Below are 111,714 nucleotides of genomic sequence, written 5' to 3' on the forward strand. Positions count from 1 at the left end.
AAGGTCACGCGCATCTTGCCCGACGATCCGCCTCGCCGGTGGGGAAATGGCGCGAGGAGAGGGCGAGCGGCCGGGTCCGCCATGGCCGCCGCCTAGGCTCGGAGCCGACCCCACGACCGAGGAGGACAGGTGCCGACGGACGCGAAGAAGACCCAGGCCTTCGAGCGGGACATGAACTACATCCCGGACCGGATCACCCAGGTCGAGGGCCGCAGCCAGGATCCGTACGGCGGAGGCGAGCTCGACGTGCCGACCTGGCCGGTGGAGCCGGGCCGGTACCGGCTGGTGGCGGCGCGGGCGTGCCCGTGGGCGAACCGGGCGATCATCGTGCGGTCGCTGCTGGGCCTCGAGGATGTCGTCTCGATGGGCCTGGCCGGGCCGACGCACGACGCGCGGAGCTGGACCTTCGATCTCGACCCGGGCGGGGTGGACCCGGTGCTGGGGTACGAGCGGCTCCAGCAGGCCTACTTCGCCCGCTTCCCCGACTATCCGCGGGGTATCACCGTGCCGGCGATGGTGGACGTGCCGACGAGGTCGGTGGTCACCAACGACTTCCCGTGGATCACCCACGACCTCTTCTTCGAGTGGCGTGACCACCACCGCCCGGACGCGCCGGACCTGTGGCCGGACGAGTGCCGAGAGGAGATGGAGGAGGTGATGGAGCGGGTCTTCACCGAGCTCAACAACGGCGTCTACCGGTGCGGGTTCGCCGGGTCGCAGGAGGCGTACGAGGCGGCGTACGAGCGACTCTGGGCGGCGATGGACTGGCTCGAGGACCGGCTCGCGGACCGGCGCTATCTCATGGGCGACCGGATCACCGAGGCCGACGTGCGGCTGTTCACCACGCTGGCGCGCTTCGACGCGGTCTACCACGGGCACTTCAAGTGCAATCGCAACAAGCTGAGCGAGACGCCGGTGCTGTGGGCCTACGCCCGCGATCTGTTCCAAACGCCCGGCTTCGGCGAGACGATCGACTTCGAGCAGATCAAACGGCACTACTACGTCGTCCACACGGGCATCAACCCGACGCGGATCGTGCCCGTCGGCCCCGACGAGTCCGGCTGGCGCACGCCGCACCGGCGAGAGCGCCTCTGAGCGCGGGGCTCAGCCCCACGCGGCGTGCCGTCCCGACCGGCAGCGCACGTCGCCTACAGCCAGGCCGGATCCACCTCGTTGAACAGCTGGTCGCCGCTGGCGAGCAGGTCGAGCATCGGGCCGGTCCGGGGCAGCTCATGGGTGAGGAAGTACCGGCCGGCGGCGCGCTTGCCGTCGTAGAACTCCCCAGTCGCGCCCTGGGCGGCGACGAGCTGGTCGAGCCAGAGCCAGGCGACGACGATGTGGCCCGCGGCCTCGAGGCCGGTGGCCGCGTTGACCAGGGCGACCCGCGGGTCGCCGGACTCCCAGGCGGTCGCGACCGCGGTCGCGAGACGGTCCGTGGCGGCGGCGACCCGATCGGCGCCGTCCGCCAGCGCGGCGTCGCCGGTGGCGCGGGCGCGCTCGACCGTCTCGCGGATCGCCTCGACGAGCAGCTGGAGACCGTTGCCGCGGTTCATGACGAGCTTGCGCCCCAGGAGGTCGAGCGCCTGGACGCCGTGGGTGCCCTCGTGGATCGGGTTGAGGCGGTTGTCGCGGTAGAGCTGCTCGACGCCGTACTCCCGGGTGTAGCCGTAGCCGCCGTGCACCTGGATCGCGAGGTCGTTGGCGGCCAGGCACCACTGGGAGGGCCAGCTCTTCACGATCGGCGTGAGTACGTCGAGCAGGGCGCCCGCCCGCGCGCGGGCGTCGGCCGACGGGTGGGTGTGCTGCTCGTCCAGGAGCAGCGCCGCGCGCAGGACGAGCGCGAGCCCACCCTCGACGTACGACTTCGACGCCAGCAGCATCCGGCGCACGTCGGCGTGCTCGACGAGGGGGACCGGCGCGGCGGCGGGGTCCTTCGCGCCGAGCGGACGTCCCTGGACCCGCTCGCGGGCGTAGGCGAGGGCGCGGAGGTAGCCGGTGTAGCCCAGCGCCACGGCGCCCGCGCCGACGCCGATGCGGGCCTCGTTCATCATGTGGAACATCACGGCCAGTCCGCGGCCCTCGTCGCCCACCAGCTCGCCGACGGCGCCGGGTGCGCCGCCCGGCAGGTGCCGACCCTCGCCGAAGTTGAGGACCGTGTTGACGGTGCCGCGGAAGCCCATCTTGTGGTTGAGACCGGCCAGGGTGACGTCGTTGCGCTCGCCCCGCGCACCGTCGGCGTCGACGACATACTTCGGCGTCGCGAACAGCGAGAGGCCCTTCACGCCGGGCGGCGCGCCCTCGACCCGGGCGAGGACCAGGTGGACGATGTTGTCCCCCAGCTCGTGGTCGCCGCCGGAGATCCACATCTTGTTGCCGAACAGCCGGAAGGTCCCGTCGTCCTGGCGCACCGCCCGGGTCGCCACGTCGGCCAGCGACGAGCCGGCCTGCGGCTCGGAGAGGCACATGGTGCCGAACCAGCGACCGTCGAGCATCGGCGGCACGAACCGGGCGACCTGCTCCGGCGTGGCGTGCGCGAGCAGCAGGTTGGCGTTGGCCATGGTGAGCATCGGATAGCCCGAGGTCGCCACGTTCGCCGCCTGGAACCAGGCGAAGCAGGCCTGCTGGACGACGTGCGGCAGCTGTCCGCCGCCGACCGACTCGTCCATCGCCGCGGAGACCAGTCCGGCGTCGGCGAAGGCGCGCACCGCCGCTCCCACCTCCGGGATGATGGTGACCGTCTCGCCGTCGAATTGCGGCTCCCGGGCGTCGCTGAGCGCGTTGTGGGGCGCGAAGTGCTCCGCGGCGAGCTCGGCCGAGAGGCCGAGCACCGCATCGAAGGTGTCGCGGCTGTGCTCGGCGTACCGCGCGCGGTCGCACAGCTGCGCCACGTCGAGCCACTCGTGGAGCAGGAAGTCGAGATCACGGCGGGCGAGCAGGAGGTCCGGGCTCATGACCCCAGCCTGCCCCACGCCGCTCGTCAGCGCGCAGGAGGGACGACGGTCGGCATGCCGGCCAGCGGAGCGCCCGCCACGGTCACCACGCCGACCACGCGGGCCGACGACCCGAGCAGCGTCGCGCCCTGGTCGGTGCGCAGGGCCGAGCGCCCGAACTGCACCTCCAGGATCCCGATCTTGAGCCGGCCGCCCTCCCGCACCAACGCCACCTCCCCGCGGCGCGGGCGCCGGTCGGTCGACACCAGCAGCTCGGTCCCGGCGGGCCAGCCGTGGGAGGCGAGCGCGTCGTTGCGCAGCCGGATCCGCACGTCCTCGCCGTCGCCGACCGGGGCCTCGGGTCGCTGCCGGGCGGGCTGTTCGCGACGCGCGGGGGCCACCGGCGGGGGCAGGTCGAGCGGCAGGCACTCCTGGGCCGCCGCGCCACCTCGGACCGAACGCATGTTCGAAGCCTAGCGCGCACCGGGCCGCACCGCCTCCCCCTCCACCGGTCGACGTGCGCCCACCGACCGCCGCGCGGACCCCTTGCCCGATCGGTAACCTTTGTGTTACCAATAGCCGCATGGACGCGTTCGAGGCGATCGCCGACCCCGTCCGCCGGAGCCTGCTGGAGCGGCTCGCGGGCGGCCCGGCGCGCGTGGTCGACCTCGCCGCGGAGCATCCGATCAGCCGCCCGGCGATCAGCAAGCACCTGCGCCTGCTCGTCGAGGCGGGACTGGTCGCCGCCGACCCACACGGGCGGGAGCGCCACTACCGGCTGGTCCGCGCCGGTCTCGGCCCCGTGCGGACCTGGGCGGACGCCCTGGCCCGTCCCGCTCCCCCGATCCCGGAGACCGCGCTCGACGGCCTCGATCTCGAGGTCCGCCGCACCGGCCGCGAGCGCCGCCACACCCCCAACCAGGCCAGCCACGAGGAGACCGCATGACCGCCCCGACCCCGCCCACCCGGCCCACCCCGCCCACTGCCCCTGCTCCGACCGCCACCGGTCGCCGTCGGGACCACGAGGGCGAGACCTACGTCGAGTTCGTCCGCACCTTCCGTGCCCCGATCGAGGACGTGTGGGCGGCCGTGACCGAGTCCGACCGGCTGGCCCGGTGGATCGGCACCTGGACGGGAGATCCCGCCGACGGCGAGGTGATCTTCCAGATGACCTACGAGGGCGACGACGTGCCCGGGGAGCGGTTCACGATCGACGAGTGCGTGCCGCCGTCCCGGCTGCGGATCACGACGTCGATGCCCCATGACGGCGAGAACCCCGAGCAGTGGCAGCTGCGTCTCGACCTCGCGGAGGCCGACGGCGTCACCTCGCTGACCTTCGCGCAGAACCTCCCCGACCCCACGATGGCCGAGAGCGTCGGGCCCGGCTGGGACTACTACCTCGACCGGATGGTCGCCGCCGAGACCGGCGCCGAGCCCGCCGCGATCGACTTCGACGACTACCACCCCGCCCTCTCCGAGCACTACCGGCGCGCCTTCGGCTGAGCACGCGCAGCACCCTGGGGTGCGGCCCTAGGATCGACGGGATCGCCATGAATCCCGTCCCGGACCGCCCCCGCAGGCTGCTGCTCGCCGTCGACGCCCCGTCCCTGCTGCACCGCCACCACCACGCGCGCGCCCACACCCGGCACCGCGACCGCGGCGGGCGGCCCGCCTGGGCCCTGCACGGCATGCTGCGACAGATCATCGAGTCGATCGACTCCTTCGCGCCCGACGCGGTGATCTTCGGACTCGACGACCGGACCTCCTCCGTGCGCCGCGACGCCTACCCCGACTACAAGGCCGGCCGGGCCGAGAAGGACCCGGAGCTGGTCGATCAGCTCGACCGCGCGGGGGCGCTGCTCGACGCGCTCGGCCTGGCCACGCTCACCCCGCCGGGCCTCGAGGCCGACGACGTGAACGCCTCCGCCGCGACCTGGGCCGAGGCCAACGGCTGGAGCTGCGTCATCATCACCTCCGACCGCGACTCCTTCGCCCACATCAGCGAGCACACCCGGGTGCTGCGCCTCATCGACGGCGGCATCCACGGCTCGCCCCTGCTCACCCCCGCCCACCTGCGCTCGATGTACGGCGTCCCGGCGGAGCGCTACCTGGAGTTCGCCGCCGTGCGGGGCGATGCCAGCGACAACCTGCCGGGCGTGCCCGGGATCGGCGAGAAGACGGCGGCCTACCTCCTCTCCCACATCGGCTCGATGCGCGAGATCTGGGCCGACATCGAGCACGACGAGGGCCGCTCCGTGGTCGCCGCGCTGGATGCGTGGGCCGCGGAGACCGGCGCCCGCCGGACGGGCGCGACGGTCCTCAAGCGGCTGACCGCGCCGGGCGCCCGAGCGACCTACGAGTTCAATCTGCGCCTGATGTCCGGTCGCACGGACCTCGACCTCGGGCTGACCCCCGACGTGCCCGGGACGCCGGGCCTGCTGCCGCTCGACATCGAGCGGGTCGAGCGGGTGGTCGGCCACCTCAACATGGAGGCCACCACCGCCCTCGCCCTGCGGGTGCTCACCGGCGACCCGGCCTCCGTCCCGCGCGGCTGACCGCGGGCTCAGATCCCGTCGCGCTCCACCGGGCAGGTCATGCACCGCGGCCCGCCCCGGCCCCGGCCCAGCTCACTGCCCGCGATGGTGATCACCTCGACCCCGTGCGCGCGCAGGTGGTCGTTGGTCGCGGCGTTGCGCTCGTAGGCGACCACCACCCCGGGCCGCACCGCGAGCACGTTGCACCCGTCGTCCCACTGCTCCCGCGCGGCGGCGCGGGCGTCCTGGGTCGGGGTCAGGATCCGGATCCGGTCCACCCCCAGCGCCGCCGCGATCGCGGCCGGGAGCCCGCCGGGCGGGTGGGCGGTGACCGCGAGCTCCTTGTCGGTGTCGCCGGGCTCGATCGTGTAGGCCGGCAGGTCGCCCAGCCCGGCGTACTGGGTCAGCGTCTCCTCGTCGATCATCGTCAGCACCGTGTCGAGGTGCATGAACGCCCGCTCCCGCGGCAGGGCGACCGCCACGATGCGTTCGGCGCTGCCGGCGGCGAACAGGCGGCGGGCGAGCCGCTCGATGCCCTGGGGCGTCGTCCGCTCGCTCATCCCGACCAGCACCGCGCCCCGCCCCAGCACCAGGATGTCGCCGCCCTCCACGGTCGCCGGCGCGTCCGCCGCCCCGTCGGACCACCACCGGAACCCCTGCCCGGCGAACGCCGGGTGCCACCGGTAGATCGCCTCGTAGTGGATCGTCTCGCGTCTCCGGGCGCGCCTGCTCATCGCGTTGACGCTGACGCCGTCGTAGATCCACGCGGACGTGTCGCGGGTGAAGAGCTGGTTCGGCAGCGGGGGCACGAGGAGGTCGTCGTCCCGCAGGGTCCGTACGACGACCGAGCGGGGCTCCTCGATCCGCTCCGCCACCTCGGCACGGGTCATCCCCCCGACCAGTCGGGCCGCGAGCTCCGCGGCGTCGAGGCCGGCGAAGAGGTTGTGCAGGGCGTCGGCGGCGAGCGGCCCGTAGCACCGCTCGTCGAAGGTCGCGGCGAGCACGTGCGCGCGGGCCTGCGGGATCTCCAGCGTCTCGGCCAGCAACCGGTCGAGCAGGTGCACGACCACGCCCTCGGCACGCAGCGCCGCGGCGAAGGCGTCGTGCTCCTCGCGCGCCCGCCCGACCCAGGGCAGGTCGTCGAACAGGTAGTCGTCCTTGTTGGTCGGCGTGAGCCGCTCGATCTCGAGCCCCGGGCGGTGCAGGATCGCCTGCCGGAGCGTGCCGACCTCGGATCCGACGTGGAGGGTCATCACCAGAAGGTACCCGCTGCGCCATGATGACCCGGTGACCGACGACGCCCCCGCCACCGGCCTGACCGAGCTGCTCGCGCGGCGCTTCCTCACCACCGACGAGGCCCGCGGGGAGAAGGTCGCCCGCTGGCACGCGCGCGGTCGACGTACTGCCCGGGAGAACATCGCCGATCTCGTCGACGCGGGCTCCTTCGTGGAGTACGGCCGGTTCGTGACCGCCGCCCAGGAGCGGCGCCGGCCGCTGGCCGAGCTGGTCGTCGAGGCGCCCGCGGACGGCATCATCGGCGGCACCGCGACCATCGACGGGCGGCCGTGTGCCGTGCTGTCGTACGACTACCTCGTCATGGCGGGCACCCAGGGCATGCGCGGACACCGCAAGTCCGACCGCCTCGTCGAGCTGATCGGCAGGATGGGTCTGCCGACCGTCTTCTTCACCGAGGGCGGCGGTGGCCGGCCGGGCGACGTCGACCTGCCACTGGTCTCCGCCCTCGACGTCGGCTCGTTCGCCCTGTGGGGCGCCCTGGAGGGGGTGGTGCCGCGGATCGCCGTCGTGTCGGGACGCTGCTTCGCCGGCAATGCCGTGCTCGCCGGCAGCGCGGACCTGCGGATCGCGACCCCGGAGGCCAACCTGGGCATGGCCGGGCCGGCGATGATCGCGGGCGGCGGGCTCGGGCGGTTCGCGGCCGAGGACATCGGCCCGGTCGAGGTGCAGGCCGCCAACGGGGTGCTCGACGTCGTGGTGGACGACGAGGAGGAGGCGGTGGCCGTCGTACGACGCGTCCTCGGCTACCTCTCCGGCCCGGCGCCCGCCGCCGGGGCCGGGGCCGATCCCGCGGAGCTGCGCACGATGCTGCCCGTCAACGACCGGGAGGCCTTCGACGTCCGCCCGGTCGTGGCGGCCCTCGCCGACGCGGACAGCGTGACCTGGCTGCGGGAGGGTTGGGCACCCGAGCTGGTCACCGCGTTCGCCCGGATCGACGGGATCCCCCTCGGCGTCGTCGCCAACCAGTCGACCCATCTCGCCGGGGCGCTCACCGCCGACGCCTCCGCCAAGGCCGCCGACTTCCTGGACCTGTGCGAGCGCTGGCGCCTCCCCGTGCTGTCCCTCGTCGACACCCCCGGCTTCATGGTCGGGCCCGACGCGGAGCGGGCCGGCCTGGTCCGCCACGCGTCGCGGATGGTCAACGCCGGTGCCCGTCTCACCGTGCCGCTGGTCGGCGTGGTGCTGCGGCGCGGCTACGGGCTGGGCGCCCAGGCGATGCTCGGTGGCAGCACCCACCGGCCCCTGCTGACGGTGGCGTGGCCCGACGCGCATCTCGGCGCGATGGGTCTGGAGGGCGCGGTCCGGCTCTCGCTCGCCCACGAACTCGCCGCCCTGCCCGAGGACGAGCGCGAGGAGGCCGTCGCCCGGCACACCGCCGAGCTGCGGGCCCACGCCAGCGCGCTCAACGTGGCGCGGGTCTTCGAGATCGACGACGTGATCGACCCGGCCGAGACCCGGGCCGTGGTCGCCGCGACCCTCCGGGCGGCGGGCTAGGAACGGACCCGTGGCACGGACCAGACCAGCGTGGTGCCGCCGTCGGGCGCGGACTCCACCCGCAGCCCGCCGCCGCGCTGCTCGGCCCGGGCGCGCATGTTGGCGATCCCGCTCTCGGTCACCGCGCCCGCCATCCCGCGGCCGTTGTCGCTGACCGTCAGCACGATCGCGGCCCCCGCCTCCACGATCACCTCGACCGCGCTCGCGCCCGCATGGCGGCTGGCGTTCGACAGGCCCTCGGCCAGGACCGCGAGCAGGTCCGGGACGACGTCGTCGGGGACGAGGGTGCGCACCGGACCCTCGAAGCGCAGCGCGGGCCGGAACTTCAAGGTCGACGCCGCCCGGTCGACCAGCCGGGTGACCTCCGCCTGGACGTCGCCGGCCGTCTCGACGGTGCTCAGCCCGAAGATCGCGCGCCGGATGTCCTTGATCGTGGCGTCGAGGTCGTCGACCGCCTGCTCGATGCGCGCGGCGACCTCGGGCTTCTGCACCAGGCGGGTCGCGCCCTGCAGGCCGAGCCCGACGGCGAAGAGACGCTGGATGACGAGGTCGTGGAGATCGCGCCCGATCCGGTCACGGTCCTCGAGGACCGCGAGCCTGCGCTGGTCCTCGCGCGCCTCGGCCAGTTGCAGCGAGAGCGCGGCCTGCTCGGCGTACGCCGCGACGAGCTCCCGGTCGAGCACGTGGTAGCGGTCCTCGTGGGCCGGCGACCAGGCCAGCGACAGGGTGCCGCTCGCCTCCGCCGAGGGCGCGAAGGGCACCGCGAGGACCGGACCGTCGCCGTGGTCCTCGATCCCACTGCGCGCGATGACCGACGCCGCCTCCCCCTCCGGGGTGAGCGTGACCCAGGCGGCGTCGGCACCGGCCAGGTCCCGCGCCCGCGCGGCCAGCCCGGCGACCGGGTCGTCCGCCGGGTCGGGGTCGGCCAGGGCCGGCGCGAGCGCGGCCGTGGCGCGGGCCCACGCCTCGCGGGTCGTGGTCTCCTCGTAGAGCCGGGCGTTCTCGATCGCGACGCCGGCCGCCGCGGCGAGGGCGACCACGATCTCCTCGTCCTCCGACGTGAAGTCGCCGCCCCCCGCCTTCTCGGTCAGGTAGAGGTTCCCGAACACCCGGTCCCGGATCCGCACGGGCACGCCGAGGAAGGAGCTCATCGGCGGGTGGTGCTCCGGGAAGCCGTACGACGCCGGGTGCTCGGCGATGTCGTGCAGGCGCAGCGGCTCGGGCCGGTCGATGATCAGCCCGAGCAGGCCGTGCCCGGTCGGCAGGTCGCCGATCTCGGCGGCGAGGTCGGCGGAGATGCCGTGGTGGACGAAGGTGCGCAGCCGGCGGCTGCCACCTGCGCTCAGGACGCCCAGCGCGGCGTACCGCGCGTCGACGAGCCGGCTCGCGATCGCGACGATGCGGGCCAGGACGCCGTCGAGGCTCAGGTCCGCCGAGATCGTGACGACGGCGTCGAGGAGGAGCTGGAGGCGCGCCTGCTGGTCCAGGGCGCCGTGCATCCGGTCGAGCACGGCTCGCACCAGGTCCTCGAACTCGACCTCGTCCAGGTCCACCGGCCGGTCGGCGTCCATCCCGTCCATGCCCCCGAACGCTACCGGCAGCAGGTCCAAGGACCCGCGGTGTTCGGGACCTCGGCACCTGGGGCGAGCCGCGCCGGCGGGCCAGCATGGAGCTGTCCCCGCAGAAGTGGCCCGACGAGGAGGTGGTCCCGGTGCAGGAGTCCGACGTCCAGCCCGGCCGGCTGGTGGTGCTGTCCGAGGAGGAGTGCTGGGAGCTGCTCCGGTCGCGCCCCGTGGGCCGGCTCGCCTGGTCCGGCGCGGAGGGGATGTCCGTCGTCCCGGTCAACTTCGCCGTCGGCGAGGGCACCGTGCTGCTGCGCACGACGCCCTACTCCCTGATGGCACGCGACTGCGCGGACCGGGAGGTCGCCTTCGAGGTCGACGACATCGACGAGCAGCGACACGACGGGTGGAGCGTGCTGGTCCGCGGCCGTTGCGTGAGGGAGCGGATCGCCTCGGACGGCCCGCGACCCTGGGTGACCGGGCCCCGGGTACTCGGGCTGCGCATCGCCGTCGGCTCGGTGACCGGACGGCGCCTGGTCAGCTCGTCGGCGGAGCGTGCTTGACCGCGTAGATGGCCGCCTGGGTGCGGCTGGACATGCCCAGCTTGGCCAGCAGCGAGGAGACGTAGTTCTTCACCGTCTTCTCGGCGAGGTGGATCTCGCGGGCGATCTGCCGGTTGGTCAGGCCCTGCCCGATCAGGTCGAGGATCCGCAGCTCCTGCTCGGTGAGCGACGAGAGCTCCTCGTTGACCGGCGGTCCGGAGCGGATCCGGTCGAGCACCTGCGCGGTCACCGACGGGTCGAGGGTCGACTGGCCCGCGGCCACCCGGCGCACGATGTCGAGCAGGTCGTGACCGCGCACCTGCTTGAGCACATAGCCGGCCGCCCCCGCCATGATCGCCGAGAAGAGCGCGTCGTCGTCGTCGTAGGACGTCAGGATGAGCGCCTTGATCGACGGGTCCTGCGAGCGCACGTCGCGGCACACGTCGATGCCCGAGCCGTCGGGCAGCCGCCCGTCGAGGATCGCGACGTCGGGTCGCAGCGCGGGGATCCGCCGGGTCGCCTCCTGCGCGGACTCCGACTCGCCGACCACGACGATGTCGCCCTCGCTCTCGAGCAGGTCGCGGATCCCGCGGCGGATCATCTCGTGGTCGTCGAGCAGGTAGACCCGGATCTGCGCGGAGGTCGCCGGCGTCGCATCGTCACTCACCCCACCCACGGTAGCCGCGAACCGTGCCGCCCGGCGAGGACCGCGCACCCGCCGGTTCGGGACCTTCGGCCCTCCCGCCGGGAGCACCGGCCGAGCAGGCTGATCGGTACGACAGAGAGGAGCGCTGCCATGAGCAGTCCCGCCGTGCCGCGCGTCGAGCCGGCGCCGACGACCGACATCGAGCGTCTGGTGGCGCTGGCCTGCCTGGCCCCGAGCGTGCACAACACCCAACCGTGGCGCTGGCGGTACGCCGGCGGGCTGCTGACGCTCTCCGCGGACCTGACCCGCCGGCTGCCCGTGGAGGACCCGCGCGGTCGCGATCTCACGCTGAGCTGCGGGGCGGCGCTGCACCACCTGCGCTTCGCGGCCCGGGCGCTCGGCTGGGCGACCGACGTCGAGCGGGTCCCGCCAGGCCCCGACGAGACCGTGCTGGCACGCGTCCGGGTGCGTCGACGCGACCCGGCGGTCGACGTACCGGAGGACCTGGCGCTGCTGCACGCCCGCCGCACCGATCGGCGCCGCTTCACCGCCTGGCCGGTGCCCGGCCACCGGCTCGAGGACCTGTGCCGTCTCGCCGCACCGTGGGGAGCGCGCGCCGCCGCGGTGACCGACGACGGTGCCCGGTTCCGCCTCGAGCTGCTGGCGAACCAGGCGCTCACCGCGCTGGAGCTGGACGCACGTCGCCAGGCCGAGCAGGACCGCTGGGTCGGTCGCACCGGCGCCGACGGCATCCCCGCGGCCCTGCTGCCCGACGAGCCCGATCCGCTGCAGGCGAGGTCACGGTTCCGTCCCGGGCTGTTGGAGGACACCCGGATGGTCCTCCACGGCGGGGACCGGGTGATCGCGCTCGGCGGCGACGAGGACGACGTGGCCGGCTGGCTGCGCTCGGGGGAGGCGATGAGCGCGCTGTGGCTGGAGGCCACCCGGGAGGGCCTGTCCGTGGTCCCGATGAGCCAGCCGACCGAGGTGGAGGAGACCCGCCGCGAGATCGGCCGCTCCGTGCTCGGCGGCGCCTTCGAGCCGCACGTCCTGCTCCGTGTGGGGTGGCAGGCGATCGGCCGCGGCGGACTCCCCCGGACGCCGCGGCGCCCGCTCGCCGACGTCCTCGAGCCCTGACGGTCCCACCGCCGGGGGCCGAAAGTCCCACGGCGCCGGGAATTCCGGCCGTGGGACCGCACCCCCGGCGCTTCCTAGCGTGGGCCTGTCAGCATCCGCCCCCTGCCAGGAGCATCCGTGGACCCGACCGACATCGCACGGTGGCAGTTCGCCATCACGACCGTCTACCACTTCCTGTTCGTCCCGATCACGATCGGACTCTCGGCGATCATCGCCGGCTACGAGATCACCTGGTTGCGCACCAGGGACGAGCGCTGGCTGCGACTGACGAAGTTCTTCGGCAAGCTGTTCCTGATCAACTTCGCCATCGGCGTGGTGACCGGCATCGTGCAGGAGTTCCAGTTCGGCATGAACTGGAGCGACTACTCGCGCTTCGTGGGCGACGTGTTCGGCGCGCCGCTCGCGATCGAGGGCCTGCTGGCGTTCTTCCTCGAGTCGACCTTCCTCGGCCTGTGGATCTTCGGCTGGGACCGGCTGAACCCGAGGCTGCACGCGGCCTGCATGGTGCTGGTCCACGTCGGCACGCTGTTCTCGGCGTACTTCATCCTCGCGGCGAACTCATGGATGCAGCATCCCGTCGGCTACGCGTTCAACCCCGAGACCGGACGTGCGGAGATGAACGACTTCGCCGCCGTCCTCTTCAACAAGGTCCAGCTGGTGACCTTCCCGCACGTCGTGCTGTCGGCCTACATGACCGGTGCGGCCTTCGTGGTCGGCATCGCGCTGTGGCACCTGCGGCGGGCGCGCACCGCCGAGGACCGTGCGGTCTACCGTCCCGCGGTGCGCACCGGCGCCTGGATCGTGCTGGTCGCGGCGCTCGGCGTCGCCGTCAGCGGCGACGTCCAGGGCAAGATCATGACCGAGGTCCAGCCGATGAAGATGGCCGCGGCCGAGGGCCTCTACGAGACCGAGGCGCCCGCGGACTTCTCCGTCTTCCAGCTCGGGACCCTCGACGGCGAGCACGAGACGTTCTCGATCAAGGTCCCCGGACTGCTGTCCTTCCTCGCGACCGGCACGCCGGGCGGCGAGGTCGAGGGGATCGAGGACCTGCGCGAGAAGTACCGCGAGACCTACGGAGCGGACCCCGGCGCGGCGTACTACTCCCCCGGCGACTACACGCCGGTGATCCCGCTGACGTACTGGTCGTTCCGGCTGATGATGGGCCTGGGCATGGCTGGGGCCGCGATCGCCGCCTGGATCCTCTGGGCGACCCGGCAGGGCCGGGCCCCCGCCGGCCGGGCCGTGCTCGCCGCGGCGATCGGGTTGCCCTTCCTGCCGCTGTTCGCCAACTCCTTCGGCTGGATCTTCACCGAGATGGGCCGCCAGCCCTGGGCGGTCTTCGGCCTGATGACGACGGAGCACTCGGTCTCCCCCGGGCTCACGACCGGCGAGGCCTGGACCTCCCTCATCGCGCTGACGGCGGTCTACGGCGTGCTGGCCGTGGTGGAGGTGCGCCTGCTCCTCACCTGGATCCGCAAGGGCGCGGAGGAGCTGCCGCCCGACGTACCGGCCGATGCGGACCGCCCCGGCGAGGACCGCCCCCTCGCCTTCGCCTACTGAGACCGAAGGGCCACCCCATGGAGCTCACCACCGTCTGGTTCGTCCTGATCGCCGTCCTGTGGATCGGCTACTTCACCCTCGAGGGGTTCGACTTCGGCGTCGGCATGCTGCTGCCCGTGCTGGGCCGCGACGACACCGAGCGCCGCGTCATGATCAACACCATCGGTCCCGTGTGGGACGGCAACGAGGTGTGGCTGCTGGTCGCCGGCGGCGCGACCTTCGCGGCGTTCCCGGAGTGGTACGCCACGTTGTTCAGCGGGTTCTACCTGCCGCTGCTGTTGATCCTGCTGGCGCTCATCGTCCGCGGCCTGGCGTTCGAGTACCGCGCCAAGCGGGACGACCTGCGCTGGAAGGCCCGCTGGGACCTCGCGATCATCGTGGGCTCGTTCGTGCCGTCGCTGCTGTGGGGAGTGGCGTTCGCGAACATCCTGCGCGGCGTGCCGATCGACGCCGACCTGGAGTACGCCGGCGGCTTCCTCAACCTGCTGAACCCGTACGCGCTCCTGGGCGGACTGACCACGCTGGTCCTGTTCCTCACCCACGGCGCGCTGTTCCTCGCGCTCAAGACCGACGGGGAGATCCGGCACCGGGCCCGGCGCCTGGCCGTCCCGCTGGTCGGCGTGACCGCGCTGTTGGCGGTGGCGTTCCTGGCCTGGACCCAGCAGCAGACCGGGACGGCGGCCTCCGCGGTCGCCTTCGTCGTGGCGGCGCTGGCCCTGGTCGGCGCGGGTCTGGGGGCCTGCGCCGGCCGGGAGGGGTGGGCCTTCCTCGGCACCTTCCTCGCGATCGGGATCGCGGTCGCGGGTCTGTTCCTCGCGCTCTTCCCCGACGTGATGCCGACGACGCTCGCCGACGGGACCGGCCTGACGACGACCAACGCGGCCGCGACGGCGTACACCCTGAAGATCATGACGGTCACCGCGGTGCTGTTCACACCGCTGGTGCTCGCCTACCAGGGCTGGACCTACTGGGTGTTCCGCAAGCGGATCGCGACCCACCACATCCCGGTGCCGGCCCGATGAGGCCCTCGGACCCGCGCCTGCGCGCGATGCTCACCCCCGCCCGCGCCGATCTCGCCGGGGTCGTGGCGGCGGGCGTGGCCGGCGGCGTCGTGGTGATCGCCCAGGCCTGGGTGGTGACCGGGCTGGTCGTCGCCGTGCTGCGCGGCGACGGCCTGACGGGATGGGGGCTCGGCGTCATCGGAATCCTGGCGCTGCGCGCACTGACCGGCGCTGCGGCCGACCTGTGCGCCGCCCGGGCCGCCGCCGTGGTCAGCACGGCACTGCGCCGACGCCTGGTCCGCGCGTACGTCGACCGCTCGGGCGCCGCGGCAGCCGCCGGTGAGGCCGCGGTGCTCGCCACCCGCGGCGTGACGGCCGCGGAGCCTTATGTCACCCGCTACGTGCCCGCCCTCGTGGTCGCGGCGGTGCTGCCGCCGCTGACCGTCCTGGCGATCGCCACCCAGGACCTCCTGAGCGCCGTGATCGTCCTGGCCACCCTGCCGCTGGTGCCGGTCTTCGGCGCGCTGGTCGGCCTGGCGACCCGGGACCGCGCCGAGCAGCAGTGGCGCGCGATGGCCTCGCTGTCGGGACACTTCCTCGACGTCGTACGCGGCCTGCCGACGCTCGTCGCGCACCGTCGCGCCCGCGCCCAGTCGGGCCGGATCGCGGAGGTCACCGACCGCTACCGCCGCGCCTCGCTGCGCACCCTGCGGATCGCCTTCGCCTCGTCGGCGGTGCTCGAGCTGGTCGCGACGCTGTCGGTCGCGCTCGTGGCCGTGACGATCGGGGTCCGGCTGGCGTCGGGGTCGGTCGGCCTGGAGACCGCGCTCGTCGTCCTGCTGCTCGCGCCGGAGGCCTACTGGCCGCTGCGGCGGGTCGGCGCGGAGTTCCACGCCGCCGCCGAGGGGGCGGCGACGTTCACCGAGGCCCACGAGCTGCTCGCGGGCGGCGCGACGGAGACCGTCGACAGCGCTGCCCCCGAAGGCGCGCCACTGGTGATCGACGGCGTCACGGTGACCTATCCCGGACGGACCGTCCCCGCCGTGGCCGACGTCACCGCACTCGTCCCGGCGCGCGGGATCACCGCGCTGGTGGGGCCGTCGGGCTGCGGCAAGTCCACGCTGCTCGCCGCCGTGGCCGGGCTGCTGCCGGTCTCGGCCGGGACCGTCACCGCCGGGGGTGCGCCGGTCGGCGGGCCGGCCTGGCAGGCCCAGGTCGCCTGGCTGCCGCAGCAGCCGCGGTTCGTGGCGGGCAGCGTCGCCGACAACCTCCGGCTGGCCCGGCCCGCGGCGGACGACGCGGCGCTGTGGGCGGTGCTGCGCGAGGTCGCGCTCGAGGAGCGGGTCCGCGCACTCCCGCTGGGACTGGCCACCCCGCTGGGCGAGGACGGTCTGACGCTGTCGGCCGGCGAGCGCGCCCGGCTCGCCCTCGCCCGGGTGGTGCTGGCGGACCGGCCGTGGGTGCTGCTCGACGAGCCGACCGCCCACCTCGACGACCTCACCGAGCAGGTCATCGCCGACACGATCGTCGCCCTGGGCCGCCGCAGCGGCGTGCTCGTCGTCGCACACCGACCGCGGCTGGTGGGCCTCGCCGACCACCGGATCGTGCTGCCGGCACCGGCGGCCCGGCCGGCCCCGCCCCCGGCCTCCCCGACAGGCTCCTCGACCCGCTCCCCGGCCGGCTCCCCCCACGCCGCTGCGGCGCCGCCTCCGGCCCCGGTCCCGGCCGGCCACGAGCGCCGCGTCCTCGCCGGCGCCGCCCTGATCGGCGCGCTGGCCTCGGCCTCCGGCGTGGCGCTCACCGCGACGGCCGGCTGGCTGATCGTGCAGGCGTCGACCCGCCCGGCGGTGCTCACCCTGCTGGTCGCGATCGTCGGCGTCCGGGCCTTCGGCCTCGCCCGGCCCGTCCTGCGCTACGTCGAGCGGCTGCGCGCCCATGACGCTGCCCTGCGGCTGCTCGCCCGCCGGCGCGTCGAGGTGTACGACGCCCTGGTCCCGCTCGTGCCCGCCCGGCTCGGCCGCCGCCGCGGCGACGTGCTCAGCTCCGTCGTCGACGACGTCGACAGCGTGGTGGATCGCCAGCTCCGGGTCCGGATGCCGCTGGTCCAGCTCGGCCTGGTCGGCCTCCTGGCGGGCGTGGTCGCCACCCTGGTGCACCCGCCGGCCGGGCCCGTCGTGGCGGGCTCGGTCCTCGCGGGTGCCCTCGCCTTCGTCGTCGCCCGGCACGGGGCGCGCGCCGCCGAGCGCCGCCTGGTCGGCCTGCGCGCCGAGCTGTCGACAGCCGTGGTCGAGGCGGTGCAGGTCGCCGACGAGCTGCGCATGTGGCAGCGCGCGGCGTCGACCGCCGACCGGGTGGCGGCGACGAGCGCCCGGATGGGCGAGGTCGCCGTCGGAGCGGCCCGCTGGCTGGCCGCCGCGCGCGGTCTGGTGCTGGTCGGCAGCGGCACCGCCGTCGCCGGCACGGCCGCCGTCACCGCCGGCGCCGTCGCCGGCGGATCCCTCTCCGGACCGCTGATGGCGCTGCTGGTGCTGCTGCCGCTCGCACTGGTCGATGTCGCACTCCCCTGCGCCGATGCGGGACTGCTCGCCGCACGGACCGCGGCCGCGGACGACCGGCTCGCGGCACTGGAGCACATCCCGCCCGCGGTGCCGGACATCCCGGGCCGGGCGGCCGCGCGCGGCCACGCCGTCGCGCTCGACCGGATGTGCGCCCGCTGGGACACCCGGGCGCCCCTGACCGCGCCGGTGTCGCTCGACCTCGGTCCGGGCGACCGCGTCGCCGTGGTCGGGCCGTCCGGCTCCGGCAAGAGCACACTCGCCGCGGTCCTGCTGCGCTTCCTGGACCCGGCCGACGGATCCGCGGAGCTCGGCGGTGCGCCGCTGGAGCACCTCGGCCTCGCCGACGTACGACGCCGGGTCGGTCTGGTCGACGACCACCCGCACGTCTTCGCCACCACCGTGGCCGAGAACGTCCGCCTGGCCCGCCCCGGCGCCGACGACGCCGAGGTCGAGGACGCCCTGCGGCGGGCGCATCTCGGTGCCTGGCTCGACGCGCTGCCCGAGGGGCTGCACACCTGGGTGGGCGCGGGTCACGCGGACGTGTCGGGCGGCGAGCGAGCCCGGATCGGGATCGCCCGGTCCCTGCTCGCCGACCAGCCGGTGCTGGTGCTCGACGAGCCGACCGCCCATCTCGACGGGGCGACCGGCGCCGCGCTGGCGCGCGAGGTGCTCGGCGGAGAACGGGAACGATCGGTCCTGTGGATCACCCACGGCGCCGCGGGCCTCGACCTGGTCGACCGCACCGTCCGGCTGGAGCCGGGGGCCGAAGGTCCTGCCGCATCCGGGGCCTCGGCCCGTGTCGCCGGCGGCCCGGTCCCGGAAGGCTGGACCCATGACCACGACTGACATCGGCGGGCATCCCGTCGCCGCCACCAGCATCGTCGTCGCCACCGACGGCTCCGAGGACGCCGACCGAGCGGTCCGCTGGGCCGCGGGGCAGGCCGCTCTGGAGCGGCGCCCGCTCACCGTCGTGACCGCCATCGGCGCTCCCGGCGTACCGGCGATCGCCTGGAGCGGCATGGGCGCTGCCTACGCCTACGACCCCGGGCAGCTGCAGGAGAGCGGCCGCGCCATCACCGGCGCGGCGGTCGAGATCGCCCGGCAGCTCCAGCCGGACCTCGAGGTCGCGAGTGCCGTCCTCCTGGGCGATCCCCGCCACGTGCTCGTCGACCTCTCCCGCGACGTCCACCTCATCGTGCTCGGTTCCCGCGGTCGCGGCGTCCTCCGCAGCAAGGTCCTGGGCTCGGTCAGCGCGGCGGTCAGCCGCGACGCCGGGTGCCCGGTCGTCGTCTGCCGGCCCCGGCGGCAGGAGGAGCGCCCCGACGCGGGCGTCCTGGTCGGTGCCGACGGCACGCCCGAGTCGCTGCCGGTCATCGAGTTCGCCTTCCGGCAGGCCGCGCTGAGGGACCTGCCGCTCACGGTCGTCCACGCCGTGTGGGACGAGGTCGGTGCGGTGCACGGGCCGGCGCTGGTCTCCCCTCGGGAGACAGGCCTGGACGAGTACCGCGCGCTGCTCGGCGAGAGCGTCGCCGGCATCGCGTCCGACTTCCCCGAGGTCACGGTCGACCTCCGGCTCGCCCGCGGGATGGCCGAGGACTGCCTGACCGACACCAGCGCGATCTGGGACCTCATCGTCGTCGGACGGCATCCGGTCGACTCGCTGCTGCGCCTGGTCACCGGTGCGGTCGCCACCTCGGTCGTGGAGCGGTCCCGGACCACCGTCGCCGTCGTACCGCAGGCCGACCCGCCTGCCGAGATCTGAGGAGGACCCCATGGACACCATCCGACCGGGCAGCATCGTGGTCGCTGCCGACGGCTCCAAGCACGCCGCCCGCGCCCTGGACTGGGCGGCGCGACAGGCCGCCCTCGATGCGCGCCCGCTGGTCGTCGTCACCGTCGAGGAGCGCGACGCGCAACGGGTCAACGACGCGGCGCTGCGCCAGGCCGAGGAGCTCGCCCCGGAGGTCGACGTGGTCGGCCTGACCCTCACCGGCGACCCGCGCGGCGTCCTGGTCGACCTCTCCCGCGACGCCCACCTGATCGTCCTCGGCTCCCGTGGTCGCGGCACGGTCCGCAGCATGCTGCTCGGCTCCGTCAGCACCGCCGTCAGCCGGCTCGCCAGCTGCCCCGTCGTCGTGTGCCGGCCGCGGGCCGAGGAGCAGCGGGGCAAGGGCGTGATCGTCGGCATCGACGGCACCGCCTCCTCGCTCCCCGTCCTCGAGTTCGCCTTCGCCCAGGCGGCGCTGCGCGGCCAGGGGCTCACCGTCGTCCATGTCGTGTGGGACGTCGTGGCCGCGGTCGCCGGCCTGCGCAACGTGCGCGTCGACGACCTCGACCTGGGCCCCGAGGACGAGGCGCACCTCCTCCTCGCCGAGTCCGTCGCCGGGTTCGGCGAGAAGTACCCCGACGTGCGGGTCACCCTCCGGGTCACGCACGGACTGGTCGACGACGTGCTCGGCAGCCGCACGGCGGACTGGGACCTGGTCGTCGTCGGCAGGCACCCCCTCGACACCGTCGGCCGCCTGGTCACCGGCTCGATCGCCACCGCCGTCGTCGAGCGGGCCCGCACCACCGTCGCCGTCGTGCCCGAGCCCGCGGTCGGTCGCGACTGATCAGCACCACGCCCGACGGCCGCCGGGAGCCACCTCTCGGTCGCGCAGCACGATGCCGAGCCGGGCGCCGTAGGCCGCGCAGGCCCGCCGGAAGTCGCGGGCGCGGTACTCCACGACGAGCACCCGGTCGCCGTACGACGCCACATAGCGACCGCACTCGTCGTAGCGGCCGCACTCCTCGGCGACCGCGAAGTCGAACCCGAGCACGCGCCCGTCCAGCGACGCCCAGTTCTTCTGGGCGATCGCGAGGCCGGCCGCGTGTGCCCGCGCGGTGAGCAGTCGGGCGTACCTCTTGGCCTGCCGGGGCCGGAGCAGGCCCTGGCTGCGGGAGAAGGAGTCGAGGTTGTCGATCTCGACGGCGTCGTAGCCGTCGCGCGCGCATCCGTCGATCCACCGCCCGACGATGCCGGCCAGCCGCTCGCGCTTCCTCGCCGTGCGGATGTCGAGCAGCCACTCGCCCCACGCGTCGTCGACCACCGGCCGGCCGCCGTCGCGCAGGACCAGCCCGGGATGGCGGCGCCACCGCGCTCGCTCGTCGGGCTGGGTCTGGAAGCCGTTGACGTAGCAGACGTTGTAGCGGCCCGGCTCCGGTGCCGCCCGCCGGTCACGGACGACGATCCCGACGTTCGGGGCGGGCGGCACGGGGCCGCCGAGCTGGTAGTCGACGTCCACCCCGCCCGGTGGCGGGGTCGCCGCGGTGGCCGCGGGCGCCGCCCCCAGCGCGAGCGCGATACCGAGCAGCAGCGCCGGCAGCATCAGTGGATGTACAGCGTCGCCCGCACCGGGTTGTGGTCCGAGGCCATCGGGGCGGCGTACCTCCCTCCCGCGAGGACCGCGATGTTGTCCCACCGCGGCACGGAGATGCCGGGTGAGACGAAGATCCGGTCGACATGGGTCGGCCAGGTGGACGACCGCGGCGGGTTGGTGTCGAAGCCGTGCGCGGAGTTGAGGTAGGGGTAGGTCAGCTGGGCGGCGATGTCGACGGCGTCGGCGAAGCCGGCCGACTCCATCACCAGGCGCGGCGTGTCGGTCTGGCCCCGGCGGTCGAGACCGCGGTGGGAGTTGTAGTCGCCCAGCAGCACCGCCGGCACGCCCGGGAACGCGGACGTCACCCGGTCGAGGACGTACTTCGTCTCCTGCTGGCGCAGACCGTCCGCGGCGGCCTTGCCGTCGCGCAGGTGCACCGCACCGACGGCGATCTGCTTGCCGGTGGCCAGGTGCTGCACCAGGGCCTGGCAGAAGCCGTGGTCGCGGTCGCCGAACATGGTGAACCGGGTGCCCTTGCTGTTCTGCTTCTTGCCGACGACGGCGTACTCGCTGGTGCGCACGTAGGCGGTCTGGCTGAACAGCTTGCGCTTCTTGCTCTTCTGCGTCTGGCAGGCGAGCGCGTAGCCGCGCTTCTTCATGACCTTGCCGATCCAGCGCTTCTTCTTGCCGTACTTGTGGGCGAGATGACCCTCGACGAACACCATGATGTCGGCGTCGACGCGGCCGATGTCCGCGACGACCTTCTTCTGGCGCTTCTTCCACTTCCAGCCCTTGTTGCAGTTCTTCTTCGCGCCGCACGCCACGTTGAAGGTCGCGGCGGTGGTCTGCAGCGCGGTCGGCACGACGGCCCGCGAGATCGGCGGCGTCACCTTGCACGAGCGGGGGCCGCCGTTGCCGCCGCCCTTGCCGTCGCCGTTGGCGACCACGGCGAAGCAGTACGTCGTCCCCGGGGTCAGGCCGGCGAGATCGGCGTGCGGGCCGCCGACCGTCGCGATGCCCTTGTGGGGGTCCAGGCCGGGATAGGTGTCGGGGCCGGCGGTGGAGAACCACACGTCGTAGCTCGACGCCCCGGCCACCGCGTCCCAGTCGAGGTTCACCGTGACCGTCCTGCCGACGACCTGCTGCCCCGAGACCCAGGGCGCGTCGGCCTGGGCGACAGCCGAGGTCGGGGAGGCCCCGGCCAACGCCCCGACGGCGAGAGCGAGGGTCGTGAGGAGCACGAGGACGGGACGTGGGAGCAGGGTGGGGGTGGGAGCCATGGGTCTACCTTCTCGTGAAGTGGCACCAAATGTGGAGTGAACAGGCGTACGGGCCGGCACCGACCGTTCTCTTCGGCCCGCGGCTCACCAAGGTGAGGGCTGGTAGTCCTTGACGAAGCAGCCGTAGAGGTCCTCGCCGGCCTCGCCGCGCACGATCGGGTCGTAGACCCGCGCCGCGCCGTCGACCAGGTCGAGGGGTGCGTGCCAGCCCTCGGCGGCGATCCGCAGCTTCTCGTGGTGCGGCCGCTCGTCGGTGATCCAGCCGGTGTCGACGGCCGTCATCAGGATCCTGTCCGTCTCGAACATCTCGCCCGACGACGTCCGGGTCATCATGTTGAGCGCGGCCTTGGCCATGTTGGTGTGCGGGTGGCCCGCGCCCTTGTAGCGCCGGGAGAACTGGCCCTCCATCGCCGAGACGTTGACGATGTAGGCCCGCCGCGCGCCGTTCTGGACCGCGGCCCGCAGCGCCGGGCGCAGCCGGGAGTTGATCAGGAACGGCGCGATCGCGTTGCAGAACTGCACCTCGAGCAGCTCGAGCGGGTCGACCTCGTCGAGGACCTGGGTCCAGGAGTTGTTGTCCTGGACGTCCGGGATCAGCCCGCCGGCGTCGATCGCGGTCCCGGCCAGGTGCTGCTCGAGCGAGGCGTTGCCCGCCTTGAGCGCCAGCGCGGTCAGGGACGCGGCGTTGTGGGTGGCGAGGGCCGACTCGGCCGACTCCCCCTCGTGGTGGGCGACCGCCGTCGACGCCAGGGCGCCGGCGATGGCGGCGGGGTGGGCCTCGGAGATCCGGTCGAAGGTGACCATCTCGGGCAGCGCCTTCACCCCGAGCTCGTCGGCCAACGGCAGCGCCGCGCTCTCGCCGTCGATGAGGTGGGCGTAGGCACCCGGCAGGCGGCGTACCGTCTGGCAGGCGTTGTTGACGATGATGTCGAGCGGGCCGTCGGCGGCGACGTCGTCGGTCAGCGAGATGACCTGGGTGGGATCGCGCAGGTCGATGCCCACGATCTTGAGCCGGTGCAGCCAGTCCGCGGAGTCGTCCATCGCGGCGAACCGACGCACGGCGTCCTTCGGGAAGCGCGTCGTGATCGTGGTGTGCGCGCCGTCGCGGAGCAGCCGCAGTGCGATGTACATCCCGATCTTGGCCCGTCCGCCGGTGAGCAGCGCGCGCTTGCCGGTGAGGTCGGTGCGCTGGTCGCGCTTGGCGTGGCTCATCGCGGCGCAGCGCGGGCACAGCCAGTGGTAGAAGGCGTCGACGAGGGTGAAGTCCTCCTTGCAGATGTAGCACCCGCGCGGCGTGATCAGCTCGCCCGCGAACGCCCCCTGCGCCGTCGAGACCAGCGGGATGCCCGCCGTCTCGTCGTCGATGCGCATCGGCGAGCCCGTCGCCGTCCTCTCGATGATCTCCTGGTCGTGGCGCTGCTTGGCCATCCGGATCTCGGCGCGCCGGGCCCGCTTGATCATCTTGTACATGTACGACGCCGCGCGCTTCACCGTGCGGATGTCGTCGTGGTCCGGCGGCAGCTGGGGCAGCTGGCCCAGGACCTTGAGCGTGATCGCGAGCTCGTCGGGGTCGATCCCGCTCAGCTGTTCGGAGGGGTCGACGAAGTACGGGCTGGGCACTGCGGAATGGTACGCGCGACCAGCGGGTGCAGCGGCATCTCCCCCGCCACCTGCGCCCGGAGCTCAGCCAGGCTCGCGGCCACCACCGTCGTCTCCTCGAACTCCGGCTCGGCACCGTGCACCACCGCGCCGTCGTCCTCGCGGACGGCGAGGTAGGCGTACTCCCCCCGCACCGACATCGCCACCACCCGGTGCCGCCGCCAGAACTCCCGGACCTCCGCCCTCTCGTCGTCGCTCGCCGCGGCGTCGAGGCTGATCCGCTCGAACTCGTCGGGAGCGAACCCTCCGGCCGGGCCGGGGCTCGTGGCGTCGCCGGTGACGAACCAGGCGTCGGCGTCGTCGGGGTCCACCCTCGAACTCTACGAGCCGGGTGCCAGGAACCCGGGCGGCCGCGTTGACCGCATCTCCCTGGCCTCCTAGGCTCGGCGTCGCACAACTGAACATCGCGCCGTTCGAACCCCAGCGGGAGAGCCCCCGTCCCACGAGGACGAGGCGCCGAAGGAGCAAATCTCCCCAAGAATCTCTCAGGCACCCCTGACCGCTGGGACGAGGCGAACTCTGGAAAGTCGGACCGGATCCACCGGCCCGCACCCACGGTGCAAGCCGCCCACCGGGCGGCGAAGCTCTCAGGTAGCGATGACAGAGCGGGGAGGCGATCCAGCCACGAGCACGGCGTCGGCCGTGCGTCACGAGGAAGCCTCCCGATGACCACTCCCGCAGGGACCCCGCGGCTCACGCCGCTGCACGACGTCCACGCCACCCTCGGTGCGTCGTTCACCGACTTCGCGGGCTGGCAGATGCCGGTCCGCTACGGATCCGAGACCGCGGAGCACCGCGCGGTCCGCACCCGGGCCGGCCTCTTCGACCTGACCCACATGGGCGAGATCGAGCTGACCGGTCCCGGCGCCGGCGCGGCGCTCGACCACGCGTTGGTGAGCCGGCCCTCCGCGATCGGCGTCGGCCGCGCGCGCTACTCGATGATCTGCGCCGAGGACGGCGGGATCATCGACGACCTCGTCGTCTACCGGCTGGCCGAGGAGCACTTCCTGGTCGTCGCCAACGCGAGCAACGTCGCCGTCGTGGCGCCCGAGCTGGCCGCCCGCGCCGCCGCGTACGACGCCGAGGTCCGCGACACCTCCGCCGACTGGGCGCTGCTGGCGGTCCAGGGGCCGGCATCGGCCCCGATCGTCGCGGGCCTGACCGACCTCCCGGTCCCGGAGCTGAAGTACTACGCCATCGATGCCGGCACGCTCGCCGGCATCGAGGTGCTGCTGGCCCGCACCGGCTACACGGGCGAGGACGGCTTCGAGGTCTACTGCCGGCCGGCCGACGCGGCCGCGGTCTGGGCCGCGCTGGCCGACGCCGGCGAACCGCACGGCCTGGTCCCGGCGGGCCTGGCGTGCCGCGACACGCTCCGGCTCGAGGCGGGCATGCCGCTGTACGGCCACGAGCTGACCCGGGAGACCACGCCGTTCGAGGCGAACCTCGGCCGGGTGGTGGTCCTCGACAAGCCCGCCGGCTTCGTGGGGGACGCCGCGCTCGCGCGGCGCCAGGAGGAGGGGCCGGCGCGGGTCCTCGTCGGCCTGGTCTCCTCCGGGCGTCGCTCGCCGCGCGCCGGCTACCCGGTGCACGACCCGGCGACCGGCGCCGAGGTCGGCGTCGTGACCAGCGGGTCGCCGTCGCCGACGCTCGAGAGGCCCATCGCGATGGCCTACGTACCCCCGGCGCTCGCCGCGGTCGGCACGCGCCTCGCGGTGTCGCTGCGCGGCACGCTCGAGGACGCCGAGGTCGTCGCGCTCCCCTTCTACTCCCGCCCCCGCTGACCCCGACCCCAGGAGACACGATGAGCAACCCCACCCACCTGCAGTACACCGCCGAGCACGAGTGGATCGCCCTCGACGACGCCGGCGGCACGACCGCCAGGGTCGGCGTCACCGCCTACGCCGCCGACGCCCTGGGGGACGTCGTGTACGTCGACCTCCCGCAGGTCGGCAGCACCGTCACCGCCGGCGAGACCTGCGGCGAGCTCGAGTCGACCAAGTCCGTCAGCGACCTCTACGCCCCCGTCTCCGGCGAGGTCATCGAGGTCAACGCGGCGGTCGACGCCGATCCGGGCCTGGTGAACAGCGACCCGTTCGGCGAGGGCTGGCTGTTCGTCGTCGCGGTCACCGCCACCGGCGAGCTGCTCGACGCCGACGGGTACGAGGCGCTCACCCGCTCGTGACGCCCCCGGTTGTACCGTCGAGACATGGATCGCAGGAGCCACTGATCACATGGCTTTGAGCGTCTTCGACCTCTACTCGATCGGCATCGGGCCGTCGTCCTCGCACACGGTCGGCCCGATGCGGGCCGCGCGCATCTTCGCGGAGGGGCTGGCCGCCGACGGCGAGCTCCCCCGCGTGGCCCGGGTGCGCGCCGAGCTGTTCGGGTCGCTCGGCGCGACCGGGCACGGCCACGGCTCGGTCAAGGCCGTGATCCTCGGGCTCGAGGGCGACGACCCGGCCACGACCGACACCGCGACCTACGACGCCCGGGTCGCGGCGATCCTCGAGCGGCAGGAGCTCGAGCTCGCCGGTGCCCGCCGGATCCGGTTCGTCGCCGACGACGTCGTGATGCACCGTCGCCAGTCGCTGCCCGCCCATCCCAACGGCATGGTGTTCACGGCGTACGACGACGCGGGTGCCGAGCTGCGCGCGCGGACCTACTACTCCGTCGGGGGCGGGTTCGTCATCGACGAGACCCAGGCCGGCGCGGACCGGGTGGTCGCCGACGAGACCGTCCTCCCCTACCCGTTCACCACCGGGGGCGAGCTCCTCGCCGTGTGTGAGCGCGAGGGGATGTCGGTCTCCGACGTCATGCTCGCCAACGAGCTGACCTGGCGCAGCGAGGCCGAGATCCGGGCCGGGCTGCTCGAGATCTGGCGGGTCATGGCCGCCTGCGTCGACGAGGGCTGCCACCGCGAGGGCGTGCTGCCCGGGGGCCTGAAGGTGCCGCGTCGGGCGCCCGAGCTCTACGCCAGGCTCTGCCGGGCGGGCAGCGACGACCCGCTCGACGTCGTCGACTGGGTCAACCTCTTCGCACTGGCCGTCAACGAGCAGAACGCGTCGGGTGGCCGGATCGTCACCGCCCCCACGAACGGCGCCGCGGGCATCGTGCCCGCCGTCCTGCACTACTGGGTCCGGTTCGCGGCGAAGGGACGCACGCCGGAGGAGGTCGACGACGGCATCGTCCGCTTCCTGCTGACCGGCGCCGCGATCGGCATCCTGGCCAAGATGAACGCGTCCATCTCCGGCGCCGAGGTGGGCTGCCAGGGCGAGGTCGGCTCGGCCTGCGCGATGGCGGCCGGCGCGCTCGCCGAGGTGCTCGGCGGCACGCCGGAGCAGGTCGAGAACGCCGCCGAGATCGGCATCGAGCACAATCTCGGCCTCACCTGCGACCCGGTCGGCGGCCTGGTCCAGATCCCCTGCATCGAGCGCAACGCGATCGCGTCCGTGAAGGCGATCAACGCCGCCCGGCTCGCGATCCACGGCACCGGAGCGCACAAGGTCAGTCTCGACAAGGCGCTCAAGACCATGCGCGAGACCGGCAGGGACATGAAGACGAAGTACAAGGAGACCTCGCGCGGCGGCCTCGCCGTCAACGTGATCGAGTGCTGAGCCTTGACCGCTCCCCGGGCGCCGTCGTCACAGGCCCGGAAGGACGTCCCGCACGATCGCCAGCAGCGCCTCCCTCAGCAACAGGTGCGCCTGCTGCCGGCTGAGGGTCCGCTCCCGCGACCACTCGCGGATCGCGCCGCGGGCCAGCTCGCCGAACGAGCGCACCACGGCGCGGGCGGCGGGGTCGGCCGGGTCCTTGCCGACCATCTCCAGCACCCGGCCGGCGGCGAGGTCGTGGGCGTCGTCGAGGATCGCGCGCACCTCGGCGTCCTCGCCGACGCCCTCGGCCCCGCGCACGGTGAGGTAGGTGGCCCGCTCGGGTGTGATGGAGGAGAGGAACCATTGGACGGCGGCGTCGACCCTCTCGGTCAGCGACCCGGTCGGCAGCGGCACGTCCTCGAGCGTGGGGAGCAGCGAGGCGCGCCGGACGACCTCGAGGTAGAGGGCCCGCTTGTCGCCGAAGTAGTGGTTCAGCAGACCGCGCGCCACCCCCGCCTCCCGGGCGATGGCGGTGGTGGAGACCTCCGCGTAGGGCCGGTCGGCGAAGAGCCGCTCGGCCGCGATCAGGATCTGCTCGCGCCGCTGGTCGGGTGACAGGCGCTGGCGGCGGGCGGTCGTCGGCACGGGACCGAGCCTACTATTGGCACACTGCCAATAGAAGGCTACGTTGGCCCCATGGCGACCAACCTCCGGGTGCGCGACCGTCCCGTCCCCGCGGGCTTCGACATGCGCGACCACGTCTCCGGCATCGGCGCCCACCTGGCCGGCCCGGCCAACGTGATCATGCAGCTGAGCTGGCCGGGCGTCGGCTACGGCGTGATGAACAGCCGGGTGCACGACGGTGCCGCGACCCGGCACCCCTTCAAGCGGGGCCGGACCACCTTCACCTACCTCGCCGTCGCCCTGCTCGGCGACGACGCCGAGCGCGCCGCCTTCCGACGGGCCGTGAACCTCCAGCACGCGCAGGTGGTGTCGCAGCCCGGCGAGAAGGTGCACTACCGCGCGATGGACCCGCGGCTGCAGACCTGGGTCGCGGCCTGCCTCTACTACGGCACCGTGGACATGATCGAGCGGATGCACGGCCCGCTGCCCGACGCCGAGGCCGACGCGCTCTACGCCCACTGCGCCCGGTTCGGCACCACCCTGCAGATGCCCGCCGACGCCTGGCCCGCCGACCGTGCGGCGTTCCGCCGCTACTGGGAGGACGCGGAGTCGGAGGTCGACATCGACCCCGCGGTCGCGGCGTACCTCATGGACCTGACCCGGCTGCGGAACTTCCCGCGGCCCTTCCACCTGCTGGGTCCGTTCGTGGTCTTCGTGACGACCGGCTTCCTCCCGCCGCTGTTCCGCGACGCGATGGGCCTGCCCTGGACCGATCGGCAACAGCGCCGCTTCGACCGGTTGCTGCGCACCCTCGGCGCGGTCGAGCGACGACTCCCCCGCGCCCTGCGGAACTTCCCGTTCAACCTGTGGCTCGCCGACATGCGGCTGCGCCGCCGGCTCGGCCGCCGCCTCGTCTGACCCGCCAGGAGGACCCGATGGACTTCGACCTGCCCGAGAGCGCCCTCGCCGTCCGCGAGGGCGTGGCCGCCGTCGCCGCGCGCTACGACCACGCCTACTGGTCGCGGTGCGAGGAGGAGCACCGGTTCCCGCGGGAGGTGTTCGACGACCTCGGCGCGGGCGGCTGGTTCGGCCTGTGCGTGCCCGAGGAGTACGGCGGTGGCGGGCAGGGGCTGCTCGAGCTCGCCGTCGCCAACATGACGCTGTGCGCGTCCGGCGGCGTCGCCGGGACCTTCTTCTACGTCACCACGCCCGGCTTCGGCGCCATGACGCTGACCCGGCACGGGACCGAGGAGCAGAAGCGGCGCATCCTGCCCGGCCTCGCCGACGGCTCGCTGCAGTTCTGTCTCGCGCTGACCGAGCCCGATGCCGGGAGCAACGCCATCGAGATCACGACCGCCGCCCGGCGCGACGGCGACGATTTCGTCGTCAAGGGCCAGAAGGTCTGGATCTCCAACGTCGAGAACGCCGACTGGATGGTCGCTGTCACCCGCACGATCCCCGCGGCCGAGACGAGGGAGCGCGGTCTCCCCCGCACGGCGGGGTTCACCCTCCTCCTCGTCGACGTGAAGCAGGCACTGGCCGACGGCACCCTGTCGTACACACCGATCCCCAAGATGGGCAGCAACATCCTCCAGTCGAGCCAGGTCTTCCTCGACGACGTCCGGGTGCCGGCGGCCAACGTCATCGGCGAGGTCGACGCCGGCTTCGCCGTGCTCTGGGACGTGCTCAACCCGGAGCGGATCCTCGCGGCGTCGGGCGGCATCGGCACCGCGGACGCCGCGCTGCGGATCGCCTGCGACTACGCCCGGGAGCGCGAGGTGTTCGCCCGCCCCATCGGCGCCAACCAGGGGCTGCAGTTCCCGCTCGCCCAGATCAAGGCCAAGACCGAGCTGGGGAGGCTGATGACCTACCAGGCGGCCTGGCTCTTCGACCAGGGCCGTCCGTGCGGCAACGAGGCCAACGTCGCCAAGCTCACCGGCGCGCAGGTGGGCTGGGAGGCGGCCAACCAGGCCTTCCAGACCCTGGGCGGGATGGCGTACTCCAAGGAGTATCCGATCGAGCGGATCTTCCGCGACGCCCGGATCGCCAAGAACATCCCGGTCGCCGAGGAGCTGGTCCTCGCGCACATCGGCACCCAGATGCTGGGGCTGCCCCGGTCCTACTGACGCGACAGGGCGCGGGCCACCAGGTCGAGCGATCCGGCGGGGACGCCGGGGCTGTAGAGATAGCCCTGGACCTCGTCGCATCCGCGCCGGCGCAGGTACTGCTCCTGCTCGGTCGTCTCCACGCCCTCCGCGACGACCCTCATGCCCAGGGCGTGGGCCATGACGATGATCGCGTCGACGATCGCGGCGTGCGGCGCCGTGTCGATCTCCCGCACGAACGAGCGGTCGATCTTGATCCTGTCGATCGGGAAGCGGGTGAGGTACGCGAGGCTGCTGTAGCCACGCCCGAAGTCGTCGACCGCGATGGAGACGCCGAGGGAGCGCAGGGCGTGGAGCAGCGCGACCACCTCGCCGTGGTCCTCGATCATCAGGCCCTCGGTGATCTCGACCTCCAGCTGCGAGGGCTCGATGCCGGCCGCCTCGATGGCATCGGCGACCTCCTCGAGCCAGGCCCGTCCACGCAGCTGGCGCGGCGACACGTTGACGGCCAGGCGCAGCGGACGGCCGAGCCGGTCCTGCACGCCCGCCAGTGCCGCGCACGCCGTCGTCAGCACCCAGGCGCCGAGCTCGGCGATCATCCCGTCGTCCTCGGCGACCGGGATGAACCGGTCGGGCGGCACGGCGCCCAGTATCGGGCTGGACCACCGCGCCAGTGCCTCGACGCCGACCACCTCGCCGGTCGCGAGGTCGACCTGCGGCTGGTAGACCAGCGAGAGCTCGTCGCGGTCCAGCGCCTGCCGCAGCGCCGCCGAGAGCGCCCCGCTCTCGATCCCGGGATCCGTCACCCCTCCCCCATCGGTCCGGGACCCGGCGATCGGAGCCGACGGGGACCTTGGTCCCGGCCGGCGACGCCGAACGGTCGACATCGGCGCATTCGCCCGGCGTCCGCCGCGGCGGCTGCCTAGGGTCGGGGTCGAGGGAAGGGGAACTCGTGCGCTGGTTGCAGCGAGCAGTCGGACTGCTCATCCTCGGGACGGCCCTGGCGGGCGCGGGCCTGCTGTGGTGGTCGGTCTCCGACACCACCGACGGCCGGGCGGAGCCGTCCGACGGCCTGGTCCTCGGCGTGTGGCACGTCCTCTACGACACCGAGGCGCCGACGATGCCGACGCTGGCGGCCGCGGCGGGACTGGCGCTGCTGTTCGCCGCGGGTGTCGCGTGGCTGGAACGGCGTATCGCCAACCGGGCGCGTCGCAGCGACGACGGCGTCGGACTCCCCCTCTCACCCCGGCACGTGATGGCCGAGACCCGAGGGGTCTTCCACGGGCCCGTGTCGCTGACCGTGCTGGTGCCGGCCCACAACGAGGCCCAGGGCATCGGGGCCACGCTCGCCTCCCTGGCCGGCCAGTCCCGGGCACCGGAGCGGGTCGTCGTCGTGGCCGACAACTGCACCGACGACACCGCCGAGATCGCACGGCGCTGCGGCGCCGAGGTGATCGAGAGCATCGACAACACGCACAAGAAGGCCGGTGCGCTCAACCAGGCGCTGGCGCGGATCCTGCCCGGCCAGGGCGAGAACGACCTGGTCATGGTGATGGACGCCGACACCGTGCTCGACGACGGGTTCCTCGCCGCCGCCGTGCGCCGGATGACTGACGACCGCGCGCTGATGGCCGTCGGCGGGCTGTTCTACGGCGAGGAGGGCAAGGGGCTGATCGGGCAGTTCCAGCGCAACGAGTACACCCGCTACGCCCGCGACCTGCGGCGGCGCCGGGGCCGGGTCTTCGTGCTGACCGGCACCGCCACCGTCTTCCGGCCGCGGGCGCTGCGCACCGTGGCCGCCGAGCGCGGCCGCCTGCTGCCCGGCGTGCCCGGCGACGTCTACGACACCCTGGTGCTGACCGAGGACAACGAGATCACGCTGGCCCTGAAGTCCCTCGGCGCGCTGATCGTCTCGCCGTCGGACTGCACGGTCGTCACCGAGGTGATGCCGACCTGGCGGGCCCTGTGGGCGCAGCGACTGCGCTGGCAGCGGGGGGCACTCGAGAACCTCGGCGCCTACGGCCTGCGGCCCGCGACGTTCCGCTACTGGGCCCAGCAGCTCGGCATCGGGTACGGCGTCATCGCGCTGCTCTCGTACCTCCTGCTGATGGTCCTGATGGCCCTGTCCTTCGACAGCTGGGTGTGGTTCCCGTTCTGGCTCGGGACCGGCCTGGTGTTCACCGTCGAGCGGGTGGTCACGGTCTGGCGGGGCGGCTGGCGGGCCCGGCTGCTCGCCGCGACGCTGTTCCCCGAGCTCGTCTACGCGCTGTTCCTCGACATCGTCTACCTGAAGGGCGTGCTCGACATGTCGCTGGGCCGCAACGCCGACTGGAAGCACGTCGTCAGCGCGCCGCGAGTGGTCGGGGCGGGGCGGGCCGGCCGATGAGCACCCTGAGCGGCCCGCTGCTGTCCACGCTGGGGATCGTGTTCCCGGAGTCGCTGGTGCGCTCGCACGGGTTCGCCGTCCTGGCCGCCTTCGTCGCGATCAACACCATGGTCTACGTGACGCTCGCGGTGGCGAAGATGCTGCCCAAGGTGCACGTGGGCGACCACCTGCCCCGGACCTACGAGCGGTCCGAGACCCGGAGCATCCATCCCGACGGCCCGCGCTGAACCGGTCGGCGGAGCGCGCAGAGGGCGTCGGGCCGCGACCTCTGGGGGGGTCGGTCGCGGCCCGACATCGGACATCATGACATACCAACGGTTCATTTGGGCCGGTTGGGTGAGCATTACCTGACACGTGTCCACATCCGTGACCAGCGCCGCCCGGGACTACTCCCAGAAGACCCGATCGACGACCGTGTGCGCGTGCCGGGTGACCCGGAGATAGTCGTCGAGCAGGCGGTCGGTCTCGGTGAGCTGGTAGCCGAGGATGCCCGCGACGGCACGGCGTTCGAGCACCGCCCGGGGGAACTCGTCGCCGGCCCGACCCCGCGCCAGGAGCACGGCGTTGCGGACCCGGGTGGCCAGGCGCCAGGCGGTGCCGAGCGTCTGCGCGTCGTCGTGGGTGATCAGGTCCGCCTCCGCGGCCGCGCCCAGCGCGGGAAGGGTCTGCGTGGTGCGCAGGCCGGGGACCGCAGCGCCGTGGCGCAGCTGGAGCAGCTGGACGGTCCATTCGATGTCGGCCAGTCCCCCGCGGCCCAGCTTGAGATGCAGGGCCGGGTCGGCGCCCCGAGGGAGGCGCTCCTTGTCGACCCGCCCCTTGATGCGGCGGATCTCGACGACGTCGTCCTCGGTCAGGCCGCCGGCCGGGTAGCGCAGGGGGTCGATGAGCGCGGTGAACCGGGCCCGGAGATCAGGGTCGCCGACGACGGCGTCCGCCCGCAGCAGCGCCTGCGCCTCCCACACGTGGGACCACTTGGCGTAGTAGGCGGCATAGGCGTCGAGGGTCCGCACGAGCGGTCCCTGCCGCCCCTCCGGCCGGAGGTCGGCGTCGACGACGAGGGCCGGATCGGGACCGGGGACGGCCAGGACCCGGCGCACCTCCTCGGCGACGACCCGAGCGAAGGTCGCGGCCTCGTGGGCGTCGGCGCCGTCGACGGGATCGTGCACGAAGAGCACGTCGGCGTCGCTGCCGTAGGACAGCTCGAAACCGCCGTAGCGGCCCATGGCGACGACCGCCATCCGGGTCGGCGCGGCGTCCAGCCCACGCGCGCGGACGGTCGACTCGATCGCCCCCTGGACGGTCGCCTCGAGGGTGGCGTCGGTCAGCCGGGTCAGCGCGGTGCCGACCTCGGTGACGTCGACCAGGCCGAGGACGTCGCCGGCGGCGATGCGCAGCAGCTCGCGACGACGCACGGCGCGCAGCGCGCGCACCCCCTTCTCGAACCCGTCCTGGCGACGTCCGGTGGCGAGCATCTCGTCGGTCATCGCGGCCGAGGAGAGGGGGCGCAGGTCGCCGCCGAGGAGCCGCACACCGGCGGGCTCGCGCTCCAGCAGGTCGGTGCAGTAGCGGGACGTGGCCAACAGGTGGGCCAGGCGCTCCGCGGCCTCGCCCTCGTCACGCAGCGTGGAGAGGTACCACGGTGTGCGGCCCAGGGCCTCGCTGATCCGGCGGAACCCGAACAGGCCCCCGTCGGGGTCGGAGCACTCGGCGAACCACTGCAGCATGGCCGGCAGGAGGGTGCGCTGGATGGCGGCGGTCCGACTGACGCCGGCGGTCAGCGCCTCCAGGTTGCGCAGCGCGGCCTGCGGGTCGGCGTACCCGAGCGCAGCGAGCCGCTCACCAGCCGCCTCCGAGGACAGTCGCACCTCGTCGGAGCCGATCCGTGCCACGGCGGTGAGCAGCGGGCGGTAGAAGATCTTCTGGTGCAGCCTGCTGACCTCGCGGCGGTGGTCCTGCCACGTCTCCTCGAGCCGCTTCCGCGCCTCCTTGAAGAAGCCGAGGCTGCGCCCGAGTCGGCGCAGCGACGCCTCGTCGGCGGGCACCACGTGGGTGCGCTGGAGGCGGTGCAGCTGGATCCGGTGCTCGAGCTGGCGCAGGAAGGCGTAGGCACGGTGCAGCGCCTCGCCGTCCTCGCGGCCGACGTACCCGCCCTCGGTCAGCCGCGCCAGCGCGCTGAGCGTCGTCGGCGGGCGGATCGAGTCGTCGGCGCGGCCGTGCACGAGCTGGAGCAGCTGGACCGCGAACTCGACGTCGCGCAGCCCGCCGGCCCCGAGCTTGAGCTGCCGGTCCGCCTCCTTGGCCGGGATGTGGTCGAGCACGCGCCGCCGCATCGCGCGCGCGGCGTCGACGAAGCCCTCCCGGTCCGCGACGGACCAGACCATCGGTGCGCTCATCGCGACGAACTCGGCACCGAGCGCGAGGTCGCCGGCGACCGGACGCGCCTTGAGCAGCGCCTGGAACTCCCACGGCTCGGCCCAGCGCTCGTAGTAGCTCTGGTGACTCGCGAGGGTCCGGCTCAGCGGGCCCGCCTTGCCCTCCGGCCGCAGCGCCGCGTCGACCGGCCAGATCGTGCCCTCGGCGGTGTGGTCGGCGCACACCTGCATCAGCTGGGCGGCCAGGCGCGCGGCGACCCGCTCGTCGCCCTCGTGGACGAAGAGGACGTCGACGTCGGAGACGTAGTTGAGCTCGTGGCCGCCGCACTTGCCCATCGCGACCACCGCCAGGCGGACGTCGTCGGCGTCCGGGCCTAGCCGCGCCCGGGCGACCGCGAGCGCAGCGTCGAGCGTCCCGGCCGCGAGGTCGGACAGCTCCGCCGCCGCGTCGTCGACACCCAGGTGGTGGGTGAGGTCGCGCGCGGCGAGTCGCAGCAGATGACGGCGGTACTCCACCCGCAGCGCGTCGACCGCCTCCCGGTCCGGCTTCTCGGCGACGGCATCGAGGAGGGCCGCCCGCACCGCCCAGGCCGCCGGGCGCGTGGACCCCAGCAGCGGGTCGGCGAGCTCGCGCCAGTGCCCCGGGTGCGTGGCGAGGTGGTCGGCCAGCGCCGCACTCGCGCCGAGCACGCCGAGCAGCCGCATCGCGGTGCCCTCGTCGTCGCGGACCGCGGCGAGCAGCTCGGCCCGCCCGCCGGTCTCCTCCGCGGCGTCGGCCAGCCGGCACAGGCCCCGCAGCGCGGCGTCCGGGTCGGCGGTGCGCCCCAGCAGGGCGAGCAGGTCACCGGCACCCGGACCGAGCCGGTCGAGGTCGACGAGGGCGTGGTCGAGGTCGACGAACCCGAGCCGGAGCAGCTCGGTGCGCTGCGACGCCCGGTTCACGACTGCCCCGGGCTCACAACACCGGCAGCATGCGGTCCCGCTCGAAGGCCGAGACCTGGCCGCGGTACTCGTCCCACTCAGCCCGCTTGTTGCGCAGGAAGAAGTCGAAGACCTGCTCCCCCAGCGTCTCGGCGAGCAGCTCGGAGTGCTCGGCGATCGCGATGGCGTCGTGCAGGCTCTTGGGCAGCGGCTCGATGCCGAGGCTGCGGCGCTCGCGCTCGGTGAGCGCCCACACGTCGTCCTCGGCCTCGCGGGGCAGCTCGTAGTCGTTCTCGATGCCCTTCATGCCCGCGGCCAGCACCGCGGCGTACGCGAGATAGGGGTTGCACGCCGAGTCGATGGTGCGCAGCTCGACGCGGGTCGACTGACCCTTCATCGGCTTGTACATCGGGACCCGCACCATCGCGGAGCGGTTGTTGTGACCCCAGCAGATGTACGACGGCGCCTCGCCGCCGAACATCATCCGCTTGTAGGAGTTGACCCACTGGTTGGTCACGACGCTGATCTCGCTGGCGTGACGCAGGATGCCGGCGATGAACTGCCGACCGGTCTTCGAGAGCTGGTACTCCGCGCCGGCCTCGTAGAAGGCGTTCTGGTCGCCCTCGAAGAGCGACAGGTGCGTGTGCATGCCGGAGCCGGGGTGTGTGGTGAAGGGCTTGGGCATGAAGGTCGCCCAGATGCCCTGGTTGAGCGCGACCTCCCGGATGACCGTGCGGAAGGTCATGATGTTGTCGGCGGTGGTCAGCGCGTCGGCGTAGCGCAGGTCGATCTCCTGCTGGCCCGGGCCGCCCTCGTGGTGGCTGAACTCCACAGAGATGCCCATCGCCTCGAGCATCGTGATCGCCTCACGACGGAAGTCCGAGCCGTGCGAGTGGGCGGCGTGGTCGAAGTAGCCGCTGCGGTCGATCGGCACCGGCTCGTCGCCGGCGCGCGGCTCGTCCTTGAACAGGTAGAACTCGATCTCGGGGTGGGTGTAGAAGGTGAAGCCCTGCTCGGCCGCCTTGCCCAGGGTGCGCTTGAGGGCGTTGCGCGGGTCGGCGTACGACGGGGACCCGTCGGGCATCACGATGTCGCAGAACATCCGCGCCGTGGCCGGGCCCTCGCTGCTGCGCCAGGGCAGGATCTGGAAGGTCGTCGGATCGGGCAGCGCGAGCATGTCGGCCTCGTAGACGCGCGCGAAGCCCTCGATCGCGGACCCGTCGAACCCGATGCCCTCGGAGAAGGCCCCCTCGAGCTCGGCCGGGGCGACGGCCACCGACTTGAGGAACCCCAGCACGTCGGTGAACCACAGGCGCACGAACCGGACGTCGCGCTCCTCGAGAGCGCGCAGGACGAAGTCCTCTTGCTTACCCATGGCGGCAGCCTAGTGTCGTCACGTCACGCGCGTGTTTCGACAGGCCCGACCCGGACACAGCACCCCGCTCCCGGGGAGACCGCCTCGGCCTCGGCCGAGCCCTCCGAGCCGCCGAGCCGCTCGACCAGCCCGGTCACGAACGCGTGGTTGAGACCGCAGACCAGGTCGCGGTGCTCGGCCGCCAGGCGGTCGAAGGGACAGTTGGCCAGGGCCACGCCCGCCTCGTCCGCGCGCGGCTCGTAGCCCAGTGCGACGAGCGCGTCGAACAGCGCGGCCGGCCCCTGCCGCTGCGCCGCCACCTGCTCGGCCGCGTCCGCGGCCGCCGCGGCGAGCGCGTCGGTCATCGACATGCCCGCCAGGGTCCGCTCGACCGCGTCGGCCAGCACCTGCCCGGCCAGGTCGTAGCGCCGGCTCGGCACGCTCACCGTCAACTCCCGCCGCGACCGGCGGTAGAGCTTGGCCGGCCGCCCGGCCCCGGGCCCGCTCCGCCCGGTCAGTCGTCGGAACTCGGTCACCAGCAGGCCCTCCGCCACGAGACGCTCGAGGTGGAACTTCGCCGTGTGCCGGGGTACGTCGACGCCGCTCGCCGCCTGGTCGCGGCTCACCGCGCCGGGCTGCTCGGCGACGAACCGGTACAGCGCGCGGCGTACCGGGTCCGCCAGCGCCCCCACGCGCGCGACCCGCTGACCGAATGCCTCGTCCATGCCTGGCCCTCCCGCCGGCCCCTCCCGATCTCTAGCAGACACGAGTCTTGCCGAAAGACCGCCGCAGGTCTACCGTCGAAAGTGATGTCCCTTACAAGGGGACCTCCTCGAGAAAGGGGCCCGACATGGCCAGCACCCACGCGTGGGACAACCTCACCCACGAGATGCGCGAGGAGATGCACGACCTCACGCACTTCGCCACCGTCGACGCCGCGCACCAGGGCCGGGTGGCCCTCTGGGCGACGTTCACGGTGCTCCCCATCCTGTGGGGACTCGACATGATGACCACCGTCGTGACCGACAGCGCCACCTGGGAGGGCACGATCTCGACCTGGGCCGACAATCTGTTGCCGGGCAGCACCGCCGACGCGGTGATGTGGGTCGGCGCGATCACCCTCGTCATCGGCGTGCTCGTCGCGGCCCTGCCGCAGTTCGGCGGGGACGTCCTCGGGATCTGGTTCGCGATCCTCGCCGTGAACCTGTTCAGCGTCGAGCAGATGGCGTTCCTCGGCCTCGGCATGGCCGCCCTCGCCGTGTGCTGCTTCGCGATGGCGCGGATGATGCGCGGCGACCACCGCAGGGAGGTCTGAGCGCGGCCGCGCGTCACGCCGGCGCGGCCGCTACTCCGACGGGACGTGGGCCGCCAGCTCGGCCAGCCAGGCGGCCGGGCCGGCGTCCGACGGCATCCGCCAGTCGCCCCGCGGCGACATCGTGCCGCCCGGGCTGACCTTCGGGCCGTTCGGCAGCGCGGAGCGCTTGAACTGGCTGCTGAAGAAGCGCCTGATGAAGACCTCGAGCCACCTGCGGATCGTCGCGAGGTCGTACGACGCCTCGCCGGTCCCCCACGCGTGGTGGGCCAGGAAGGCGATCTTGCTCGGCCGGTAGCCGCGGCGCAGCACGTGGTAGAGCGTGAAGTCCTGCAGGGAGTAGGGGCCGACGGAGTCCTCGGTGCGCTGCTCGCCGCCGGGGATCAGCTCGGGCGTGATCTCCTGCTCGAGGATCGCCTGGAGGACCTGGTCGGCCTCGTCGTCGTAGTGCCCGTCGTGGAGCTGGTCGGTGTCGATCACCCACCGGATGAGGTGCTGGATCAGCGTCTTCGGCACGCCGGCGTTCACGTTGTAGTGCGACATCTGGTCGCCCACGCCGTACGTGCACCAGCCGAGCGCCAGCTCGGACAGGTCGCCGGTGCCGAGCACGATCCCGCCCCGGTGGTTGGCGAGCCGGAACAGGTAGTCGGTGCGCAGGCCCGCCTGGACGTTCTCGAAGGTGATGTCGTAGACCGGCTCGCCGTCCGCGAACGGATGCCCGAGGCCCTCCAGCATGGTCCGTGCGGCCGGCTTGATGTCGAGCTCCTCGAAGGTGCAGCCGAGCGCCTGGGAGAGCCGGGTGGCGTAGGACTTCGTGGTGTCCCCCGTCGCGAAGCCCGGCATGGTGAACGCGTGGATGTCGCTGCGCGGGCGCCCGAGCCGGTCCATGGCCTTGGCCGCGACGATCAGCGCGTGGGTCGAGTCGAGGCCACCGCTGACGCCGATCACGATCTTCGGCTGACCGATGGCGCTCAGGCGCTGCTCCAGCCCGGAGACCTGGATGTTGTAGGCCTCGTAGCAGTCCTGGTAGAGCCGCACCGGGTCGTCGGGCACGAAGGGGAACCGGGCGACCTCGCGGCGCAGCCCGATGTCGCCCGCCGGGGGCTCGAGCTCGAACTCGACGCGGGTGAAGTGGCGTGCGTCGACGCCCTCGGCCCCGCGGTTGTCGTCGAAGGTGCCCTGCCGCATGCGCTCCTGGCGCAGCCGGTCGAGGTCGACGTCGACCACGGTGGCCCGGGGACCGTCGGGGAACCGCTCGCTCTGCCCCAGCAGGTCGCCCATCTCGTAGACCATCGTCTGGCCGTCCCAGGACAGGTCCGTCGACGACTCGCCCTGACCCGCCGCGGCGTACACATAGGCGGCGTTGCAGCGGAAGCTCGCGCTGCGGGCGAGCAGGTGCCGGTCCTCGGAGCGCGCGATCGTGATCGGACTGCCGGACAGGTTGGCGAGCACGGTCGCCCCCGCGAGCGCGGCGTGGGCGCTCGGCGGGACGGGCACCCACATGTCCTCGCAGACCTCGACGTGCAGGTCCAGGCCGCGCACGTCGGTGGCGGAGAAGATGAGGTCGTTGCCGAACGGCACCCGCTCGCCGTTGAGCTCGATGCGGCCCTCGGCGGCGCACTGGTCGGCACCGGCCGCGAACCAGCGCGCCTCGTAGAACTCCCGGTACGTCGGCAGATAGGACTTCGGCGCGACCCCGAGCACCCGGCCGCCGTGGATCACCACGGCGCAGTTGAAGACCCGGTTGCCGCTCGCCAGCGGCGCTCCCACGACCAGCACGGGGCGCAGGTCGGCCGACGCCACGGTGAGCTCGAGGATCGCCTCACGCACCGCGTCGAGCAGCGTGTCCTGCAGGAACAGGTCGTCCACGGCGTACCCGGTCAGCCCCAGCTCGGGGAAGACCGCGACCGCCACCCCGTCGTCGTGCAGCGCCCGGGCCTGCTCCAGGACGCGGGCGGCGTTGGCGGCGGGGTCAGCGATCGCGACCGGCAGGGTCACCGCCGCGACCCGCGCGAAGCCGTGGGCGTAGGCCGAGTAGAAGTCCACGGGCCCACTCTAGGGATCGGCGAGCACGCGCCGGGCGATGAGTCGACGGGGTGGCACCGGTCTGCACCGCCATGAGCATCGCGAGCAGCCACATCCAGCCCTGCCTGTGGTTCGACGACGACCTGGAGGAGGCCGTCCGCTTCTACACCGCGATCTTCCCCAACTCCTCGATCGAGCACCTGGCCGCCGACGCCGGGGAGTTCACGCTCGACGGGCTGACCTTCCGCGGGATCAACGGCGGCCCGGCGTTCCCGTTCAGCCAGGCGGTGTCGTTCGCGATCTCCTGCACGGACCAGTCCGAGGTCGACTACTACTGGGACTCGCTCGCCGACGGCGGCGAGGAGTCGGTCTGCGGATGGCTCAAGGACCGGTTCGGCCTGTCCTGGCAGATCGTCCCGGAGCGGCTCTACGAGCTCGCCGCGGACCCGGATCCCGAGCGGGCGCTGGCCGTCGGACGGGCGATGCTCGGGATGCGCCGGATCGTCGTCGCGGAGCTCGAGGCGGCCGCCGACGCGGCCGGCCCGGGGTGACCGAGCACACAGCGCGCGGGGACCCTCGGCGGGACTAGCCTCGACGGTGCCCGTCCAACGAACGTGGACCCGCTCCGCGGGCCGCGAGTCACCCAGAACGGAGCTCGACGATGAGCAGCAGCACCCCCGAAGAGACGGCGCCGTACGGCGGCGCCCCCGCCGGGTCCGCGCCGATCCGGCGGATCCGCACCCACCACCTGCGGGAGATGAAGCAGCGCGGCGAGCGCTTCTCCATGCTCACCAGCTACGACCAGTTGACCGCGCAGATCTTCGACGAGGCGGGCATCGAGGTCCTCCTCGTCGGCGACAGCGCGTCCAACAACGTGCTCGGCAACACGACGTCCCTGCCGGTCACCGTCGACGAGCTGATCCCCCTGACCCGGGCGGTCAGCCGGTCGGTGTCGCGCGCGCTCGTGGTCGGCGACCTGCCGTTCGGCAGCTACCAGGCCTCGCCCGAGCAGGGCTACCTCACCGCCGTCCGGTTCATGAAGGAGGGCGGCGCCCACTGCGTCAAGCTCGAGGGCGGCGTCGAGATGGCGCCGCAGATCGAGCGGATGACCCGCGGTGGCATCCCGGTGATGGCCCACATCGGCTTCACGCCGCAGTCCGAGCACACCCTCGGCGGCTACCGGGTCCAGGGCCGCGGCGAAGCGGCCGACCGGGTCCTGCGCGACGCCCTCGCGGTGCAGGAAGCCGGCGCGTTCTCGGTCGTCATGGAGATGGTGCCCGGCGACGTGGCTGCGGAGGTCACCGCCAAGCTCGAGATCCCGACGATCGGCATCGGCGCCGGCAATCGCTGCGACGGCCAGGTGCTCGTCTGGCAGGACGCGTTCGGGCTGCGCACCGGCAAGATGCCGCGCTTCGTCAAGCAGTACGCCGACCTGCGCTCGGTCCTGCTCGACGCCGCCCGGTCCTACGACGCCGAGGTCAAGGACGGCAGCTTCCCCGGCCCGGAGCACACCTTCTGAGGCTCAGGCCCGTTTGAGACCGGCAGGGCGGCGTACCGTCGCTCCATGCGCGCGCGTCCCGCCGTCCTGTCGGTCCTCGCCTTGGCCGCGACGCTGGTCGCCGACGTCCTGGTCCCCACCCCGGCCAGCGCGGCGTCGTTCCGCGTCGAGGTGCTCGCCGAGGGCCTCGACCACCCGTGGGAGGTCGCCGAGCTGCCGACGGGCGACCTGCTCGTCACGCAGCGCGACCGGAGCACGCTGACGCTCGTGCCCGGCGGCGCCGGCACCCCGCGCGACCTCGCCTTCCCGAGCTCCCGGGTCTGGAACCTCGGCGAGACCGGCCTGCTCGGCCTCGCCGTCGACCCGGCGTTCGCGTCCAACCGGCGCATCTACACGTGCTCGGGCTGGCTCGCCGACGACGGTGGCCGCGACATCCGGGTCAACGCCTGGACCCTCGACGCCGGCCTGCATGCCGCGACGCTCGCCGGCCCCCTGGTGTCCGGGCTGCCGACGAGCCGGAGCGGACGCCACGGCGGCTGCCGACTCCTCGTCGCGCGCGACGGCTCGCTGCTGGTCGGCACCGGCGACGCCACGCGGTCCCGCGCCCCGCAGAGCCGGCGCTCGCTGGGAGGCAAGGTGCTGCGCGTCGACCGGTTCACCGGCCGCCCCGATCCGCGCAACCCGTGGGCAGACCGGTCGGGCAAGCGCCGCTACCTGCTCACCTACGGACATCGCAACGTGCAGGGCCTCGCCCAGCGGGCCGACGGCTCGCTGTGGTCGGTCGAGCACGGCACCGACCGTGACGACGAGGTCAATCTGCTGGGAGCCGGCCGCAACTACGGCTGGAACCCCGGCCCGGGCTACGACGAGACCCGCCCGATGACCGACCGCCGCCTGCCCGGGCGCCAGTACGCCGCGCGGTGGCGCTCCGGGCGCCCCACCATCGCCCCCTCCGGCGCCGCGTTCGTGGCCGGCCCCGCCTGGGGCCGCTTCGCGGGATGCCTCGCCGTGGCCGTCCTCAAGCGCCAGCGGCTGCTGTTCATCAAGCTCGACGATCGCGGCCGGGTGCGGTGGACCCGCGCCCCGCGCGACCTGCGCCATTTCGGCCGGCTGCGCGACGTCACCGCCGCCTCCGACGGCGCCCTGCTCGTCACTACCGACAACGGCGGTGGGCAGGACCGTGTGCTGCGGATCCGGCCCGCCTGACCCGGGTCGACGGGTGCCGGACGGTCAGGAGACGGGGCCGGCCTCCGGCTCGGTCTCGTCCTCGGGCCGGGCGCAGGCCTCGGCCGCGGGCTCGGCGGCGGGCTGCTCGGCCTCGTCCTCCGGCGCGGTGCACAGCTCGACCTCGGGCTCCCTCACCGGCGGCACCTGCGCCGCCGGCTCGGGACCGACCGCCGGCTCCGGCGTCGGCTCCGGTTCGGGCTTCGGCTTCGGCTCGGGCGTCGGCTCGGGGTCGGGCTTCGGCTCGGGGTCGGGCTGGGGCGTGGGTCCGGTCGTGGGCGGCGGTCCCGAGGCCGCCGGTTGCCCGGCCGGCGCCGGCGGTGGCTGGGGCAGCCCGACCGGAGCGTTCAGGACCGCGACGACCTGGGCCAGCATGGAGACGATGTCGGTGCAGTCGCACGCGGCGGGCACGGAGCCGTCGAGCGGTACGCCGACCGGGACGGTCGTCGGCCGTGCCGACGCCAGCGCCGCCGCCGACATCTCCTCGGCCTCGGCCCGGTAGGCCGCGACCAGCCGGCGCACGGCGCGCGGCAGGCGCGGGGAGGCGTCGTAGGTGCGCAGCGCCTTGCGCAGCGCCTGACCGTCGGAGAGGTCGTTGCCGCCGGCGCAGAGCAGGACGGCGGTGCCGAGCGTCGCGTCGTCGATGTCGTTGATGTCGCGGACCGAGTCGCCGTCGGCGTCGACCGCGACCCGCGCCCAGGTCTCGGGCAGCAGACCCATGGGTCCGACGGGGGCGTCCCACCGGGGGTTGCCGTCGAGCGCGCCGGCGTCGGTGTCGGAGACCCGGCTCCGGCCCGCCTTGCCGTTGAGCGGCCGGCCCACGACCGGCCCCTGGCCGTGGCTCGAGGCGAGCTTGCCGAGCGCGGCGAGGACCATCCAGTCGAGGTTGCAGGGGGCGGCGGCGTTGATGACCGTCGCCGCCCGCTGGTAGGCCATCACGACCTCGGTGGGCGCGTCGGCCAGGCGGTCGTCGGACCGGGTGCGGGCGGCGACGCTGCGGATGACGGGGTCCGGGGCGCTCTCCGCGGCAGGCGCGGCGACGGCGGGCGGCGCGGGAGGCGGCACGGTCGGATCGGGCGTCTCGACCGGGGTCGCGGCGGCCGGGCGGTCGGCGTCGGGGGTCGTGCGCCCACCCACCACCCCGGTCGTGGTCAGCACGACGGCGACGGCGGCCAGCACCGACACGATCGTGACGACCCGTCGGACGACACGTCCGGTCGGCCGGACGACGACCACCATGGATCCACCTGCTTCCTGGTCAGAGAGTCACTAGTCTCGCTCGAAATCCTGCCGTGCTCACGCAAACCCACAGAACTTGTCCGACTGGTCACGAAGTTGTCACCCAGGTGAGGGGCAGAGGAGGATGCGCGGGTGGCCGAGCTGATCTTCCGAACCGGGACGATGGACACGGGGAAGTCGACGCTGGCCCTGCAGACCAACCACAACCACGCGGCCCGCGGCCGGCGGGGACGGCTGTTCACCTCCCACGACCGCGCCGGCGCGGCGATGGTGTCCTCGCGCCTCGGACTGGTGGCCGACGCGCACGAGGTCGGTCCCGACTTCGACTTCTGGCGCTACACCGTCGACGCCCTCACCCAGGGCGCCCGCATCGACTACCTCATCTGCGACGAGGCCCAGTTCTACACCGCCGCGCAGGTCGACCAGTTGGCCAAGATCGTCGACGAGCTGCAGATCGACGTCTTCTGCTTCGGCATCCTCACCGACTTCCGGACCCGCCTCTTCCCCGGCTCCGCGCGCCTGGTGGAGCTGGCCGACCGCACCGAGGTCCTCCAGGTCGAGGCGCTGTGCTGGTGCGGCAAGCGAGCGACGCACAACGCCCGCACCGAGAACGGCGTCATGGTCACCGAGGGCGAGGTGATCGTCGTCGGCGACGTCGACGACCTCGCCGAGCCGGCCGCCGCCCACGTGGCCGACGACGTCGACGTCGCGTACGAGGTGCTCTGCCGCCAGCACCACCGCCGCGGCTTGACCGCGGCCCGGGCGCGGGCCGTCAGCCTGTCACCCGAGCCGCTGCCGTTCGTCTGATCAGCAGGCGCTGTAGGCCCGGGTGGCGGTCTTCTTCTTGCCGTTCGTGAGCTTGACCTTGACGTCGATCGAGGTGGCGGTCTTCGGGATGCCCGCGAGCACGACGCCCTTCTTCACGGCCTTCTTGATCTGCTTGGCCTTCACGGTGGCGACCTTGGCGCCCCCGGCGGTGAAGACGATCTTCTTGATCTTGCCCTTCTTGGCGGTCTTCTTCGCCGCCTTGGTGAGGGTCGCGTCGGCGGTGCCGGTCGCGCAGGTCACCTGCTCGGGCAGGCCGACGTACTTCACAGCCGGGCCCTCGGCCGATCCGTTCGGGGTGCCTGCCTGGCGGACCTCCAGCTTCCAGGGGAACGACGGCTCGGCAGCGAGCCGCTGCCCGGCCGGGGCCGGGAAGTCGACCGCGACCACGACCTGGACCTTCTCTCCCTTGGTGAGCGCCACCCCCTCGAGGTCGAGGACGCCGGGGGCGTCGCCCTCGTCGGTGACGTGGGTCGCGGCCAGGCAGGTCGCGCCACGGTAGACCTGCAGGAGGAGCAGATCCTCCGTGGCGGCGCCCGCCGCGCGCAGCGTGATCGTGGCCGGCGCGGTCGCCTGAGCGGTGACCTCGACGGTGTCGTAGTTGAGGGTGTACGGCACGCCCTCGGTGCCGCACTGCTCGGCAGGTGTCGGAGCGGGGAAGTCACGGACGGGATCGGTCGTCTCGACCGTGCCGGTGTAGGCCGTGTCGGCCACCGCGGAGGGACCCGAGAGCAGGACTGGCGCAAGCGCAACGGCGCTGATGGCCGCGAGGATGGTCGGGGTACGCATGCCGCGACTTTAGGGGGCACCGCGGCCCTGCCCAAGCACACGTCCGCGGACCGGAGGCGTCGACTCAGTCGACGAGGACCGGGATCAGCATCTCCTCGGGGGTCAGCGAGCCGTGCATCCCGATCAGCTTGGCCTCGTAGGGGAAGCCCTCGGTCGAGAGCACGGCGAAGTCGTCGCGGCAGGCCACGATCACGTCGCCGATCCGCGGCAGCACCGACGGGTCGACCGGGCCGAACCAGCCGCGGCCGATCGCCTCGGCCCGGGTGAGCACCTCGGCCCGTTCCGCCAGCCGCTCACGCCAGGTGGCGACCACGTCGGGCACCGCCCCGCCGGTGCAGTAGAGGTGCCGGAACCGCGCCTCGCCGCCGAGCAGGGCCACCCCGGAGCGCAGGTCGGCGTCGGCGGACGCGTCGATCCGGGCCTCGGCCGGCACGTCGACCATGCCGTGGTCCGCGATCACGACGAGCCGCCGGTCGGTGGGGAGCGCCTCGCGCAGCTGCTCGGCCTCGTGGTCGATCATGGCGAGCTGCTGGAGCCACTGGCTGGAGGCGACGCCCCAGCGGTGACCGGTCCAGTCCAGGTCCCCGTCGTAGACGTAGGTGAGCGTGGGCTGGCGCGGCGCCGGGGCCGAGGCGGCCACCACGGCCGCGATCCGCTCCCCGACCCGGTCCACGCCGACGTACTCCGCCCCGCGGTGCGCGGCGACGGTCAGCCCGCTTCCGTTGAACTCCCGCTTGTTGACGACCGTGACCCGCACCCCGGCGGCCTGCAGCGACGCGAACGCGGTGGGGTGCGGCTGCCATTCGACAGGGTCGACGTCGCCGTCCCACAGCAGCGCGTTGAGCAGGTCGCCGGTGCCGGGGATCCGGGTCGTGAAGCCGACCAGGCCGTGCGCGCCGGGGGTCAGACCGGTGCCGAGCGTGGTCAGCGAGGTGGACGTGGTCGAGGGGACGCTCGCGGTCGCCGGTGCCGAGGTCTCCAGCAGCGAGGAGAGGTACGGCGCCGCGTGGGCGTACCTCTCGAGCAGCCGGGCGCCGAGCCCGTCGATGAGGAAGATGACATACGACGACGCCTCGGGCAGGACCAGCCCCGTCGGAGCCGGCCCGAGCGGACTGCCGAGCGCGTGGGCCGCGGCCGGGACGATGTCCCCGAGCGAGCGGTCGCCGTACGCCGGCGCGCAGAAGTCAGCGCCCGCCACCCGGTCAGCCCCTCGTCAGCGCCGACAGCGACGCGGCGAAGGAGAGGAGGCCGCCGACCGCGTCCTTGCCGTCGGCGGCGGCGGAGACCCGCAGCGAGAAGTCGTCGGACGACATGGTGCCGGTGTAGCCGTGGTCGGCCTCGCACTGCGGGTCGTTGCAGCCCGCGGGCTCGAGGTCGACGCGGCTGACCGCTCCCCAGCCGATCGTGAGCACGGCCTCGGCGGGCGGGCGCGGGCCGGCGGTGGGGTTGGTGGTCATCCGGGTGACGACGACGGACGCCACCGAGCGCAGCGTGACGGCCTCGGTCGACGTCGAGGTGTACGGCTCGGGCAGCAGGTCGTCGCCCGCGTGCTCGTCGGTGTGGGCCAGGATCAGGCGGGACGGCGTCAGCACGATGACGGTCTGGTGGCGCCGCACCTCGTCCCGCTCGAAGGTCGGCTCGTGGTGGACGTAGAACGACACCACGGGCTCGCCGGCGACCGCGTCGACCACCGCGTCGGTGACGACCTCCGGGTAGTAGCCCGTGCGGTTGATCGCGGTGCGCAGGTCGGCGATCCGGTCCCCGTCAGTCATGCGCGCATCCTCGCACGACAGGCACGCCGCCCCTGCGGCACCTACTCGGGGATCGTGGTGACCAGGTCCGGCATCCGGCGGACCAGCGAGTCGGGGCGCGGGTCCTTGACGGCCGCGACCCGCGCCGAGGCGGTCAGCACCGACGCCGAGTCGACGCCGGCCAGCACGAGGGACAGCTCCAGCGAGCTGACCTGCGGCAGGTCGTTCTGCAGGACCGCCACCCGCGTGATGAGGTCCTCGATCGCCGCCACGTCGACCGGGTCGGCTCCGCGGTAGCCGAACAGCAGCGGCGACGCCTTCACCTCGCGCACCATCGCCGCGACCTCGTGGGCGCCCAGGGGCGGGATCCGGTAGGACCAGTCCCCCACCAGGTCGATGACCGGCCCGGAGACGCCGAAGGACACGACCGGGCCGAACAGCGGGTCCTCGAAGCTCCGCACCGCGATGGGTACGCCGGTCGGCGCGTTGCGCTGCACGACGAACCGGCCGACGGCGGGGTCGATCAGCCCGGCCAGGTAGTTCCAGGCCTCCTCCATGTCCTGCGCGTCGGGGATGTTGCGCCACACGTGGATCTGGTCGGGGCGCTCGCGCACCGAGGCGAGCGTCGACTTGAGCACGACGTCCCACCCGAGCCGCTCCCCCGCAGCGATGGCCGCCGGCAGGTCCGCGACCTCCACCGAGGGCCACAGCTCGATGCCGTAGGCGCGCAGCAGCACGGCGACCTGGTCCTGGTCGAGCTCGACCTCGCGGTCGGCCGCGACCACCTCGGGGTCCGCGAGGATCCGCTCCACCAGTCGCTTGGCGCTGCGGGCGTCCACCTCGCCGGCGTCCGCCGCCGGGCCGTCGGGCGCGTGCAGCCACACGGCGTACTCCACGACCCGGGCCAGGGCCCGGACCGCCGCCTCGACCGCGGGGTACGACGGCACCGAGCCGCGTCCCGCCGACGAGCCGGCGACGTCGGGCACCCGCAGGAGCTCCGGGATGCCCTCCGCGCCGAGGAAGGACGACACCAGCGGCTTGTCCGACTGCTCCCCCACCGCGGCCAGCACGTTGGCGACCTCCTCGCCGGAGACGTCGAGCGGCGGGATGTAGACCGCGATCACCGAGTCGACGTCGGGATCGTCGATGGCGTCGTCGAGAGCGTCCTCGAAGTCCTCGGCGGTGGCGTCGGCGCCCAGGGCCACCGAGCGGTTGACCACGAGGCCCACCGCGGACGCGGCGTCGGCGGCGAGCAGGCCCAGCGCGTCGGAGTTGCCGACGATCGCCACCCGCCGCCCGCGCGGGAGCGGCTGGTGGGCGAGCAGCTGGGCGACGTCGAACATGTCGTCGAGGGTGTCGACCTGGATGACGCCCGCCTGGCGGAACATCGCGTCGACCGCGGCCTGCGGCGCACCGATGCGGCGCACCGTGTGCCCCATCGGCACGCCCTGCGTCGTCCGGCCCGACCGGACGGCGACGATGGGCTTGCGAGCAGAGACCCGGCGGGCGATGCGCGAGAACTTGCGCGGGTTGCCGATCGACTCGAGGTACATCATGACGACCTCGGTCGCGTCGTCCTCCTCCCAGTACTGCAGGAGGTCGTTGCCCGAGACGTCGGCGCGGTTGCCGGCGCTGACGAAGGTCGAGATGCCCAGGCCCCGGTTCTTGACCTTCTCCAGGATCGCCGAGCCGAGCGCGCCGGACTGGCAGAAGAAGCCGGCCCGGCCGCGGGCCGGCATGACCGACGAGAGCGAGGCGTTGACCTGGACGACCGGGTCGGTGTTGAGCACGCCCAGGCAGTTGGGGCCGATCAGCCGCAGGCCGTAGGAGCGGCACAGGCCGGCCAGGTGACGCTGCCGCTTGCGGCCCTCCTCGCCGGTCTCGGCGAAGCCCGAGGAGATCACGATCAGCCCGTGCACGCCCTTGTTGGCGCAGTCGAGGACCACGTCGGTCACCGCCTCGGCCGGGACCGCCACGATGGCGACGTCGACGTCGTCGGGGATCTCGTTGACGTTCTTGTAGGCCGGGATGCCCGACACGGCGGGGGCGCTCGGGTTGACGACGTAGACCCGGCCGGTGAAGTCACCGTTGACCAGGTTGCGCACCAGCACCTGGCCGATCGTGTCCTGCCGGCGGCTGGCACCGATGATCGCGACCGAGCGCGGGTGGAAGAAGCGGTGGATCGAGGCCGCCTCGGCCGCGTGCTCGCGGTCGCGCATGACCCCGATCGCGGTATCGGTCGGGTCGATCGGGAACTCCAGGGTGATGACCCCGTCGTGGTAGCCGCTGACCACGCGGTAGCCGGCGTCGCGGAAGGTCTGGATCATCCGGGAGTTGTCGGGCAGCACCTCGGCGGTGAACCGTTCGACGCCGCGCTCGCGCCCGGCCTGGGCCAGGTGCTCCAGGAGGAGCTGGGCGATGCCCCGGCCCTGGTGCTCGTCCTCGACCAGGAAGGCGACCTCGGCCTCGTTGTCGCCCACCACGTCGTACCGGCCGACCGCGATCATCCGCTCCTGGAGGATGAGGACCAGCGCGACCCGGTCGCGGTGGTCGACATGGGTGAACCGGCGCACGTCGCGCTCGGACAGCACCGGCATCGGCGAGAAGAACCGGTAGTACTTCGACTCGTCGGACACCCGCGCGTAGAACTCGACGAGCAGCTCGTCGTCCTCGGCCCGGATCGGCCGGATGTGCGCCGTACGACCGTCCCGCAGCAGGACGTCGCCCTCCCAGTGCGCGGGCGGCGCCTCGATCTCGTCGGTGGGGGTGGGGTCGCCGGGGCTCACACGGAGAAATCTATCGGGTCATCCGCGAGCCCCCGGCCCGCTCGTCGGAGGCAACCGGAAGAATGAGGTCCATGGCACGGCGCACGAAGCAGGAGCCCCTCCCGGAGGACTTCGAGGAGCACATCCTCGACACCGACATCCGCGACGAGATGCAGTCGTCGTTCCTGGAGTACGCCTACTCCGTCATCTACTCCCGCGCTCTCCCCGACGCCCGCGACGGGCTGAAGCCGGTGCAGCGCCGGATCCTCTACACGATGAACGACATGAGCCTCCGGCCCGACCGGGGGCACGTGAAGTCCGCCCGCGTCGTCGGCGAGGTCATGGGTCGCCTGCACCCCCACGGCGACGGTGCGATCTACGACGCCCTGGTCCGCACGGCCCAGTCGTGGTCGCTGCGGCTGCCCTTCGTCGATGGGCACGGCAACTTCGGCTCGCCCGACGACCCGCCGGCGGCCATGCGTTACACGGAGTGCCGGATGGCGCCGCCCGCGCTGGCGATGACGGAGTCGATCGACGAGGACACCGTCGACTTCAAGCCCAACTACGACAGCCGCGAGTACGAGCCGACGGTGCTCCCCTCGGCGATCCCCAACCTGGTCGTCAACGGTACGACGGGCATCGCGGTCGGCATGGCGACCAACATGGCGCCGCACAACCTGGTCGAGGTGGTCCAGGCCCTGCGCCACCTCATCCAGCACCCCAAGACCGACATCGACGGGCTGATGCGGTTCATCCCCGGTCCCGACCTGCCGACCGGCGGCAAGATCGTCGGCCTCGACGGCATCCGCGACGCCTACGAGACCGGCCGCGGCGTGTTCAAGATGCGCGCCACCGCCCGCGTCGAGACGATCGGGCGCCGCAAGGGCATCGTCGTGACCGAGCTGCCCTACGGCGTCGGCACCGAGAAGGTCGTCGAGCGCATCAAGGTGCTCGTGCAGTCCAAGAAGCTGCAGGGCATCGCCGACATCAAGGACCTCACCGACCGCGAGAACGGCCTGCGCCTGGTGATCGAGGTCAAGAACGGCTTCGTGCCGGAGGCCCTGCTCGAGCAGCTCTACAAGCTGACCCCGCTCGAGGACTCCTTCGGCATCAACAACGTCGCCCTCGTCGACGGCCAGCCCCGCACCATGGGGCTCAAGGAGATGCTCGAGGTCTTCCTCCAGCACCGCTACGACGTCGTCCGTCGCCGCTCGCAGTTCCGCCGCAACAAGAAGGCCGCGCGCCTCCACCTCGTCGACGGCCTGCTGCTGGCCCTCCTCGACATCGACGAGGTCATCCAGGTCATCCGCACCAGCGACAACTCGACGGCCGCCAAGGAGCGGCTGATGACCGTCTTCGAGCTCTCCGAGGTCCAGGCCGAGTACATCCTCGAGATGCAGCTGCGCCGGCTCACCAAGTTCTCCCGCCTCGAGCTCGAGAAGGAGCAGGAGGAGCTGCGCAGAGAGATCGAGGAGCTCGACGCGATCCTCGCCGACGAGGGCCTGCTCAAGAAGCAGGTCTCCACCGAGCTGGCCGACGTCGCGAAGACCTTCGGCACGCCGCGTCGTACCGTCCTGCTGGAGTCGGCGGGCACCACCGCGATCGCCGCCGCGACGGCGTCCCTCGAGGTCCCCGACGACCCGTGCTTCGCGCTGATGTCGTCCACCGGCCTGCTGGCCCGCACCAGCAATGCCGACGAGATCGGCACGGGCGGTGGCCGGGCCAACCACGACGTCGTCGTCTCCGCGGTCCGCACGACGGCGCGCGCCGACATCGGGGTGATCACGTCCGCCGGACGCCTGCTCCGGTTGGCCGTCCTCGACCTGCCGGCGATCCCGCCCTCGGCCAACGAGCCCAACCTCCAAGGCGGCCTCCCGCTCTCCGAGGTGCTCGAGCTCGCCACCGGCGAGCGGGCGCTCGCGCTGACCACGCTCACCACCGAGGGTCCCGGTCTCGCGCTCGGCACCCGGCAGGGTGTGGTGAAGCGGGTCAACCCCGAGGTCCTCAACAAGGACGAGTGGGAGGTCATCGGCCTCAAGGAGGGCGACGAGGTGGTCGGCGCGGTCGAGCTGCGCACGGGCCAGGAGGAGCTCTGCTTCGTCACCTCCGACGCCCAGCTGCTCCACTACCCCGCCGACACCGTGCGTCCGCAGGGCCGCTCCGGCGGCGGCATGGCCGGCGTCCGCGTGACCGACGGCGAGCGGGTGGTCTGGTTCGGCGTCCTCGACCTCAACTCCCCCGGCGGCGTGGTGCTGGTGACCTCGTCCGGCTCCTCGACCGCCCTGCCCGGCACCGAGCCCGGCTCGGTCAAGGTGACCGACTTCTGGGAGTACCCCGCCAAGGGGCGGGCGACCGGCGGCGTGCGCTGCCACCGCTTCCTCAAGGGCGAGGACACGCTGGTCTTCGCGTGGGCGGGTCCCGCCCCCGCCCGGGCCGCGGCGACCAGCGGCGCGCCCGTCGACCTGCCGGAGGCCAACGGTCGTCGCGACGGGTCCGGGGTCCCGGGCAGCCAGGCCCTCGCGGCGGCGGCCGGGCCGCTGCTGGTGACCCTGGGTGTGTCAGGGTGAGCGCATGACGACCTCGACCCGTGTCGCCGCCGGCCTGCTCTCCGCACTCGTCGCCGTCGGCGGCCTCTCCGCCTGCTCCGGGGACGACGACTCGCCCGACGCCACGTCGTGGTCGGACGCCGGCGCGAAGGCCAAGGACCTGCTCGACGCCACCAGCGGGGTCGAGGTCAGCCTGTCGACCGGCGACGACCCGGGTGTCGACTACCTCAAGGCCGCGAGCGGCACGATCATCGCCGACCCCGCCGCCTTCGAGGGCGAGGTCAGCGGCAAGGTCGCCGGCTTCTCGGTGAGCGGCGTCCCGGTGATCTCGGTCGACGGCACGCTGTGGATCGACCACATCGCGCTCGGCGGATGGAGCGACCGCTTCCAGCCCGGGGACCTCTGCGCGCCCGACCCGGCCCGGCTGCTCGACCCGTCGGTCGGCGTCTCGTCGGTGCTGACCAGCAGCACCGACGTCGAGGCGGGCGAGTCCGAGCGCGGCGGCGAGGACAACAAGGAGGTCTTCCACACCTACTCCGGCACCGCGACGGGTGACTCGATCCGCGCGATCCTTCCCTGCGCCGAGGGCGACGACTTCGAGGCGACCTACCGCGTCGACGACGACGGCTACCTCCGCACGGCGCGGCTGACCGGGGTCTTCTTCCCCGACTCCGAGTCGGTGACCTACACGATCGACATCACCGAGTACGACGTCGAGAAGGACATCTCGGCCCCGAAGTGAGGCGGCACCGATGAGCGGGGCGAACCGGCTGCTGCTGGGCTTCTGCGCCGTCGCGGTCGCGTTCGCGGCGGTCGACACCTATGTCGTCGTCCTCGCCCTGCCGGACATGATGGCCGGTGCCGGCATCCCCGTCGAGGAGCTGCAGCGGGCCGCGCCGATCGTCTCCGGCTTCCTGCTCGGCTATGTCGCGATGCTGCCGCTGATCGGCCGGATCGCCGACCTGCGCGGCCAGGTGCCCGTCCTGGTCATGTCGCTGGTCGTGTTCGCCGCGGGCTCGCTGGTCACCGCGATCTCCTACGACCTGCCCAGCATGGTCGCGGGCCGCTTCCTCCAGGGCGTGGGCGGCGGCGGGCTGGTCCCGGCGACCATGTCGCTGGTCGCCGCCCTCTACCCGGTCGAGCGGCGGGGCCTGCCGCTGGGGATCGTGTCGGCGGTCCAGGAGTTCGGCAGCGTCCTCGGCCCGCTGTTCGGCGCGTTCGTCCTCTCGTTCACCTCCTGGCGCGGCATCTTCGCGATCAACCTCGCGGTCGGCGTCCTGCTCCTGGTCGCGGTCGGTGCGGCGAGCTCGTCGCACGGCCGCCGGGGCGCCGGAGGAGACGGAGGAGGCGAAGGGGCGGAGGCGACGGGCCGGGACGCCCGCCGCCGGCTTCCCGACGTGGTCGGCATCCTCCTCCTCGCCGCCACCCTCGGCGCCGGCTTCCTCACCTTCGTCCAGCCCGGCTCCCTGCAACGCGACCTGTCCTGGGGCCGGCTGTTCATCCCGTACGTCGACGGCGGCGGCCGCTGGGTGACCCCGGTCGGCGTGGCGACGATCGCCGCGTCCGTCCTGTTCGTCGCCTGGTGCTGGCTCCGGCCCCGGGCACTGGTCGACCTGCGCGGCTGGCTCGCGCACCTGCGGGCGGCCGACCTGCTCGGGGCGAGCCTCCTGGCGATCGTCCTCGGCGGCATCGTGCTCGCCTTCGCGACCGCGGACCCCGAGGTCGCCGTGTTCTCCCCCCAGGGCCCGTGGTTCCTCGCCGGCTCGGCTGTCGCCGCGGTGCTCCTGGTGCTGCATCTGCGCCGGTCGCCGGCGCCGATCGTGCCGCGGGGAACCCTCCGTCCGGTCCCCGCCTGGGGGGCGCTCGCGGTGAGCTTCCTGGTCGGGTGGGCGCTGATCGCCGCGCTGGTCGACATCCCGCTCTTCGCCCGCACCACCACCGAGCAGGACTCCCAGCTCGGCGCGGCGCTGGTCCTGCTCCGCTTCCTGGCCGCACTCCCGGTCGGCGCGGTCCTCGGCGGATGGCTGCTGCGCCGGGTCGACGCCGGCGTGCTCACCGCCATCGGCATGGCCGTCGCGGGTGGCGCCTTCCTCGCCATGGGCCAGTGGGACGCCGACAGTCTCGAGGGGTTCGCCGCCAACGTCCCGCTCGTCCTCGGCGGGCTCGGCTTCGGGCTCGCGCTGGCACCCGTCAACGCGGCCATCCTCGCGGTCACCGACGACGACACCCACGGCTTGGCCAGTGCGCTGGTCGTGGTGGCCCGCATGGTCGGCATGCTCGTCGGCATCTCCGCCCTGACCACCATCGGTCTGCGCCGGCTCTACGCCGCGCAGGAGTCCGACCCGGGCCTCGGCATCACGGAGCTGGGGATCGTGCAGGAGCAGGCGGTCTTCCGGGGCGCCGCCGTCGCCGCCCTCGCCGCCGCGCTCCTGGCCCTGCTCGTGCTCTCCCGGGTCCGCACCCAGAACGTGGACACCGCGGAGGCGCTGCGGGCCGGCGGATAACCTGACGGTCATGGGTGAATTCGACGATCTGCTGAAGGCGAACCGGGACTACGCCGAGAAGTTCGACCAGGGCGGGTTCGACGGCAAGGCCCATGCCGGTGTCGCCATCGTGACCTGCATGGACTCCCGGATCGACCCGCTGCGGATGCTCGGCCTCGACTACGGCGATGCCAAGATCTTCCGCAACCCGGGCGGCCGGGTGACCGAGGCCGCTCTCGAGGCACTGGTCCTGGGGGCGCACCTGCTCAACGTCGACCGGATCCTGGTGATCCCCCACACCCGCTGCGCGATGGCCTCGAGCACGGAGGCCGAGATCCACGACAAGATCGGCGCCGCCGTCGGGCAGGACGTCACCTGGCACGCGTTCCACGTGATCGCCGACCAGAAGGCCGCGCTGGCCGAGGACGTCCGCAAGGTCACCTCCCACCCGCTGATCCCCGACTCGGTGAAGGTCGGCGGGTTCATCTACGACGTCGACACGGGCCTGCTCAGCCAGGAGGTCTGACACCGACGGTAGGTTTCCGGAGGACCGGGACCTGCCGTACGTGTCACCGCGGCCAGGTCGGTTGTCCACAGCCACGCAGCCGCCGTGTTCCCGGTCCGGCCGCCGCGGGCAGGGCCACCTCCATGACAGACGAGTGGCGCCCGCGACTGCCCGGTGCACCGTCGGTGACCTGGCCGGTTCCCGTCGATCCCTCCGGACGCGCGGGACCGACGCGCGGGCAGGCCGCCGGCCCCCGGTGGCGACGGAGCAGTCTCAACCTCTACGTGCCGTCCTCCGTCGACCGATCTTCGCCTGAACAGCGCATCGTGGAGGCGTTCGCACGGTCGCGCGGCGGAGGTGTCGTCACCGGGTGGGCGGCGCTGCGCCTGCACCTGGTGACCTACTTCGACGGGCTCGGCGCCCACGCCGGGACGCCGGCCCCGGTGCCACTCATCGAAGGGCACGCCCGGCTGAGATCCACCCCGGAGGTGCTGGTCGTCCGGAGCCAGGTGTCCGACGCCGACATCGTGCTCCTTCGTGGCGTGCGGTGCACGACCCCCGAACGAGCTCTCCTCGATCACCTCGCGCGGCTGGACGACGTGCGCGAGGCCGTGGTGGCACTCGACATGGCGACAGCCGCCCAGGTGACGTCGATCCGCCGGTTCACCGCCCATCTCGACCAACGCGCGCGCCCGGGGCACCCGCCTCGCCCGGGAAGCCTTGCCTTTCGCCGGCGAGCACAGCGCGTCTCCCCAGGAGTCCCGGTTCCGCCTGATCTGGCAGCTCGACGCCGGGTGGCCGCGCCCCCTCGTCAACCGCGACGTCCTCGACCTGGAGGGCAGGTTCCTCGGCCGTCCCGACCTGCTCGACCCCGAGCGCGGGATCGTCGGCGAGTTCGCCGGGGCGGTCCATCGCCACCGCTCCCGGCACCGCAGCGACGTCCGCCGCGAGGACCTGTTCCGCCGCGCGGGTCTCGAGTACGTCGAGGTCGTGGGGGCCGACCTCCGGGACCGGGCTTTGGTGGTCGACCGGATGGAGGCCGCCGCGGCCCGGGCGGGACGCCAGCCGCGTCGTTGGCAGCTCGGGCCGACGCCGACGCCGCTGGACGATGTGCTCGACCAGCGCGACGCGATGATCGCGCTCGCCGAGCAAGGCACCCCTGGTCGCGCCGAATGACTCCCACGGCAGGTTTCCGGAGGACCGGGACCTGCCGTACGTGTCACCGCGGCCGAGGCCGGCGCTCAGAGCAGGTCGCGCAGCCGCTGGTCCACCAGCGCGCCGGGCAGGTCGCCCAGGCCGGCGCCGAGGGTCGCCAGGTCGCCGATCGCGGTCACCCGGTCGAGCAGCGCGGTGGTGGCACCCACCGGGTCGCTCCCGAGCCGGGCATCCATCAGCAACGGGCAGTCCACAGCACCGCCGTCCGGCTCCGGCGGCAGCGCGGCGGTCCAGCAGCCGACCTCCAGCCGCAGCGGCGCGGTCGGTCCCACGCCGTCGGCCAGCACGTCGACGTACCAGAACAGCTCCCCGACCGGGATCCGCAGGTGTCCGCGCCGGGCCTTGGCGCCGCGCGCCTTGAGCAGCTTGACGACGGCGGCGCGGTCGCTCATGCGTCGAGCGTCTCCATGTCGACCTCGTAGGCGCCCTGGATGATGAACTCCTTGCGCGGCGCGACGTCGCTGCCCATGAGCAGCTCGAAGACCTCGGAGGCGACCTCGAGCTCGTCGACGGTCAGCCGGCGCAGGGTACGACGGCGCGGGTCCATCGTGGTCTCGGCCAGCTGGTCGGCGTCCATCTCACCGAGGCCCTTGTAGCGCTGGACCGGGTCCTTCCAGCGGACTCCTCGCTTCTTGAGCTCCGCGAGCTTGCGCTGCAGCTCGTCGTCGGAATAGGTGTAGACGTACTTCTCCTGGCCCTTCTTGGGGTTGGAGATCTCGATGCGGTGCAGCGGGGGCACCGCGGAGTAGACCCGTCCGGCCTTGACCAGGTCGGGCATGTACTTGAAGAACAGCGTCGCCAGCAGGGTCCGGATGTGGGCGCCGTCGGAGTCGGCGTCGGCCATGAAGATGACCCGCCCGTAGCGGCGGGCGTCGAGGTCGAAGGTGCGGCCCGAGCCGGCGCCGACGACCTGGATGATCGAGGCACACTCGGCGTTCTTGAGCATGTCGCCCACCGACGCCTTCTGGACGTTGAGGATCTTGCCGCGGATCGGCAGCAGCGCCTGGAACTCCGCGTTGCGGGCCAGCTTGGCGGTGCCGAGCGCCGAGTCGCCCTCGACGATGAACAGCTCGGTGCGCTCGTTGTCGCCGGAGCGGCAGTCGGCGAGCTTGGCGGGCAGCGTCGAGGACTCCAGCGCGTTCTTGCGGCGCTGGGTCTCCTTGTGCTGCCGCGCCGCGATGCGGGTCTTGGACGCCGAGACGACCTTCTCCATCAGCAGCTTGGCCTGGGCCTTCTCGGCCCGCTTGGTCGAGGTCAGGAACTCCTTGAGCTCCTTGGCCACGACCTTGCGGACCACGGTCCGCGCCGCGGGGGTGCCGAGGATCTCCTTGGTCTGCCCCTCGAACTGGGGCTCGGCGAGCCGCACGGTCACCACGGCGGTCATGCCCTCGAGGATGTCGTCCTTGATGACGTCGTCGTCGTTGACCTTGAGCGCCTTGGACGCCCGCATCGCGTCGTTGAACGTCTTGGTCAGCGCCGCCTCGAAGCCCGAGACGTGGGTGCCCCCCTTGGGGGTCGCGATCACGTTGACGAACGAGCGCAGCTCGGTGTCGTAGCCGCTGCCCCACCGCACCGCGACGTCGACGGACAGCTCCCGCTCGACGTCCTGCGGGGTCATGTGGCCCTTGTCGTCGAGCAGCGGCACCGTCTCGGTGAACACGTCGCTGCCCTGCAGCCGGAGCACCTCGGTGACCGCCTCGCCGGTGGAGAGGTAGTCGCAGAACTCGCCGATGCCGCCGTCGTGGCGGAACTTCTCCTCGGTCCACTCCGCGCGGTCGGCGGCGCGCTGGTCGCTGATGACCAGCTCCAGGCCCGGGACGATGAACGACGTCTGCCGGGCCCGCCCGATCAGGCCGTCGAGGACGAACTCGGCGTCCTTGGTGAAGATCTGGCGATCGGGCCAGAACCGGATGCGGGTGCCCGACCTCCCCTTGGCGACCCGACCACCCTTGCGGGTCAGGCCGGACTGCGGGGTGAAGGCGCCGCCGGGGCCCTCGCCGTCGAACACGCCCGGGACGCCGCGCTGGAAGCTGATCCCCTGGCTGGCCGGCGAGCGATCCACGTCGATGTCCATCCGGCTCGACAGTGCGTTGACGACCGAGAGGCCGACGCCGTGCAGACCACCCGTGGCGACGTACGAGCCCCCGCCGAACTTGCCGCCGGCGTGGAGCTTGGTCGCCACCACCTCGACGCCGGGGAGCCCCGTCTTGGGCTCCTTGTCGGTCGGGATGCCGCGCCCGTCGTCGTAGACCTCCACGGAGTCGTCGGCGTGCAGGATCACCTCGACCCGGCGGGCGAAGCCGCCGAGGGCCTCGTCGACGCCGTTGTCGATGATCTCCCAGAGGCAGTGCATCAGCCCCCGGGTGTCGGTGGAGCCGATGTACATCCCGGGACGCTTCCGCACGGCCTCGAGGCCCTCGAGGACCAGGAGGTGGGCTGCGTTGTAGGTGTTGTCGGCGATGACCGGCTCCTCACGGTGGATCACGGGTACTTCCAAGGACATGAATCTACCCGCGACACGCCGGAGGACGATGCAGGGACACGGGTGCCGGGGGATGTCGAATGACGGCAGGACCGTCATCGGGCCGCCCACGCGTCTGCGGGAGCGGCGGGTGATGATCACAAGGTGGTTTCGAGCAGTGGAAAATGGCCGACCGATCCTCCGGCGGATGCTTGGATGGTCGGGAAGCACAACTGGACACAAGTGGAATGGAACACATGCGGACGGGAATCTTTTGCCCCGGCCGCTACGTTGATCCGGACGACACCCGATGAGGATGTCATCGCATCGATTGAGAGGGCCCGAGATGACAACTGCTGTTGCTCCCAGTGCCGCGTTGACCGCGGAGGACCGCTGCGACCGGTGTGGTGCCCAGGCCTACCTCCGCGTCGAGCTCGCCTCGGGCGGAGAGCTCCTCTTCTGTGCTCACCACGCCCGTGAGCACGGGGACGCGCTCAAGGACATCGCCGTGCGCTTCCACGACGAGACCCACAAGCTCACGGAGAAGCCGGCGCCCGTCGCCGACTGAGGTCTCCGTCGCACAGGTCCCGGGTCCCCCGGGGCCTGTGCGCTTTTTCGGACTCCCCGCGCGGCCGGTGACCACCGAGGTTAGCCTTACCTCATGAAACTCCGCCTCGCCGCCGCCGCGGCCGCCAGCCTGGCGCTGGCCCTGTCCGCCTGCTCCTCCGACGTCGCGGACGACGACGCGGAACCCGCCTCCGGCGCCTCGGCGACGCCGGAGGGCCCGTGGTCCTTCACCGACGGCTCCGGCGAGGTCGTCACGCTCGACGAGGCGCCGACCCGGATCATCGCGCACGCACCCGCGGCGGCCGCCCTCATCTCGTACGGCATCCGGCCGGTCGGCATCTACGGCGACGAGCCCGTCGAGACCGATCCCAACCTCGACGGCGTCGACCTCACCGGCATCGAGATCCTCGGTGAGGAGTGGGGATCCATCGACGTCGCCAAGGCCTCCACCCTGGCGCCGGACCTGATCGTGGCGGACTGGTGGCCCGCCGAGGAGGCGCACTCCGGGCTCGAGAACAGCGTGAAGGCGAAGAGCAAGAAGCTCGCCGAGCTGGCCCCCGTCGTGGGCCCGTCGCAGGGGGGATCGATCCTCAACCTGGCCGAGGGCTACGAAGAGCTCGCCGCGAGCCTCGGCGCCGACGTCGAGGACTCCCAGGGCGCCGAGGACAAGGCGGCCTTCGAGGAGGCCCGCGACGCCTTCATCGCCGCGATGGAGGACAAGGACATCACCGCCCTGGCCGTCTCGCCGATGGCCGACCTGCTCTACGCCGCCAACCCGGAGTACGCCCCGGAGCTGCTCGACTTCACCGAGTGGGGGCTGCAGGTCGTCGTTCCCGACTCCCCCGACCCGGACTTCCCGTACTGGGAGAACCTGAGCTGGGAGAACGCCGACAAGTACCAGCCCGACGTGCTCCTCATCGACAGCCGCAGCTTCGAGGAGGCCACGAAGGTCGTCGCCGACCAGCCGACCTGGACGTCGATCCGCGCGGCCGAGGCCGGACAGCTCATCGAGTGGCCGGCGTTCTGGCTGCACACCTATGCCGACTACGCCGACGCCCTCACCCAGCTGACCGCCGACCTCGCCGAGGTCGACGACACCATCGGCGACTGACCAGCGGGTGTCCGCAGCAACTGTCGCCGCGACAGCGGCACCGCGCCGACGGCGGGCCTCCGGGCTCGCCGTCGGCCTCGTGCTGCTGGCGGCGCTCGTCCCGGTCCTGGCCTTCCTCAGCGTCACCCAGGGCTCCCGCGACATCGCGCTGCGCGACGTCGTCGACGCGTTCGGGCACTTCACCGGGTCCTCCTCCGTCGACGACACCGTGACGGTGCGCTTGCGCGTCCCCCGCACCATCCTGGGCCTGCTCGTCGGCGCGGCCCTCGGCCTCGCCGGCACCCTGCTCCAGGGCCTGACCCGCAACGCCCTCGCCGACCCCGGCATCATGGGCGTCAACGCGGGCGCGGCGTTCGCCGTCGTCGGCTCGATCACGCTGCTGGGGGTCAGCGGCCTCGGGTTCCACGTCGCCGCGGCCTTCCTCGGCGCCCTCGCCGCGACCGCCCTCGTGTACGCCGTCGGCTCGCTCGGTCGCGACGGCGCGACTCCGGTCAAGATGGCTCTGGCTGGTGCGGCCATCACCGCCGGACTGACGGCCGTGACCACCGGGCTGCTCCTCACGGACCTCAGCGCGCAGCAGCAGTACCGGTTCTGGCAGGTCGGCTCGCTGGCCGGCCGCTACGCCCCGATCGTGACCGGGGTCGCGCCGTTCCTGGCCGCCGGCGTCGTCGGCGCGCTGATGTGCGGTCGCTGGCTCAACGCGCTCGCCCTCGGCGACGACGCCGCGCGCGGACTCGGGGTCTCCCTCGGCCGCACCCGCATCGCCCTCTTCCTGGTCGTCGGCCTGCTGTGCGGCGCGGCGACCGCCGCCTGCGGGCCGATCGTGTTCGTCGGCCTCGTGGTGCCCCACGTCGCGCGCTTCCTGTGCGGTCCCGACTACCGGTGGGTGCTCCCCTACGCCATGGTTCTCGGTGCTCTGCTGCTGCTCGGAGCCGACATCCTCGGCCGTGTGCTCGGGGGCACCGGCGAGCTGCAGGTCGGTGTCGTGCTCGGCATCCTCGGTGCCCCCTTCTTCATCCTCCTCGTCCGCTACGCCCGGCTGGCGGAGCTGTGAACACACCGACCGCGGCCGCGCCGGCCGCCGCCACCCGCCCCCGCGAGGAGGACCGCACCGCCGGCGCGCGGGGAGCCCTGCGCGAGACCCGCCGCCGTCGGCGGACCCGCGCGCTCGCCGTACCGGCGGTCCTGCTCGCGATCGCGGCGCTGCTGGCCCTGCTCACGCTGTGCTTCGGCTCCGTGCGGCTGAGTCTCGACCAGGTGCTCGGCTCGCTGCTCGGGATCCGGGAGAACGGCGCCGTCGACTTCATCGTGCACGACCTGGCGGGGCCGCAGGTCAAGGCCGCGCTGTGCGTCGGGCTGGCGCTCGGCGCCGCGGGCACCATCTTCCAGCAGCTGCTGCGCAACCCGCTGGCCTCACCGGACTTCGTCGGCATCTCCGCCGGCGCGAGCGTCGCCGCGGTTGCGGGCATCGCGGTCCCGGCCTTCGCCGGTGCCAGCCTTCCCGCGCTCGCGTTCGTCGGCGGCGTGGTGACCGCGGCGGCCATGTACCTCCTCGCCTGGCGCGACGGCATCACCGGCTACCGCTTCGTGCTGATCGGCATCGGCACCGCCGCCTTCTGCACCGGTGTCGTGGGCTACCTGCTCACCCGGACGTCGCTGACCGAGGCCCGCGCCGCACTGCACTGGCTGACCGGGTCCATCGGGCAGGCCGGCGACGCGGAGAACGACGTGCTGCTGGTGGCGCTGATCGTGCTCCTCCCGTTCGTGCCGGTGCTCCAGCGGATGCTGCGCAGCATCGAGATGGGCGACGACACCGCCCGCGGTCTGGGCGTGCGGATCGAGCCCACCCGGCTCGCGCTCATCGCCGTCGGCGTCCTCCTCACCTCGCTGGCCACCGCCGTCGCGGGCCCGATCGCCTTCGTCGCGCTGGTCGCCGGACCGGTCGCCGACCGGCTGCTCGGCAGCGCTCGCGGCGGCATCGTCGCCGCCGGCGCCGTCGGCGCGATCCTCTGCCTCGTGGCGGACTACGTCGCCCAACACCTCCTGCCCGTCGAGGTGCCGACCGGCGTGGTCACCGGCGCCGTCGGCGCGCCCTACCTGCTGTGGCTGATCGCCACCACCAACCGGAGAGGAATGGGCGGATGACCCTGACCGAGCCCACCGCCACCCCTCGGCTGGCCGCCCGCGAGCTGTCCCTGGGGTACGACGACCGGGTGGTCGTCGACGGCCTCGACCTGGACGTCCTGGACGGCCGGGTCACGGCCATCGTCGGCGCGAACGCCTGCGGCAAGTCGACGCTGCTGCGCGGGCTGGCCCGCCTCCTGCGCCCGTCCACGGGTGAGGTACTGCTCGACGGGACACCCATCCTGGACCGGGGCTCGCGCGAGGTCGCGCGGATCCTGGGACTGCTCCCCCAGACCCCGGTGGCGCCCGACGGCATCACCGTGGCCGACCTGGTCGCGCGGGGACGCCACCCGCACCAGGGCTGGTTCCGCCAGTGGAGCGCCCGCGACGAGACGGCGGTCGCGGACGCGCTCGCCGCCACCGACACCGTCGAGCTCGTCGACCGGCCGCTGCACGCGCTGTCCGGCGGCCAGCGCCAACGGGTCTGGATCGCGATGGCGCTCGCGCAGGAGACCGACCTCCTGCTGCTCGACGAGCCGACGACCTACCTCGACATCAGTCATCAGGTCGACCTGCTGCGGCTGTTGCGCTCGCTGAACCGGGCGACCGGGCGCACGATCGTCACGGTGCTGCACGACCTCAACCTCGCCTGCCGCTACAGCGATCATCTCGTCGTGATGGCCGCGGGCCGGATCCTCGCCGAGGGCCCGCCCGCCGAGGTCGTCACCGCGGATGTGGTCGAGGCGGCGTTCGGCCTGCCGTGCGTCGTCGTCCCGGACCCGGTGGCTGGCTCGCCGATGATCGTGCCCGCCGGCGACTGATCCGAAGTCCCGGCTCCAGGCTGAGATGATGCCGCGGTGACCCGGCGCGGCGCCGCACTCGGGCTCGGCGGCGTCGTCGCCGGGCTGGTCCTCGGCTGCACCACACCGACCACGCCGACCACACCGACAGCACCGACCACGCCGCGCACCGACGGGTCGGCACAGGAGCCGCTGGTCGTCGCCGTCCACGCCACCCGGCCGGCTCCCCGGCTGACCCTCGCCGAGGCGCGGGCGGTCGTGGCGGGCGAGGTGGACACCTGGCGGACGCTGGACGGGACCGGCCGGCCGCTGCGCATCGTCGCGAGCGTGCGGGAGGTACGGCGGGATCCGGACGCCGTGGCGGTGCTCCCCGCGTCCGCGCTCGATGCCACGGTGCGCCCCGCACGCGTGGGCGGCGTCGACCCGCTCCGGCGACCGGCGGACTATCCGCTGCTGGTCGTCGGGACGCCACCGCCGCCGGTGACGACGCTGAGCGTCGTCGGCGACGTGATGCTGGGGCGCCGGGTGGCCGCGCGGGCGGCCGCCGCCGGCGACCCGAGCCTGCCGTTGCGGCCGCTGCAGCGACGGCTCCGCTCCGCGGACCTGACCGTGGGCACGCTCGAGAGCACCCTGTCCGACGACGGCGCGCCGCGCCAGGGAGACGACTCGTTCGCCGCGCCGCCCGACGTCCTCGCCGGGCTCGCCGACGCCGGCTTCGACGCCGTCTCCCTCGCCAACAACCACGCCGGCGACTTCGGCAAGCGCGCGCTGCTCGCGACGCTGGACCTCCTCGCCGACGGGCCGGTCCGGGCGTTCGGGGCGGGGCGCGACCGGGCCGCCGCCGGCACGGCGTACGTCGCCGAGCGCAACGGCGTGCGGTTCGCCTTCCTGGGCTTCAACGCCATCGGCGAGACGCCTCGCGCCACGCGCGGGCGGCCGGGCGCGCTGTCGGTCCGGATGCCACCGCGGACCGGACCGCTCGTCGAGCGCGACCTCGCCTACGTCGAGCGCCTGGTCCGCCGGCTCGACCGGCAGGCCGATGTCGTCGTGGTGCTCCCCCACTGGGGCACCCAGTACACCCACATCGCGGAGCCGATCCAGTCCCGGGTCGCGCGCCGGCTCGCGGGTGCGGGCGCCGACCTGGTCGTCGGCGGCCACCCCCACTGGGTGCAGGGCCTGCAGTGGTACGACGGCACCCTGGTCGCGCACTCCCTGGGCAACTTCGTGTTCGACATGGACTTCATGACCCAGACCCGGCAGGGCGTCCTCCTCGAGGCGGTGTTCTGGGGCAGCGAGCTCAAGGGGTTCCGGCTGGTCCCCTACGCGATGGACGACGAATTCGCGCCGCGCCCCGCCGATGGCCGGCTCGCCGCGGACATCCTGGGCGACGTCTGGCGCCACGGCGGCGGGCCGTTCCGGCGCTCAGCCCCGTAGCCAGGCCAGCACCAGCCGGCCCACCCGGTCGAGCTGGTCGACGTCGACGAGTCCGGGGAGGTCGCCGGGGTCGTGGTAGCCGGCGTACGGGGTGCTGCCGACCCGCAGCCCCGGCAGTCCGGCCCGCACGAAGGACCAGTGGTCGCTGGAGCGCTGCCCGGTCTCCGCGGTGTGCGGCACGCCGGCCCGCCGGGCCGCCCGCACCAGCGCGGTCGGCGGCGCGGCGGTCGCGCTGCCGACCGGGACGGTGCTGCCGACGCCGACGCGGTCGAGCGCGAGCATCCCGCGCACCGCGCGCCGCTCGGCCGCCTCCAGCCGGGCCACGTAGTGCCGCGAGCCGTAGTGATGGTCGTCGTCGCCGGGGCCACGCGGCTCCTCGGCGCCGAACAGCACCAGGAGCACCGGGAGCCGGGCCCTGAGGTCGGTGCGGGCGAGCGCCAGCAGCACGCCCACGCCGGACGCGTTGTCCTCCGCGCCCGGCGATCGGGCGACCGTGTCGAGGTGCGCGCCCAGGACGAGGTGCGGGCGGGTGGGATCGAATCCGGGCGGGGCGGCGACGACGTTCTGGCTGTGGCCCGCGGCCACCGGCACGCCCCACGAGTCGCCGGCCGGGACGGCGAAGCGCTGGCGGCGTACGACATAGCCGGCGGCGCTCAGCTCGGCCGCCGCCCAGTCGGCGGCATGCCGGAAGGCCGGCCCGGTGGCCAGGCGCGGCCCGATCCGGACGGCGAGGTGGCGCACTGCGGCCTGGGCCGTCGCGGCGTCGAAGGTGCCCGGGCGGGCCGGCGCGGTGGACGACGCCGAGGGTGAGGCCGCGGACGACGGCGCCGGTGAGACCGAGGGCGTGACCGACGGGGCCGGCAGCGGGCCGGACGGCCCGCCGCAGCCCGCTGCGAGCACGGCGAGGACGACCAGCGTCCCCGCCGTGCGCGGCAGCGTGGCGCACGCGCGAAGCGCGTCGTGCGCTGCCCGCGGGCCGAGCGGAGCGAGCGCCCGGGCGGCGAGCACGACCTGCGACACGCTCGCGCCGGATGGACTCAGTCGAGGTAGTCGCGCAGGACCTGCGAGCGCGACGGGTGCCGCAGCTTCGACATCGTCTTGGACTCGATCTGGCGGATCCGCTCGCGCGTGACGCCGTAGACCTTGCCGATCTCGTCGAGCGTCTTCGGCTGGCCGTCGGTGAGCCCGAAGCGCATCGAGACCACGCCGGCCTCGCGCTCGGACAGCGTGTCGAGGACGGCGTGCAGCTGCTCCTGCAGCAGCGTGAAGCTGACCGCGTCGGCCGGGACGATCGCCTCGGAGTCCTCGATCAGGTCACCGAACTCCGAGTCGCCGTCCTCGCCCAGCGGGGTGTGCAGCGAGATCGGCTCGCGGCCGTACTTCTGGACCTCGACGACCTTCTCCGGGGTCATGTCGAGCTCCTTGGCGAGCTCCTCCGGGGTGGGCTCGCGGCCGAGGTCCTGCAGCATCTGGCGCTGGACCCGGGCGAGCTTGTTGATGACCTCGACCATGTGGACCGGGATGCGGATCGTCCGCGCCTGGTCGGCCATGGCGCGGGTGATCGCCTGCCGGATCCACCAGGTCGCGTAGGTCGAGAACTTGTAGCCCTTGGTGTAGTCGAACTTCTCGACCGCGCGGATCAGGCCGAGGTTGCCTTCCTGGATGAGGTCCAAGAAGAGCATGCCGCGACCGGTGTAGCGCTTGGCGAGCGAGACGACGAGACGCAGGTTGGCCTCGAGCAGGTGGTTCTTGGCGCGGCGGCCGTCCTCAGCGATCCACTCGAGCTCCTCGGTGACCTTCGGCGAGAGCTTGCCGCCCTTGGCGAGCTTCTCGTCGGAGAACAGGCCCGCCTCGATCCGCTTGGCGAGCTCGACCTCCATCTCGGCGTTGAGGAGCGGCACCTTGCCGATCTGCTTGAGGTAGTCCTTGACCGGGTCGGCGGTCGCGCCGGCGACCATGACCTGCTGGGCAGGCTCGTCGGTCTCGTCGGCGGCCGACACGACGAACGAGGACGTGGCGCTGGCCTCCTCCTCGTCCTCCTTGATGGTGGGGTCGGCGGCGATGTCCTTCTCGAACTGCTCGTCGGAGATGTCCGGGAGGATCTTCTTGCCGTCGGGGCCGACCGCGGCCGCCTCGGCCTCGCCGGAGCCGGCCGGGGCCGCCTTCGGCGCGGGAGCCTTCGCCGCCGGGGCGGGCGCGGCCTTCTTCGCGGCCGCCGGCTTCGGTGCCGGCGGCTTGGGCGCCGGCGCCGGGGCCTTCTTGGCGGTCGTCGCCGTGGCGGACGCCGGCTTGCGCGCCGCCGCCGCGACGGCACGCTGGTCGACCGGCGAGCCGAGCTCGACCGAGATGCCGAGGCCCGACAGGTGGGCCATCAGGGCCTTCAGCTGGGCCGGAGCGACCTCAGCGGCGGCGAACGCCTGGCGGAGATCCTCCGCCGCGACGCGACCCACCGGCGCGGCGCGCTCGATCAGGGCCGCGATCGACGGGTGGCTGAGCAGTGCGGGTGGGACCGAACGATGGCTCGAAGACACGAACACCTCTCGATGCTGATGGTTCTAGGGCGCGGCAAAGACCGGAGGTGTCAAGACCGCTTCCGTCATTCTGCCACGGCGTCCCCAGCCGCCCGCGCATCGGGGCTCAGCACCGGCTCAGTGTCGGCTCAGGATCCGCTCAGGAACCGGCCGCCTTGGCCTTCGCGGCGGCCTTCATCTCCTTCTTGTGGTCGCGCACCTTCTGCAGCGACACCGGGTCGACCACGTCGGCGACCGACCGGAAGCCCTCCAGGGCGTAGTCGCCGGCCACCTTCTCCCACCCGGCCGGGCGCACGCCGAGCTGCTTGGCCACGAGCGCGACGAAGATCTTCGCCTTCTGCGCACCGAACCCCGGCAGCGCCTGGAGCCGCTTCATCAGATCCTTGCCGTCGGCGGCCTCGGTCCAGATCCGCTCCGCGTGCCCGTCGTACTCCTCGACCACGATCCGCGCGAGCTCCTGCAGCCGGGCCGCCATCGACCCCGGGAACCGGTGGATCGCCGGCGTCGTGGAGCACAGCGCCGCGAACTCCTCGGGGTCCGCCGCCGCGATCGCCGCCGGGTCGAAGCTGCCGAACCGCCCGATCACCTTCTGCGGGCCCAGGAAGGCGTGCTCCATCGGGTACTGCTGGTCGAGCATCATCCCGACGAGCAGCGCGAACGGGTTGGAGCTCAGCAGCTCGTCGGCCGCCGGGTCGTCGGTGATGTGGATCGCCATGGGGACATCCTGCCCCACCGGCGGAACGTGCTCCGCCCGCATCGGCCCCCGGACCGGCGACGTGACGGGGTCGGACCGGCTAGGTTGCGCGCCATGACCGCGCACCTCGGCTCCCCGATCGCGCTGCCCCACGGGCAGAGGCTCGCCAACCGGTTCATGAAGTCCGCGCTGAGCGAGTCCCTCGGCGACCGCGACGGCGGCCCGTCCGAGCGGCTCGAGCGGCTCTACCGCCGCTGGGCCGACGGGGGGTACGGGCTCGTCGTGACCGGGAACGTGATGGTCGACCGGCGCCACCTCGGCGAGCCCGGCAACGTGGTCATCGAGGACGACCGCCACCTCGACCGGCTGCGCGCGTGGGCCTCCGGGTTCCAGGACGGCGGCACCCCGCTGTGGATGCAGGTCAACCACCCGGGCCGCCAGGCCAACGCGCTCGTCGGCCGCAGCCGACCGGTCGCGCCGAGTGCGATCCAGGCGAAGGTGCCGGGTGCGGTGCGGCCGCGTGCGCTGGCGGACGCGGAGATCCGCGAGATCGTCGACCGGTACGCCGCCGCGGCGGCGGTCGCGGAGCGGGCCGGCTTCGCGGGCGTGCAGATCCACGGCGCGCACGGGTACCTCGTCACCCAGTTCCTCTCCCCGCGGACCAACCGGCGCGACGACGCGTGGGGCGGCGACCCCGAGCGCCGCCGACGGTTCGTGCTCGAGGTGCTGCGCGCGATCCGCGCGGCGACCTCGCGCGGCTTCGCGGTCGGGATCAAGCTCAACTCCGCGGACTTCCAGCGCGGCGGGTTCACCGAGGAGGAGTCGCGCGACGTCGTGGGCGCGCTCGTCGCCGATGGCATCGACCTGATCGAGATCAGCGGCGGCTCCTACGAGGCACCCGCGATGATGGGGACGATGCGCGCCTCGACCGCCGCCCGCGAGGCCTACTTCCTGGAGTACGCCGCATCGGTGCGTGATCTCGCCGGCGACGTACCCATCGCCGTGACGGGTGGCTTCCGGTCCACCGCGGCCATGGAGGCCGCCGTCTCCTCGGGCGACTGCGACATCGTCGGCCTGGGCCGCCCCACCTGCCTCCTCCCCGACGCTCCGCACGCGATCCTGCGCGACGGCCTCGCGACCCTGCCCAGCGCGCGGGTGCGCGCCGGCCTGCGGCCGGTGCTCGGCAAGGTGGCGGACCTCAAGCAGCTCGACGGGGCGCTCGACCTGTCCTGGCACACCGACCAGCTGCACCGACTGGGGGCCGGCAAGGAGCCCGACCCGGGCCGGTCGTGGGCCGAGGCGGCGCTGTGGCTGGGTCTGCGCAACGGTCCAGGCGCGTTCCGGGCCCAGCGCGGCTGACGCCGTCGGACCGGGGGTCAGGCCGTCCAGTCGAGGAAGATGCCTCCCGCCGTCACGGCCACCCACCACCAGACGAACGAGAGGATCCCGAGCACGACCGTGCGCTTGGGGTGCGAGCTCCACCAGACGAAGCACAGCACGAACATGACCAGCCAGGTCAGCAGCAGGACGACGACCGCCCACGCCGGCGCGAGGAGTCCCGCGGCGGCGTACAGGAAGAACGACGAGACCAGCAGCACCAAGCCGACGAACGGCCACGGCGAGATCCGCTCACCGGTGGCAGGGTCGATCGCCACCGGACGGATCCGGCGGCGGCGCGAGAACACCAATGGACTACTGGTCCTCGACGTCGTCGTTCCAGGCGGGATCCTCGTCCCACGCCTCGGTGCGCTCCGCGGCCCTCTCCAGCGCGCGGGCCGCCTCGGCCTCGGTGGGATAGGGGCCGAGACGGTCCTTGTTGGGACAGCCCTCGACGCCCTCGACCCGGTGGTGGGTCAGGCAGAACCAGTACTCGTCGTCCGCGGCCATGGCCCGAACCTACTCCAGGCGACCCGCCAGCCGCTCGACCCGCAGCACGTCGTACTCGTGCTCCGGATCGCCGGTCATCGCCGCCGCCAGCCGCAGGTGGGGCAGCGCGTCGGCGTACCTCGCCTGGCGCTCCAGCGCGCGGCCGAGCGCGTGCCGGCTCCACGCGTCGGCCGGGTCGTCGGCCACCAGGCCGGTCAGCTCGTCGGTCGCCTTCTGCAGCTGGGCCCGCATCAGGTAGGCCCACGCCCGCAGCGACCGCAGCCCCCGGTTGTCCGGCTCCTTCTCCAGCGCCGGCTCCAGCACCTCGAGCGCCTCGCGCGGAGCCCGGCGGGAGAGGAAGTCGTGGGCGGTGCGGTAGGCGACCTCGTGCCGTGCCGTCGTACCCGGGAACAGGATGGGCGGCAGCACCTTGATCTCGGGCATCTCGTTCATGTCGGCCTCAACTGTCGAACGGTGCGGGACATTCCGTACAGTTCCGTTGGACGGGCTGGCCGGGCGACCGCGTGATCCATCGCCGCGAGGCGTCGGATCCCGAGGAAAGTCCGGGCTCCACAGAGCAGGGTGGTGGGTAACACCCACCCGGGGTGACCCGCGGGACAGTGCCACAGAGAACAGACCGCCGCACCCCTCCCGAGGGGCGCGGTAAGGGTGAAACGGTGGGGCAAGAGCCCACCAGTGCGCCGGGCGACCGGCGCAGCTAGGCAAACCCCACCCGGAGCAAGACCAGACAGCACACGTTCGAGGGCGGCTCGTCCGAGTGTGCGGGTAGGTCGCTGGAGGCTGTCGGCAACGGCAGTCCTAGATGGATGGTCGCCCCCTTGGCGACAGGGGACAGAACCCGGCTTACAGGCCAGCCCGTCCCTCCCTCGCCGGGGTCGTCGTACGCCCTTCAGCCTCGGGGCGGCCCGCTACTCCCCCTCCGCGATCAGCAGCGCCAGCGCCTCGCTGTCCAGCCGCTGGTCAGCGGCCGCGACACCGGCGACGAGCGTCACCCCCTCCTCGCTCAGCAGGTCCGCGGGGTCGCGGGCGTCGTCTGGGTCCGACCACTGGAAGCCGGGGGCGATCCGGCCCTCGGAGGAGAGGACCCGCCAGGCGTTCGCGCATTGGGTGCACTTGGACAGGTGGGCGCCGAGGGGTTGCGGAGCCGTCCCGACGGCGTCCGCGAGGTCCCGGTACGAGGTCCACCTGCCCGGAGGCAGCGCCTCGAGGATCTCGTGGAGGATCGACCAGTCGAAGCCAGCAGGCCGGTCGGCCTTGTCCCCGCGGTACTGCGCCCGGACGTCGCCGAGGCGACGCCCGTCCTCCAGCACCCAGAAATTCCACCCGTTGGCTCCGCGACCGCCCTTGGCGTGATAGCCGGCGCTGGACGGGCTCTTGTAGGTCGTGCCCTCGAACTCGACCTGTCCGTCCGCCAGCACCGTCGCACGGCGCCCCTCCCACTGCCCGGGTCGCGAATGCAGGACGGTGCCGGCGGGCAGCAGACCCGCTGCGACGAGGTGCTTGACCTCGACCCAGGCGTTCACCTTGGTCGAGCCGTCGCTGATGGCGCCGGTGTGCCCCGCCGGCACGGGCCAGACCTCCAACAGGAGCTCCGTCAGCACCTCCGTGCGCTCGTCGATCGAGGCCTCGTCCCAGCAGTCGGCGTCACGGAAGTGGCGGTTGAGGAGGAAGACGTCGTTGGCGACGACGTGCTCCTTCTTGCTGCTCCAGGGACCGTTGGAGACGGTGGCGTTGAGACTCGCGGTGAGAAGGGTCAGGTTGCCCAGCCGGTGCACGTGCTCCCCTCGCGCGAGCTCCGCTTCGAGCCCCTCGACCGCCCAGTGCGTCTCCCACTTCTGCGGCATCACGTGCTCGACGTGGTAGCCGAGGCGCGGGACCTGGGGGCTGCCGTGGCGGGATCGCAGGTGGTCCTCGACAGCCTCGAGGTAGGTCCGCATGCGGCTGCGGGGATAGCGGCGGTACGACTGCTCCGTCGCGAGGTGGGACCGGACCTCCGCGTCTCCCGGCCAGTAGTTGGAGTTCACGTTCAGCCGGGACAGGTGGTGGCGCACGCTGTCGACCAGCTCCGCGACCGGCGTCGTGCGGTTGGACTTGATGATCTCGGCCACGATGCGGCCGAGATCCGCTGACGTGAGGCGCAGCAGCTGGCGGCGGACGACCCAGGACTCGAGCATCGCGAGGACGTCGTCGGCCACCTCGGAAGGGATGTCCCGCGCCGGGTCGTACAGCCAGATGATCGCGGGCTTGAGCACCTCGACCCCGCCGGCGCTCATCCGATAGAAGGCGAGCTCCGGACGGGTGAGGATCCGCGAGCTGTCGGCCGCATGCTCCGTCCAGGTGCGATAGAGCCCGGCCTGCTCCTTGATCGCCAGGAGCAGCTCGCCCATCTTCGAGCCGGCCTCGTAGTCGACGTACGTCTTGAACCGGATGAAGGTCTGTCGCGGGCTCACCTCCTCCCCCAGCCGGCTGCCGAGCCACTGGCTCAAGAACAGCGATCCGCGGCTCATGGTGTAGCGGCCGACGCTGACCTCCTGCTCCCAGAATGTGGCCTCGAAGGGCCAGTCCTCGGCGTAGGCACGCTGCGTGTCGGCGCCTTCCGCCTCCAACCGCTGGAACACGAAGTTCTTGATCAGGTCAGCGGCGGTCAGCGGCGTGCCACGGGCGTTGAGCGTCTCGAAGATCTCCTGGGAGTTCTCCTGCGCCTGCAGATCGATGACGACGACCTGCAGTCCCTGGCTCACCGCCTGCGCGAGCGCATCCGCCCGGGACCGCACCTCGTCCCCCGCGCCCAGCCACTGGTCGACCCGCGCCGCGAAGAAGGCGTGCGCCCGGGTGATGCGCGAGCCGGCGTGCTTGAGAGTGGCATGGTCGACCGGCGCCTCCGCGTTCATCACCTCACGGAACGCCGCGCCGTCCTGGTTCGAGTGCGCCAGCTTGAGACTTGCCTGGACCACCCCTCCATAGGCCCTGTTGTGCGTCAGGTCACCGAACTGGTCGGCGAGCCCGTCGAACCCCCTGCTCTCGAACACCGCCGCCGAGGCGTCGATGAACAGCTGCAGCGTCGTGAGCCGCTGCTGACCGTCGATGACGTTCTTCGCCGGCACCGCTCCGTGCTGACCGTCGACCGCCTGCAGCACCACCGCACCGAGGAAGTGGGACGGCTGGGTGTACGGGTCCCTGAGCCGCAGCTCCGCGAGCCGCGCGATGTCCTGCCACAGCGGCAGCCACTGATCGGCCTCGTCCCAGACGTACGGACGCTGGAACAGGGGCACGACGAGGTGCTGAGGGAGATAGAACACGGCCTGCGGCGTGAGCACGTCGGTCTTCACGGACCGCAGACTATTGAGCAGCGCGTCGGCGTCTCAGCGGTTCGGCCATTTCGGCGACGTACGCGGCGGCCCGTTGAGAGTACCGGCGGACGCAGTCCCGCAGCGGCTAGGCGGAGGACGACGACGCCGCCGGGCCGGGGCCCGTGGCGTCCGAGAGGTGGATCTCCACCATCAGCTCGTCGGCGAGCGCTTCGAGCATCGCGCGCAGGTCGTCGGTGCTCGTGGTGGCGGAGGCTCCGAGGACGGCCGTCGCCTCGAACAGCCTGCCCCCGGCCATCGGCGCCTCGCGCACGTCGGTGACCAGCTCCTCGATGCTGACTCCCCTGCCGGCGAGAGCGGCGGAGATCTCCGCGACGATGCCGGCCCGGTCCGCGCCCAGCAGCTCGAGGTTGATGCGCAGCGCCGGTTCGTTGACGGGTACGTCGGTCCGCTCGAGCGTCACGTGGAGCCCGACGTCGTCGAGGGCGCTCAGCGCGGCGACCAGGTCATCGGCCTTGGCGTCGGGGACGTCGAGCAGCAGGATCCCGGCGAACTTGCCGCCCAGTCGTGCCATCTGGCTGCGGTTCCAGCTCGCACCGTGCGCGTGGATCGGCGCCGACAGGTCGGACACGAGCCCGGGCCGGTCGTCGCCGATGCAGGTGAGCGTGAAGGTCGCCATGAGCGCAGACTACGAGACGCACGCGGTCGAACGCCGACCTCAGCTCGACGCGACGGGGTGCGGACCCGGGTCGCCCTCCTGTCCCGGAAAGTCGTGACCAACGGACCTGACGCCCGGGCCACCGGGCCGCCGAGGCTCGGGCCATGACTGACATCACGCCTGCGCGGCGTCGTCCCCCGCTGTCTCGCTCCCTGCTCGCGCTGACGACGGCGGCCGTCCTGGCCGCCGGGCTCACCGCCTGCAGCTCCTCCGACGACGAGCCGGCGGCCGAGGACGCGGCGACGCCGACCGCCACCGCCACCGTCGAGCCGACCCTGACCGCGGAGCAGCAGGCCGCCTGCGACAGCCTGCTCGACGCTGCCACGGCACTGCTCGACCTCGGCGGCTCGGGCGAGGACGGCCCCACCGACGAGGAGCTGACCCAGGTCGCCGACGTCTACCGGGGCATCGCCGCCGGCCTCGCCGGAGAGGAGCAGGCCGCCGCGACCACCGTCGTCGAGACCGTCGACGAGGTGGTCCAGACGGGCAACCAGAAGCTGCTCGAGGACGAGAGCCTGCTCGGCTCCATGCTCGCCCCCGCCGCGGCGGGTCGGACGCTGTGCGGGTACGCACCGGTCGACTTCATGGCCCACGAGACGCCGGCGGCGACTGGCGACGGTCAGCCCGAGATGGCCTACATGGGCCTGCCCGACAGCCTGCCTTCCGGGCGGACGAGCTTCCAGCTCACCAACGAGGGCGAGGACTTCCACGAGGCCCTCGTCATGAAGGTGAAGGACTCCTACTCCGGCACGATGGACGACCTGCTGCAGCTCGACGACGAGGCCATGGCCCAGGCCGCCGACATCGTCGCGGCCACCGTGACCGCGCCGGGCGCGACAGCAGCCACGAACGTCGACCTCAGCGCGGGACGGTACGTCGTGCTGTGCCACATCCCGGTCATGGACGGCACGGGACCCGACGCCCAGCCGAAGATGGGCGCCGACGGCCCGATCTGGCACTACTCCGTCGGCATGGCCCACGAGGTGACGGTCAGCTGACCGGCGACCTCGCGGCCGGGGCCGCGCGCGGATGGACCCGCCGCCGACTGCTTCGTGCGGTCGGCGGCGTGGCCGCGGGGCCTCCGCTGCTCGCGCTGACCGGCTGCGACGACGGCGCGGAGCCGGCCCGGCGTCCGCCCGGCTCCGGACCGCAGGTCGCCTACGAGGCCGGGCGGGAGCCCGGTCAACTGGGGGCGGTGCTGAGGAGCCTGCGGACCCGGCCCACGCCGTACGCGCGGCCACTCCCGGTGCCCGCTCCGCTCCGGCCGGTCGCCGCCACCGCGACCGAGGACGTCTACGAGCTGACCGCCCGCAACGGGACGGCGCGGATCCTGGACGACGTCGACACGCCGGTGTGGGGCTACGACGGCATCTTCCCCGGGCCGCTGTTCGAGAGCCGTCGTGGGCGGAGCGTCCGAGTGCGGCTGCGCAACGAGCTGCCGGTGCCGACCGTGCGCCATCTGCACGGCGGACACACCCCGCCGGAGTCCGACGGCTATCCCCTGGACTACGTCCTCCCCCACGGCGCGCCGCACTCCGGCGGCCCGCACCACCTGCACCCGGGCGGCCGGGTGCACCACGGCACGTTCGACTACGTCTATCCGCTCGACCAGCGCGCGGGCCTGCTCTGGTACCACGACCACCGGATGGACTTCAGCGGCCCGCAGGTGTGGCAGGGCCTGGTCGGCCTGCACGTGCACCGCGACGACGAGGAGGCCGCGCTCGACCTGCCCGACGGCGACCACGAGATCCCGCTGCTCCTGTGCGACCGGTCGTTCGGGCCGGACGGCCGGTTCCTCTACCCGTCACTGGACCCCGACCTGGCGACCACACCGGGCGTGCTGGCCGAGTTCGCCAACGGCGTCCTGGGTGACACGGTGCTCGTCAACGGGGTCCACGCGCCCTTCCACGAGGTCCGCCAGGGCACCTACCGGCTGCGGATCGCCGTCGTCAGCAACGCCCGCCACTACCGGATCGGCGTCGACCGGCCGCCTCCCTCCGGCGAGCCCTTCACGATGATCGGCACCGACGGCGGCCTGATGAGCCACCCGCGACCCGTGCGCAGCTTCGTGCTCGCGCCCGCCGAGCGCATCGACGTCGTCCTCGACCTCTCCGGCTACCCGGTCGGCTCGACGGTCCGCCTGCGGAACCTGGCCGGGGGCACCGGCACCACCGAGCTCGTCGAGTTCCGCATCACCGGCCCCGACGCCCGGCCGGCCTGGGGGCCACCGCCGCGGCTCAGCACCGTCGAGCGCCTCGACCCGGCGGACGCCGTACGCACACGCTCGTTCGCCTTCAGCAAGGTCCCGACCGCGGACGGGCCGACCTTCCGGATCAGCCATCACATGTTCGACGCGGACCGCGTCGCCGCGGACCCGCGGCAGGGCGACATCGAGATCTGGGAGTTCACCACCGACCAGCACCATCCCGTCCACGTCCACAACTGCCACTTCCAGGTGCTCGACGACGACGGTCCGCTCGCGTGGAAGGACGTCGTCAGCCTCGGCATCAACGACCGGCGCCGGATCATCACCCGGTTCGACTCCTACCGCGGCCGCTACCTGCTGCACTGCCACAACCTCGAGCACGAGGACATGGGGATGATGGCGAACTACGAGATCCGCTGAGAGCGCCGGTCGCTCTGAGGCGCGGACGAGACAGGCCCCCGGCACCAACGGTGCCGGGGGCCTGTCGAAGCGTCAGACGGTGTCCGTCAGAGCGCGCGGACGTTCTCCGCCTGCGGGCCCTTCGGGCCCTGGGTGACGTCGAACTCGACCTGCTGGTTCTCGTCCAGGGACTTGTAGCCGGTGCCCTGGATGGCCGAGAAGTGGACGAAGACGTCCGGGGTGCCGTCGGCCGGGGCGATGAAGCCGAAGCCCTTCTCGCTGTTGAACCACTTGACGGTGCCCTGAGCCATGTTTCTCTCCTTGGTGTTCGTCACCCGACGACGTGTCGGGCTTGGTGCTGAAGACATCCGTCTTGCCTGATGCCCAGCTGAAACCGAAGACCAAGAGCACAAGATGAACTGCATCCACTGTGGCTGCAGAAGGCTCCCCGGGGGGAACCACTTCAACGACGCCAACCCTAGCACCGCATCGCCGTACGTCTAGGATCTCGACACAGTCGGAAACCGACTGCCGGACGATGGAGCCGTACCCGGAGCGCGACAAGACGGCCGCGAGAGGTGTGGTTGTCGTGGCGTGGTTGGTGCTGACGGTGTCCGGAGTGCTCGAGGCGGTCTGGGCGACGGCCCTGTCGCGGTCCGAGGGGTTCAGCAAGATCGCCCCGTCCGCGGTGTTCCTCGTGGCGCTGGTCGCGAGCATGGTGGGCCTCGGCTACGCCATGCGCACCCTGCCGGTCGGGACGGCCTACGCCGTCTGGGTGGGGATCGGCGCCGCACTCACCGTGGTGATCGCCATGGTGAGCGGCGACGAGCCGGTGAGCGTGCTGCGGATCCTGCTGCTGCTCGGCCTGATCGGCTGCGTGATCGGGCTCAAGCTGGCCCACTGATCGGGGTTCCCGGCCAGGTCGCGGGGTACCGCTCGCGACATGGCCGTCTTCCTCGCCTGGTCCGCCGCGGTGGTGCCCGCGGACGTGCGAGGCCCGTGGACGGAGCTGCTCCGGCTCACCGACGAGCTCACCCTGGTCGAGAGCACGCAGAGCCTGTCCCGGGTCTACCACGAGCTGAAGTGGGCGCTGCCCGAGGGCTCGGCGCTCCTCGTGGCGCCGCTCGCCGAGCGGCCCAAGCTCAAGGGCCTGCCCGCGGGGACGACGACCTGGCTGCGGGACCGGATCGCCGGACCGCCCCGCTGAGATCAGCCGAGCGGCCAGCCGGCCAGCACCCGGCAGTCGCCCTCGGCGTACCGGTGCAGCTCGAGCCGCTCGGCGCGGGCGCGCACCGGCAGCTGCCCGGCGAGGTCAGCGACCACCGAGGCGAGCGAGACCCCCGGCCCGACCCGGTCCAGGGTCAGGTGCGGGACGACCTCCGCGAACTCGCCCGCGTACGGCGGGCAGGCGGGGAACTCCCGCCACAGGCGCGCGGTCAGCGCCGCGAACGGCGCGGCCGGCTCGGGGACGGCGTGCAGGAGTCCGTCGGGGAAGGCCGTCACCTCGTCGAGGCGGAAGTCGAAGGCGGGCGTGGCGCGGGCGAGCGCCGCGACCCGGTCCAGGTCTGCCTGCGTCGGTGACGGTAGGAACGGCGCCAGCGCGGTGATGTGGGCGTGGGTGAAGGTCGGGTCACGGGAGACCCAGGCCGGGTCGTAGTGCTCCCAGCGGCCGCGGATGTAGCCCTCCAGGGCGGGTACCGGGACCAGGAGCACGGTGTGGGCCACACGCGGACCCTAATGGCGCGGGGGCGTGCGGCCATCGCCGGCTCCTCGGACCGCGACCACCCGCGGGCCGCGACCAGGATCCGACAGCGCCACTGGGGGAACCATGACCGCGAACCTGCCTGATCTGGAGGACACCGACGAGCACGAGTGGTCGGGCCTGGTGCTCGTCCTCACGCTCCTGGCCCTCTCCGCCGCGCTGGTGATGCTCTTCACCTGAGCGCAGGGCCGCCGCGCTCCGCTCCGGCGGTAGCGTTCGGCACCATGAGCGCGATCCCCGGACCCGACCCCGACGCCCGTTCCGCCGCAGCCGAGCGCCTCGCCGGGTTGGCGACGCCCGCGGGCGCCCTGGGCCGGCTCGGCGAGCTCGGCGTCTGGATCGCGGCCGCGCAGGGCGCCGTCCCGCCGCGGCCGCTGGACGACGTGCGGCTCGTGATCTTCGCCGGCGACCACGGCGTCGCGCAGCACGGCGTCTCCGCCTATCCCCCGGCGATCACGCCGGCGATGGTGCGCACCTTCGTGCTCGGCAAGGCCGGGGTCTCGGCACTGGCCGCGGCCCACGGCGTCCACGTGCGGGTGCTCGACATCGGCGTCGACGACGACCTCGACGGCGTGCCCGCGGAGGTCCGGGCGCACAAGGTACGCCGCGGCAGCGGTGCCATCCACCTGGAGGACGCGCTCTCGGCCGACGAGGCCGCCCGGGCCTACGAGGTGGGCCGAGCGGTCGCGCGCGAGGAGATCGCGGCGGGGGCGCAGCTGCTGCTGACCGGCGACATGGGCATCGGCAACACCACGCCCGCGGCCGCGATGGTGGCCGCGGCGCTGGGCCTGCCGGCCGCGGACGTCACCGGCCGCGGGACGGGGGTCGACGACGCCGCGCTCCTCCGCAAGCAGGCGCTCGTCCAGCAGGCGCTGGACCGGGCGGGCGACCGGGCCGACAGCCAGGCCGGCGATCCCCTCGACGCGCTCACCGCCCTGAGCAGCGCCGACCTGATGGCCACCGTCGGCTTCCTGGTGCAGGCGGCGGAGCGCGGCGTACCCGTCCTGCTCGACGGGCTGATGTCCGTCGCGTGTGCCGTGTACGCCGAGCGGATCGCGCCGGGCGCGGCCGCCTGGTTCGCCGCGGGACACCGTTCGACGGAGCCCGCCCAGGCCCTGGCCCTGGAGAAGCTCGGCCTGGAGCCGGTGCTCGACCTGGGGCTGCGGCTGGGCGAGGGCTCCGGTGCCGTCGCGGCCGTCCCGGTCCTCCGCTCGGCGGTGGCCCTGCTGCGCGATGTCGCCCTGCTCGCCGACCTGATGCCCCCGGCCCCCGAGGACTCATGAGACCAGTGAGCGTCGCCGTCGTCGGGCGGAGCCTGCGGCTGTCGGTCGGGATGCTGACGGCGCTGCGGGTGCCCGCGGTCCTGCGGGTCACGCCGGGCGTGGCGACCGGCGCCCTGCTCCTCGCGCCCCTCGCCGTCCTCCCCCTCGGCGCCCTGGTGGGCGGCGTGGTGTGGGCCGGCGGCCGGCTCGACCTGCCCGCTCTCGCGGTCGCCTTCGCGGCCCTCGCCGCGCTCGCCGCGGGCAGCCGCGCGCTGCATCTGGACGGGCTCTCCGACGTCGCCGACGGCCTCACCGCCTCCTACGACCGGGAGCGGTCGCTGGCTGTCATGAAGAGCGGTACGGCGGGGCCGGCCGGTGTCGCCGCCCTCGTCCTCGTGCTCGGCGCCCAGGCCGCCGGACTGACCTGGTTCGTCGGCCTCGGCGGCGAGCTGCGCACCGCGGTCATCGCCGGCGCCGCCGTCTGCGCCTCGCGCGCGGCGCTGTGGATCACCGCCTGCAGCCTGGCTCCCCCGGCCCGCGCGGACGGGCTCGGCGTCACCTTCACCCGTCGGGTGCCGGTGCTGGTCGCGGTCGCGGGCTGGGCCGGCCTGGCCGCGCTCGCGATGGCGGTGGACCCGGTGCGCGGACCGGTGAGCGTGGCTGTCGCCGCCCTGGTCGTCGCGGCGCTCACGGCCCACACGGTCCGCCGCTTCGGAGGGGTGACCGGCGACGTGTTCGGCGCAGGCGTCGAACTGGCCCTGGCCGTGCTCCTGATCGGACTGGCGGGCGCGTAGACGCCCACGTCACAGTCGCAGGACCCGCCCCGCGACCACCAGGTGCACCTCGTCGCAGGCCGCCGCGACCCGCTGGTTGATCGCGCCGAGCAGGTCGCGGAACAGCCGCGCGGACCGGTGCTCGGGTACGACGCCGAGGCCGACCTCGTTCGTCACGAGCACCACGGGCAGCGCCGTCCCGGTCAGTGCGGCGAGCAGCGCGTCGAGCCGCCCGCGCACGTGGTCCTCGACCTCGCCGACCGCCGCGTCCCACAGGGCGGCGTCGTCGATCACGCCGGTGAGCCAGGTGCCGAGGCAGTCGACGAGGACCGGCGCGTCGGCCGCGGCGATCACCCCGGCGACGTCCCGCGTCTCGGCGGTGGACCAGGTGGCGGGTCGGCGCGCGCGATGCGCCGCGATCCGCGCCGCCCAGTCGGCGTCGTCGTAGACCGGTCCGGCGGCGACATAGGTGACCGTGGGTGCGTCGGCGAGCAGGGACTCGGCATGCCGGGACTTGCCGGAGCGCACGCCCCCGGTGACCAGGACCCTCACGGCCGGCTCACGGGAGGGTGAAGGCGACCTTGCGGGTCGCCAGGTCGGCGCTGGCGAGGGTGACCGTGACGTCCTCACCGAGCGGGAGCGGCTGCGCGGAGGTGACCGGCGCCTCGACGCCGACCTCGGCGAGCACCACCACGCCGGTGGTGCGCTCGTCGTCGCGGACGCTGGTGACGACGCCGTCGAACTCCCTGCCGATCCGGTCGGCCAGCACCGCGGCCTCGATCAGGTCGAGGACCGCGCGCTCGTAGGAACCGGCCCGGCGCGCGGAGTCCTGCAGGGTCTTGGGCAGCCCCGGCAGCGCGGCCGCCACCCAGTCGGGGACGGGCGACCCGGCGCAGATCGCGACGCAGACCTCGCCGGCGTACCGGTCGCCGAGGCGGCGCAGCGGAGCGGTGACGTGGGCGTACTCGGCGGCGATGGCCGAGTGACGCGTCTGGTCGGGCAGCTCTCCGTCGAAGGAGGCGTACCCGCTGCCGCGCAGCAGGCGGGTGCAGGCGACGATCATCGCCTGGTGCTGCGACAGCGTCGGGTCCAGGGAGCGGACGAAGTCCGGGTAGTCGCGGTCCGGCGGCCAGGAGATGCGCAGACCCTTGGCCACCCGGCGCAGCCGGGCGACGTCGCGGGGGTCGGCCGGCGGCAGCGTCCGCAGCATCCCGACCTGCGCGCCGACCATCAACGACGCCGCGCCCATGCCGGTCAGCAGCGAGATCTGGGCGTTCCAGAGCTCGACGGGCAGCTGCTCGCGGAACACCAGCTGGAAGCTGCCGTCGGTCTCGTCGACCTCCTGCTCGGGCAGCGGCAGCGAGATGCCGCCGCGGGCGACCTCCTGCTGCTCGCGCAGCCGGCCGACCTCGCGGAGCAGCACGAGCACGTCGCCGGCGGTGCCGTCGTCGAGCGCCCGCTGGGCGTCGACATAGGACCAGCGTGCGGTCGAGCGGACCCGGGCCCGTTCGACGCGCACGTCGGTCATCGCGCCCGCACCGTCGAGTCGGATCGTCCAGAGCAGCGCCGGGCGCACCTGATCGGGCAGCAGCGAGGCGGCGTCCTCGGAGAGCGCGGGCGGGTGCAGCGGGATCCGGGTGCCGGCGCCGTAGAGCGTCTCGCCGCGCTTGTTGGCCTCGACGTCGACGGGGTCGCCGGGCCGCACGAACGCCGCGACATCGGCGATCGCGTAGTGGACGACGAAGCCGCTGCCGTCGCGCTCGATGTGGACGGCCTGGTCGAGGTCCATCGAGCCCTCGGGGTCGATGGTGAGGAACGGCAGGTCGGTGCGGTCCAGGTCGGGGAGCGCCACCGCGGCCGCGGCGCGCTCCGCCGCGGCGGTCACGTCGGCCGGGAACTCGCCGGGCAGCTCGAGCTCCCGCGCGATCGCCTGGAGCCCCTGCTGGATCTCCGGGGAGCTCGCCTTGACCCGGACCACGAGATTGCTCGGCATGTCAGGGACCTTATCGTTGGCGCCGTGCTGATCCTGTTGCCGCCGAGCGAGGGCAAGGCCGTCCCCCGGCGGGGCCGGCCGCTCGACCTCGCGTCGCTGTCGTCCCCCGCGCTGACCCAGGCGCGCCGCGACGTACTGGAGGCGCTGGTCGAGCTGTGCCGCGAGGATCCGGCCAAGGCGGCCGAGGTCCTGGGGCTGTCGGCCGGGCAGGCCGACCTGGTCGAACGCAACGCGAGCCTGCTGTCCGCACCGACCGCGCGGGCGGACCGGATCTACACCGGCGTCGTCTACGACGCCCTCGACGTCACCACCCTGTCGGCGGGGGCCAAGCGCCGCGCGACCGCCCGGGTCGCGGTCGCCTCCAGCCTGTTCGGGATGGTGCGTCTCGGCGACCGGATCCCGGCGTACCGGCTCTCGGGCGACGCCTCGCTCCCCCGCCTGGGGCCGGTGGCCGCGGTGTGGCGCGACGCGCTGCCGGACGTGATGGGCGAGGCCCTCGGCCGGGGCCTGCTCGTGGACCTGCGCTCCGGGATGTACGCGGGCTTCTGGAGACCCGGCCCCGACCTCGCGCCGCGCGTCGCGACCGTGCGGGTGCTGCACGAGCAGGGCGGCGTCCGCAAGGTCGTCAGCCACTTCAACAAGGCCACCAAGGGCCGCATCGTCCGGGCGCTGCTCGAGGACGGCGCCGATCCCCGCACGCCGACGGCGCTGACCGACGTGCTGCGCCGGCTCGGGTGGACCGTCGAGGTGGGGGCTCCGGGCAGGTCCGGGACCCAGCTCGACGTGGTCGTCAGCGAGCTGTGATCCGAGCCGCTACCAGCGCCCGGTGTCGCGCAAGGTACGCCGACCGGGGGCGAGCGTGTTGAAGAACCGCATCGAGCCCTTCCGCTCCCCGGTCCGCGGGTCGGGGTAGAAGGCGAGGACGGAGACAGCCGCCGGCGCGAGCTCCATCCGGAACAGCGTCTCCAGCGGGGCGTCGAGGGCGTGCGCGACCAGCGTCTTGATCGGCGTGACGTGGCTGACCAGGACGACGGTGCGCCCGGCGTGGTTGTCGAGAAGTCGGGCGAGGCCGGCCAGCACCCGCTCGCGCACCGCCACGAAGGACTCGCCGCCCGGCGGTGCCGCCGCCATGTCGGCGAACCACGCCTCGAGGCGCTCCTTGTCGCGCTCGGCGACCTCGGTGAAGCTGAGCCCGTCCCACGCGCCGAACTCCATCTCGGCGAACGCCGGCTCCTCCTCGACCGCCAGCCCCAGCGACGTCGCGATGATGTCGGCGGTCTCCCGGGTACGGCGCACCGGCGAGGCCACGACGACGTCGATGCTCTCCTTCAGCTCGGTGAGCCAGGCGGCCACCTCCGCCGCCTGGGCGCGTCCCTCCTCCGACAGCGCGGGGTTGTCGCCACCGAGGCCGCCGGAGAACCGGCGGCCGGTCGTGTGGTGGGTGACGCCGTGGCGCACGAGCACGATCGTGGTCGGCTGGCCGGGGCCGGCGGCGGGCGACTCGGCCTCCTCGATCGCGGAGTCGGGGTCGTCGGGCACCTGGTCGCCGGGGACGCTGACACCGGACCGGATGCCGTCGAGGGCCTCGTTGGCGAGCCGGTCCGCCGCGGCGTTCTCGGCGCGCGGCACCCAGGTGTAGGTCGTCCCCGGAGGCGCCAGCGCGCCGGCCTCGGCGGCCAGCACCCGCATGTCGGCGTGCTTGATCCTCCAGCGCCCGGACATCTGCTCGACGACGAGCTTGGAGTCCATCCGCACCTCGACCTGGGCGCCGGGGGCGAGGTCGGCCGCCAGCTTGAGCCCGGCGATCAGCCCGGAGTACTCCGCGACGTTGTTGGTCGCGATGCCGAGCGTGCGCGCGTCCTCGGCGAGCACCGCCCCTGTCGCCGCGTCGCGGAGCACGGCGCCGTAGGCCGCCGGCCCGGGGTTGCCCCGCGAGCCGCCGTCGGCCTCGACGACGACGCGGGGGTGACGGGGCTCGGTCACAGGCCGCTCTCGGGGGTGCGGACCAGGATCCGCTGGCACTCCTCGTGGCGCAGCACGGTCTCGGCCGGCGTGGCGCGGATCGCCGCCAGCTCGCCGGCGTCGAGGGTGAGCTGGCAGCCGCCGCACTGGCGGGCCCGCAGGGCCCCGACCCCCACGCCCCCCTTGCTCGCGCGCAGCTTCTCGTAGAGCGCGAGCAGGTCCGCGGGGATGTCGGCGACCATCGCCTCGCGGCCCCCGGAGACGGAGCCGATCTCGGCGTCGAGGGCGGCGATCTTCTCGTCGCGGGCGCTGGTGAGCGTGCCGAGACGGCTGTCGAGCTCGTCGATCGCGGCGGTGAGCTCGGCGAGCGCCGACTGCGCCTCCTCGAGCTGCTCCATGACCTCGAGCTCCTCGTCCTCCAGGGTCGAGATGCGACGCTCGAGGGACTCCAGCTCGTGCTGCATCCGCTCGAGTGCCTTGGGATCGGAGATCGCTCCGGAGTCCATCCGCTCCCGGTCGCGGCTGCGGCGCGCCTTCACCTGCTCCACGTCGGCGTCGGCCTTGACCTGGGCGGCGGCGAGGTCGTCGACCACGATGCGCTGGTCGCGCAGCCGGCCGTCGACGTCGGCGCGCTTGCCGAGCAGGTCCTTGATCTCCGCGGCCTCGGCCGGGTTGTTGCGCTGGTGGCGCAGCTGGTCGACCTGGGAGTCGAGGGCCTGCAGGTCGAGCAGGCGGAGCTGGGCGGCGGGGTCGGCGTTCACAGGTGCATCCTCACAGCCGCATTGTCCAAGGATCGGTGGAGATCGCGCTCACCCGGGTCTCGACGGCGTCGCCCAGGGCGCCGCGCAGCAGCTGGTCGACGACGGGCAGCCAGGTCCACTCCGCCGCCCAGTGCGCCACGTCGACGAGCGCCGGGCCGCCCTTCTCGAGGAACTCCGCGGCCGGGTGGTGCCGCAGGTCGCTGGTGACGTAGACGTCGGCGTCGGAGCCGGCGAGCCGGTCGAGCAGGAAGTCACCGGCCCCGCCGCACACCGCCACCCGGCGTACCGGACGGTCGGGGTCGCCGGCCACCCGCACCCCGTGCTGGGTGGGCGGAAGCGCCGCGGCCACCGACTCGGCGAAGCCGCTCAGCGTGGTCGGCTCGACCGTGCCGACCCGCCCGGTGCCGACGCCGGCGAGCTGCGGGTCGGCGAGCTCGACGACGTCGTAGGCCGGCTCCTCGTAGGGGTGGGCCGCCAGCATCGCGCGGACCACCGCGGTCCGGCGCCCGCGCGGGAGGACGACCTCGATCCGCACCTCGTCGACCGTCTCCAGCTCGCCGACCGTGCCGATCATCGGGCTGGCGCCGTCGAGCGGACGGAACCGTCCCTCGCCGGGGGCGCTGGTGAAGGAGGCGTAGTCGTAGTCGCCGATCCGGCCCGCGCCTGCCTCGCCGACGGCCGCGCGCACCGGGGCCGCCGCGTCGGCGGGCACGAACACGGTGAGCTTGTCGAGCGCCTCGCTCGGCGCCGGGATGATCGGCGCCAGGTCCTTGAGACCCAGGGCGATCGCGAACGCCTCGGACACGCCGCCGACGGCCTGGTCGGCGTTGGTGTGGGCGGTGAGCAGCGCGCAGTCGGCCTTCGCCAGCGTGTGCAGGGTCCGGCCCTTGGGCGACGTGGCGGCGAAGCCGTGGACGCCCTTGAGGAAGAGCGGGTGGTGCACGAGCAGCAGGTCGGCCTTCCAGTCCGCCGCCTCCTCCGCGACCTCCGGGGTCGGGTCGACGGCCAGCAGCACCTTCTTCACGGACTGCTCCGGGTCGCCGTAGACGAGGCCGACGGCGTCCCAGCTGTCGGCGGTCGCGGGCGGGTACCAGCCGTGGACCAGGTCGACGAGATCCTTGAGCGAGGGCATGGCGGCCAGGCTACCGAGGGGGCCGAGGCCCGAGGTTGCTATGGTGCCGGTGCCAGTCGACCTCCCCCGGGCACGTCCCGGGGCGGTCAGGGAACCCGGTGAGAGTCCGGGACTGACGCGCAGCGGTGTGGGTGACGGGCGGGGCACTGATCGGCACAGGAGATCAGAGTCACTGGGCCTACGGGCCTGGGAAGACGCCCCGTTCCGGTTGATCCCGAGTCCGAAGACCTGCTGGCCCTTGCGACATCCGTCGCGAGGTCGATGTGGGGCGATCGCGAGGAGCCCCGGCCTCGAAGGACCAGCGATGGCGCAGACCGCGCGCAGCCGCCCCGACCGGTGTCCCGGTGTGGTGCACCCCTGGCCGGCCGACGACGGCGGCCTGGTCCGGATCCGGGTCCCGGGCGGACAGGTGCCGCTCGCGGGGCTGCGCGCGCTGGCCGCCGTCGCGGAGGAGTACGGCGACGGCCGGGTCCGCGTGACGGGTCGCGCCAACCTGCAGCTGCGCGCCATGCCGCTGTCCCCGGACGGGCTGCTCGCGCCGCCCGCGCTGGTCGCGTTGGAGGCGACCGGTCTGCTGCCGTCACGTGCCCACGACCGGGTCCGCAACGTCCTCGCCTCGCCCCAGACGGGTCTCTCCGGCGGTCGGGCCGACCTGCGCCCCGTCGTCGCCGCGCTCGACGCCGCGCTGCTGGGCGACGACGCGGTGGCCGCGCTGCCGGGCCGGTTCCTGTTCACCCTCGACGACGGTCGCGGCGACCTCGCCGGGCGCCACAAGGACCTCGGCCTGGTCGCCCTCGACGCGGCGACGGCGCAGCTGCGCGTCGGCGAGCACTGGGGCGAGGTGGTCGCGCTCGACGCCGCACCCGCCGCGCTCGTCGCGCTCGCCCGGTCGTTCCTCGCCGAGCGCGGCTCCGGTCCGGGCGCGGCCTGGCACGTCCCGGAGCTCGCGCGCCCCCTCGCCCCCGCGGCTCCGCCCGCGCCCGGCGCCACCGTGGCCACCGGGCCGCTCGGCTTCGGCCGGGTCGCGGGCGGCCGGCACGTCGCCGTACCCGAGGACGGCCTCGACCGGCCGACCCTCGACGCCTGGTCGGCCCCGACCGTGATCGTGACGCCCTGGCACGGCGTCCTCGTCCCCGAGCCTGGATCCCTGGAGGTAGGCGCATGACCACACTCACCGCTCCCCCGCGCCGGTACGACTACATCGCCGACGGCCCGGCGATCTACGTCGACTCGTTCGCCACGATCCGGCGCGAGGCGGACCTGTCCCGGGTGCCGGCCGAGGCCGAGAAGGTCGCGGTCCGGATGATCCACGGCAGCGGGCAGACCGACCTCGTGGAGGATCTGGTCGTCCACCCGCGACTGGTCTCCGCGGGCCGGGCCGCGCTCGACGCCGGTGCGCCGATCCTGTGCGACGCCCGGATGGTCGCGATGGGCATCACCGCGGGCCGGCTCCCCGCGGACAACCCGGTGCACTGCTTCCTCACCGACGAGCGCGTGCCCGATCTCGCGCGGCGCTGGTCGACGACCCGCACGGCGGCGGCGGTCTCGCTGTGGGAGCCCCTTCTCGACGGCGCGGTGGTCGCCATCGGCAACGCCCCCACCGCGCTCTTCCACCTGCTCGAGATGATCCTCGCCGGCGCGCCGCGGCCGGCGGCGATCGTCGGGTGCCCGGTCGGCTTCATCGGCGCCGCCGAGTCCAAGGACGCACTCGCGGCCTTCGCCGACGAGCACGGCATCGACATCCCGTTCGTCACCGTGCGCGGCCGCCGCGGTGGCTCCGCCATGGCGTCCTCGGCGGTCAACGCGCTCGCCCAGGAGGCGGAATGAGCCGCGGGCCCGGACGCTTCCTCGTCGTCGGGATCGGCCCCGGCGACCCCGAGCTGATCACCCGCAAGGCCGAGCGGCTCATCGGCGCGGCCCCGGTCATCGCCTACCACGCCGGCGTGCGCAAGGAGTCGCACGCGCGCCGGATCGCCGCGGACCTGATCCCGGGCGACGCGATCGAGGAGGAGCTGCGCTACCCGGTCACCACGGGGACCACGGATCACCCCGGCGGCTACGTCGGCGCGCTGGCCGCCTTCTACGACGCCTGCGAGGCCCGGCTGGCGGCACATCTCGACGCCGGCCGCGACGTCGTCCTGCTCGCCGAGGGCGACCCGCTGTTCTACGGCTCGTCGATGTACCTCGTCGACCGGTTCCGCGACCGGTTCCCCGTCGAGGTGGTCCCCGGCGTCCCGGCCTTCGCCGCCGCCACGGCCACCGTCCCGGCGCCGCTGGTGCGGCAGAGCGACGTCCTCACCGTGCTGCCCGGCACATTGCCGGAGCCGGAGCTCGCCCGGCGGCTCGCCGACACCGACGGCGCGGTGATCATGAAGCTCGGCCGGACCTTCCCGGCCGTCCGATCGGCCCTCGCCCAGGCCGGCCGCCTCGACGGAGCGCTGTACGTCGAGCGCGCCTCCCAGCCCGAGGAGCGCTGGCTCCCGGTCGCCGAGGTCGACGCCGACTCGGTGCCGTACTTCTCGCTGATCGTGGTGCCCGGCGACTCGGCCCGGCCGGTCTCCCCGGACCGGCTGCGGGCCGGCCGGACCCGCACCGATTGGGCAGAGACCGCACGTTCTGAGCCCGAAATGTTGCGGTTTGGGACCAAACCGCAACCCTCGGAGCTCCTCGTGATCGGCCTCGGCCCCGGCCCCGACGGCTGGCTGACCCCCGAGGCGAGCGCGGCGCTGGCGGACGTGGAGCACGTGGTCGGCTACGCGCCGTACGTCCACCGGGTGCCCCAGCGCCCCGGGCTCCGGCGGCACGCGTCGGGCAACACCGTCGAGGTCGACCGGGCCCGGCTCGCCCTCGACCTGGCGCTGCGCGGCGAGCGGGTGGCCGTGGTGTCCGGCGGCGACGCCGGTGTCTTCGGCATGGCCGCCGCCGTCTTCGAGGCCGCGGCCGACCCGGCCCACCCCGAGCACGCGAGCGTGCCGGTTCGCGTCCTCCCGGGCGTGAGCGCCGTCCAGGCCGTCGCGGCTCGGGCGGGCGCCCCGATCGGCGCCGACTTCGCGGTGCTGAGCCTCTCCGACCGCCTCAAGCCGTGGCCGGTCGTCGAGCGGCGCCTGCGCGCGATCGCCGAAGCCGACCTGGTGCTCGGCGTCTACAACCCGGCGTCGCGCTCGCGGCGCGAGCAGGTCGTCGAGATGCAGAAGATCCTCCTCGAGCACCGCTCCCCCGACACCGTCGTGGTCGTGGGACGCGATGTCGGGCGCGCCGAGGAGTCGCTCACCGTCACCACGCTCGGCGAGCTGGACACCGACAGCGTCGACATGAAGTGCCTCGTCCTCGTCGGCGCCTCGTCGACGCGCGTCGAGCCGAGCGGCGCGGTCTGGACTCCGCGGTGGGTGGACTGATGGGCCACCCGATCGCGGTCGTCGGCATCGGCGCCGACGGGCATCTGTCGCCGACGGCCCGCGCCCTGGTGGGCGGGGCGGAGGTGCTGCTCGGTGGCGAGCGTCACCTCGCCCTCGTCCCGGCCGTTCCCGGTCAGGTCCGTCGGCCGTGGCCGCGCCCGTTCGGCGCGCTGCCCGGGGTGTTGGCGGAGCACGCGGGCCGACGCGTCGTCGCGCTGGCGTCGGGCGATCCGCTGGTCTCGGGCGTCGGTACGACGCTCGTGCGGATGCTCGGCGCCGACGCCGTCGAGGTCGTTCCCGCCGTGTCCTCGGTCTCCCTCGCCCGCGCCCGGATGGGCTGGTCGGCCGAGGAGTCCGCCGTGGTGACGCTGGTCGGCCGCGACGTCGACGCGCTGCGCCGCGAGCTCTCCCCCGGGCGCCGGCTGCTCGTGCTCTCGTCCGACGAGACGACGCCGGCGGCGGTGGCGCAGCTGGTCGCTGATGCGGGGTTCGGCGCCACCACCCTCACCGTCCTCGGCGACCTCGGCTCCGCCGCCGAGTCGCGGACCTCGTTCGTCGCCGGTGGCGAGCGGCCCGACAACCTGCCCCGGCTCCACGTGCTCGCGCTCGACATCGCCGGTCCCGGCGCAGGCCCCGGCGCCGCGTCCTGGGCCGCCGGGCTGCCCGACGACGCCTTCGAGCACGACGGTCAGCTCACCAAGCGCGACGTCCGCGCCAGCGCCCTCGCCCGGCTGGCACCCCGGCCCGGCGCCCTCCTGTGGGACGTCGGCGCCGGCGCCGGGTCGGTCGCGATCGAGTGGCTGCGCGCGCACCCGCTCACCACGGCCGTCGCCATCGAGAGCGACGAGGAGCGCGCCGAGCGGATCGGCCGCAACGCACGCCGCCTCGGCGTACCCCGGCTCGAGGTCGTCACCGGCCGAGCCCCCGACGCCCTCGCCGTCCTGCCCACCCCCGACGCGGTCTTCGTCGGCGGCGGCGCGACCGCCGCCGGGCTGCTCGACCGGTGCCGCGAGGCCCTCGCCGCCGGAGGCCGGCTCGTCGCGCACGGCGTGACCCTGGAGACCGAGCGGCTGCTCACCGACGCCTTCCACACCCACGGCGGCGAGCTGACCCGACTCGCCGTCGAGCACGTGACCCCGCTGGGCGGACGGTTCACCGGCTGGACCCCGGCCCGCGCCGTGGTGCAGTGGGCCTGGACCAAGGAGGCCGCCCGGTGACCGCCCACTTCGTCGGCGCCGGCCCCGGCGCGGCCGACCTGATCACCCTGCGCGCGGCCGCCCTCCTGGGCGCCGCCGACGTGGTGCTCCACCCGGGCACCTATATCGACGCCGAGGTCCTCTCCCACTGCCGCGCGGACGCGCGGAGGGTCGACACCCAGGACCTCGACCTCGACCGGATCACCGCGGTCATCGTGGCGGCGCACCGGGCCGGGCAGGACGTCGTCCGGCTCACCTCGGGCGACCCTTCGCTCTACTCGGCGTTGCACGAGCAGACCCGGCGACTCGACGCCGCCGGCGTGCCGTGGGACGTGACCCCCGGCGTTCCGGCGTACGCCGCCGCTGCCGCGATCGTCGGCCGCGAGCTCACCGTCCCCCTCGTCGCGCAGTCGGTCGTGCTCACGCGCACGCAGGCGCGCTCGACCGCGATGCCGGAGGGCGAGTCGCTGGCGGCGTACGCCGCGACCGGCGCGACCCTCGTCCTGCACCTGGCGATCACCCGCACCCGCGCGCTCATGACCGAGCTCGCGCCGTTCTACGGCGACGACTGCCCCGTCGCCGTGGTGTCCCGGGCGTCCCAGCCCGAGGAGCTGGTCCTGCGCGGCACCGTCGGCACCATCGCCGGCCTCGTCGAGGAGGCCGGTCTGCGCCAGGCCGCGGTGATCCTCGTCGGGCCGGCCCTGTCCTCGGCCTCCGCGGCCGAGTCCTACCTCTACTCCCCCGAACGCGTCGCTCGGAAGGAGCGCCTCCGATGAGCAGCACCGCGATCCCGCACTTCCCGTTCAGCGCCGTGGTCGGGGCCGACGGCCCCGACGGGCCGGACCCGATGGCGCTGGCCCTCATCCTGACCACGATCGCCCCGGACGTCGGCGGGGTGCTCGTGCGCGGCGAGAAGGGCACCGCCAAGTCGACGATCGTCCGGGCACTGGCCGCGGTCCTGCCTCCGGTCGAGGAGCGGCCCGTGCCGCTCGTCGAGCTGCCGATCGGCGCCACCGAGGACCGGGTCACCGGCTCGATCAACCTCGAGAGCGCCCTCGCCGAGGGCAAGGCGGAGTACGAGCCGGGCCTGCTGGCCAAGGCGCACCGCGGCATCCTGTACGTCGACGAGGTGAACCTGCTGCACGACCACCTCGTCGACCTGCTGCTCGACGCGGCCGCCATGGGCCGCGCGACCGTGGAGCGCGACGGCGTGTCGATGACCCACGAGGCGCGGTTCGTGCTGGTCGGCACGATGAACCCCGAAGAGGGCGAGCTGCGCCCCCAGCTGCTCGACCGCTTCGGCCTGACCGTCGAGGTCGCCGCGCCGCGCGACCCCGCGCTGCGCGCCGAGGTGGTCCGCCGCCGGATGGCGTACGACGCCGACCCGGCCGGGTTCGCGTCCCGCTACGCCGATGCCGAGGCGGCACTGCGGGCGCGGATCGACGCCGCCCGGGCGCTGGTCGGCTCGGTGCGGCTCACCGACGCCGGGCTGCTCAAGATCGCCGAGGTCTGCGCGGCGTTCGATGTCGACGGCCTGCGCGCCGACATCGTCACCGCCCGCACCGCCGTCGCCCACGCCGCGTGGGCCGGTCGTGCGCAGGTGAGCCTCGACGACATCCGGGTCGCCGCCCGCCTGGCCCTGCCGCATCGACGCCGGCGCAAGCCGTTCGACGCGCCCGGACTCGACGAGGACCTGCTGGACCGGGTGCTGGGCGACGACGAGCTGTCGCCCGAACCGGAGCCCGAGGGCCCCGAGCCGGACGGTCCCACCCCGGAAGGTGACCCCGACCCGGACGGCCCCGACGCGGACGGCCCCGGCGCGGGCGACCCCGCGCCGGAGGGCGACCCGGGGGCGCCTGATGCGGCCGCGCCGGACGCACCGTCATCCGCTCCGGGGGATCAGGCCCACGCGACGCCTGACGCTGCCCCCGGGGAGGCGCCGGGAGAGGCGCCGAGCAGCGTCGCGCCGACCGGCTCGGCGTACCGCACCCGGCTGCTGTCGGTGCGCGGCGTCGGCGCCGGTACGGCGGGGCGCCGCAGTCGCGCCCGCACGAGCAACGGCCGCCGGGTCGGCGCCACCCCACCGACCGGTGCGGGCGGCGCGATCCACCTGACCGAGACCATCCGGGCCGCGGCGCGCCACCAGTTCGCCCGGGGACGCCGGGGCGGCCGGCTGCTGCTCCTGCCCGCCGACCTCCGGGTCGCCGTACGCGAGGGGCGGGAGGCGAACCTCGTGCTCTTCTGCGTCGACGCGTCCGGGTCGATGGCCGCGCGACGGCGGATGGAGCAGGTCAAGACGGCCGTGCTGAGCCTGCTCCTCGACGCCTACCAGCGCCGCGACAAGGTCGGCCTGGTGACCTTCCGCGGGAGTGGGGCGGAGGTGGCGCTGCCGCCGACGCACTCCGTCGACGCGGCGGCCCAGCGGCTGGAGGAGCTGCCCTCGGGCGGCCGGACGCCGCTGGCCGAGGGCCTCCTGGAGGCCGCGCACGTGCTCGCCGTCGAGCGCACCCGGGATCCGCGGCGGCGCGCGCTGCTCGTCGTCGTCACCGACGGCCGGGCGACCTCCGGCGCCGATGCGGTGGGCCGGTCGCGGATGGCCGCCGCCCTGCTGGCGGAGGCCGGGGTCGCCAGCGTGGTGGTCGACTGCGAGTCCGGCCCGATGCGGATGGGCCTGGCGGGCACCCTCGCCGAGCACCTGGGGGCCGAGCACCTGCCGATCGGCGAGGTGAGCGCCGAGGCGCTGCTGGACGTGACCCGGCGGGCCGCATGAGCCACCCCGCCGGCAGCAGCGATCTGTACGACGTCATCGCGCGCCGCCGTGACGTGCGCGCCGAGTTCACCGGCGCACCGGTCCCGGACGAGACCCTGCACCGCGTGCTCGGTGCGGCCCACCGCGCGCCGAGCGTCGGGATGAGCCAGCCGTGGGACTTCGTGGTCGTCCGGGACCCGGCGACCCGGGCGACCTTCCGCGACCACGTCACCTCCGAGCGCGACACCTTCGCCCGCTCCCTCCCGCCCGATCGGCGCGCGTCCTTCGACCGGATCAAGGTCGAGGGGATCTGCGAGTCCTCGCTGGGCGTCGTCGTGACCCACAGCCAGGGACGCGGCGGACCGCACGTGCTCGGCCGGCACGCGATCGCCGACGCGGGGCTCTACTCCACCGTGCTGGCGATCCAGAACCTCTGGCTCGCCGCGACCGCCGAGGGCCTGGGCCTGGGCTGGGTCTCGTTCTACCGCGAGGACTTCCTCCGGACCCTGCTGGGCATCCCCGCCGACGTGCGGCCGGTGGCCTGGCTGTGCCTCGGCAGCGTGACCCACCTGGAGACCGTGCCCGACCTCGAGCGGCACGGCTGGCGATCCCGCCGCCCGCTCGCCGACGCCATCCACGAGGACACCTGGCAGATGAAGGAGAACGACCGTGCCTGAGGGCCAGCCGCTCGTCATACCGAACGACGGGCTCACCACCCGCCAGCGCCGCAACCGCCCGCTCGTGATGGTGCACACCGGGGACGGCAAGGGGAAGTCGACCGCTGCCTTCGGGCTCGCGCTGCGCGGCTGGAACCAGGGCTGGGACATCGGGGTGTTCCAGTTCGTGAAGTCCGCGAAGTGGCGCCTCGGCGAGCAGACCGCCTTCGAGAAGCTCCCACCTGGGAACGGCACCGTCGAGTGGCACAAGATGGGCTCCGGCTGGTCGTGGTCGCGCAAGGCCGGGTCCGAGGAGGACCACGCCGCCGACGCCGCCGAGGGCTGGGCGGAGATCAAGCGCCGGATCGCGACCGAGCGGCACGACCTGTACCTGCTCGACGAGTTCACCTACCCGATCAACTGGGGCTGGGTCGACGTCGACGACGTCGTGGAGACGCTCGCGAGCCGGCCCGGTCACCAGCACGTCGTGATCACCGGGCGGCGGGCCGATCCGAAGCTGGTCGAGCTGGCCGACCTGGTGACCGAGATGACCAAGGTGAAGCACCCGATGGACGTGGGCCAGAAGGGCCAGAAGGGCATCGAGTGGTGACCGCCCGTGGCTGAGCTGCCCCGCGTCGTCGTCGCGGCGCCCGCCACCGGGCAGGGCAAGACGACCGTCGCCACCGGCCTGATGGCCGCCCTGACCGCCGCCGGGCACGCGGTCAGCGGGCACAAGGTGGGCCCCGACTACATCGACCCCGGCTACCACGCGCTCGCCTGCGGGCGCCCGGGCCGCAATCTCGACCCCCACCTGGTCGGCGCGTCCCTCGTCGCGCCCCTCCTGCTGCACGGCGCGCGCTCCCCCGAGCCCGCCGACGTCGCGGTGGTCGAGGGCGTGATGGGCCTGTACGACGGCCGGATCGGCGGCAACGGCTTCTCGTCCACCGCGCACGTCGCCGCCCTGACCCGCACCCCCGTCGTGCTCGTCGTGGACATCTCCCGCTCCTCGCGCTCGATCGGCGCGGTCGTGCACGGGATGGCGACCTGGGACCCGACCGTGGCGGTGGCGGGGGTGATCCTCAACCAGGCCGGGTCCGCGCGTCACGCCGACGAGGTCCGCTCGTCGATCGCCCTGCCGGTGCTGGGCGTGATCCCGCGCGACGCCTCGATCGCCACGCCGTCGCGGCACCTGGGGCTGGTCACCGCCGCCGAGCGTGGCGAGTCGGAGTCCGTCGTGGCGCGACTGGCGGAGGTGGTCGCCGAGCACGTCGACCTCGGCGCGGTGCTGGCGATCGCCCGCTCGGCGCCGGACCTCGACGCGGTCCCCTGGTCCGCCGACCCGGCTCAGCCTGAACTCGAGAACGCACCGACCCGGCGCAGATTGAAGCGCGGCCGGGTGGCCGTCGCGGCGGGCCGGGCCTTCACCTTCCGGTACGCCGAGACGGCCGAGCTGCTCGCCGCCCACGGCTGCGAGGTGGTCACCTTCGACCCGGCGCACGATCCGGCACTGCCGACCGGGACCGGGGGCCTGTACCTCGGCGGCGGCTTCCCCGAGGTCCACGCCGCCGACCTCGCCGCCAACGCCGCGCTGCGGGACCAGATCAGGGAGGCCGTGCTCGACGGGATGCCGACGGTCGCGGAGTGCGCCGGCCTGCTCTACCTGTGCCGCACCCTCGACGGCGTCCCGATGGCCGGCGTCCTCGACGCCGACGCGGCGATGACCGAGCGCCTCACCCTGCGCTACCCGGTCGCCACGGCGGCCGCCGACACCCTGCTCACCCGTCGCGGCGAGCAGGCGACCGGGCACGAGTTCCACCGCACGACGGTCACGCCGGCCGGCGCCGGCACACCCGCCTGGCGGATTGACGGCGACGACGTCGGCTTCGCGTCCGACACCCTGCACGCGTCGTACCTCCACACGCACTGGGCGGGTCACCCGCTCCTGGCCGCGCGGTTCGCCGAGGCGGTGCACGCCCATGGCTGAGCCGGACCCGTTGCGTCACCACGGCGACGTCGAGGCACGCGGCATGCTCGACCTCGCCGTCAACGTGTACGACGGCCCGCGGCCGTCCTGGCTCGACGACGCCCTACGCGGCTCGCTGGACACGGTCGGCGCCTATCCCGACCCGAGCGCCGCGCGGTCGGCCGTGGCCGCCCACCACGGGCGGCCCGAGGACGACGTGCTCGTGACCGCCGGTGCCGCGGAGGCCTTCACGCTGGTCGCGCGGCTGCGGGACTGGCGGCGGCCGGTGGTGGTGCACCCGCAGTTCACCGAGCCGCACGCCGCGCTCGAGCAGGCCGGTCGCACGGTCACCCCGGTGGCGCTGGGCGCGCCGTTCACGTTCGACGCCGCGCGCGTACCGGAGGACGCCGACCTGGTGGTCGTCGGCAACCCGACGAACCCGACCGGCGTCCTGCACCCGGCCGCCGAGCTGGCGGACCTGCGCCGGCCGGGCCGGCTGGTGGTCGTCGACGAGGCGTTCATGGACTGCGTGCCGGGCGAGCCGGAGTCGCTGGCCGGCGTACCGCTCGACGGACTCGTGGTGCTCCGCTCCCTGACCAAGCACTGGGGCATCCCCGGCATCCGCGCGGGCTACGTCGTCGGCGACCCCGCGGCCGTCTCCGGCCTGGCCCGCGCCCAGACACCGTGGTCGGTCGGCACCACCGCGGCGGCCGCGGTGGTCGCGTGCACCACGCCCGAGGCGGTCCGCGAGGGGCGACGGCGCGCCGAGGAGATCGGGGGCTGGCGCGCGTACCTCGCCGCGGGGCTCGCCGACCTGGGCATCCCTCACCTGCCGTCGGCGGCGTCCTTCGTGCTGGCGGAGGTCGGCGAGGGCGTGCATGCCCGGCTGCGCGCGGCCGGCATCGCCGTGCGCCGGGCCGACACCTTCCCCGGCCTCGACGACGGCTGGGTCCGCATCGCCGTCCGGCCACCGACCACGACCGACCTCCTGCTGTCGAGCCTGGCGGGGGCGGTGGGCTAGGAGCGTCCGGCCGCCCCGCCCGCGGCAGCCGCGACCAGCTTGAGCACGGCGCCGCCGGACGACAGCTGACCCGCCGACGGAGGACGGCCCAGTCGCGTCATCCGGCTCGGCCCGCCCCAGCAGCACCGCGAGCACCGGCGCGAGGAGCGCGTCGCGCCGGGCGATGTCGACGAGCAGCGCACCGCCCACCACCGGCTCGGTCTCGGTGCCGCCCAGCAGAACTTCGCCCCGACCCGGTGTCGGTGGTGATCAGGACCAGGTCGCCGTCGACAGCCATGCCGCGAGCACAGGACGGTCGCGGGTTCTCCGGAGGCCCTCGATTGGGCAGCAACCGCAGGCAGAAGGCCAGAATTGCTGCAGTTTGGGACCAAACCGCAACGCCCCGACACCCGCAGCCCGGACACCTCCCCACCACTGCCCGTCATGCCCTAGGCTCACCAGAGCAGGCACGAGGAAGCCGGTGAGAATCCGGCACAGTCGCGCTACTGTGACACCGCCTCCGCCCTCGGACGGGAGTGTGGTGAAGTCAGGAACGAGTGCCTGCGCACCTCACATCCACTGTCCAGGGACGCTGAATCCCTGAGGAGGCATCATGTCGCAGTTTCCTGCCACCCCTCTCGCCCCGACCGCGGGCGTCGGCCCGGCCGTCCAGGTCCCGGTCATGCCGCTGCTGCAGCTCGGCACCTGGGTCGTCTTCTTCGGCCTGCTCGCGATGCTCGCGATCTTCTTCGTGAGCGCCGACCAGGGCGCGATCTCGATCCCGGCCGGCAACGCCGTGCACGAATGGGTGCACGACGCCCGGCACCTGCTCGGCTACCCCTGCCACTGAGCGGGGCGAAGCTGATGAGCACCGTTGCCGGGGACGGGCCTGTCCTGAGCCCGGCCGCCTTCCTCGTCCGCGGAATCGCAGTGGGGCTGGCCGCCGGTCTGATCGCCTTCGTCGTGGCGTTCGCCTTCGGTGAACCGTACGTCGACGACGCCATCGCCCTTGAGGAGGCGGCCGCCTCGCAGACGCCCGCCGATCCCACCGAGCACGACCACGCCGACGCAGCCGCCGACGCAGCCGCCGACCCAGCCGCCGACCCAGCCGTCGACGAGGCCGGCGTGGTCGAGGTCTCCCGCGAGAACCAGAAGAGCTGGGGCCTGCTGACCGGCACCCTCGCCATCGGCACCGCCCTCGGCGGGCTGACCGCACTGGCCGCGGCCGCCGTCCTGGGCCGCCTCGGCGGCCTCTCCGCACGCGGCTCTACGGCGCTGGTGGCGCTGATCGGGTTCGTGGCGGTTGCGCTCGTCCCGTTCATGAAGTACCCCGCGACGCCGCCCGCGGTGGGCAGCGGCGACACGATCGGTGGCCGCACGGCGTCGTACTTCGCCCTGCTCCTGGTCTCGGTGCTCGTCGCGATCGCGGTCGTGGTGCTGGCCCACCGGCTGCGTCCGAGGTACGGCGGCTGGACCGCCGCCCTCCTCTCGGGCGGCGCCTACCTGGCGATCGTGACGGTCACCGCGCTGCTGCTGCCCACGGTCGACGAGCTCGGCGACTTCCCGGCCGACACGCTCTGGCACTTCCGCCGCTCGTCGCTGGTCACCCTCGCCGCCCTGTGGGCGAGCATCGGCGTCGGTCTGACCGTCCTGGTCGGCCGGCTCCACGACCGCGCGGCGGCGGACCTCGCCCACCGTGAGCTCGCCGCCAGCCTGTGAGGGCTGCGGGACTGCTGCTCGGGTACGCCGCCGACCGGCTCCTGGCCGATCCGCGGCGCGGCCATCCCGTGGCGGGCTTCGGGCAGCTCGCGGCCGCGCTGGAGCGGCGCCTGTGGCGCGACGACCGCGGCGCCGGCGCCCTGCACGCGGGGGTGCTGGTCGGTGGTGCCGTCGCGCTCGGCGTCGTGGCGGACCGGACCCTCCCCCGCACACTCGCCACGGCCGCCGGCACGTGGGTGGTCCTCGGCGGCACGTCCCTGGACCGCGAGGCCGCCGCCGTATCACGACTCCTCGCGGCCGGCGACCTCCCGGGTGCCCGGGTCCGGCTGACGCGACTGGTCGGCCGCGACACCACCGTGCTCGACGAGGGCGAGGTCGTCCGGGCCACCGTGGAGTCGCTCGCCGAGAACACCTCCGACGCGGTGGTCGCGCCGCTCGTCTGGGGCGCCGTGGCCGGACTCCCCGGCCTGCTCGGGTACCGCGCCGTCAACACGCTCGACGCGATGGTCGGCCACCGCAGCGCCCGCTACGAGAGGTTCGGCTGGGCGTCCGCGCGCCTCGACGACCTGCTCAACCTGCCCGGCTCCCGGCTGACGGCCGCCCTCGCCACCCTGCTCGGCCCCGATCCGGCGGCCGCCTGGCGCACCTGGCGGCGCGACGCGGCCGGCCACCCGAGTCCCAACGCGGGACCGGTCGAGGCGGCCTTCGCGGGCGCCCTCGGGATCCGGCTGGGGGGCACCAACGACTACGGCGGCCGGATCGAGCACCGCGCGGTCATGGGCGACGGACCGCTGCCCGGGCGGGCCGATCTCGACCGCGCCCGCATGCTCGCCCGACGCATCGGCACGGCTGCCGCCCTCGTCGCCGCGGCGCTCGCCGTCCGGGCCCCGTCGTACCGGACAGGACAGTCGTGAACTCTCCGAGAACATGCCCCGGAGGCCCGGTACGACGGCGTCAGGTCCCGATGATCTCGTCGGCGTGGCGTCCCACCCAGCGCAGCAGCGGGACCATCACCTCGGCGAGCTCCTCGCCCCGCGGGGTCAGGCTGTAGTCGACCCGGGGCGGCATCACCGGCTGCTGCTCGCGGTGGATCAGCCCGTCGCCCTCCAGCGTCCTGAGCGTCTGGGCGAGCATCTTCTCGCTGATCCCCTGAGCGCGTCTGCGCAGGTCGCTCCACCGTTGCGGCCCGTCGGTGAGCGAGACGAGGACCAGCACGCCCCACTTGCTCATCACGTGGTCGAGCAGCACCCGGCTCGAGCAGGCGGCCGGGAACACCCCGCCGGGGAACTGCTCGAAGATCGTCGCCTCGGTACTTTCCGCCACGGAAGTACCTTACTCCAAAGTGCGTACTAACCAATGGGAAGCAACTTCCCGAACGGGCCGTTGAGCACGTCGACAGCACGACCTCCCACCGTTCGAAAGGTGCCCCACCATGTCCCTCGTCATCACCGGAGCCACCGGCCAGCTCGGCCGTCTCGTCGTCACCTCCCTGCTCGCCCAGGGCGTGCCGGCCGACCGGATCGTCGCGCTCGGCCGCGACGAGGAGCGGCTCGCCGGACTCGCCGCCCTCGGCGTCGCCACCCGTCGCGTCGACTACGCCGACCCGGCTGCGCTCGCCGACGCGCTCGTCGGCGCCGAGCGGGTGCTCCTCATCTCGGGCAGTGAGGTCGGCCGGCGCCTGCCCCAGCACGAGAACGTCATCGCCGCGGCGAAGGCTGCCGGCGTGCGCCTGCTCGCCTACACCAGCATCGCCAACGCCGACACCAGCCGGATGCTCCTCGCGGGCGAGCACCGCGCCACCGAGGAGGCGATCGTCGCCTCGGGCCTTGCCCACACCTTCCTGCGCAACAGCTGGTACCTCGAGAACTACACCGCCCAGCTCGCGACGTACGCCGAGCACGGCACCGTGCTCGGCGCGGCCGGCGACGGGCGGGTCAGCGCGGCCACCCGGGCCGACTTCGCGGAGGCGGCCGCGGCGGTGCTCCTGCTCGACCGGCCGCAGGCCGTCTACGAGCTCGGCGGCGCCGCGTTCAGCCTGAAGGAGCTGGCCGCCACGGCCGGCGACGTGCTGGGCCAGGAGGTCACCTACACCGACCTGCCCGCCGACGCGCTCACCGAGGCGCTGGTCGGCGCCGGCTTTCCCGAGCCGTACGCCGCCGTCCTCGCCGACGCCGACCTGGGCCTCGGGCGCGGTGAGCTGTACGTCGAGCCGGACGACCTCGAGACCCTGCTCGGGCGCCCGAGCACCCCACTCGCCGACGCCCTCCGCGCCGCGCGCTGAGAAGGCGACCCGTGTGCTCCCCGCCGCTCGCGGGCATCATCGAGGCATGGCGAGCGACGAGGACCACACCCGACCCGCGGGCGTCGACGACCTGACGGTCGAGGCGCTCGGCAACATCTCCGAGGCCCTGGAGGCGGTGGAGGTCGCCCGGGGGCATCTGTACGCCTTCCACCGGCTGAGCGGGACCGCCGACCTCACGCTCGGCAAGGGCGTCGACCAGCTGCGCTCCGCGGGGCACCACGCGCTGGCCGACCGGATCGAGACCGAGCTGGTCGGGCGCAACGTGCTGCAGGGGCGGTGGACCTTCCAGATCGTCGAGGAGTACGACGACGGCTACTACGCCGACTTCAAGCGGCTCGAGCGCGCCGCCCGGGACGAGCTCGTCGCCGGGCGGCGGCACCTCTACGAGGCGGAGATGAAGGAGGACCGGCGCACCCACGGGCGTCCCGGCCACGAGCGCGAGCCCGCGGCCGGGACCTGACCCGCGGGCCGTCAGGCGACGACGAGCACCAGGTCGCCGCCCTCGGCCGCCTTCGGCCCGGCCAGCGCGACCCGCTGGACGGTGCCGTCGACCGGCGCGGTGATGGCCGCCTCCATCTTCATCGCCTCGATGGTGGCGACGGTGTCGCCGGCGGCGACCTGGTCGCCCTCGGCGACCACGACCGACACCACGCCCTGGAAGGGCGCGGCGACGTGGCCGGGCTGCGCCGGGTCGGCCTTCTCGGCGGCGGCCACCTCGGCCGACACCGAGCGGTCCCGCACGCTGACCGGGCGGATCTGGCCGTTGAGGGTGCACAGCACCGTCCGGTAGCCCCGCTCGTCCGGCTCGCCGACCGCCTGCAGTCCGAGCAGGAGCTGCTTGCCCTCGGCGAGCTGGACGACGTGCTCCTCGCCGGCCTGGAGGCCGTAGAGGAACTCCCGGGTCGGTACGACGGACAGGTCGCCCCACTGCGACCGCGCCTCGTCGTACTCCCGGGTGGGGCCCGGGAAGAGCAGCCGGTTGAGGGTCGCCCGGCGCACGGCGGCGTCGCCCGCCAGGTCCGCCTCGTCGTCGGCGGACAGCACCTCGGCGGGCGGCGTCCAGGACCGGCCGGCGATGGCCTTGCTGCGGAACGGCTCGGGCCAGCCGCCCGGCGGGTCGCCCAGCTCGCCGTGCAGGAACCCGATCACCGACGCCGGGATGTCGTACGACGCGGGGTCGGCCGCGAACGCCTCGGGGTCCGCGCCCGCCGCCACCAGGGCGAGAGCGAGGTCGCCGATCACCTTCGACGACGGCGTGACCTTCGGGATTCGGCCGAGGATGTCGTTGGCCGCGGCGTACATGTCCTCGACCTGCTCGAACTTCTCCCCCAGCCCCAGCGCGATGGCCTGCTGGCGCAGGTTGGAGAGCTGTCCGCCGGGGATCTCGTGGCGGTAGACCCGCCCGGTCGGCGCCGGGAGGCCCGACTCGAAGGGCGCGTAGAGCCGCCGGACCGCCTCCCAGTAGGGCTCGAGCGCGTTGACCGCCGCCAGGTCGAGCCCGGTCGCGCGTCCCGGCTGCGCCGGGTGGTCGGTGGCCGCGACGAGCGAGGACAGCGGCGGCTGCGAGGTCGTGCCCGCCATCGACGCGGTGGCCGCGTCGACCGCGTCGACGCCCGCGGCGATCGCGGCCGTGAGCGTGGCGAGCTGGCCGCCGGCGGTGTCGTGGGTGTGCAGGTGGACGGGGAGGTCGAACCGCTCGCGCAGTGCCGTCACCAGCGTGGTGGCGGCGGGAGCGCGCAGGAGCCCGGCCATGTCCTTGATCGCGAGCACGTGCGCCCCGGCCTCGACGATCCGCTCCGCCAGGCGCAGGTAGTAGTCGAGCGTGTAGAGCTCCTCGCCCGGGTCGGACAGGTCGCCGGTGTAGCAGAGTGCCACCTCGGCGACGCTCGTCCCGGTGGCACGGACCGCCTCGATGGCCGGTCGCATCTGCTCGACGTCGTTGAGGGCGTCGAAGATCCGGAACACGTCGATGCCCGTGGCGGCCGCCTCCTCGACGAAGGCGTTGGTCACGCTCGTGGGGTACGGCGTGTAGCCGACCGTGTTGCGTCCGCGCAGCAGCATCTGCAGGCAGATGTTGGGCACCGCCGCGCGGAGCTTGGCCAGCCGGTCCCACGGGTCCTCGGAGAGGAACCGCAGCGCCACGTCGTACGTCGCCCCGCCCCAGCACTCCAGCGACCAGAGCTGGGGCGTGGTCCGCGCGACGTGCGCGGCCACCCCGAGCAGGTCGTGGGTACGGACCCGCGTGGCCAGCAGCGACTGGTGGGCGTCGCGGAACGTGGTGTCGGTGACGGCCACGCCGGTGCGCGCGCGCAGCTCGGCGGCGAACGCCTCGGGCCCCACCTCGCGCAGGCGCTGGCGGGTGCCGTCCGGCGGGGCGAGCGACAGGTCGAGGGCGGGCAGCTTGGCGCGGGGAGCCACCGAGACCGGCACCGCGCCGTGCGGCTGGTTGACGGTGACGTCGGCCAGATAGGTCAGCAGCCGGGTTCCGCGGTCGCCCGAGGCCCGGGCCGTGAGCAGCTGCGGGTGCGTCTCGATGAAGCCGGTTGTCACCCGACCCGCCTCGAAGTCCGAGTCGTCCAGGAGGGCCTGCAGGAACGGGATGTTCGTGGCGACGCCGCGGATCCGGAACTCCGCCACGGCACGCCGCGCCCGCGCGACCGCGTCGGCGAAGGTACGGCCGCGGCAGGTCAGCTTGGCCAGCATGGAGTCGAAGTGCGGGCTGACCTCGGCGCCGGTGAAGGTCGTGCCGCCGTCGATCCGGACCCCCGCGCCGCCCGGCGAACGGTACGCCGTGATGATGCCGGTGTCGGGACGGAACCCGTTCGCCGGGTCCTCCGTCGTGATCCGGCACTGCAGCGCCGCGCCCCGCAGGCGCACGGTGTCCTGGGACAGGCCCAGGTCGGCGAGCGTCTCCCCCGCCGCGATCCGCAGCTGGGACTGGACCAGGTCGACGTCGGTGACCTCCTCGGTCACCGTGTGCTCGACCTGGATCCGCGGGTTCATCTCGATGAAGACGTAGTTGCCCTCCGGGTCGAGCAGGAACTCCACCGTGCCCGCGCACGCGTAGCCGATCTCGCGGGCGAAGCGCACCGCGTCCGCGCAGATCCGGTCCCGCAGGTCGGGGTCGAGGTTCGGCGCCGGCGCGATCTCGACGACCTTCTGGTGGCGTCGCTGCACCGAGCAGTCCCGCTCGAAGAGGTGGATCACGTCGCCCCGGCCGTCGGCCAGGATCTGCACCTCGATGTGGCGCGGGTCGACCACGGCCTGCTCGATGAAGACGGTCGGGTCCCCGAAGGCGCCCTCCGCCTCGCGCATGCAGGTCTCGATCGCCTCGCGCAGCTGCGACCGGTCGTCGACGCGACGCATGCCGCGACCACCGCCGCCCGCGACGGCCTTGACGAACAGCGGCGCCGGGATGGCCTCCGCGGCCCGCACCAGCGCTTCGACGTCGGTCGAGGGGTCGACGCTCTGCAACGTCGGCACGCCCGCGGCCTTGGCGGCCGCGATGGCGCGGGCCTTGTTGCCGGTGAGCTCGAGCACGCCGGCCGAGGGCCCGACGAACGTGATGCCGGCGGCGGCGCAGGCCTCCGCGAGCGCCGGGTTCTCCGACAAGAACCCGTATCCCGGATAGATCGCGTCGGCGCCGCACTGCACGGCGGCCGCGACGATCGCGTCCGGGTCGAGGTAGCTGCGGACCGGGTGCCCCCGCTCACCGATCTCGTAGGCCTCGTCGGCCTTGAGACGGTGCTCGGAACCCCGGTCCTCGTACGGGAAGACCGCCACGGTGGTGGCGCCCAGCTCGTACGCCGCGCGGAACGCTCGGATGGCGATCTCTCCGCGATTGGCGACCAGAACCTTCGAGAACAAGTGGATGACTCCTCGCTGTACGTGATGGGTGGGGCTCCATCCCACCAGGAGTGAGCCAGGTCACGGTGCCGTGCCCACCTGGTGGAGCCTCTCGAAGGTCCCGCCACCTCGGGTGGCGGCATGCGTCCCTGCACGAGAGGGGCTGCGCTCTCGGCCTCGGCTTCACTTCGGACCGGAAGTTGGCACCAACATGACAAAGCCGGCAAGCGCAGCAAACCCTCAACGGTTCGCGTGGCCCGAAATGCGGTCAACGGTTCCTAGGTTGGAAGCCCCTCCACATGGAACCGGGACATGACTCGGGAAGGAAAACATGAGATCGCCGTCATCATCCCGACGCAAGGCAGCGACACATTGTGCGCTCTTGAGCACCATATTGACCGCTGGGATATTCCTTCCCCTGGATTCTGCGCGCGCAGACAATCCGGCCTGCCCTGCGAACTTCGCACCCGCGGTGCTTCACGTCAGCGACGGTCACGTCCGGGGAAAGGCCTGTTTCCGGCCCGACACCGATAATTGGCGTTTTCAGGATACCTATCCGGACGGCTGGGGCGTCCAGCTCACAGTACCAACCAACGACCTTTCCGGCTCGGCCTACGGACACGACACCGACGGCGCCAACAACGGCTGGATCGCGAAGAACTCCAACTATCCGCCAGGCGCAACTCTTTGGCCGGGGATCTGCAACTTCGACTACCCCACGGGGGTGAACTATGGGTGCACCGTCAGTAGCGTCGTCTCCTAGGCTGAGAACGTGGCGTCGTAAGGGGCACCACGCGTTGCATCGCAGATGGGGAGGTTTTGTCGTGACAGCGCTCGTCGCATCGTGGCTGACGATGTCAACAGTCAGTCCTGCGCACGCAGACAATCCGCCCTGCGATACAGGGTTCACGGCGATCGCAGTGCACGTGAGCGGAAGCGAAGCGTTCCGCGCCAAGGCATGCTGGCGCGAACCCAAGGACAACTGGGAATTCCAAGATACCTACGTCGACTCGTGGAGCGCCGTGTTCTACTATCCCAACAACGCGATCACGACGCACCTGGAGGCCCGCGACACCGACGGAGCCAACAACGGCTGGAACAAGCTACTCATGGCTTACCCCGAGGACGTCGACGTCACCGTCCAGTTGTGCTCACATGACTACAGCGCCGGCGTCCCCCACGGATGCACCGGCGTGGCTGGGATTCTCACATGACACCGATCGAGACGGGTCAGCCCCCGCTCAACCACAACACCGTCCTCACGCGCGCCGCCGCGGCGCTGGGCACGTCACTGCTCGCACTTCTGAGTGCATGCGGGACCCACGGCATCGACAGTTCGACCGAAGCGACTCCAGCGCCGACAGGGGCCATCCGCGCGCAGTACGGGAACGCCAGCGACATTCATCTGCCTCTCGATGACCATCTTCTCAGCGGGTTCGCGTTGCGAGAGATCTGGACAGCCCGCACAGAGCTTGTGGGCCGGTGTGTAGAACGCTTCAGCCAACGGCCCTTTGTGCCAGAGGCGGCGGTCGGCGTTCTACCTGCATTCTCCCCTTATCGCTTTGGAATCGTCGGTGTGGACGCGGCGGAGAAGCACGGGTACCACGATCCGGACGACGAACTGAGTCCCGCCTTCGCCGCCGCCCACGCGATCGCGGTGCCGAAGGGGGACCCGACGCCGGCATACATCCTCGACGGCGACGTGCCTCGGGGAGTGGCTCGGCCGACGGATCCATCGGGCGCCGCGCTCCCTTCCGCCGGTTGTGAGGGCGACGCCGAGTGGGTCCTGGGCGGGCCCGCGAAGGCAGCTGAGTTCGTCGCAAGCGAAATCGTGAAGATCGAGGATACGGAACGCAGCGACCCACGGGTGGCCGCAGCGATGTCCGATTGGGCGTCCTGCATGACGACTGCAGGGTTTTCCTACGAGAATCCACTCGATCCGGTGGTCGAGTTCGGAGGCGTCGACTCGGTGTCGGAGCACGAACTGGAGGTAGCCGTGGCGGATGCTGCCTGCAGGCAGGAGACCCAATACGTCGAGCGCCGAGTCGAGGTCCTCACCGAGATCCAGAATCGTTCCCTTTCATCTCATCGGGTGCAGTGGGACAGCTACCGCGAGTGGGCAGCGGCCAGATCTCGCAAGGCGCTCGGATACCTGCAGACCGCTGGCATGAGCGGAACGTCGAGGATGCAGGCAGAGGGTCTCACCGGTCAGAACGCCCCCTGAACCCGCGTTCACGCTGTGCCTCACCGCTGGCGCGCGAGCCAGGCGAGGGCGGCTTCGACGTCGCTCACCGTGTCGACCCCCTCGGGCGCCGGCGCCCGGCGTACGACGACGACGGGGATGCCGAGCGCGCCGGCGGCCGCCATCTTGGGCCAGGTGTGCTCGCCACCGGAGTCCTTGGTGACCAGCACGTCCCGGTCGCGCATCAGCTCGCGCTCGCCGTCGAGGGTGTAGGGCCCGCGCGAGGTGAGCAGCTCCCACGCCGCCGGGATCCGGAAGTCCGGGGGGTCGACCACCCGGGCCACCACGTGCCGCTCGGCCAGGGCGGGGACGAACCGGGCCAGCTCCTGGCGACCGACCGTGAGGAACGGCCGGCTGCCGAGCTCGCCGGCCACGGTCGCGGCCTCCTCGTGGCTGCGCACCCAGATCCACGACGGCGTCGCCCGGCCGGCCCACCCGCGCCGCTCGAGCCGGAGCAGGGGGACTCCCTCGGCCGCACAGGCCGCCGCCGCGTTGCGCGAGATGCCCGCCGCGAACGGATGGGTCGCGTCGACCACGACGTCGAACTCCGCGAGCGCCGCGCGCAGCCCGGCGACGCCGCCGAAGCCGCCGATCCGGACCTCCCCGACCGGCAGCCGGGGGCGAGCGACCCGCCCGGCGAGCGACGAGACGACCGGGACGCCGTCCGCGACCAGGCGCGCGGCGAGATTGCGGGCCTCGCCCGTGCCGCCGAGCAGCAGCACCCTCACCGGGTCAGCTCCAGGATCGCGTCCAGGTCCAGGTGCTCCTCGACGAGGTCGCCGAGCAGGTCGAGCCGGGCCGACCGCGCCGCGGGGAAGGACGCGCCGCTCGGGACGTCCAGGCTCGCGCTCAGATACGCCGCCCGGGTGGCGTCGTCCTCGAGGCTGCCGTGCACCATCGTGCCGGTCACCGTCGCGTTCGTGGTCGTGCCGGTGATCCGACCGTGGTGGATCTCGTAGCCGGCCGGCTCGTGCACGACCAGCCGCTTCTCGGGGCCGAACCGGGTGGTCAGGTCCAGCAGGCCGAGCCCGTCCACGGCCGCGCCGGGTGTGCCCTCCACGCCGTCCGGGTCCTCGATCACGCGGCCGAGCATCTGGCAGCCGCCGCAGATCCCCAGCACCGGCCGCCCCGCCTCGGCATGTCGCCGGATCGCCAGGTCGAGCCCCCGCTCGCGCACCCACGCCAGGTCGGCCAGCGTGGCCCGGGTGCCGGGCAGCACGATCAGGTCGGCGTCGGCCAGCCGCGCCGGGTCCGAGACGAACTCGACGTCGAGCGCCGGCTCCAGCCCGAGCGCGTCGACGTCGGTGAAGTTGCTGATCCGGGGCAGCCGGACGACGGCCACCTTCCGCACGCCGGCCCGGGACTCGGCCCGACGGCCCGCCAGGTCGAGTGCGTCCTCGGAGTCGAGCCAGAGGTCGGGGTGCCAGGGCAGCACGCCGTACGTCGGGCGGCCGGTGCGTCGCTCCAGGTCGGCCAGTCCGGGCCGCAGCAGCTCGACGTCGCCGCGGAACCGGTTGACGACGTAGCCCTTGACCAGCGCCCGGTCGGCCTCGTCGAGCAGCATCAGCGTGCCGTAGGCCGACGCGAACCACCCGCCGCGGTCGATGTCGCCGACCACGATCGTCGGGACGTCGCCGTGCCGGGCCAGCCCCATGTTCACATAGTCGCTCGCCCGCAGGTTGATCTCGGCGGGGCTCCCGGCACCCTCGGCGACGACGAGGTCGAAGCGCGAGCGCAGGTCGTCGAACGCGGCGAACGCCGTCGCGGCCAGGTGGGCGCGACCGTCCTGCCAGTCGCGCGACGACACCTCCCCCGCCGGCTGCCCCATCAGCACGACGTGGCTGCGCCGGTCGCTGCCCGGCTTGAGCAGGACCGGGTTCATCGCGACCTCGGGCTCGACCCCCGCGGCGATCGCCTGCACCCACTGCGCGCGGCCGATCTCGCCGGGCAGACCCTCGGCGTCGACCACGACCATCGAGTTGTTGGACATGTTCTGCGCCTTGTACGGCGCCACCCGGATCCCGCGCCGCGCGAACGCCCGGCACAGCCCGGTGGTCAGCACGCTCTTGCCCGCGTCGGAGGTCATCCCCGCGACGAGCAGGGCCGCGCCGGTCATCGGGGGCTCCGGGCGGGGTGCAGGAATCGCCGGTCGACAGGTGATTCCTGCACTTGTCGGCCGTTGCAACGCCCGACAAGTGCCAGAACTGCCCGTCCAGTGCGACCCCTGATGCCCGTCTGACTCACCCCCGCTTCCCTCGGAACAGATGGCGCTGCAGCGACGGGGGCACCGGACCACCCTCGCGCACCCACGCGACGACCGCGTCGGTGGCTGCGCCCGAGAGGACGCCACCGAGCCAGAAGTCCTTGGGCCGCCGGCCCCCGGGGAACCAGGTGAAGTCGCGCACCAGGACTACGTTCGAGCGGTCGCACTCGTCGAGGCAGTCGACGACGCGCACCCGCACCCGCGGGCCGCGCCGGCCGGCCGGGTCGTCGAGCGCCTCGATCTCGTCGCGCTGGACGGCGTGGTCGGCGTGGGGGTGCTTCTTGGTGGTGCCGCAGCAGCAGTCGCGGCACAGCAGGACGTCGCGCTCGGGCAACCCCATGTCAGGCCTCCGGTCCGCGGAGCAGGAAGAGGTCCATCACCCAGCCGGCCTCGGCCTTCGCCGCGGTCCGCGCGGCCCGGATCTCCCCCGCGACCGAGCCGACCCGGCCGGCGACGAGCCGCTCGCCGGTGCCGCCGAGGTTGGCGCCCCACCAGATCGTCCAGTCGTCGAAGCCGTCGAGGTCGACGCCGGCGGTGAGCATCACGACGAGGTTGCGCTGGCCCGCAGCCACGTCGGAGCGCAGCCGCCGGGCGGTCGTGACGTGGACCGGCTGGCCCACCTCGTGCAGCACGATCCGGTGCCGCGCGGCGAGCACCTGCGGCGCGCTCACGCCGGGGAGCACGTCGAAGGGGACGCCGAGCTCGCTGGCGAGGCGGATCGTGCCGTCGTACAGGGACGGATCGCCCCAGACCAGGAACCCGCAGACCCCGCCCCGCTCCGCCAGCACCGCGCGGTAGGCGGCCAGCCGGGCGGCGTACCAGTCCGCGACGGCGCCCTCGTAGCCCGCCCGGTCGAGGCTCGGCGAGCGGTCGCGCTCGGGATCGCGGACGACGACGAGCTCGACGCCGTGGGCCTCGCAGACCGCGCGGCGGGCGGCGAGCAGCGCGTCGTCGTCGCTCTTCTGCACGGCGAGGACGTAGTCGCACTCCCCCAACGCCGTGGCGACCTCCGGCGTGACGTGCTGCGGCCCCATCCCGAAGCCGAGCACGCGGATCTCAGGCATCGGCGGAGTCCTCGAGATCACCCTCGACCTCGAGGTACGCCGCCTGCAGGCCGGCCAGCACCTCCGGGTCGGGCGACTCCCACAGTCCGCGGTCCTTCGCCTCGTGCAGTCGCTCGACGATGCTCCGCAGCGCCCAGGGGTTCGACCTGCGCAGGAACTCCTGGTTGGTCTCGTCGAGGACGTACTCCTTGGCGAGCGACTCGTACATCCAGTCGTGCACCACGCCGGCGGTGGCGTCGAACCCGAAGAGGTAGTCGACGGTGGCGGCGAGCTCGAAGGCGCCCTTGTAGCCGTGGCGCTGCATCGCGCCGATCCAGCGCGGGTTGACCACCCGGGCCCGG

At 73.4% G+C, this 111,714-nt stretch carries 105 protein-coding genes, 1 other RNA gene and 5 riboswitches (1 of these 111 cut by a window edge); of the genes, 62 read left to right on the forward strand and 44 right to left on the reverse strand.

Annotated elements, in window-relative coordinates; translation table 11 throughout:
* Nucleotides 1–171: 171 nt before the first annotated feature.
* Nucleotides 172–1,095: a glutathione S-transferase C-terminal domain-containing protein gene (locus tag ACPZVR_RS14685; protein WP_436700473.1), complete on the forward strand. Its 924-nt coding sequence runs from the start codon at nt 172–174 to the stop codon at nt 1,093–1,095.
* Nucleotides 1,096–1,148: 53 nt separating this feature from the next.
* Here the strand turns inward: ACPZVR_RS14685 and ACPZVR_RS14690 are convergent, their stop codons facing one another.
* Together ACPZVR_RS14690 and ACPZVR_RS14695 are read right to left on the reverse strand one after the other, a co-directional pair.
* Nucleotides 1,149–2,951: an acyl-CoA dehydrogenase gene (locus tag ACPZVR_RS14690; protein ID WP_436700344.1), complete on the reverse strand. Its 1,803-nt coding sequence runs from the start codon at nt 2,949–2,951 to the stop codon at nt 1,149–1,151.
* Nucleotides 2,952–2,977: 26 nt separating this feature from the next.
* Entirely contained in the window at nt 2,978–3,394 is a 417-nt protein-coding gene (locus ACPZVR_RS14695) for a hypothetical protein (protein ID WP_436700345.1), read from the reverse strand.
* A gap of 119 nt (nt 3,395–3,513) precedes the next feature.
* Here ACPZVR_RS14695 and ACPZVR_RS14700 point away from each other — a divergent pair, with 119 nt between their 5' ends.
* From ACPZVR_RS14700 to ACPZVR_RS14710, 3 genes are read left to right on the forward strand one after another with little or no spacing between them, the layout of a single operon-like run.
* The gene (locus tag ACPZVR_RS14700) at nt 3,514–3,876 is read left to right on the forward strand and encodes an ArsR/SmtB family transcription factor (protein WP_436700346.1); all 363 of its coding nucleotides are present in this window, start codon (nt 3,514–3,516) and stop codon (nt 3,874–3,876) included.
* Nucleotides 3,873–4,433 (forward strand): SRPBCC family protein, encoded by a 561-nt coding sequence (locus tag ACPZVR_RS14705; RefSeq protein ID WP_436700347.1) that lies wholly within the window; start codon nt 3,873–3,875, stop codon nt 4,431–4,433. Before ACPZVR_RS14700 ends, ACPZVR_RS14705 begins: the two co-directional genes overlap by 4 nt.
* Before the next feature lie 47 nt (nt 4,434–4,480).
* Nucleotides 4,481–5,485, forward strand: coding sequence for a 5'-3' exonuclease (locus ACPZVR_RS14710; RefSeq protein ID WP_436700348.1), 1,005 nt, complete (start codon nt 4,481–4,483; stop codon nt 5,483–5,485).
* Nucleotides 5,486–5,493: 8 nt separating this feature from the next.
* Here the strand turns inward: ACPZVR_RS14710 and ACPZVR_RS14715 are convergent, their stop codons facing one another.
* On the reverse strand, nt 5,494–6,717 hold the full coding sequence (locus ACPZVR_RS14715) for an arginine deiminase (RefSeq protein ID WP_436700349.1): 1,224 nt from the start codon (nt 6,715–6,717) through the stop codon (nt 5,494–5,496).
* A 34-nt stretch (nt 6,718–6,751) separates the two neighbouring features.
* On the opposite strand from ACPZVR_RS14715, the gene ACPZVR_RS14720 reads away from it, so the two are divergent.
* Nucleotides 6,752–8,254, forward strand: coding sequence for an acyl-CoA carboxylase subunit beta (locus tag ACPZVR_RS14720; protein WP_436700351.1), 1,503 nt, complete (start codon nt 6,752–6,754; stop codon nt 8,252–8,254).
* Here ACPZVR_RS14720 and ACPZVR_RS14725 read toward each other — a convergent pair.
* Entirely contained in the window at nt 8,251–9,834 is a 1,584-nt protein-coding gene (locus ACPZVR_RS14725) for a GAF domain-containing sensor histidine kinase (RefSeq protein ID WP_436700352.1), read from the reverse strand. The two genes, ACPZVR_RS14720 and ACPZVR_RS14725, sit on opposite strands and share 4 nt — an antisense overlap.
* 86 nt (nt 9,835–9,920) lie before the next feature.
* Between ACPZVR_RS14725 and ACPZVR_RS14730 the strand changes: the two genes are divergently transcribed.
* Nucleotides 9,921–10,379: a pyridoxamine 5'-phosphate oxidase family protein gene (locus ACPZVR_RS14730; RefSeq protein ID WP_436700353.1), complete on the forward strand. Its 459-nt coding sequence runs from the start codon at nt 9,921–9,923 to the stop codon at nt 10,377–10,379.
* On the opposite strand, the gene ACPZVR_RS14735 is transcribed toward ACPZVR_RS14730, so the two are convergent.
* Nucleotides 10,354–11,025, reverse strand: coding sequence for a response regulator (locus ACPZVR_RS14735; protein WP_436700354.1), 672 nt, complete (start codon nt 11,023–11,025; stop codon nt 10,354–10,356). The genes ACPZVR_RS14730 and ACPZVR_RS14735 overlap by 26 nt on opposite strands.
* A gap of 129 nt (nt 11,026–11,154) precedes the next feature.
* Here ACPZVR_RS14735 and ACPZVR_RS14740 point away from each other — a divergent pair, with 129 nt between their 5' ends.
* The 6 genes from ACPZVR_RS14740 (at nt 11,155) to ACPZVR_RS14765 (ending at nt 19,872) form a co-directional block, all read left to right on the forward strand.
* Nucleotides 11,155–12,141 (forward strand): Acg family FMN-binding oxidoreductase, encoded by a 987-nt coding sequence (locus tag ACPZVR_RS14740; protein WP_436700355.1) that lies wholly within the window; start codon nt 11,155–11,157, stop codon nt 12,139–12,141.
* 117 nt (nt 12,142–12,258) lie between these two features.
* Nucleotides 12,259–13,701, forward strand: a complete 1,443-nt coding sequence (locus ACPZVR_RS14745; RefSeq protein WP_436700356.1) for a cytochrome ubiquinol oxidase subunit I — start codon at nt 12,259–12,261, stop codon at nt 13,699–13,701.
* A 17-nt stretch (nt 13,702–13,718) separates the two neighbouring features.
* Entirely contained in the window at nt 13,719–14,723 is a 1,005-nt protein-coding gene (cydB, locus tag ACPZVR_RS14750) for a cytochrome d ubiquinol oxidase subunit II (protein ID WP_436700357.1), read from the forward strand.
* Nucleotides 14,720–18,106: a thiol reductant ABC exporter subunit CydD gene (gene cydD / locus ACPZVR_RS14755; RefSeq protein WP_436700358.1), complete on the forward strand. Its 3,387-nt coding sequence runs from the start codon at nt 14,720–14,722 to the stop codon at nt 18,104–18,106. The genes cydB and cydD overlap by 4 nt, the downstream gene beginning before the upstream one ends.
* Nucleotides 18,093–19,022: a universal stress protein gene (locus ACPZVR_RS14760; protein ID WP_436700359.1), complete on the forward strand. Its 930-nt coding sequence runs from the start codon at nt 18,093–18,095 to the stop codon at nt 19,020–19,022. Before cydD ends, ACPZVR_RS14760 begins: the two co-directional genes overlap by 14 nt.
* 10 nt (nt 19,023–19,032) lie before the next feature.
* Nucleotides 19,033–19,872 carry a universal stress protein gene (locus tag ACPZVR_RS14765; RefSeq protein WP_436700360.1) on the forward strand — a complete coding sequence of 280 codons (840 nt, stop codon included), beginning with the start codon at nt 19,033–19,035 and terminating at the stop codon, nt 19,870–19,872.
* Here the strand turns inward: ACPZVR_RS14765 and ACPZVR_RS14770 are convergent, their stop codons facing one another.
* The 4 genes from ACPZVR_RS14770 to ACPZVR_RS14785 form a co-directional block, all read right to left on the reverse strand.
* Nucleotides 19,873–20,628, reverse strand: coding sequence for an endo alpha-1,4 polygalactosaminidase (locus ACPZVR_RS14770; RefSeq protein WP_436700361.1), 756 nt, complete (start codon nt 20,626–20,628; stop codon nt 19,873–19,875).
* Nucleotides 20,628–21,899, reverse strand: coding sequence for an endonuclease/exonuclease/phosphatase family protein (locus ACPZVR_RS14775; RefSeq protein WP_436700362.1), 1,272 nt, complete (start codon nt 21,897–21,899; stop codon nt 20,628–20,630). The genes ACPZVR_RS14770 and ACPZVR_RS14775 overlap by 1 nt, the downstream gene beginning before the upstream one ends.
* 84 nt (nt 21,900–21,983) lie before the next feature.
* Nucleotides 21,984–23,519, reverse strand: a complete 1,536-nt coding sequence (locus tag ACPZVR_RS14780; RefSeq protein WP_436700363.1) for an SDR family NAD(P)-dependent oxidoreductase — start codon at nt 23,517–23,519, stop codon at nt 21,984–21,986.
* Entirely contained in the window at nt 23,480–23,869 is a 390-nt protein-coding gene (locus ACPZVR_RS14785; RefSeq protein ID WP_436700364.1) for a hypothetical protein, read from the reverse strand. Before ACPZVR_RS14785 ends, ACPZVR_RS14780 begins: the two co-directional genes overlap by 40 nt.
* Nucleotides 23,870–23,972: 103 nt before the next feature.
* Nucleotides 23,973–24,070: riboswitch (glycine riboswitch) on the forward strand.
* Nucleotides 24,071–24,172: riboswitch (glycine riboswitch) on the forward strand.
* A gap of 51 nt (nt 24,173–24,223) precedes the next feature.
* Here ACPZVR_RS14785 and gcvT point away from each other — a divergent pair.
* From gcvT to ACPZVR_RS14800, 3 genes are read left to right on the forward strand one after another with little or no spacing between them, the layout of a single operon-like run.
* Nucleotides 24,224–25,342: a glycine cleavage system aminomethyltransferase GcvT gene (gene gcvT, locus ACPZVR_RS14790; RefSeq protein WP_436700365.1), complete on the forward strand. Its 1,119-nt coding sequence runs from the start codon at nt 24,224–24,226 to the stop codon at nt 25,340–25,342.
* Between the two features lie 20 nt (nt 25,343–25,362).
* Nucleotides 25,363–25,743, forward strand: coding sequence for a glycine cleavage system protein GcvH (gene gcvH / locus ACPZVR_RS14795; RefSeq protein ID WP_436700366.1), 381 nt, complete (start codon nt 25,363–25,365; stop codon nt 25,741–25,743).
* 49 nt (nt 25,744–25,792) lie between these two features.
* Entirely contained in the window at nt 25,793–27,175 is a 1,383-nt protein-coding gene (locus ACPZVR_RS14800; protein ID WP_436700367.1) for an L-serine ammonia-lyase, read from the forward strand.
* Between the two features lie 27 nt (nt 27,176–27,202).
* On the opposite strand, the gene ACPZVR_RS14805 is transcribed toward ACPZVR_RS14800, so the two are convergent.
* Nucleotides 27,203–27,799, reverse strand: coding sequence for a TetR/AcrR family transcriptional regulator (locus ACPZVR_RS14805; RefSeq protein WP_436700368.1), 597 nt, complete (start codon nt 27,797–27,799; stop codon nt 27,203–27,205).
* Between the two features lie 51 nt (nt 27,800–27,850).
* On the opposite strand from ACPZVR_RS14805, the gene ACPZVR_RS14810 reads away from it, so the two are divergent.
* Nucleotides 27,851–28,696, forward strand: a complete 846-nt coding sequence (locus ACPZVR_RS14810) for an oxygenase MpaB family protein (RefSeq protein WP_436700369.1) — start codon at nt 27,851–27,853, stop codon at nt 28,694–28,696.
* A 17-nt stretch (nt 28,697–28,713) separates the two neighbouring features.
* The gene (locus tag ACPZVR_RS14815) at nt 28,714–29,904 is read left to right on the forward strand and encodes an acyl-CoA dehydrogenase family protein (protein WP_436700370.1); all 1,191 of its coding nucleotides are present in this window, start codon (nt 28,714–28,716) and stop codon (nt 29,902–29,904) included.
* On the opposite strand, the gene ACPZVR_RS14820 is transcribed toward ACPZVR_RS14815, so the two are convergent.
* Entirely contained in the window at nt 29,898–30,689 is a 792-nt protein-coding gene (locus ACPZVR_RS14820; RefSeq protein WP_436700371.1) for a putative bifunctional diguanylate cyclase/phosphodiesterase, read from the reverse strand. The two genes, ACPZVR_RS14815 and ACPZVR_RS14820, sit on opposite strands and share 7 nt — an antisense overlap.
* A 146-nt stretch (nt 30,690–30,835) precedes the next feature.
* On the opposite strand from ACPZVR_RS14820, the gene ACPZVR_RS14825 reads away from it, so the two are divergent.
* Nucleotides 30,836–32,269 (forward strand): glycosyltransferase family 2 protein, encoded by a 1,434-nt coding sequence (locus tag ACPZVR_RS14825; protein ID WP_436700372.1) that lies wholly within the window; start codon nt 30,836–30,838, stop codon nt 32,267–32,269.
* Nucleotides 32,266–32,496 carry a hypothetical protein gene (locus ACPZVR_RS14830; RefSeq protein WP_436700373.1) on the forward strand — a complete coding sequence of 77 codons (231 nt, stop codon included), beginning with the start codon at nt 32,266–32,268 and terminating at the stop codon, nt 32,494–32,496. The genes ACPZVR_RS14825 and ACPZVR_RS14830 overlap by 4 nt, the downstream gene beginning before the upstream one ends.
* Before the next feature lie 159 nt (nt 32,497–32,655).
* On the opposite strand, the gene ACPZVR_RS14835 is transcribed toward ACPZVR_RS14830, so the two are convergent.
* Genes ACPZVR_RS14835 through ACPZVR_RS14845 form a run of 3 tightly spaced genes read right to left on the reverse strand, consistent with a single transcriptional unit; the run spans nt 32,656 to nt 37,641 of the window.
* Nucleotides 32,656–35,583 (reverse strand): bifunctional [glutamine synthetase] adenylyltransferase/[glutamine synthetase]-adenylyl-L-tyrosine phosphorylase, encoded by a 2,928-nt coding sequence (locus tag ACPZVR_RS14835; protein ID WP_436700374.1) that lies wholly within the window; start codon nt 35,581–35,583, stop codon nt 32,656–32,658.
* Between the two features lie 13 nt (nt 35,584–35,596).
* Entirely contained in the window at nt 35,597–36,937 is a 1,341-nt protein-coding gene (locus tag ACPZVR_RS14840) for a glutamine synthetase family protein (RefSeq protein WP_436700375.1), read from the reverse strand.
* Nucleotides 36,938–36,960: 23 nt separating this feature from the next.
* Nucleotides 36,961–37,641 carry a helix-turn-helix transcriptional regulator gene (locus tag ACPZVR_RS14845; RefSeq protein WP_436700376.1) on the reverse strand — a complete coding sequence of 227 codons (681 nt, stop codon included), beginning with the start codon at nt 37,639–37,641 and terminating at the stop codon, nt 36,961–36,963.
* Nucleotides 37,642–37,766: 125 nt separating this feature from the next.
* On the opposite strand from ACPZVR_RS14845, the gene ACPZVR_RS14850 reads away from it, so the two are divergent.
* Nucleotides 37,767–38,231 carry a hypothetical protein gene (locus ACPZVR_RS14850; protein ID WP_436700377.1) on the forward strand — a complete coding sequence of 155 codons (465 nt, stop codon included), beginning with the start codon at nt 37,767–37,769 and terminating at the stop codon, nt 38,229–38,231.
* Nucleotides 38,232–38,261: 30 nt separating this feature from the next.
* On the opposite strand, the gene ACPZVR_RS14855 is transcribed toward ACPZVR_RS14850, so the two are convergent.
* Nucleotides 38,262–40,274, reverse strand: coding sequence for an NAD(+) synthase (locus ACPZVR_RS14855; protein WP_436700378.1), 2,013 nt, complete (start codon nt 40,272–40,274; stop codon nt 38,262–38,264).
* Nucleotides 40,275–40,345: 71 nt separating this feature from the next.
* Between ACPZVR_RS14855 and ACPZVR_RS14860 the strand changes: the two genes are divergently transcribed.
* The 3 genes from ACPZVR_RS14860 to ACPZVR_RS14870 all read left to right on the forward strand — a co-directional run bounded on the left by ACPZVR_RS14860 (nt 40,346) and on the right by ACPZVR_RS14870 (nt 42,957).
* On the forward strand, nt 40,346–40,804 hold the full coding sequence (locus ACPZVR_RS14860; protein WP_436700379.1) for a VOC family protein: 459 nt from the start codon (nt 40,346–40,348) through the stop codon (nt 40,802–40,804).
* A gap of 110 nt (nt 40,805–40,914) precedes the next feature.
* The gene (panB, locus tag ACPZVR_RS14865; protein ID WP_436700380.1) at nt 40,915–41,772 is read left to right on the forward strand and encodes a 3-methyl-2-oxobutanoate hydroxymethyltransferase; all 858 of its coding nucleotides are present in this window, start codon (nt 40,915–40,917) and stop codon (nt 41,770–41,772) included.
* A gap of 45 nt (nt 41,773–41,817) precedes the next feature.
* A complete protein-coding gene (locus ACPZVR_RS14870; protein WP_436700381.1) occupies nt 41,818–42,957 on the forward strand; it encodes a PQQ-dependent sugar dehydrogenase in 1,140 nt (379 codons plus the stop codon).
* Nucleotides 42,958–42,981: 24 nt separating this feature from the next.
* On the opposite strand, the gene ACPZVR_RS14875 is transcribed toward ACPZVR_RS14870, so the two are convergent.
* The gene (locus tag ACPZVR_RS14875; RefSeq protein WP_436700382.1) at nt 42,982–44,214 is read right to left on the reverse strand and encodes a lysozyme family protein; all 1,233 of its coding nucleotides are present in this window, start codon (nt 44,212–44,214) and stop codon (nt 42,982–42,984) included.
* Between the two features lie 132 nt (nt 44,215–44,346).
* Between ACPZVR_RS14875 and ACPZVR_RS14880 the strand changes: the two genes are divergently transcribed.
* Nucleotides 44,347–45,021, forward strand: coding sequence for a thymidine kinase (locus ACPZVR_RS14880; protein WP_436700383.1), 675 nt, complete (start codon nt 44,347–44,349; stop codon nt 45,019–45,021).
* Here ACPZVR_RS14880 and ACPZVR_RS14885 read toward each other — a convergent pair whose 3' ends face one another.
* The 4 genes from ACPZVR_RS14885 to ACPZVR_RS14900 all read right to left on the reverse strand — a co-directional run bounded on the left by ACPZVR_RS14885 (nt 45,022) and on the right by ACPZVR_RS14900 (nt 50,365).
* Nucleotides 45,022–45,828 (reverse strand): hypothetical protein, encoded by an 807-nt coding sequence (locus ACPZVR_RS14885; protein ID WP_436700384.1) that lies wholly within the window; start codon nt 45,826–45,828, stop codon nt 45,022–45,024.
* Nucleotides 45,829–45,892: 64 nt separating this feature from the next.
* Entirely contained in the window at nt 45,893–47,026 is a 1,134-nt protein-coding gene (locus tag ACPZVR_RS14890) for an alkaline phosphatase family protein (RefSeq protein ID WP_436700385.1), read from the reverse strand.
* A 4-nt stretch (nt 47,027–47,030) separates the two neighbouring features.
* On the reverse strand, nt 47,031–47,600 hold the full coding sequence (locus ACPZVR_RS14895; RefSeq protein ID WP_436700386.1) for a DUF5998 family protein: 570 nt from the start codon (nt 47,598–47,600) through the stop codon (nt 47,031–47,033).
* A 41-nt stretch (nt 47,601–47,641) separates the two neighbouring features.
* Nucleotides 47,642–50,365 carry a bifunctional acetate--CoA ligase family protein/GNAT family N-acetyltransferase gene (locus ACPZVR_RS14900; protein WP_436700387.1) on the reverse strand — a complete coding sequence of 908 codons (2,724 nt, stop codon included), beginning with the start codon at nt 50,363–50,365 and terminating at the stop codon, nt 47,642–47,644.
* 71 nt (nt 50,366–50,436) lie between these two features.
* Here ACPZVR_RS14900 and ACPZVR_RS14905 point away from each other — a divergent pair, with 71 nt between their 5' ends.
* From ACPZVR_RS14905 to ACPZVR_RS14925, 5 genes are all read left to right on the forward strand, one after another.
* Nucleotides 50,437–52,911, forward strand: a complete 2,475-nt coding sequence (locus ACPZVR_RS14905) for a DNA gyrase/topoisomerase IV subunit A (protein WP_436700388.1) — start codon at nt 50,437–50,439, stop codon at nt 52,909–52,911.
* A 4-nt stretch (nt 52,912–52,915) separates the two neighbouring features.
* Nucleotides 52,916–53,632 carry an LppX_LprAFG lipoprotein gene (locus ACPZVR_RS14910; RefSeq protein ID WP_436700389.1) on the forward strand — a complete coding sequence of 239 codons (717 nt, stop codon included), beginning with the start codon at nt 52,916–52,918 and terminating at the stop codon, nt 53,630–53,632.
* Nucleotides 53,633–53,642: 10 nt separating this feature from the next.
* A complete protein-coding gene (locus ACPZVR_RS14915) occupies nt 53,643–55,394 on the forward strand; it encodes an MFS transporter (RefSeq protein ID WP_436700390.1) in 1,752 nt (583 codons plus the stop codon).
* A 10-nt stretch (nt 55,395–55,404) separates the two neighbouring features.
* Nucleotides 55,405–55,899 (forward strand): beta-class carbonic anhydrase, encoded by a 495-nt coding sequence (locus tag ACPZVR_RS14920; RefSeq protein WP_436700391.1) that lies wholly within the window; start codon nt 55,405–55,407, stop codon nt 55,897–55,899.
* A gap of 699 nt (nt 55,900–56,598) precedes the next feature.
* Nucleotides 56,599–57,054, forward strand: a complete 456-nt coding sequence (locus tag ACPZVR_RS14925) for a hypothetical protein (RefSeq protein WP_436700392.1) — start codon at nt 56,599–56,601, stop codon at nt 57,052–57,054.
* Between the two features lie 65 nt (nt 57,055–57,119).
* Here the strand turns inward: ACPZVR_RS14925 and ACPZVR_RS14930 are convergent, their stop codons facing one another.
* Both ACPZVR_RS14930 and ACPZVR_RS14935 read right to left on the reverse strand, forming a co-directional pair.
* Entirely contained in the window at nt 57,120–57,485 is a 366-nt protein-coding gene (locus ACPZVR_RS14930) for a hypothetical protein (RefSeq protein WP_436700393.1), read from the reverse strand.
* Nucleotides 57,482–59,596, reverse strand: coding sequence for a DNA gyrase/topoisomerase IV subunit B (locus ACPZVR_RS14935; RefSeq protein ID WP_436700394.1), 2,115 nt, complete (start codon nt 59,594–59,596; stop codon nt 57,482–57,484). The genes ACPZVR_RS14930 and ACPZVR_RS14935 overlap by 4 nt, the downstream gene beginning before the upstream one ends.
* A gap of 304 nt (nt 59,597–59,900) precedes the next feature.
* Here ACPZVR_RS14935 and ACPZVR_RS14940 point away from each other — a divergent pair, with 304 nt between their 5' ends.
* The 6 genes from ACPZVR_RS14940 (at nt 59,901) to ACPZVR_RS14965 (ending at nt 65,590) form a co-directional block, all read left to right on the forward strand.
* Entirely contained in the window at nt 59,901–60,122 is a 222-nt protein-coding gene (locus ACPZVR_RS14940) for a DUF7455 domain-containing protein (protein WP_436700395.1), read from the forward strand.
* A gap of 93 nt (nt 60,123–60,215) precedes the next feature.
* Nucleotides 60,216–61,232 (forward strand): ABC transporter substrate-binding protein, encoded by a 1,017-nt coding sequence (locus tag ACPZVR_RS14945; RefSeq protein WP_436700396.1) that lies wholly within the window; start codon nt 60,216–60,218, stop codon nt 61,230–61,232.
* Between the two features lie 7 nt (nt 61,233–61,239).
* Nucleotides 61,240–62,286, forward strand: a complete 1,047-nt coding sequence (locus ACPZVR_RS14950) for a FecCD family ABC transporter permease (RefSeq protein ID WP_436700397.1) — start codon at nt 61,240–61,242, stop codon at nt 62,284–62,286.
* Nucleotides 62,283–63,377 carry a FecCD family ABC transporter permease gene (locus ACPZVR_RS14955; RefSeq protein WP_436700398.1) on the forward strand — a complete coding sequence of 365 codons (1,095 nt, stop codon included), beginning with the start codon at nt 62,283–62,285 and terminating at the stop codon, nt 63,375–63,377. The genes ACPZVR_RS14950 and ACPZVR_RS14955 overlap by 4 nt, the downstream gene beginning before the upstream one ends.
* A complete protein-coding gene (locus ACPZVR_RS14960) occupies nt 63,374–64,177 on the forward strand; it encodes an ABC transporter ATP-binding protein (RefSeq protein ID WP_436700399.1) in 804 nt (267 codons plus the stop codon). Before ACPZVR_RS14955 ends, ACPZVR_RS14960 begins: the two co-directional genes overlap by 4 nt.
* A gap of 36 nt (nt 64,178–64,213) precedes the next feature.
* Nucleotides 64,214–65,590 (forward strand): CapA family protein, encoded by a 1,377-nt coding sequence (locus tag ACPZVR_RS14965; protein WP_436700400.1) that lies wholly within the window; start codon nt 64,214–64,216, stop codon nt 65,588–65,590.
* Here ACPZVR_RS14965 and ACPZVR_RS14970 read toward each other — a convergent pair.
* The 3 genes from ACPZVR_RS14970 to ACPZVR_RS14980 form a co-directional block, all read right to left on the reverse strand.
* Entirely contained in the window at nt 65,579–66,610 is a 1,032-nt protein-coding gene (locus tag ACPZVR_RS14970) for a M28 family metallopeptidase (protein WP_436700401.1), read from the reverse strand. The two genes, ACPZVR_RS14965 and ACPZVR_RS14970, sit on opposite strands and share 12 nt — an antisense overlap.
* 17 nt (nt 66,611–66,627) lie before the next feature.
* Nucleotides 66,628–68,127 (reverse strand): RNA polymerase sigma factor, encoded by a 1,500-nt coding sequence (locus ACPZVR_RS14975; protein ID WP_436700402.1) that lies wholly within the window; start codon nt 68,125–68,127, stop codon nt 66,628–66,630.
* A 133-nt stretch (nt 68,128–68,260) separates the two neighbouring features.
* The gene (locus ACPZVR_RS14980; RefSeq protein WP_436700403.1) at nt 68,261–68,836 is read right to left on the reverse strand and encodes an HhH-GPD-type base excision DNA repair protein; all 576 of its coding nucleotides are present in this window, start codon (nt 68,834–68,836) and stop codon (nt 68,261–68,263) included.
* Nucleotides 68,837–68,929: 93 nt separating this feature from the next.
* Here ACPZVR_RS14980 and ACPZVR_RS14985 point away from each other — a divergent pair, with 93 nt between their 5' ends.
* On the forward strand, nt 68,930–70,174 hold the full coding sequence (locus tag ACPZVR_RS14985; protein ID WP_436700404.1) for an NADH:flavin oxidoreductase/NADH oxidase family protein: 1,245 nt from the start codon (nt 68,930–68,932) through the stop codon (nt 70,172–70,174).
* Between the two features lie 17 nt (nt 70,175–70,191).
* Here ACPZVR_RS14985 and ACPZVR_RS14990 read toward each other — a convergent pair whose 3' ends face one another.
* From ACPZVR_RS14990 to ACPZVR_RS15000, 3 genes are read right to left on the reverse strand one after another with little or no spacing between them, the layout of a single operon-like run.
* Nucleotides 70,192–70,470 (reverse strand): hypothetical protein, encoded by a 279-nt coding sequence (locus ACPZVR_RS14990; RefSeq protein ID WP_436700405.1) that lies wholly within the window; start codon nt 70,468–70,470, stop codon nt 70,192–70,194.
* A 37-nt stretch (nt 70,471–70,507) separates the two neighbouring features.
* The gene (locus tag ACPZVR_RS14995) at nt 70,508–70,702 is read right to left on the reverse strand and encodes a hypothetical protein (protein WP_436700406.1); all 195 of its coding nucleotides are present in this window, start codon (nt 70,700–70,702) and stop codon (nt 70,508–70,510) included.
* Between the two features lie 9 nt (nt 70,703–70,711).
* Nucleotides 70,712–71,134, reverse strand: coding sequence for a tetratricopeptide repeat protein (locus ACPZVR_RS15000; protein ID WP_436700407.1), 423 nt, complete (start codon nt 71,132–71,134; stop codon nt 70,712–70,714).
* A gap of 51 nt (nt 71,135–71,185) precedes the next feature.
* Here ACPZVR_RS15000 and rnpB point away from each other — a divergent pair.
* Nucleotides 71,186–71,564: RNase P RNA component class A (gene rnpB / locus ACPZVR_RS15005), an RNA gene on the forward strand.
* A gap of 46 nt (nt 71,565–71,610) precedes the next feature.
* On the opposite strand, the gene ACPZVR_RS15010 is transcribed toward rnpB, so the two are convergent.
* Complete coding sequence (locus tag ACPZVR_RS15010) at nt 71,611–74,031, reverse strand: GmrSD restriction endonuclease domain-containing protein (RefSeq protein ID WP_436700408.1); 2,421 nt, start codon at nt 74,029–74,031, stop codon at nt 71,611–71,613.
* A 106-nt stretch (nt 74,032–74,137) separates the two neighbouring features.
* Nucleotides 74,138–74,689 carry a glycine cleavage system transcriptional repressor gene (locus tag ACPZVR_RS15015; RefSeq protein WP_436700409.1) on the reverse strand — a complete coding sequence of 184 codons (552 nt, stop codon included), beginning with the start codon at nt 74,687–74,689 and terminating at the stop codon, nt 74,138–74,140.
* 143 nt (nt 74,690–74,832) lie between these two features.
* Between ACPZVR_RS15015 and ACPZVR_RS15020 the strand changes: the two genes are divergently transcribed.
* Nucleotides 74,833–75,726 (forward strand): hypothetical protein, encoded by an 894-nt coding sequence (locus ACPZVR_RS15020; RefSeq protein ID WP_436700410.1) that lies wholly within the window; start codon nt 74,833–74,835, stop codon nt 75,724–75,726.
* 68 nt (nt 75,727–75,794) lie between these two features.
* Complete coding sequence (locus ACPZVR_RS15025) at nt 75,795–77,354, forward strand: multicopper oxidase family protein (RefSeq protein WP_436700411.1); 1,560 nt, start codon at nt 75,795–75,797, stop codon at nt 77,352–77,354.
* Between the two features lie 86 nt (nt 77,355–77,440).
* On the opposite strand, the gene ACPZVR_RS15030 is transcribed toward ACPZVR_RS15025, so the two are convergent.
* Complete coding sequence (locus tag ACPZVR_RS15030) at nt 77,441–77,644, reverse strand: cold-shock protein (protein WP_436700412.1); 204 nt, start codon at nt 77,642–77,644, stop codon at nt 77,441–77,443.
* Between the two features lie 200 nt (nt 77,645–77,844).
* Nucleotides 77,845–77,907, forward strand: a riboswitch (guanidine-III (ykkC-III) riboswitch).
* A gap of 15 nt (nt 77,908–77,922) precedes the next feature.
* Between ACPZVR_RS15030 and ACPZVR_RS15035 the strand changes: the two genes are divergently transcribed.
* Together ACPZVR_RS15035 and ACPZVR_RS15040 are read left to right on the forward strand one after the other, a co-directional pair.
* Nucleotides 77,923–78,237, forward strand: coding sequence for a DMT family transporter (locus ACPZVR_RS15035; protein ID WP_436700413.1), 315 nt, complete (start codon nt 77,923–77,925; stop codon nt 78,235–78,237).
* A 39-nt stretch (nt 78,238–78,276) separates the two neighbouring features.
* Complete coding sequence (locus ACPZVR_RS15040; protein ID WP_436700414.1) at nt 78,277–78,540, forward strand: hypothetical protein; 264 nt, start codon at nt 78,277–78,279, stop codon at nt 78,538–78,540.
* Nucleotides 78,541–78,542: 2 nt separating this feature from the next.
* On the opposite strand, the gene ACPZVR_RS15045 is transcribed toward ACPZVR_RS15040, so the two are convergent.
* Nucleotides 78,543–79,058: a 2'-5' RNA ligase family protein gene (locus ACPZVR_RS15045; protein ID WP_436700415.1), complete on the reverse strand. Its 516-nt coding sequence runs from the start codon at nt 79,056–79,058 to the stop codon at nt 78,543–78,545.
* A gap of 261 nt (nt 79,059–79,319) precedes the next feature.
* Here ACPZVR_RS15045 and cobT point away from each other — a divergent pair, with 261 nt between their 5' ends.
* Both cobT and ACPZVR_RS15055 read left to right on the forward strand, forming a co-directional pair.
* Nucleotides 79,320–80,378 (forward strand): nicotinate-nucleotide--dimethylbenzimidazole phosphoribosyltransferase, encoded by a 1,059-nt coding sequence (gene cobT / locus ACPZVR_RS15050; RefSeq protein ID WP_436700416.1) that lies wholly within the window; start codon nt 79,320–79,322, stop codon nt 80,376–80,378.
* On the forward strand, nt 80,375–81,151 hold the full coding sequence (locus ACPZVR_RS15055; protein WP_436700417.1) for an adenosylcobinamide-GDP ribazoletransferase: 777 nt from the start codon (nt 80,375–80,377) through the stop codon (nt 81,149–81,151). Before cobT ends, ACPZVR_RS15055 begins: the two co-directional genes overlap by 4 nt.
* A gap of 9 nt (nt 81,152–81,160) precedes the next feature.
* Here ACPZVR_RS15055 and cobU read toward each other — a convergent pair whose 3' ends face one another.
* Complete coding sequence (cobU, locus tag ACPZVR_RS15060; protein ID WP_436700418.1) at nt 81,161–81,682, reverse strand: bifunctional adenosylcobinamide kinase/adenosylcobinamide-phosphate guanylyltransferase; 522 nt, start codon at nt 81,680–81,682, stop codon at nt 81,161–81,163.
* A 7-nt stretch (nt 81,683–81,689) separates the two neighbouring features.
* Nucleotides 81,690–83,123: an RNB domain-containing ribonuclease gene (locus ACPZVR_RS15065; RefSeq protein WP_436700419.1), complete on the reverse strand. Its 1,434-nt coding sequence runs from the start codon at nt 83,121–83,123 to the stop codon at nt 81,690–81,692.
* 24 nt (nt 83,124–83,147) lie between these two features.
* On the opposite strand from ACPZVR_RS15065, the gene yaaA reads away from it, so the two are divergent.
* Entirely contained in the window at nt 83,148–83,927 is a 780-nt protein-coding gene (yaaA, locus tag ACPZVR_RS15070; RefSeq protein ID WP_436700420.1) for a peroxide stress protein YaaA, read from the forward strand.
* A 9-nt stretch (nt 83,928–83,936) separates the two neighbouring features.
* On the opposite strand, the gene ACPZVR_RS15075 is transcribed toward yaaA, so the two are convergent.
* From ACPZVR_RS15075 to ACPZVR_RS15085, 3 genes are read right to left on the reverse strand one after another with little or no spacing between them, the layout of a single operon-like run.
* Nucleotides 83,937–85,106 (reverse strand): bifunctional RNase H/acid phosphatase, encoded by a 1,170-nt coding sequence (locus tag ACPZVR_RS15075; RefSeq protein ID WP_436700421.1) that lies wholly within the window; start codon nt 85,104–85,106, stop codon nt 83,937–83,939.
* Nucleotides 85,103–85,846, reverse strand: coding sequence for a zinc ribbon domain-containing protein (locus ACPZVR_RS15080; protein WP_436700422.1), 744 nt, complete (start codon nt 85,844–85,846; stop codon nt 85,103–85,105). Before ACPZVR_RS15080 ends, ACPZVR_RS15075 begins: the two co-directional genes overlap by 4 nt.
* Nucleotides 85,847–85,856: 10 nt before the next feature.
* A complete protein-coding gene (locus ACPZVR_RS15085) occupies nt 85,857–86,978 on the reverse strand; it encodes a Nif3-like dinuclear metal center hexameric protein (RefSeq protein WP_436700423.1) in 1,122 nt (373 codons plus the stop codon).
* Between the two features lie 36 nt (nt 86,979–87,014).
* Nucleotides 87,015–87,228, forward strand: a riboswitch (cobalamin riboswitch).
* Between the two features lie 54 nt (nt 87,229–87,282).
* On the opposite strand from ACPZVR_RS15085, the gene ACPZVR_RS15090 reads away from it, so the two are divergent.
* The 13 genes from ACPZVR_RS15090 (at nt 87,283) to ACPZVR_RS15150 (ending at nt 100,570) form a co-directional block, all read left to right on the forward strand.
* Nucleotides 87,283–88,143, forward strand: a complete 861-nt coding sequence (locus tag ACPZVR_RS15090) for a ferredoxin-like domain-containing protein (RefSeq protein ID WP_436700424.1) — start codon at nt 87,283–87,285, stop codon at nt 88,141–88,143.
* Entirely contained in the window at nt 88,140–88,805 is a 666-nt protein-coding gene (locus ACPZVR_RS15095; RefSeq protein WP_436700425.1) for a precorrin-8X methylmutase, read from the forward strand. The genes ACPZVR_RS15090 and ACPZVR_RS15095 overlap by 4 nt, the downstream gene beginning before the upstream one ends.
* Entirely contained in the window at nt 88,802–90,373 is a 1,572-nt protein-coding gene (gene cobJ / locus ACPZVR_RS15100; protein ID WP_436700426.1) for a precorrin-3B C(17)-methyltransferase, read from the forward strand. Before ACPZVR_RS15095 ends, cobJ begins: the two co-directional genes overlap by 4 nt.
* A complete protein-coding gene (cbiE, locus tag ACPZVR_RS15105; RefSeq protein ID WP_436700427.1) occupies nt 90,373–91,590 on the forward strand; it encodes a precorrin-6y C5,15-methyltransferase (decarboxylating) subunit CbiE in 1,218 nt (405 codons plus the stop codon). Before cobJ ends, cbiE begins: the two co-directional genes overlap by 1 nt.
* Nucleotides 91,587–92,345 (forward strand): cobalt-precorrin-4/precorrin-4 C(11)-methyltransferase, encoded by a 759-nt coding sequence (locus tag ACPZVR_RS15110; RefSeq protein ID WP_436700428.1) that lies wholly within the window; start codon nt 91,587–91,589, stop codon nt 92,343–92,345. Before cbiE ends, ACPZVR_RS15110 begins: the two co-directional genes overlap by 4 nt.
* Complete coding sequence (locus tag ACPZVR_RS15115; RefSeq protein WP_436700429.1) at nt 92,342–94,339, forward strand: VWA domain-containing protein; 1,998 nt, start codon at nt 92,342–92,344, stop codon at nt 94,337–94,339. Before ACPZVR_RS15110 ends, ACPZVR_RS15115 begins: the two co-directional genes overlap by 4 nt.
* Entirely contained in the window at nt 94,336–94,995 is a 660-nt protein-coding gene (gene bluB, locus ACPZVR_RS15120; protein WP_436700430.1) for a 5,6-dimethylbenzimidazole synthase, read from the forward strand. The genes ACPZVR_RS15115 and bluB overlap by 4 nt, the downstream gene beginning before the upstream one ends.
* Nucleotides 94,988–95,584 carry a cob(I)yrinic acid a,c-diamide adenosyltransferase gene (gene cobO, locus ACPZVR_RS15125; protein ID WP_436700431.1) on the forward strand — a complete coding sequence of 199 codons (597 nt, stop codon included), beginning with the start codon at nt 94,988–94,990 and terminating at the stop codon, nt 95,582–95,584. The genes bluB and cobO overlap by 8 nt, the downstream gene beginning before the upstream one ends.
* Nucleotides 95,585–95,590: 6 nt before the next feature.
* Nucleotides 95,591–96,958 (forward strand): cobyrinic acid a,c-diamide synthase CobB, encoded by a 1,368-nt coding sequence (locus ACPZVR_RS15130; protein ID WP_436700432.1) that lies wholly within the window; start codon nt 95,591–95,593, stop codon nt 96,956–96,958.
* The gene (gene cobC / locus ACPZVR_RS15135; RefSeq protein WP_436700433.1) at nt 96,951–97,958 is read left to right on the forward strand and encodes an Rv2231c family histidinol phosphate aminotransferase CobC; all 1,008 of its coding nucleotides are present in this window, start codon (nt 96,951–96,953) and stop codon (nt 97,956–97,958) included. Before ACPZVR_RS15130 ends, cobC begins: the two co-directional genes overlap by 8 nt.
* A gap of 452 nt (nt 97,959–98,410) precedes the next feature.
* A riboswitch (cobalamin riboswitch) is annotated at nt 98,411–98,492 on the forward strand.
* 58 nt (nt 98,493–98,550) lie between these two features.
* A complete protein-coding gene (locus ACPZVR_RS15140; protein ID WP_436700434.1) occupies nt 98,551–98,787 on the forward strand; it encodes a CbtB domain-containing protein in 237 nt (78 codons plus the stop codon).
* A gap of 14 nt (nt 98,788–98,801) precedes the next feature.
* Nucleotides 98,802–99,656 (forward strand): CbtA family protein, encoded by an 855-nt coding sequence (locus ACPZVR_RS15145; protein WP_436700435.1) that lies wholly within the window; start codon nt 98,802–98,804, stop codon nt 99,654–99,656.
* On the forward strand, nt 99,653–100,570 hold the full coding sequence (locus tag ACPZVR_RS15150; RefSeq protein ID WP_436700436.1) for a cobalamin biosynthesis protein: 918 nt from the start codon (nt 99,653–99,655) through the stop codon (nt 100,568–100,570). Before ACPZVR_RS15145 ends, ACPZVR_RS15150 begins: the two co-directional genes overlap by 4 nt.
* Before the next feature lie 40 nt (nt 100,571–100,610).
* On the opposite strand, the gene ACPZVR_RS15155 is transcribed toward ACPZVR_RS15150, so the two are convergent.
* Nucleotides 100,611–100,979: a winged helix-turn-helix transcriptional regulator gene (locus ACPZVR_RS15155; protein ID WP_436700437.1), complete on the reverse strand. Its 369-nt coding sequence runs from the start codon at nt 100,977–100,979 to the stop codon at nt 100,611–100,613.
* A 109-nt stretch (nt 100,980–101,088) separates the two neighbouring features.
* Here ACPZVR_RS15155 and ACPZVR_RS15160 point away from each other — a divergent pair, with 109 nt between their 5' ends.
* Nucleotides 101,089–101,937: an NAD(P)H-binding protein gene (locus ACPZVR_RS15160; RefSeq protein WP_436700438.1), complete on the forward strand. Its 849-nt coding sequence runs from the start codon at nt 101,089–101,091 to the stop codon at nt 101,935–101,937.
* 46 nt (nt 101,938–101,983) lie between these two features.
* The gene (locus ACPZVR_RS15165; RefSeq protein ID WP_436700439.1) at nt 101,984–102,418 is read left to right on the forward strand and encodes a hypothetical protein; all 435 of its coding nucleotides are present in this window, start codon (nt 101,984–101,986) and stop codon (nt 102,416–102,418) included.
* Nucleotides 102,419–102,429: 11 nt separating this feature from the next.
* On the opposite strand, the gene ACPZVR_RS15170 is transcribed toward ACPZVR_RS15165, so the two are convergent.
* Entirely contained in the window at nt 102,430–105,825 is a 3,396-nt protein-coding gene (locus ACPZVR_RS15170) for a pyruvate carboxylase (protein ID WP_436700440.1), read from the reverse strand.
* A gap of 361 nt (nt 105,826–106,186) precedes the next feature.
* On the opposite strand from ACPZVR_RS15170, the gene ACPZVR_RS15175 reads away from it, so the two are divergent.
* From ACPZVR_RS15175 to ACPZVR_RS15185, 3 genes are all read left to right on the forward strand, one after another.
* Nucleotides 106,187–106,567: a hypothetical protein gene (locus ACPZVR_RS15175; protein ID WP_436700441.1), complete on the forward strand. Its 381-nt coding sequence runs from the start codon at nt 106,187–106,189 to the stop codon at nt 106,565–106,567.
* Nucleotides 106,568–106,628: 61 nt separating this feature from the next.
* Nucleotides 106,629–107,018, forward strand: coding sequence for a hypothetical protein (locus tag ACPZVR_RS15180; protein ID WP_436700442.1), 390 nt, complete (start codon nt 106,629–106,631; stop codon nt 107,016–107,018).
* A complete protein-coding gene (locus ACPZVR_RS15185) occupies nt 107,015–108,028 on the forward strand; it encodes a hypothetical protein (RefSeq protein ID WP_436700443.1) in 1,014 nt (337 codons plus the stop codon). Before ACPZVR_RS15180 ends, ACPZVR_RS15185 begins: the two co-directional genes overlap by 4 nt.
* A gap of 20 nt (nt 108,029–108,048) precedes the next feature.
* Here the strand turns inward: ACPZVR_RS15185 and ACPZVR_RS15190 are convergent, their stop codons facing one another.
* The 5 genes from ACPZVR_RS15190 to cobN all read right to left on the reverse strand — a co-directional run.
* Nucleotides 108,049–108,774, reverse strand: coding sequence for a cobalt-precorrin-6A reductase (locus ACPZVR_RS15190; RefSeq protein ID WP_436700444.1), 726 nt, complete (start codon nt 108,772–108,774; stop codon nt 108,049–108,051).
* A complete protein-coding gene (locus tag ACPZVR_RS15195; protein WP_436700445.1) occupies nt 108,771–110,162 on the reverse strand; it encodes a cobyric acid synthase in 1,392 nt (463 codons plus the stop codon). Before ACPZVR_RS15195 ends, ACPZVR_RS15190 begins: the two co-directional genes overlap by 4 nt.
* Nucleotides 110,163–110,286: 124 nt before the next feature.
* On the reverse strand, nt 110,287–110,649 hold the full coding sequence (locus ACPZVR_RS15200; protein ID WP_436700446.1) for a hypothetical protein: 363 nt from the start codon (nt 110,647–110,649) through the stop codon (nt 110,287–110,289).
* Nucleotide 110,650: 1 nt separating this feature from the next.
* Nucleotides 110,651–111,373, reverse strand: a complete 723-nt coding sequence (locus ACPZVR_RS15205; protein ID WP_436700447.1) for an SAM-dependent methyltransferase — start codon at nt 111,371–111,373, stop codon at nt 110,651–110,653.
* Nucleotides 111,366–111,714, reverse strand: partial view of a cobaltochelatase subunit CobN gene (gene cobN, locus ACPZVR_RS15210; protein WP_436700448.1) — the 3' portion only. It continues 3,248 nt past the right edge of the window; the window shows 349 of its 3,597 coding nt (coding positions 3,249–3,597); the start codon falls outside the window, past its right edge — the gene reads right to left on this strand; its stop codon occupies nt 111,366–111,368. The genes ACPZVR_RS15205 and cobN overlap by 8 nt, the downstream gene beginning before the upstream one ends.

This window comes from Nocardioides segetis, assembly GCF_051390595.1.
Lineage (GTDB): Bacteria > Actinomycetota > Actinomycetes > Propionibacteriales > Nocardioidaceae > Nocardioides.

Coding starts and splice junctions, on each gene's coding strand:
- ACPZVR_RS15040 (WP_436700414.1), top strand. CDS start 78,277: ATGGCCGTCTTCCTCGCCTGGTCCGCCGCGGTGGTGCCCGCGGACGTG.
- ACPZVR_RS14915 (WP_436700390.1), top strand. CDS start 53,643: ATGAGCGGGGCGAACCGGCTGCTGCTGGGCTTCTGCGCCGTCGCGGTC.
- ACPZVR_RS15090 (WP_436700424.1), top strand. CDS start 87,283: ATGGCGCAGACCGCGCGCAGCCGCCCCGACCGGTGTCCCGGTGTGGTG.
- ACPZVR_RS14860 (WP_436700379.1), top strand. CDS start 40,346: ATGAGCATCGCGAGCAGCCACATCCAGCCCTGCCTGTGGTTCGACGAC.
- ACPZVR_RS14730 (WP_436700353.1), top strand. CDS start 9,921: ATGGAGCTGTCCCCGCAGAAGTGGCCCGACGAGGAGGTGGTCCCGGTG.
- ACPZVR_RS15140 (WP_436700434.1), top strand. CDS start 98,551: ATGTCGCAGTTTCCTGCCACCCCTCTCGCCCCGACCGCGGGCGTCGGC.
- ACPZVR_RS15185 (WP_436700443.1), top strand. CDS start 107,015: ATGACACCGATCGAGACGGGTCAGCCCCCGCTCAACCACAACACCGTC.
- ACPZVR_RS14725 (WP_436700352.1), bottom strand. CDS start 9,834: ATGGACGGGATGGACGCCGACCGGCCGGTGGACCTGGACGAGGTCGAG.
- ACPZVR_RS14800 (WP_436700367.1), top strand. CDS start 25,793: ATGGCTTTGAGCGTCTTCGACCTCTACTCGATCGGCATCGGGCCGTCG.
- ACPZVR_RS14910 (WP_436700389.1), top strand. CDS start 52,916: ATGACGACCTCGACCCGTGTCGCCGCCGGCCTGCTCTCCGCACTCGTC.
- ACPZVR_RS14810 (WP_436700369.1), top strand. CDS start 27,851: ATGGCGACCAACCTCCGGGTGCGCGACCGTCCCGTCCCCGCGGGCTTC.
- ACPZVR_RS14920 (WP_436700391.1), top strand. CDS start 55,405: ATGGGTGAATTCGACGATCTGCTGAAGGCGAACCGGGACTACGCCGAG.
- ACPZVR_RS15195 (WP_436700445.1), bottom strand. CDS start 110,162: ATGACCGGCGCGGCCCTGCTCGTCGCGGGGATGACCTCCGACGCGGGC.
- ACPZVR_RS14775 (WP_436700362.1), bottom strand. CDS start 21,899: ATGGCTCCCACCCCCACCCTGCTCCCACGTCCCGTCCTCGTGCTCCTC.
- gcvH (WP_436700366.1), top strand. CDS start 25,363: ATGAGCAACCCCACCCACCTGCAGTACACCGCCGAGCACGAGTGGATC.
- ACPZVR_RS14870 (WP_436700381.1), top strand. CDS start 41,818: ATGCGCGCGCGTCCCGCCGTCCTGTCGGTCCTCGCCTTGGCCGCGACG.
- ACPZVR_RS15160 (WP_436700438.1), top strand. CDS start 101,089: ATGTCCCTCGTCATCACCGGAGCCACCGGCCAGCTCGGCCGTCTCGTC.
- ACPZVR_RS14875 (WP_436700382.1), bottom strand. CDS start 44,214: ATGGTGGTCGTCGTCCGGCCGACCGGACGTGTCGTCCGACGGGTCGTC.
- ACPZVR_RS14885 (WP_436700384.1), bottom strand. CDS start 45,828: ATGCGTACCCCGACCATCCTCGCGGCCATCAGCGCCGTTGCGCTTGCG.
- panB (WP_436700380.1), top strand. CDS start 40,915: ATGAGCAGCAGCACCCCCGAAGAGACGGCGCCGTACGGCGGCGCCCCC.
- ACPZVR_RS14770 (WP_436700361.1), bottom strand. CDS start 20,628: ATGCTGCCGGCGCTGCTGCTCGGTATCGCGCTCGCGCTGGGGGCGGCG.
- ACPZVR_RS14940 (WP_436700395.1), top strand. CDS start 59,901: ATGACAACTGCTGTTGCTCCCAGTGCCGCGTTGACCGCGGAGGACCGC.
- ACPZVR_RS15020 (WP_436700410.1), top strand. CDS start 74,833: ATGACTGACATCACGCCTGCGCGGCGTCGTCCCCCGCTGTCTCGCTCC.
- ACPZVR_RS15065 (WP_436700419.1), bottom strand. CDS start 83,123: ATGCCGAGCAATCTCGTGGTCCGGGTCAAGGCGAGCTCCCCGGAGATC.
- cobJ (WP_436700426.1), top strand. CDS start 88,802: ATGAGCCGCGGGCCCGGACGCTTCCTCGTCGTCGGGATCGGCCCCGGC.
- ACPZVR_RS14740 (WP_436700355.1), top strand. CDS start 11,155: ATGAGCAGTCCCGCCGTGCCGCGCGTCGAGCCGGCGCCGACGACCGAC.
- ACPZVR_RS14695 (WP_436700345.1), bottom strand. CDS start 3,394: ATGCGTTCGGTCCGAGGTGGCGCGGCGGCCCAGGAGTGCCTGCCGCTC.
- ACPZVR_RS14905 (WP_436700388.1), top strand. CDS start 50,437: ATGGCACGGCGCACGAAGCAGGAGCCCCTCCCGGAGGACTTCGAGGAG.
- ACPZVR_RS14710 (WP_436700348.1), top strand. CDS start 4,481: ATGAATCCCGTCCCGGACCGCCCCCGCAGGCTGCTGCTCGCCGTCGAC.
- ACPZVR_RS14815 (WP_436700370.1), top strand. CDS start 28,714: ATGGACTTCGACCTGCCCGAGAGCGCCCTCGCCGTCCGCGAGGGCGTG.
- ACPZVR_RS14935 (WP_436700394.1), bottom strand. CDS start 59,596: ATGTCCTTGGAAGTACCCGTGATCCACCGTGAGGAGCCGGTCATCGCC.
- ACPZVR_RS15205 (WP_436700447.1), bottom strand. CDS start 111,373: ATGCCTGAGATCCGCGTGCTCGGCTTCGGGATGGGGCCGCAGCACGTC.
- ACPZVR_RS14700 (WP_436700346.1), top strand. CDS start 3,514: ATGGACGCGTTCGAGGCGATCGCCGACCCCGTCCGCCGGAGCCTGCTG.
- ACPZVR_RS15165 (WP_436700439.1), top strand. CDS start 101,984: ATGGCGAGCGACGAGGACCACACCCGACCCGCGGGCGTCGACGACCTG.
- cydB (WP_436700357.1), top strand. CDS start 13,719: ATGGAGCTCACCACCGTCTGGTTCGTCCTGATCGCCGTCCTGTGGATC.
- cobC (WP_436700433.1), top strand. CDS start 96,951: ATGGCTGAGCCGGACCCGTTGCGTCACCACGGCGACGTCGAGGCACGC.
- ACPZVR_RS14690 (WP_436700344.1), bottom strand. CDS start 2,951: ATGAGCCCGGACCTCCTGCTCGCCCGCCGTGATCTCGACTTCCTGCTC.
- cbiE (WP_436700427.1), top strand. CDS start 90,373: ATGGGCCACCCGATCGCGGTCGTCGGCATCGGCGCCGACGGGCATCTG.
- bluB (WP_436700430.1), top strand. CDS start 94,336: ATGAGCCACCCCGCCGGCAGCAGCGATCTGTACGACGTCATCGCGCGC.
- gcvT (WP_436700365.1), top strand. CDS start 24,224: ATGACCACTCCCGCAGGGACCCCGCGGCTCACGCCGCTGCACGACGTC.
- ACPZVR_RS15095 (WP_436700425.1), top strand. CDS start 88,140: ATGACCACACTCACCGCTCCCCCGCGCCGGTACGACTACATCGCCGAC.
- ACPZVR_RS14930 (WP_436700393.1), bottom strand. CDS start 57,485: ATGAGCGACCGCGCCGCCGTCGTCAAGCTGCTCAAGGCGCGCGGCGCC.
- ACPZVR_RS14995 (WP_436700406.1), bottom strand. CDS start 70,702: ATGGCCGCGGACGACGAGTACTGGTTCTGCCTGACCCACCACCGGGTC.
- ACPZVR_RS15000 (WP_436700407.1), bottom strand. CDS start 71,134: ATGAACGAGATGCCCGAGATCAAGGTGCTGCCGCCCATCCTGTTCCCG.
- ACPZVR_RS15200 (WP_436700446.1), bottom strand. CDS start 110,649: ATGGGGTTGCCCGAGCGCGACGTCCTGCTGTGCCGCGACTGCTGCTGC.
- ACPZVR_RS14760 (WP_436700359.1), top strand. CDS start 18,093: ATGACCACGACTGACATCGGCGGGCATCCCGTCGCCGCCACCAGCATC.
- ACPZVR_RS14980 (WP_436700403.1), bottom strand. CDS start 68,836: ATGGCGATCCACATCACCGACGACCCGGCGGCCGACGAGCTGCTGAGC.
- cydD (WP_436700358.1), top strand. CDS start 14,720: ATGAGGCCCTCGGACCCGCGCCTGCGCGCGATGCTCACCCCCGCCCGC.
- ACPZVR_RS14945 (WP_436700396.1), top strand. CDS start 60,216: ATGAAACTCCGCCTCGCCGCCGCCGCGGCCGCCAGCCTGGCGCTGGCC.
- ACPZVR_RS14705 (WP_436700347.1), top strand. CDS start 3,873: ATGACCGCCCCGACCCCGCCCACCCGGCCCACCCCGCCCACTGCCCCT.
- ACPZVR_RS14765 (WP_436700360.1), top strand. CDS start 19,033: ATGGACACCATCCGACCGGGCAGCATCGTGGTCGCTGCCGACGGCTCC.
- cobT (WP_436700416.1), top strand. CDS start 79,320: ATGAGCGCGATCCCCGGACCCGACCCCGACGCCCGTTCCGCCGCAGCC.
- ACPZVR_RS14685 (WP_436700473.1), top strand. CDS start 172: ATGAACTACATCCCGGACCGGATCACCCAGGTCGAGGGCCGCAGCCAG.
- ACPZVR_RS15115 (WP_436700429.1), top strand. CDS start 92,342: ATGAGCAGCACCGCGATCCCGCACTTCCCGTTCAGCGCCGTGGTCGGG.
- ACPZVR_RS15145 (WP_436700435.1), top strand. CDS start 98,802: ATGAGCACCGTTGCCGGGGACGGGCCTGTCCTGAGCCCGGCCGCCTTC.
- ACPZVR_RS14850 (WP_436700377.1), top strand. CDS start 37,767: ATGGCCAGCACCCACGCGTGGGACAACCTCACCCACGAGATGCGCGAG.
- ACPZVR_RS14845 (WP_436700376.1), bottom strand. CDS start 37,641: ATGGACGAGGCATTCGGTCAGCGGGTCGCGCGCGTGGGGGCGCTGGCG.
- ACPZVR_RS14840 (WP_436700375.1), bottom strand. CDS start 36,937: ATGGGTAAGCAAGAGGACTTCGTCCTGCGCGCTCTCGAGGAGCGCGAC.
- ACPZVR_RS15015 (WP_436700409.1), bottom strand. CDS start 74,689: ATGGCGACCTTCACGCTCACCTGCATCGGCGACGACCGGCCCGGGCTC.
- ACPZVR_RS14960 (WP_436700399.1), top strand. CDS start 63,374: ATGACCCTGACCGAGCCCACCGCCACCCCTCGGCTGGCCGCCCGCGAG.
- ACPZVR_RS14895 (WP_436700386.1), bottom strand. CDS start 47,600: ATGACTGACGGGGACCGGATCGCCGACCTGCGCACCGCGATCAACCGC.
- ACPZVR_RS14715 (WP_436700349.1), bottom strand. CDS start 6,717: ATGACCCTCCACGTCGGATCCGAGGTCGGCACGCTCCGGCAGGCGATC.
- ACPZVR_RS14830 (WP_436700373.1), top strand. CDS start 32,266: ATGAGCACCCTGAGCGGCCCGCTGCTGTCCACGCTGGGGATCGTGTTC.
- ACPZVR_RS15085 (WP_436700423.1), bottom strand. CDS start 86,978: ATGCCCTCGCTCAAGGATCTCGTCGACCTGGTCCACGGCTGGTACCCG.
- ACPZVR_RS15055 (WP_436700417.1), top strand. CDS start 80,375: ATGAGACCAGTGAGCGTCGCCGTCGTCGGGCGGAGCCTGCGGCTGTCG.
- ACPZVR_RS15030 (WP_436700412.1), bottom strand. CDS start 77,644: ATGGCTCAGGGCACCGTCAAGTGGTTCAACAGCGAGAAGGGCTTCGGC.
- ACPZVR_RS14985 (WP_436700404.1), top strand. CDS start 68,930: ATGACCGCGCACCTCGGCTCCCCGATCGCGCTGCCCCACGGGCAGAGG.